A 113,801-nucleotide genomic window follows, 5' to 3' on the forward strand; every position below is an offset into this window, starting at 1 on the left:
ATGCCGGACGACCTCGTGCTGGAATTAAAGCTCGACAGCCGCAGCGCCGTCGTCGCCCTCACGCACGATCCCAAGCTCGACGACCTGGCCCTGATGGAAGCATTGAAATCGCCCGCGTTTTACGTGGGCGCCATCGGCTCGCGCGCGAACAACGCCAAGCGCCGCGAACGGCTGCTGCAGTTCGACGTCAGCGCGGAACAGCTGGCGCGCCTGCATGGCCCCATCGGCCTGTACATCGGCAGCAAAACGCCGGCCGAAATCGCCATTTCCATCCTGGCCGAACTGACGGCCGTGAAAAATGGCGTGCCCGACGCCCTGCAGATCCAGCACGCGGCGGCCCTGAGCCCGCCCACTACCGACATCTGCGCGCGCTAAGGCACAAAGCAAGAAACGCGGTGCGCCCGCATCGCTCCCCTGATACCGTCCCTGACTTTGGCCCCCCACCATGACCCTGCTGCACTGGATTCTCCCCCTGCCCGCCGGCTACCGCCGCGACGACGTCATCGCCTTCCACAGCCGCGACGGGGAAGCCGTGGCCGAACAAGTCACGCCGACTGGCCTGCGCAAGGGCATCCTGCTGCAAGGCGTGCCGGTCGTGCTGGATGTGGCCTTCACGGACGCTGCCGCCATCTGCCGCGCCGAGATCGATGGCGATGGCGTTTGCGACCTTGAAACACCGCTGCACAGTGCCCTGCTCAATATCCTCGGCCTGCGCATCGATCCGCAGCCGTTTGCGCAATTGGCCGCCGGCGACCCGCTGCTGGCGCCTTTGGTCCGCGTCAATCCGGGCTTGCGCATCGTGCAATCGGCCAGCCCCTTCGAGGCCCTGACCTGGGCCATCATCGGCCAGCAGATCAACCTGCCGTTCGCCATCGCCCTGCGCCGCACTTTCATCTTGCAGGCAGGGCACCGGCATGGCAGCGGCTTGTGGTGCTACCCGGAGGCGCGCGACGTGGCGCGGCTATCCGTCGAGGACTTGACCAGCCGCAAATTCTCGCGCGCCAAGGCGGAAACCGTGCTGCGCCTGGCACATCTCGTCAATGACGGGGAACTGTCGCTGGAGCTGCCGCCCTCCGGCGACGTGGCGGCGATGTCGCAGGCGCTGCTGGCCGTGAAGGGCATCGGTCCGTGGACCGTCAACTACGCGCTGCTGCGCGGCTACGGCTATGCCGACTGCTCGCTGCATGGCGACGTGGCCATCCGCGCCGCCCTGCAAAAACTGCTCGGCGAAGAGGTCAAACCGGACATGGCGCGCACGGAACAGTGGCTGCGCCAGTACGCGCCGCACCGCACCATGGCGGCCGCCCACCTGTGGGCCAGCCTGCACGCGCCGGAAAAAAATATTTTGCCTGTCGGGGAATAAACGGCAGGCGACAGGCGTCTATCCCTTGCAAGCCCTCAAAACCTCAAGGAGACCATCATGCGCTTTACTACTTTTGCCGCCACCGCCCTTTTCACCGCCTTGTCCGCCCCGCTGGCTTTCGCCGCCGACGTCATGCCCGCCAACGGCATGCTGGTCAACGCCAGCGGCATGACTGTGTACGTGTTTGACAAGGATGTCGCCGACAGCGGCAAGAGCGCCTGCAGCGGCGGCTGCCTGGTGGCCTGGCCCGCCGTCATCGCCACCGAAGCGGCTCCCGACGCCCCGTATGGCAGCATCAAGCGCGACGACAACGGCGCCATGCAGCTGACCTACAAGGGCAAGCCCCTGTATTTGTACAAGGAAGACAAGAAACCGGGCGACGTGGCTGGCGACAATTTCAAGAACGTGTGGCACGTCGTCAAGCCTTAAGCTCACTATCCCGTCGCCACGATGACCACGCAAGAGGACAGCCGCCAGCTGCAAGCGTGCCTGCCCGGCCTGCGCCGCTATGCGCGCGCGCTGGCGGGCGCCGCGCACGCGGACGACCTGGTGCAGGACACCGTGGAGCGGGCCTGGCGCAAATTCGACCAGTGGCAACGGGGCGGCGAGATGCGGCCCTGGCTGTTTTCCATCATGCATAACCTGCACGTGGACCAGTTGCGCCGCCCCGGCCTGGCGCTGCAGGAGCTCGACGACGACACCCTCCTGCCCGCGCCGGAGCGCGCGCCGGGGCAAGCCATCGCCATCGGCGAAATGGATGCGGCGCTGGCCCGTTTACCGCTGGGGCAGCGCGAAGTCATCCTGCTTGTCGCGCTCGAGCAGATGCCGTACGAGCAGGTGGCGTCCACCCTGGGCATCCCTGTCGGCACCGTCATGTCGAGGTTGTCGCGCGGGCGCGAGCGGCTGCGCGAACTGCTCGACGGCCGCCCCGCCGGCAGCCATGGCGCCCCCACCCTGAAAGTCGTGAAATGACAACGCAAGCCATCAGCGAAGCGCAATTGCACGCCCTGGCCGACGGCGTCCTGCCCGAGACGCAGCGCGCGGCCATCGACACCCACCTGCGCGCGCACCCCGAGGATGCCGCCAGGGTGGATGCGTGGCGCGAACAGAACCGGCAATTGCGCGCCCTGTTCGACCCCGTGCTGTACGAAGCCGTGCCGCCGACGCTGCGGCAGGCGGCATCGCCACCGGCCGCGAACGGCGCCTGGCAGCGGCACGCCATGCAGGCGGCAGCGGCCGTCGTGCTGGTGATCGCCGGCGGCGCGGGCGGCTGGCTGCTGCGCGGCGATGGCGGCGATGCCGGTGCCCTGCGGACCGCCAGCGCCAGCCCGATCTCCCTGGCGCGCAGCGCCGCCATCGCCCATGCCGTCTACACGCCCGAAGTGCGCCACCCCGTCGAGGTGGGCGCGGAACAGGAAGCGCACCTGGTGCAATGGCTGTCGAAACGCCTGGGCACGAAATTGCAGCCGCCCGTACTGTCGCCGCTCGGCTATCACTTGATCGGCGGGCGATTGCTGCCCGGCGATGGCGACGGCCCTGTGGCGCAATTCATGTATGAAGATGACGCTGGCAAGCGCCTGACCCTGTACGTGGCGAAAGAGCGGGTGGGCAGGCAGGAAACGGCCTTCCGCTATACGCAGGAAAAGGAGTTGAGCGTGTTTTACTGGATCGACGGCCAGCTCGGTTATGCCCTCTCGGCGGGCCTGCCCAAGCAGGAACTGGGCAAGATCGCCGACGCCGTGTACGCGCAGCTGGGGCAGCCGCGTTAAGTGGCGCTTGCAGTCCGCTGCCGTGCGCGTGATCCGGCCACGTGGATGACGCCAGCCAGCAAGCCCACTACGACACCAAACACCGCCACGCCCGTCCAGCCGAAACGCTGCATCAGCCAGCCGCTGACCGCCACGCCGACGGCGCCGCCGATGAAGGTCGCCGTCATGTACAGGCTGTTGATGCGGCCCTGGGCGGCCGGATCGACGGCAAAGGCGCGCGTCTGGTTGGCCACCAGGGCAGCCTGCACGCCGATATCGAGCACGATGACGCCGATCACCAGCAAGACCAGCGACGAGGCGGCACCCGCCAGCAGCAAGTAGGACAAGGTCACGATGGCGATGCTCAAGCCGATGACCGTGCGCGAACCGAGTCTGTCGGTGGCCCTGCCGCCCAGCGTGGCGGCCAGCGCGCCAGCCGCGCCGATGATGCCGAAGGCGCCGGCCCAGGCGCTGCCCAAATGCCATGGGCCGTTGGCCAGCAGCGACGCCAGGTTGACCCAGAACGCATTGAAGCACGCCCACAACAGCGCCTGGATCAGCATAGCTTCGCGCAGCGGGCGATGCTCGCGCGCCAATGGCCATAACGACGCCAGCAAGCCAAGGTAGGAAAGCTGGCTAGTCGGTCTCCCGCGTGGCAGCAAGGCCGCCGCCGCGATCCAGACGGGCACCATGAACGCCGCTTCCATCGCGTACACGGCGCGCCAGCCCCAGGCCTCGCCCACCACGCCGGCCACCGTGCGTCCCAGCAGGATGCCGACCATGATGCCGCTGACCACCGTCCCGACGGAACGGCCACGCTCGCCGGGCGGCGACATGCTCGCGGCGAGCGGCACCAGTTGCTGCGGCACGCAGCTGACGATGCCCAGGCCAAACGAGGCTCCGATCAGCGGCCAGATGCCCGGTGCCAGCGCCGCCGCCAGGGCGCAAGCGAAGGCCAGCGCGATCTGCCCCAGCACCAGGGTGCGCCGGTCGACGCGGTCGCCCAGCGGCAGGAGCAGGGCCAGCCCCGTGGCAAAGCCCAGCAGCGCCGCGCCGGCGACCAGGTTGACAGCCGCCAGGTCGACGCCCAGGCCGGACTGGATCAAGGGCAGGATAGGCTGGGTGCAATAGATGTTGGTGATGACCGCACCGGCGATCACGGCCATTATGAGTATCTTGCCGCGCGGCGCGGATGCCACGGTGGGTGCATCGGGCGGGGGTGTGGGCATGGGGCGCATGGCGCTGTCCTTTCAAGTTGCCGCGGCAACATGCCGCAGCGAAGGAGACCAGCTTACGTACTTGCACCGATAAAGAGAATCCCATAAGATTGAGAATCATTCTTCCAAAATTCGATAGGTTCACATGAGAACACGCCGTGGATAGGCTGGAATCCATGTCCATCTTGCTGGCGGTGGTGGACGCAGGCAGCCTGTCGGCTGCCGCGCGCCATCTCTCCATGCCGCTGGCCACCGTCAGCCGCAAGGTGGCGGCGCTGGAAGCGCACCTCAACACGCGGCTGCTGCACCGCACGACGCGCCAGTTGTCGCTGACGGAGGCCGGTCTATCCTACGTGACCGCGTGCCGCCGCATCCTCGAAGAGATCGGCGAAGCGGAGCGTATTGCGACGGGCGAATATGCGGCGCCGAAAGGCGAGCTGACGATCACGGCGCCCGTCATGTTCGGACGCCTGCACATCGTGCCCGTGGTGGCGGCGTTCCTGGCCCGCTATCCGGACATCGAGATCAGGCTGGTGCTGACCGACCGCGTCCTGCACCTGATGGACGAGCAGGTCGACGTGGCCGTGCGCATCGGCGACCTGCCCGACAGCAGCTTCATGGCGACGCGGGTCGGCACCGTGCGCCGGGTCGTCTGCGCCAGTCCCGGCTACCTGGCAGCGCATGGCACACCAGCTGCGCCGGGCGACCTGGCAGCCCATGCCTGCATCAGCTTCGAGGTGCTGGAATCGCGGCGCGCCTGGGTCTTCGGCACGGGCAAGGCTGCGCAGTCCGTGTCCGTGCATTCGCGCCTGGCCGTCAATACGGTGGACGCGGCAATCGCCGCCGCCACCCTGGACGCGGGCGTGATCCGCGTACTGTCGTACCAGGTCATGGACGCCCTGCGCGACGACAGGCTGCGCATCGTGCTCGCACCGTTCGAAGCGGCGCCCTTGCCCGTCAGCCTGCTGCACAAGGGACAAGCGCCGCTGCCGTTGAAATTGCGCGCCTTCCTCGATTTCGTCACGCCGCTGTTGCGCGCCGTGGCACTGGACGTCAGCCCAGCGCGCGCCTGAGTTCCGCATAGGCCTCGACCAGCCGCTCCTTCGAATAGCCGCGATTGAGACCACTCGGATTGGGCAGTATCCACACGCGCGCACCGCCGAAGCGCTCCGGCTGCTCGCCCCACTCCAGCTGGCGTTTTCCCGTCATCGCCGCGTAGGCGGCCTTGCCCAGGAAGGCAATCCACTGCGGCTGCGCCAATGCCAGTTTGTGCTGCAGGCTCGCCGCCGCTTGCGCGAATTCATCCGCTCCCACCTGGTCCGCGCGGCTGGTCGGGCGCCCGACGGCCGCCGTCAAACCGAGCCCGAAACCGAGCACGCTGGCATCGTCCTGCGGTGCCACCAGATGCGGCGTGAAGCCGGCCAGGTGCAGCACGGGCCAGAAGCGGTTGCCGCGTCCGAGAAAATGGTGGCCGGCGGCCGCCGCGTCCACGCCGGGATTGAGGCCGCAAAATACCACCTGCAAGCCGGGAGCGAGGATGTCGGGCAAACCCGGCGCCGTTGTGATGTATGTCATGGAAAACTCCGATATCAGAAGCCGCAGTATGCCACCGGCCATATCTCCTGCAGCGCAGGGCGGCTGGTGCTACCATCCCATACTGATGAGCTAATCCGTTTGGCGGATGGCCGTCGCGCTGTCCCGCACCATCCCCCACCGAGGAATACACATGACGACCCTGACCATCAATGGCAAGCAGCACGACCTTGCACTGCCTGAAGACACGCCCCTGCTGTGGGCCCTGCGCGACGAACTGGGCATGACCGGCACCAAATTCGGCTGCGGCATGGCCCTGTGCGGCGCCTGCACCGTGCACCTCGATGGCGAAGCCATCCGCTCCTGCGTAACGCCGGTCTCGGCCGCCGCTGGCAAGAAGATCACCACCATCGAAGCGGTGGGCGAAGACAAGGTTGGCTTTGCGCTGCAGCAAGCGTGGCAGGAACACGGCGTGCCACAATGCGGCTACTGTCAGGCCGGGCAAATCATGTCGGCCACGGCCCTGCTGCACAAGACGCCAAAACCGAACGACCAGCAGATCCGCGAAGCGATGAGCGGCAATATCTGCCGCTGCGGCACCTACACGCGCATCCATGCGGCCATCAAGCAGGCCTCGGCCAGCATCAACGCAAAAGGAGCGGCCAAATGAGCATCCATGACACTGCCGCCGCACATTCGCCCGCGCGGCGCAACTGGCTCAAGGCCGCCGGCGCGCTGGCCGGTTTGACCCTGGTGGCCGGCCCTTCGGGCCTCGTGATGGCGGCCGACGCCGTCAAATACGGCGGCGACAGCATGGCTGGCGGCGTGGTCGACGACACCCTGGTCTTCCTGTCGATCGGCGCCGACGGCATCGTCACCATCGTGGCGCACCGCTCCGAAATGGGCCAGGGCATCCGCACCAGCCTGCCCATGGTGGCAGCCGACGAACTGGGCGCCGACTGGGCGCAGGTGCGCGTGCAGCAGGCGCCCGCCGATGAAGCGCGCTACGGCAGCCAGGATACGGACGGCTCGCGCAGCATGCGCCACTCGTTCCGCGCCATGCGCCACGTGGGCGCCACGGCGCGCCTGATGCTGGAAACGGCGGCCGCCGTGCGCTGGGACGTGCCCGTGACGGAAGTCAGAGCCGTCAACCACGCTGTTGTGCATGCGGCCAGCGGACGCTCGCTGTCGTTCGGCGCGCTGGCCGAGGAAGCGGCCAAATTGCCGGTGCCGCCGCGCGCGCGCATCAGCCTGAAAACGGCGGACGAGCTGCGCTACATCGGACAAACGAGCACGCGCGGCATCGACTTGCACGACATCGTCACCGGCAATACCCACTTCGGCATCGACACGCGCCTCGATGGCATGACGTATGCCGTCATCGCCCGTCCGCCCGTCTTTGGCGGCAAGCTGAAAAGCGTGGACAAGACCGCGGCCCTGAAGGTGCCGGGCGTGCTGCGCATCGTCGAACTGGCGGGTAGCCCGCCGCCGGCCATGTTCAATCCGCTGGGCGGCGTGGCCGTCATCGCGACAAACACCTGGGCCGCCATCAAGGGCCGCGAAGCGCTGGTACTGGAATGGGACGACGGCCCGAACGGCGATTACGACTCGAAGGCATTCCGCAAGACGCTGGAAGCGGCCGTGCGCCAGCCCGCCAACCCGGCGCGCGACCAGGGCAAGACGGTGGCGACGCTGGCCGCCGCTCCCGCCGCGCGCAAGCTCAGTGCCGAATACTATCTGCCCCACCTGGCCCACGCCACCATGGAGCCGCCCGCCGCCACCGTACGCATCGCCAACGGCAAGGCCGAAGTGTGGGCCTGCGTACAGGCGCCGCAGGCGACGCGCAGCAACGTGGCCAAGGCCCTGGGCCTGGCGTATGACGACGTGACCGTGCACGTGACCCTGCTCGGTGGCGGCTTCGGACGCAAATCGAAACCCGATTTCGCCGTCGAGGCGGCGCTACTGTCGAAAGCCACGGATGGCGCGCCCGTCAAGCTGACGTGGACGCGCGACGACGACCTGCAGCACGACTACCTGCACACGGTCTCCGTCGAACGGCTGGAAGCGTCGCTGGACGCGAAAGGCATGCCGACGGCCTGGCTGCACCGCACGGCCGCGCCCACCATCACCTCGACCTTTGCCGCCGGCGCGAACAAGCAGGCGCCGTTCGAGCTGGGCATGTCGGCCATCAACGTGCCGTTCGCCATCGCGAACATCCGCGTCGAGGTGCCCGAAGTGCCGGCCCACACGCGCATCGGCTGGTTCCGTTCCGTGTCGAACATCCCGCACGCGTTTGCCATCCAGTCGTTCACGGCCGAACTGGCCCATGCGGCAAAGAAAGACCACCGCGACTACCTGCTGGCGCTCTTGGGCCCCGCGCGCAAGATCAATCCGGCCGACCTGTCCGACGGCTGGAACTATGGCGAAGACCCGGCAAAGTATCCAGTCGATATCGGCCGCATGCGCCACGTGATCGAGCTGGCGACAGCCAAGGCGGGCTGGGGCCGCAAACTGCCCAAGGGACGGGGACTGGGTCTGGCCGTGTCCTACAGTTTCGTCACCTATGTGGCGGCCGTGATCGAGGTGGAAATCAATGCGGCCGGCGAAGTCATCGTGCCGAGGGTCGATATCGCCATGGATTGCGGACCGCAGATCAACCCGGACCGCGTGCGCTCGCAGATCGAGGGCGCCTGCATCATGGGCCTGTCGCTGGCCATGAGCGGCGAGATCAGTTTCAAGAATGGCCGGGTCGAGCAAAGCAATTTCCACGACTACGCCGTGCTGCGCGCCGCCGATGCGCCGCGCGTGATCCACACGCACCTGGTGCCGGGCACCCTGGACATGGAGCTGGGCGGCGTGGGCGAGCCGGCCACGCCACCCATCGCGCCCGCCCTGTGCAACGCCATCTTCGCCGCCACGGGCAAGCGCATCCGCGCCCTGCCCGTGGGCATGCAGCTGGCGAAGAAAGGCTAGGAGCGCCGCGCAACGAAGAACTGCAGCAGCAACGCCGCGGCTGCCACGGCTGCGGCGCCGGCCGCCAGCAGCCACATGGACCAGTCCAGCAGGAGCAGCAAGCCACCCATGGCGGCGCCGATGGCGCTGCCCAGGTACAGCGCCGATTCGTTGAGGGCGATGGCCAGGTTGCCGTCGCCCTGCCGCGCGCGCACGGCCAGCAACCGCTGGTTTTGCGGCACTTGCAGGGCCCAGCCAGCCGCGCCCCACAGCACGATCGGCGCCAGCATCAGCCAGGCCGACCAGCCGGCCGCCAGCGGCAGCGCGCACAAGGCCAGCGCCAGCAGCAGCAAGATGCAGCAGGTCAGTTTCGGCGCCGCCACCTTGTCCGCCCAAGGCCCGACCAGCACGCTGCCAACGATTCCCCCCACGCCCCACGCCCACAGGAAAGGCGTGACGGACATCGCCGCGCCGTGCGCCGACCACGCCAGCAGCGGCGCGATAAACGTGTACATGCCCAGGCTGGCGATGGCCGCCAGCAGCGACACGAGCAAGATGGACAGCACCTGCCCATCGGCCAGCAAGGCCAGCTTGCGGCGCAGCGACGTGGCCGGCGCCGCCGGCAGCGCGGGCAGTTTCCACAGCAAGCCCGCCAGCGCCAGCCCACCCAGAAGAGTCACCAGCCACAGGGCCGCCGTCCAGCCCAGCTGCTGCGCCAGCAGCAAACTCAATGGCACACCCAGCACCGTGCCGCCCGCCATGCCGCCCATGATCACGCCGATGGCCTTGCCCCGCTGCTGCTGCGCCGACACGCCCGCCGCCGCCGCGATGCCCAGCGCCAGATACACGCCAGCACCGATGCCGGCGATGCCCCGCCACGCCAGCAGACTGCTGAAACCGGGCGCCAGCGCGCTGGCTGCATTCGCCAGCACGAACACGCCCAGGGCGAGCAAGAGGCCGGAGCGCTGCGCGCGCGCCGGCAGCAAGGCCACGGCAAGCGGCGAGCCGAGGCCATAGGCCAGGGTAAACGCCGTCACCAGTTGCGCGGCCATCGCCAGGGAGATGGAAAACGCGTCGGCGATCATCGGCATCAAGCCCGCCGTCACATACGACGCCATGCCCAGCGCGAACGCGCCAATGGCGATCAGGTAGACGGTGGCGGGAAGAGCGGTACGGGAGAAAGAATAGTCAGACATGGGCCAGCTTTCAGAAAGAAAGCAGGCATTCTGGAATACAATATAAACAATTACAATTTAACTGTTTATGCTATTACTGATAGCAACAGACTCACCGGAAAGACAGCACCATGCGCACTTTGGCCCGCACCCGCCACGAACTGGCCGCCTACCTGCAGGCGCGCCGCGCACGCCTGTCGCCCGAGGAGGTGGGCTTGCCCGGCGGCGGGCGACGCAGGACGCCCGGCTTGCGCCGCGAAGAAGTGGCGGCGCTGGCTGGCGTGGGGCTGACCTGGTACACCTGGCTGGAGCAGGGGCGCGACATCGGCGTCTCGAGCGCCTTTCTCGACAAGCTGGCCGAAGTGCTGAAACTGGACGGGGGCGAACGCCGCCACCTGTTCCTGCTCGCACATGCGCGTCCGCCAGCCGAAGAAGGCAAGACGTTTTGCGTGGTGCCCCCGCCGGTGCGTCGCCTGATGCACGAGCTGGCGCATCCGGCCTATGTGCTCAATCTGCGCTGGGACGTGCTGGCTTTCAATGCGGGCGCGGACACCCTGTTTGGCTTCGGCGCGCATGTGCCATCGCGGCGCAATCTGCTGTGGCTCTTGTTTACCGACCCGCTGCTGCGATCACGCTTCACGGCCTGGGAAGAGCAGGCGCCGCTGATGCTGTCGAGCTTTCGCCGCGACTACGCGCGCGCCACGCAGGAAGCGGACATCCACGCGCTGGTGCAGGAACTGGAAAAAGTCTCGCCCGAATTCAAGCTGTGGTGGCGCCGCCACGACGTGCATGCGCCATGCGCCGGCGTGCGCCGCCTGAGCATCGACGGCGAGCAAGTCGCGTACGAGCACACCTCGCTGACCATCGATGCGGACCGCCATTTGCGGCTGGTCGTGTATGCGCGCCAGATGGAATAGGAAATCTCCCCGCACAACGAAAAAACCGCTGGCCCTCTTGCGAGGAACCAGCGGCTTCGAATTGGTTGCGGGGACAGGATTTGAACCTGTGACCTTCGGGTTATGAGCCCGACGAGCTGCCAGACTGCTCCACCCCGCACTCGAATTATATACCAGATTGTTGCGCGGCGTAAAGGGCATGATTTGACAATTGCACGTGTGCCCCGTCTGCCGGAGTTTTCCGCTGGCCAGCAATGGAAAAAACCGCTGATCTTTTGCAAGAATCAGCGGCTTTCCGGTATTGGTTGCGGGGACAGGATTTGAACCTGTGACCTTCGGGTTATGAGCCCGACGAGCTGCCAGACTGCTCCACCCCGCACAAGAATTATAAGGGCAAACGGGTGGCTTAGGCAATAGCTATCTCAAATTCAACCGTAATAGACCAATCTAATGAATGCGCGGGCGAGAGGATCGCCGGCCCAGCGTGCCTGCGCAGCTCGCCACGGGGTGCGCAATCGGTGTACAGTAAGCGTTACACCAGACACCCATTTTCCGAAGCCTGCCCATGAAATTCTGCTCCGAATGCGCCCATCCTGTCAGCCTGTCCATTCCGGAAGGCGACAACCGTCCGCGCTATGTCTGCGCCAACTGCGACGCCATCCATTACCAGAACCCGAAAATGGTGGTCGGCTCCATCCCCGTGTGGGAAGAAGATGGCCAGCTGCAGGTCTTGCTGTGCAAGCGCGCCATCGAGCCGCGCCTCGGTTACTGGACCCTGCCGGCCGGTTTCATGGAAAACGATGAAACGACGTCGGACGCGGCCGAGCGCGAAACGGTAGAGGAAGCGGGCGCGAATATCGAACTGGGACCCCTGTTTTCACTGCTCAACGTGCAGCGCGTGCACCAGGTGCACCTGTTCTACCTGGCGCGTTTGCGCGACCTCGATTTCGCGCCCGGCATCGAAAGCCTGGACGTGCAGCTGTTTACGGAAGCACAGATTCCCTGGGAGGACCTGGCCTTCCCCACCATCCGCGCCACCCTGGAACTGTTCTTTGCCGACCGCGTGAAAATCCGCGAAGGCGGCAGCTACGGCGTGCATACGGGCGACATCACGCGTCCGATGGCGCGCACGGATGCCGAGCAAGCCCCCGAATAAGTCCCCTCACCTGCCACCTTTGACGCCGCATGATTCCCTGGCTCGACACCCATACCCCGTTCCCCGACGTCTCGCGCGCCCTGACCGACGAGGCGCCCGGCCTGCTGGCGGCCGGCGCCGACCTGTCGCCCGCGCGCCTGCTTGACGCCTACCGGCGCGGCATCTTCCCCTGGTTTTCCGAAGGCCAGCCTATTTTGTGGTGGAGCACCGACCCGCGCATGGTGCTGATGACGGAGCATTTCAAAGTGTCCGACAGCTTGGCCAAGGCGATCCGCAAGGTCGAGCGCAGCGCCGCCACGGACGGACGCTGGCAGCTGCGCTTCGACGGCGATTTCGACGCCGTCATGCGCGCCTGCGCAGCGCCGCGCAAGGATGGCCCGGGCACCTGGATTTCCGACGAAATCATCGCCGGCTACACGGGCTTGCACAAGCTGGGCTATGCACACTCGTCGGAACTGTGGCTCGATGGAGAACTGGTCGGCGGCGCGTATGGCGTGTCGATCGGGCGCATGTTCTATGGCGAATCGATGTTCGCGCGCGTGACGGATGGCTCGAAGATCGCGCTGGCGCAGCTGGTGCGCTTTTTGAAGGCGCGCGGCGTGACCATGATTGACTGTCAGCAAGAAACAAGGCACCTGGCCTCGCTGGGCGCAGCGCCCATTTCGCGCGCGCGCTTCCTCGCCCATGTGAGGATCGCCATTGAAGCAGCGCAAATCACGGATTGGCAGGCTGCGCCACCGGCATAAAAAAGCTATGATATCTCTACGCAGACTTCCATTGCCGCGGACAGACCAGACAGGATCAGCATGACGCACCTGAACGAACTACCGTTTGCCACCCTGCAGTTCTACACGACGGCGCCCTACCCGTGCAGCTACCTGGACGACCGCCAGGCCCGCTCGCAGGTGGCCACGCCTTCGCACCTGATCAACAGCGACGTGTATTCGGAACTGGTGCGCAACGGCTTTCGCCGCAGCGGCATTTTTACCTACCGCCCGTATTGCGACGGCTGCCAGGCCTGCATTCCCGTGCGCGTCGTGACGGGCGAGTTCACGCCCAACCGCAACCAGCGCCGCGCCTGGAGCCGGCATGCCGACCTGCAGGCGGGCGTGGCCACCCTGTCCTTCCTCGACGAGCACTACGAACTGTACCTGCGCTACCAGAGCACGCGCCATGCGGGCGGCGGCATGGACCAGGACAGCCGCGACCAGTATGCGCAATTCCTGCTGCAAAGCCGGGTCAACACGCGCCTGGTGGAGTTCCGCGATGCCGAAGGCATCCTGCGCATGGTCAGCATCATCGACGTGCTGGCCGATGGCCTGTCATCCGTCTACACTTTTTTTGACCCCGACGTGCCGGGCGCCTCGTACGGCACCTACAACGTGCTGTGGCAAATCGCCCAGGCGCGCGAACTGGGCCTGCCCTACATCTACCTCGGTTACTGGATCGAGCAAAGCCCGAAGATGGCGTATAAAATCAACTTCAAGCCGCTGGAAGCGCGCATCAAGGGGCAGTGGGTCGTGATGTAAAAAAAGGGGCTTGCGCCCCTTTTTCATTGCCTACTTGCTCTTGTCCGGAAACGCCGGACGCTTGGGTCGCGCGGGAGCGTTCTTCGCCAGTTCGGCCTGGATCACCTCGATCGCCTTTTCCAGCTGCGGATCGCGGCCGGCGATGACGTCGGCCGGCGTTTGCTCGACTTCGATATCGGGCGGCACGCCTTCGTTTTCCACGCCCCAGCCGTTTTCGCGCGTCCAGAACGCCAGGTTGGGCGCCGTGATGAAGCCGCCATCCATCAGCACGGGGAAACCGAGGACGCCCACCAGGCCGCCCCAGGTGGCCTTGCCGATCAGCGGGCCCATGTTATTTTTGCGGAACATCCACGGCAGCAGGTCGCCGCCCGAACCGGCCGTCTCGTCGATCAGCATGGCGCGCGGGCCCTGGATCGACGCGGACGGCGTCTTCATGTCAGCGCCATAGCGCATGGTCCACCAGGCGATTTCCTTCTTCTGCAGGATCTCGATGTAGTAATCGGCCACGCTGCCGCCGCCATTGAAACGCTCGTCGACGATGATGGCCTGCTTGTCCGCCTGCGGGAAGAAGTAGCGCTTGAAGTAAGTGTGGCCCAGGCCCGCCGTATTCGGCACGTACACGTACGCCACCTTGCCGCCGGTCGCCGCGTTGACCTTGCGCATATTGCCTTCGATCCAGTCGCGGTTGCGCAAGGCATCCTCGGTCGGGACGGGCACGACGGTGATCGTGCGCGCGCCCTTGCCGTCGGCCGAGGGACCGACTGTCAGATCGATGGCCTTGCCCGCCGTGTTTTCAAAGGCGCTGTACAAGTTGGTGGGTGGCGCCACCGGGCGGCTGTCGACGGCCAGCAGGTATTCGCCCGCCTTGACGTTCAGGCCAGGCTCCGTCAGCGGCGCGCGCAGGGCCGGATTCCAGTTCAAGCCGCCATACACTTTCTTGAAGCGATAATGACCGTCGCTCACGTCATAGTCGGCGCCCAAGAGTCCACCCGGCACTTTCTTCGCCTCGATAAAATCGTCGCCGCCGCCGCCGCGATGGTGGCCCACGGCCAGTTCGCTGCACATCCACTGGATCAGGCGATTCAGGTCCGCGCGGCTCGACAGCTCGGGCAGGAACACGGCGTACTTGTCGCGCATGGCCTTCCAGTCCACGCCATGCATGCCCGGATCATAGAAGTAATCGCGGTTGATGCGCCACACCTCGTTGAAAATCTGCGTCCACTCGGCGCGCGGATCGGCTTTTACTTCAATGGCGTCGACCTTGATCTTGCCTTCGCCCGGCGCCAGCAGCTTGCCCGTGGCAGAGCCCATGGCCCAGTTATCCTTCTGGCGGTACAGCAGCTTCTTGCCATCGGCCGACACTTCGAAGTCGTCCGCTTCGGCCACCACGGTTTCCGCCTTGCGCTCCTTCAGATCGAAGCGCTGCACGGCCTTCTTGCCATCGCTTTCGCGCAGCAAAAAGATCTGCCCCGCAGCGCCAGCAGTCAGATTGGAGAACTGCGCGGCCGGCAGCGGCAGGTCGACGATGCGCGTGGCGATGCCATCGAAATCGATGTGGATCGGCGCCACGGGCGCCACGACTACTTTCGGGTCGTCGCGGCCCGTCTTCGGATCGATCTTCGCTTCGCTCTTCGGCTCCGCCTCCGCCTTCGCCGTGTCCTTCTTGCTCTCCGCGCTGGCGGCCTTTTCCTCGTCGCTTTCCTTGATCAGCGGCGACGGCAGGTCGCGCCGCAGCACGGCCATCCACACGGTGCGCGTCACCAGGTTGTCTTCATTCTGCTGCGAGAACCAGTTGTTGCTGGGGCCAGCATTGGTGGACGCAAAGAAGTACAGGTATTTGCCGCTCTTGTCGAACACGGGCTGGGCCACGTCGGACAGACCATCGGTCACGGGCATCGACTTGTTCTGCTCGACGGAATAGATATAGGCGCTGCGCGTGTAGGTGGGCGAATTGAGCGTGTAGGCCAGCCAGCGCGAATCGGGCGCCCACGAGGCGCGCATGCTCTTGTCGACGCCATACATCGGCTCCGTGGCCACTTTCTGCACCTTGCCCGTGCCGACGTCGATCACGTACATGCTCCAGCCATTGTCGGCAAACGCGATCTTCCTGCTGTCGGGCGACCAGACGGCGTTGTCATAGAAGCCACTGCCATTCAGCTTGAACTTTTTCACGGCACCCTTGCCATCCTGCGCCCGCACATGCAGTTCATATTCTCCCGACTCGTCCGAGAAATACGCGACCGAGCGGCCATCTGGCGACCAGATGGGCGTGCGCTCGTGGGCGCCGGCCGTCTGCGTCAGGTTGCGCACGTCGCCCTTGTCGGCGGGGATGGTGACGATCTCGCCCCGGTACTCGAAGGCGATGCGCGCGCCCGAGGGCGAAATCGAGGCGTCGCGGATGTATTTCGCGTTCTTGACCCAGCGGGGCCGCGTTTGCCCCAGGTCGCTGGCCACGCCGATGGCCAGCTTGTGCGCCTGGCCGCTGGCGATGTCAAACGCGTGCAGGTAGCCCGCCTGCTCGTAGACGATGGTGCCGTTCGCGGCCGACGCGTTCAGCACGGGGAAATCCGCATGCTGCGTCAGCTGGCGCACGGCTTTCGTCTTCACGTCATACGCAAACAGGTTGAATTCGCCATTGCGGTCGGAGCGGAAGTAGACGGTGTCGCCCAGCCACATCGGATCGACGTCGTTCGAGCGCGTCGTCGGCTGGGGGATTTTTTCAATCGACTTGTCGCTGGACGAAAACAGCCACAGCCAGGAATTGGTGCCGCCACGGTAGCGCTTCCACTGCTTGAAGGCAGGCGCCAGCGGGTTGTACGCAATGTGCTTGCCATCGGGCGAATACGTGGCGCGCGAGGCGTTCGGGATTTCCAGCTGCGTTTCCACGCCGCCCGCCACCGGCACCGTAAACAGCTTCTGGAAGCGGTTGTTGAAAGCGGCACGCGGTGAGGTGAACATCACGGCCTGGCCATCGGGCGTGAACGATTGCGCCAGATCAACACCTGGGTGGAAAGTCAGGCGACGCGGCACGCCGCCGGCGGCCGCGATCACATACACGTCGACATTGCCGTCGATGTTGGCGCTATACGCGATCTGGCTGCCGTCGGGCGAGAACACCGGGTTGGACTTGTCGCCCAGGTCGGACGTCAGGCGCCGCGCGCCGCCGCCATCGAGGTTGGACAGCCACAAATCGCCCGCATAGATGAAGGCGATGTGACGGCTGGAGACGGCCGGTTCGCTCAGCATGCGGGTATCTTGCGTATTCGGCAGTGCCAGGGCCGGGTGGCTCAGCAACAGTGCGCTGGCGGCCGCGATGGCGGTCAGGATGCGTGTCTTTTTCAATCGATGTCTCGCTTATGAAGTCAACAGAACAGAGAAGAAACAGGAAAGTCCAAGGCCGGATGCGGATTATCAATGGATCAATATTGCATTTGGCCAACAAGAACTATACACCCGGCAGCCGCGTGGAACACGGTAAAATACGGCACTTATTTCGCGCGCCGCCAGCCCTTCCCGGCGGCCCGCACACCTACTCAAAGCGCCCCATGTCTGAAAAATTCCTGTACTCCCTCGCCCGCCCCTTGCTGTTTTCGATGGATGCCGAAGCGGCCCACCATCTCACCCTGCCCGCCCTGAAACGCGCCAGCGCGCTGGGCCTGACGAAGCTGGCCGGCAAACCGGCGGCGGACCCACGCACGGTGATGGGCATCACCTTCCCGAACCCTGTCGGCCTGGCCGCCGGCCTGGACAAGGATGGCGCCTACATCGACGCGCTGGCCGACCTGGGCTTTGGTTCCATCGAAGTGGGTACCGTCACGCCGCGCGCGCAGGCGGGCAATCCGAAACCGCGCATGTTCCGCCTGCCGCAAGCGCAGGGCATCATCAACCGAATGGGTTTCAATAATGGCGGCGTCGACGCCTTTGTCGCCAATGTGCAGGCATCGAAGTTTTACCAGAACCGCGCCGGCGTGCTGGGCCTGAACATCGGCAAGAACGCCGACACGCCGATCGAACGGGCGGCCGACGACTACCTGCTGTGCCTGGAGAAAGTCTACCCCTACGCCAGCTATGTGACGGTGAACATCTCGTCGCCGAACACCAAGAATCTGCGCCAGCTGCAGGGCGCGTCGGAACTCGACGCCCTGCTGTCGCAGCTCAAGGAAGCCCAGGCACGCCTGGCGGACAAGCACAAACGCTACGTGCCGCTGGCCCTGAAAATCGCGCCGGACATGGATGGCGAACAGGTAAAAAGCATCGCCGAGTCGCTCACGCGCCACAAGATTGACGGCGTCATCGCCACCAACACGACCCTGTCGCGCAGCGCCGTGGAAGGCATGCCGCACGGCGCGGAAGCGGGCGGCCTGTCGGGCGCGCCCGTGTTCGAACTGTCGAACAATGTCATCCGTCTGCTGAAGGCGGAACTGGGCGACGCACTGCCCATCATCGGCGTGGGCGGCATCATGCAGGGCAGCGATGCCGTGGCCAAGTTCGAGGCGGGCGCGCAGCTGGTGCAGTTGTACAGCGGCCTGATTTACGCCGGTCCCGCGCTGATCAAGGATTGCGCGCGCGCGCTGCGCGGCAAACAGGCGAAATGATAGCCAGGGTCAAGCTGGGTTCCAGCAATCTGGAAGTGAGCCGGATCTGCCTGGGCACGATGACCTTCGGCGAACAGAATAGCGAAGCCGAAGCGCACAGCCAGCTCGATTACGCGCTGGAGCGGGGCATCAACTTCATCGACACGGCCGAGATGTATCCGGTGATGGCCAGCGCGCAGACGCAGGGCAGCACGGAGCGCTACCTCGGCAGCTGGCTCAGGAAAAGCGGCAAGCGCAGCCAGATCGTGCTGGCCAGCAAGGTGGCGGGGCCGAATTCGCGCATGCACTGGATACGCAAGGGCAAGACGGATCACGACGCGGTCAACATCCGCGCCGCCGTCGAAGACAGTTTGCGCCGGCTGCAGACGGAGCACATTGACCTGTATCAATTGCACTGGCCCAGCCGCAACCTGCCCATCTTCGGCGCCAGCGTGTACAACCCGCGCAAGGAGCACGCGTCGGTCGCCATCGAAGACACCTTGGCCGTGCTGGGCAAGCTGGTCGAGGAAGGCAAGATCGGCCACATCGGCGTGTCGAACGAATCGTCGTGGGGCGTATGCGAATACATCAAGCAGGCGCAGCTGAAAGGCTTGCCGCGCATCGTATCCATCCAGAACCTGTACAACCTGACGGCGCGCCATTTCGAGACGAGCCTGCTCGACGAAACCTGCCACCGGGAAAATGTGGGCTTGCTCGCCTACAGCCCGCTGGCGTTCGGCCAGCTGACGGCGAAGTACCTCGACGATCCGCAGGCCAAGGGCCGCCTGACGCGCTTCCCGGCCGGCTGGAGTCCCCGCTACGTGCGCCCCGCTACCATCGCGGCCGCCGGCCAGTATGCGGCGCTGGCCCGCGCGCACGGCTTGACGCCGGCGCAACTGGCGCTGGCCTGGTGCTACTCGCGCTGGTTCGTGGCCTCGACCATCATCGGCGCCACCAGCGTGGCGCAGCTGCAGCAAAATATCGACGCGCATCAAGTCACGCTGTCGCCGGAACTGGTGGCGGCCGTCGACGCCATCCACGCCAGCGCTCCCAATCCGGGACAGTAAACTCCCTCCGTCTGGCGGTGCATGTCGCCGCCAGACTCCCCACTCTCATCCAGATAGTCGTATTTATGCAACAGCTGGCAATTTACTGCTGTGCAGCATTGCGGCCTTGCCATGCCCGGTCGTATGCTGGAAACGAGGCCATATGCGCTACCCGCGCCATTCGGACGCGTATCAGACATTTATTGCATATCGATAGACAGAACGATTCGTAAGCATGCCACAGGCCCACTGTTACTCTGATGTCATCACCGGACCGCCCTGGTTCGCGCATTCACTAACCGAAGAGATATTGTCGATGAGTTCAAGCACCGCCCGCTCCCAGATTCCCGCCCTGCCCGTGAAAACCGTTATTGCAGCCAGCCTGATCGCCTGCTTCAGCCTGCCCATGCAAGCGCAAGCGCAGCAAGAGCTGCCGGCCGAAGGTGAATTGCAATCGGTGGTGGTCACCGGCACCTTCGCCAAGAACCGCCGCACCATCGATTCCGAGTCGCCGATCGACATCCTCACCTCGCGCGACCTGCAAAGCACGGGTTCGGCCGAACTGGCCACCGTGCTGGCGCGCCTGCTGCCATCGATGAACTTCCCCCGTCCGACGGGTGCCGATGGCAGCGATGCCGTGCGCCCTGCCCAGCTGCGCGGCCTGTCGCCCGACCAGACGCTGGTACTGGTGAACGGCAAGCGCCGCTACACCTCGGCCGTCGTCAACGTCAACGGTACCCTGGGCCGCGGCTCGGCGCCGGTCGACCTGAACGCCATTCCCCTGGCCGCCATCGACCATGTGGAAGTGCTGCGCGATGGCGCGGCGGCCCAGTATGGCTCCGATGCGATTGCCGGCGTAATCAACATCATCCTGAAAAAAGGTGCGGCCGGTGGCGACATCGAAGTGGGCTATGGCCAGACGCAGGAACGCGACGGCAAGCAAAAATCCATCAAGGGTTCGGCCGGCTTCGCCCTGGGCGACGATGGCTGGGTGCGCGTCTCGGCAGAAGTGGCCGATCGCGGTCCGACCAACCGTGCCGGCCGCGATTTCAGCAACCCGCTGGAACCGCGCTATGGCCAGGTCAACCTGCGCTACGGCGATGCCGAGAGCAAGCCGGCCACCGTCTTCATCAACAGCGAATACCATCTCGGCGACAACCTGGACTGGTATGCCTTCGGCGGCTACGGCCAGCGCGACACCTCGGCCGGCGCCACTTGGCGCGCAGGCCTGGTGAAGAATGAAAAAGGGGACTACATCACGCGCTCGTCGATCTTTCCCGAAGGCTTCTTGCCAATCCAGAACAGCACCCTGACCGACCAGTCGCTGGTGACCGGCTTGCGCGGCGAAGCGGCCGGCTGGCGCTGGGATGCCAGCCTGAACTACGGCAGCAACAAGTTCAAGCTGGATCTCGACAATACCGTCAATTTCGACCTGGCCGCCGCCAGCCCCACGCACTTCTATGTGGGCTCCCTGAAAAATGAACAGACCGTCCTGAATCTCGACGCGGCGCGCGAATTCCCCGTCGCTTACTTTACGGGGCCGCTGACTGTGGCCGTGGGCGCCGAAGCGCGCCATGAAAAATACACGATCGGCGCTGGCGAGAAAGCATCGTATACCGGTACCGGTTCGCAGGGCTTTGCCGGCTTCCGTCCCGAAAACGCGGGTAGCCACAGCCGCCACAATGAATCGATCTACGTCAACCTGGAAGCGGAAGCGACGAAAAAACTGTCCGGTGGCGTGGCTCTGCGCCATGAGCGCTACAGCGATTTCGGCAGCACCACCTCGGCCAAGGGTTCGGCCCGCTATGCCTTCACGGACGCCCTGTCCCTGCGCGGCACCGTGTCGAGCGGCTTCCGCGCGCCATCGCTGGCGCAGCAGTACTACACCATCACCACCACCAACTTCCAGGTCATCAATGGCACGAATACGGCCATCGAAACGGGTACCTTTGCCGTCAACACGCCACAGGCACGCGCCCTGGGTGCACAAGACCTGAAGGCGGAGAAAGCGCGCAACTACAGCCTGGGCCTGCAGTTCCAGCCCATCCGCAACTTCACGACGACGATCGACGCCTACCGCATCGACATCGATGACCGCATCCTGTTTTCCTCCAATCTGATACTCAGCACTACTTTGAAAAACATCCTGGCCGCGCAGGGCACGCCAGTGGGCGCGGGACGCTATTTCACCAACGCCGTCGATACGCGCACGGAAGGCGTCGACATCGTCAGCACCTACCGCATCGACTTGCAGGACAAGGATCGCCTGGACCTCACCGTGGCCTACAACCACAACAAGACCTCGGTGCAGAAAGTGGCGGACAATCCGGCCATCCTGACGGCCAACAACCTGAAACTGATCGACCGCCAGACCATCCAGCGCGCCACCGTCGGTTCGCCGAAAGACAAGTTCAGCCTGGCTGCCGACTACAGCTTCGGCATCTGGAATGCGCACGGCGTCGTAACGCGCTACGGCAGCTTCATCGTGCCGCAAAACAATGCCCTGCAAGACCAGCACTACGATCCGCAATGGGTGCTGGACGTGTCCGGTTCCGTAAAACTGGGCAAGAACTGGCGCCTGGTGGCCGGTATCGACAACGTCACCAACCGTTATCCTGACCAGATCACCAGCGTGGGTAACCTCAACAATGGCGGCACCCAGCCGTACAGCGGCTTCGCGCCGAACGGCTTCAACGGCCGCTACTACTACGCCAAGGCTGGCTATAGCTGGTAAGCGCAACGGCAGCACATGAAAAGGGAGGCCTCGCGCCTCCCTTTCTTATTTGCCGCTCATTATTGATCAAGGATGGCGCACGGCGTGCTTTCAAGCCTGCAATCGGCTACCATGGGTTTTACTCTTCTTGATGACGGATCACCATGCCCAGCTGGCACCTGGCCGACGCCGCAGAACTGGCGGCGCGCCACCCTTACACCTTTTATAAATCGCCGCCCGAGGCCATCGCCCAGGTGCGTCCCGGCGACGTGGTCAAGCTGATCTTCGCCTTCCACAGCGACGATCCGCAGGCGCCGGGCGCCGAGCGCATGTGGGTGCTGGTCGATACGGTCGAACCGCATGGCCGCTTCACCGGCAAGCTCGACAACATGCCCGGCTACATCGCCGATTTGCAGGCCAAGGCCCCCATCGCCTTCGAGGCCCGCCACATCATCAATACCCAGCACGACGATGACGATAACCTCGTCAACCGCTACGCGGGCCTGTGCTTCGTCACAAAACGCGTGCTGGAAGACGGCGCGCCCGTCGGTTATCTGTACCGAGAGGAACCGGATAACGGCGACGACAGCGGCTGGCGCTTCACGGCCAACGATGAAAGCGACGACTACATCAACGACAGCGCCAACGTGGCCCTCGTATCGCTGGGGGCCGTGCTCAGCGTGGACGACCGTTTTATCCGGCTGCTGGATGCTCCCGCCGGCGCAGCCTATGCCTTCGACCATACCACGCAACAATTCGTGGCGGTTGAGGAATGACAAGCGATGAACTGAAAGATTTTTGTGCGGCGCAGCCCGGCGCGCAAGCCGTGCTGTACGGTGCGCCGTCGAACATCCTCGTGTATGCAGTGGCGGGGAAAAAATTTGCGTATTTCAAGACCAGCGCACCGGAACAGTGGCGCTTCAGCCTGCGGGTCAACGCCGGGCGCTTTGTCGAATTGACGGACATGCCGGGCGTGAAACCGGCCCGCTACATGGGCCGCTTTCACTGGGTGACAATCGTCGATGTTGCGCGCTTCCCGGCCGATTACCTGGCGGAACTGGTACAGGACAGCTACGCGCGCGCCGTGGCCAGCCTGACGCGCGCGCAACAGGCAGCCATCGCCTAGAGCGCTTCCTCTCCCGCCATGGCGCGGTCGATGTCTTCGCGCGTCAGGTCAGGCGCCAGCTGCAGGATGAACTCGTAGGCATAGGCACGCAGGTAGGCACCGCGACGCACGGCCAGGCGCGTCGTGTTGGTGGCGAACAGGTGCGACGCTTCCACGGCCCGCAGGCCCTTGTCGCGGCCATGGTCGAAGGCCATCGAAGCAACAATACCCACGCCCAGGCCCAGCGCCACGTATTGCTTGATGACGTCGGAATCCATGGCCGTGAGGATGATGTCGGTCGCCACGCCCGCCTTGGCGAACGCGTCGTCGATATGGCCGCGCCCCGTGAAACCCTTGTCGTAGGTAATCAGCGGATATTTCGCCAGGTCTTCCAGGCGGATGGGCGAGTGTTCGAGCAGCGGATGGCCGTCCGGCACGACGATCAAATGGCTCCAGCGGTAGCACGGGAACGACACGAGGTCGGGGAACTGGCTCAAGCCTTCCGTGGCGATGCCGATGTCGGTCTTGCCGGACAGCACCCATTCCGCGATGTGCTCGGGTGCGCTTTGTTGTAGCGCAATACGCACGTCGGGGTAAGCGGCGCGGAAACTTTGCACCACTTTCGGCAGCGCATAGCGCGCCTGCGTGTGCGTGGCCGCCACGGACAAGGTGCCGCTGGTCTGGCCGCTGTATTCGAGGCTGGCCTGCTGCAGGTTTTCCGCCTCGATCAGCAGGCGGTCGACGATCTTCAGGATGCCCTTGCCCGGCTCCGTCAAGCCCGTCAATCGCTTGCCGTTGCGCTCGAAAATCACCACGCCCAGCTCGTCCTCGAGTTCGCGGATTTGCCGGCTCACGCCCGGCTGCGACGTGAACAGGGCGTTGGCCACTTCCGTCAGGTTATAGCCGCGGCGGGCCGCTTCGCGGATCGAGCGCAGTTGTTGAAAATTCATGGTGTTCCAGCCTCTTAGGTTCTTGTAGGTTCAACGAACACGTGTAACCGTTTCGGGCGAACAACTAACGTCTCGCCCTCCTTCAGCTGCAGATGGGTAAAACGCTCATTCGACATCACCGCTTCGATCAACTCGCTGTTATCAATGCGCTGCAAGTCCAGCTGGGCCAGCGGACCGATCGCATGCGCGCGGCTCAGTTTCACGACGATGCCTTCCGCACCCTGCGTGTAGCGGTCGATTTCCAGGTCATGCGGACGCACGTAGGCCGTGCCTTTGCTGTCGCTCACGCCTGCGTAATCGGGCACTTCGAAGCTGGCGTCGCCCGTCGCCATCACGCCGTCATGCACGCGGCCGTGGAACAGGTTGACGTTACCCAGGAAGCCATACACGAAGGGCGAAGCCGGATGGTTGTAGACTTGCTCTGGGGAACCGAGTTGCTCGACGGTGCCCTTGTTCATCAGTACGACCTGGTCCGCCACTTCCAGCGCTTCCTCCTGGTCATGCGTGACGAAAATACTGGTCACGTGCAAGTCGTCATGCAGGCGACGCAGCCAGCGGCGCAATTCCTTGCGCACCTTGGCATCCAAAGCGCCGAACGGCTCGTCCAGCAGCAGCACGCGGGGCTCGACAGCCAGCGCGCGCGCCAGGGCGATACGCTGGCGTTGCCCGCCCGACAGTTGCGGCGGATAGCGGTCGGCCAGCCAGTCCAGCTGCACCAGTTCCAGCAAATCTTTCACCTTGCGGCGGATCTGGTCTTCCGACGGACGCTCGCTGCGCGACTTCACGCGCAAGCCAAAGGCCACGTTTTCAAACACGGTCATGTGCTTGAACAGTGCATAGTGCTGGAACACGAAACCGACTTGCCGCTCGCGCACGTGGCGGTTCGACGCGTCTTCCGCATCGAGCAGCACCTGGCCGCTGTCAGGATGTTCCAGGCCGGCGATGATGCGCAGCAAGGTGGTCTTGCCGCAACCGGACGGGCCCAGCAGGGCCGTCAATTCACCGGCGGGAAAGTCCAGCGAGATATTGTCGAGGGCGACGAAATCACCGAAACGTTTATTGATGTTTTTAACTGCGATGGTCATATCAGTGCTCCGTAGAACGTAAGGCGGAATCGTCGGCGTCGCTCTCGTTCAAACGCCACTCAATGAAAGCTTTCAGGGCCAGGGTCACCAGGGCCAGCAAGGCCAGCAGGGAGGCGACGGCAAACGCGGCGGCGAAGTTGTACTCGTTGTACAGAATCTCCACCTGCAGCGGCATGGTGTTGGTTTCGCCGCGGATATGGCCGGACACGACGGACACGGCGCCGAACTCGCCCATGGCGCGGGCGTTACACAGGATCACGCCATACAGCAGACCCCACTTGATGTTCGGCAAAGTGACCCTGCGGAAAGTATTCCAGCCCGAGGCGCCCAGCACGATGGCGGCTTCTTCCTCTTCGCTGCCCTGCGACTGCATCAGCGGGATCAGTTCGCGCGCGACGAACGGGAAGGTGATGAAGATCGTGGCCAGCACGATGCCGGGCACGGCAAACAAAATCTTGATGTCATGCGCCTGCAGCCATGGGCCGAACCAGCCCTGGGCGCCAAACATCAGCACATAGATCAGGCCGGAAATCACCGGGGAAACGGAAAACGGCAAATCGATCAGGGTCAATAAAATGCTCTTGCCGCGAAATTCGAACTTGGCGATGCACCAGGAAGCGGCCACGCCGAACACCAGGTTCAGCGGCACGGCGATGGCGGCCGTGATCAAGGTCAATTTAATGGCGGAAATTGCGTCCGGATCGATGATGGCGGCGATATACGCTTCCCAGCCCTTCTTGAACGCCTCCGCAAACACAGCCACCAGGGGCACGATCAAAAAGGTCGTCAGGAACAGCAAGGCGATGGTGATCAATACCGTGCGCACCCACAACGGTTCCAGCACGACGGGGCCGACATTCGGCTCGAAGCGGCGCGCCGTCGGGCGCGCATTGTCCACGCCAGCGACGGCAGTCGTATTCGTACTCATGATTTCTTCGCCTTTCCGCGCGTCCATGCTTGCAGCAGGTTAATCGTCAACAACAGCAAAAAGGAGACCACCAGCATCACCACGGCGATGGCCGTGGCGCCCGCGTAATCGTATTGCTCCAACTTGGTAATAATGAACAGTGGCGTGATTTCCGACACCATCGGCATATTGCCGGCGATAAAGATCACGGAACCGTATTCGCCCGTGGCGCGGGCAAAGGCCAGCGCAAAGCCTGTCAGCAAGGATGGCAAAATCGTGGGGAAGATGACGCGGATAAACGTTTGCAGGGAGTTGGCGCCCAGGCTGGCGGCCGCTTCTTCCAGTTCCTTTTCCGCGTCTTCCAGCACCGGTTGCACGGTGCGCACGACAAACGGCAAGCCGATGAAGGTCAGCGCCACCACCACGCCCAGCGGCGTGAACGCCACCTTGATGCCCAGCACGCCTTCGATGAACTGGCCGAACCAGCCGTTCGACGAATACAAAGCCGTCAGGGTGATGCCGGCCACGGCCGTGGGTAAGGCGAACGGCAAGTCGACCAGCGCATCGATGATGCGCTTGCCGGGGAATTTATAGCGCACCAGCACCCAGGCCAGGATGCCGCCAAACACCACGTTCAACAGGGCGGCGATCAGCGAAGCACCAAACGTCAGCCGGTACGACGCCATCACGCGGTCGGACGTGACGGCGCTGAAGAAGGCGTCCCATGTCATGGTGAAGGTTTTCAGGAACACCGACGACAGCGGAATGAGAACGATCAAGGCCAGGTAAAAGAGCGTAAAGCCCAGTGACAGCTTAAACCCCGGCATGACCCGAAACGGCGCTCCGCGCGCCTTGAGCGGTGCTGCTGATGCTGCTGACATAGAAACTCCTTCTTATTACATTTTTGAGTTATAGGGCGCAATAATCACATGCAATCGTTATAAAAAGAACTAACCATTTCTCATTTGCTTAGATGGATTTTGCATACTTCCCTGTCAAAGCGTTGGACGAAAAAAAAACGCACCGGCGAGGTGCGCTTTTTGTAAAAGTAAAAACTTTTATTTATTTGGCTGCGGCGTGAGGCGCAAGTACGGCTTGGCAGCTGTAAAGCCCTTCGGATATTTCTGCTTGATCACGTCCGGATCTTGCACGGTCAATGGAATGATGACGTCGTCGCCATCTTTCCAGTTGCCGGGCGTGGCCACCGTGTAGCCGTCCGTCAGTTGCAAAGCGTCGATGACGCGCAGGATTTCATTGAAGTTGCGGCCCGTGCTCAGCGGATACGTGAGGATCAGCCGTACCTTCTTGTTCGGGTCGACGATGAAGACGGAGCGCACGGTGGCCGTGACGGACTGTTCCGGGTGGATCATGTCGTACAGCACCGACACTTTCTTGTCGACGTCGGCGATGATGGGGAAGCCCACCACCGTGTTTTGCGTCTCTTCGATATCCTTGATCCAGCTCTTGTGCGACTCGGCCGCGTCCACGGACAGGGCGATCGCTTTCACGTTGCGTTTGTCGAATTCCGGCTTGAGCTTGGCCGTCAGGCCCAGTTCCGTCGTGCAGACGGGGGTAAAGTCGGCCGGGTGGGAAAACAGCACCACCCAGGAATTGCCAGCCCACTCGTGGAACTTGAGCGGGCCTATCGAGCTGTCTTGTTCAAAATCAGGGGCGACATCGCCCAGGCGTAAAGTCATCATGATCTCCTGTGAGGTTGTGTGGCAATCGGATTCGTCGAATCAGGCTGCCTGACGGTGGCGCTTGTCGCTTTGCGCCAGATCAAACAGTGTTTGCAGCTGCGCCTGGCCGTAGACCCAGTCACCAAGGCGCGACTCGGCGTTGATATGGCCCAACGCACCGCCATCAATATACTTGCAATTCCAGCGCCGTGCCCACTGCGCTGCGTGTTCGGCAGTCATCCACGGATCCGTCTGGCTGGCGATCAGGATGCCGGGGCAAGGCAGCCGCTTTTGCGGCAAGGCCTTCGCCACGCCAAACTTGTCGGGATCGGCCGGCCCCACCAGCAGCACGCCAGCCACGCCCTGCGGGTCGCGGGCCAGGCTATGCGCCGTCGTCAGGCAGCCGAAGCTGTGGGCGACGATCAGCGTCGGGCGTGCATCTTGTCGCCGCACCTGGTCCAGGCGCGCCGACCAGGTGGCCAGGTCGGGGTCGTTCCAGTCATCCTGCTCGACCCGCTCGAATTGCGGATACAGGCGCTGCCAGCGGCTCTGCCAATGCTCGGGACCGCTGTTATGCAAGCCCGGCACGATCAGTACCCGGTAATCGGAAAAGCTGCGCAGCGCCATGATGTGTCCTTTTAGTAACGGTCTGGCAATCGTGCCATCCGGTATTACTTAGGCTGGTAGATCTGGTCGAAGATGCCGCCGTCGGCAAAGTGCGCCTTTTGCGCGGCAGTCCAGCCGCCCGCCACTTGCTCGATGGTGAACAGGTTGACCTTGGCGAACTGCGATGCGTATTTCTTCGCCGCCTTGTCCGTTGCCGGACGGTAGTAATTCTTGGCGATGATGTCTTGCGCTTCGTCCGTGTACAGATAGTTCAGGTAAGCCTCGGCCACCTTGCGTGTGCCATGCTTGTCGGCAAACTTGTCGACGACGGCGACAGGCGGCTCGGCCAGGATGCTGACGGAAGGCGTGATGATGTCGAACTTGGTCGGACCCAGTTCCTTGACGGCGAGATACGCCTCGTTTTCCCAGGCGATCAGCACGTCGCCGATACCGCGTTCAACAAAGGTGGTGGTGGCGCCGCGTGCGCCGGAATCGAGCACGGGCACGTTTTTATACAGCTTGCCGAGGAAATCCTTGGCCTTGGCTTCGTTGCCGCCCGGCTGGCGCAGCGCATAACCCCACGCGGCCAGATGGTTCCAGCGGGCACCGCCCGAGGTTTTCGGGTTCGGCGTGATGACGGACACGCCCGGCTTGATCAGGTCATTCCAATCCTTGATGCCTTTCGGGTTGCCCTTGCGCACCAGGAACACGATGGTCGAGGTGTAAGGCGAGCTGTTGTGCGTCAAGCGCTTTTGCCAGTCGGCGGCCAGCAGCTTGTGCTCGGCCAGCGCGTCGATGTCATAGGCCAGGGCCAACGTGACCACGTCCGCTTCCAGGCCATCGATGACGGCACGCGCCTGCTTGCCGGAACCGCCGTGCGATTGCTTGATCTTGACGTTGTCGCCCGTCTTGCCTTTCCACTCCTTGGCAAATGCCGTGTTCACATCCTGGTACAGCTCGCGCGTCGGGTCGTATGACACGTTGAGCAGGGTGATATCGGCAGCCTGCGCTGTTTGCAGAAGGGCAAACGCGCTGATGGCGGCGGCAATGATGATTTTTTTCGACAGCATCTAAGATCCCCGAGTGGTTGAACTTTCAGAGCCACCAGATTACGGCGCCATGGCCGCAAAGAGAACGAAGCGTTTCGCCATTTGATATGCGATTTCCGCATATGGGCGAGGCGCAACGGGGATTTAGCAGTTAATAAAAGCGGTTGAACAGGACGACGGCCCACGTGGCGAAAGCGAGGATGCACGTGAGCAGCACGGCTGCGCTGCCGAAATCCTTGGCGTTTTTCGACAGTGGATGGCGTTCCAGCGAGATGCGGTCGACCACGGCTTCGATTGCCGAATTGATCAGTTCCACGATCAAGACCAGCAGCAGCACGCCGATCAGCACCAGTTTTTCAAACGCGGAGATGCGCAGCAGCAAGGCAATCACCGTGCCGACGACGAACAGGCCCAGTTCCTGGCGGAACGCGTGTTCGTGGCGCCAAGCTGCTTTCAAGCCATCGAGCGAGTAGAAAAAGGCGGAAAAGATCCGCTTCAAGCCACTTTTACTTTTGAATTCATTTACAGGTTGCATGGTTTTCCATATGTAAAGCAGGTGCAGTGGACACATTATGGGGGTGACATAGCACTGTGACCATTTATTCGCTGAATATCTCGGAACATTTCACTATTTTTTCACATCATGGTATAAAGAAGCATGAATACTGCATTGCACCAAATCCATCATGAAAATTGAACCGGTCGCTGCCCCGAAGACAACGATCCAGGTGATCGAACGCATGGTCGCCCTGCTCGATGCCCTGGCCAAATATTCCGACCCGGTCAGCCTGAAGGAATTGTCGAAAGTTTCCGGCCTACACCCCTCGACGGCGCACCGCATTCTCAACGACATGGTGCTGACGCGCTTTGTCGACCGCATCGAACCGGGCACCTACCGGCTGGGCATGCGCCTGCTGGAACTGGGCAATGTGGTGAAAAGCCGCCTCAGCGTGCGCGAAGCGGCGCTGGACTTCATGCGCCAGCTGCACAAGAAAACCCAGCAAACGATCAACCTGTCCGTGCGCCAGGGCGACGAGATCGTCTACATCGACCGCGCCTTTTCCGAGCGCTCGGGCATGCAGGTGGTGCGCGCCATCGGCGGGCGCGGTCCGCTGCACCTGACCTCGACGGGCAAGCTGTTCCTCTCCGTCGACGAGCCGAAAGCCATCCGCGCCTACGCCACGCGCACGGGCTTGGCCGGACACAACAAGAATTCCATCACGGATCTGCAAAAGCTCGAGCGCGAGCTGAGTCTGGTGCGCGAGCGCGGCTATGCGCGCGACAATGAAGAGCTGGAACTGGGCGTGCGCTGCATGGCCGCCGGCATCCGCGACGATACAGGCAAGCTGATCGCGGGACTGTCGATCTCGGCGCCAGCCGACCGCTTGCAGGATGAGTGGCTGGTGGACCTGGTGGAAACGGCGAACCAGATTTCCGTGACCTTGGGATTCATTCCTCAAGAGTAATAAGAATGCAGGGCGGCCATGCCGCCCTGGACACCTTACCCTCCTGGCAAGCTCATATTGGCTGGTTTCAGTGCCTCGAGCCACTTGCGCATGCGTCCCGCATCGGCCGTACGCGACTGTTTTCCCTTGGAATCGAGGAAAACCATGATCACGGCGCGTCCTTCGATGACAGCCTGCATCATCAAGCAACGTCCCGCTTCATTGATGAAACCCGTCTTTTGCAGGCCAATCTCCCAGCCCGGATTGGCCACCAAGTGATTCGTATTGCCAAACTGCATGGGCTGGCCGCTCGCTTCGACGATGGCTTTCGGGTCCGTCGAGTACTCGCGCAGCAGCGGATGGCGGAAGGCGGCCATGGCCAGCTTGCCCAGGTCGCGCGCGCTGGCCACGTTCATTTTCGACAAGCCGCTGGAATCGACGTAATGCGTATCCATCATCCCCAGCTGGCGCGCCTTGCTGTTCATGGCGTCGACAAACGAAGGCAAGCCGCCCGGATAATTGCGGCCCAGCGCCGAGGCGGCGCGGTTTTCCGAGCTCATCAGGGCGATGTGCAGCATATTCGCACGCGTCAATTGCGAACCCACCTTCAGGCGCGAGCTGCTGAACTTGGCGCGGTCAACGTCCTCGTCCGTGATCGTCAGCACTTCATCCATGTCCTGGCGCGCTTCGACCACCACCAGGCCCGTCATCATCTTGGTGATGGAGGCGATGGGCAGGGCGACATTCGAATTCTTTTCAAACAGCACTTCCGCATTGGCCTGGTCCAGCACCAGCGCCACGCTGGACTTGAGGTCGAGCGGATCACGTGTGAGGTTCAGGCCTGCCAGGTCGCCCATGGTCGGCATCGGTGCGGCCATGGGCACGGCCACGCTGCTGATTTTTTGATAGATGACCTTGCGTTTGCCGCGCACCATAACGACCCGGCGCACGGTCTTTTCGCGCGGCGCGGCCGTCGCGCCCTTGCGCAGCACGACTTTGACTTTCTTGGTGTTGTGTTTCTTCGCGGCTGAGGATTTGCCGTTCGCTTCCTTGGCGTGCACGGCCGCAGCCGGCGCCAGTGCAAACAGCAGGGAAGCCAGGATACCCAGCGCCAGTTTAAACTTAGCCATTCGATAATTCCCCGTGAAGCTGTTGCCTTATTGCAGTGTAGCGAAATGCAGAGTAATCGCAAGTCTATTTAACAGTTAGGACAGTATTTATTGCAGTAATGAAATACAAAACGTTAGCGATCCGCAAACAAGCCCATCCTTGACGGGCGGTTTACCGGCGCCTATCACTGGCAATGTCTATTTGTCCATGAATTTAACAAAGCCGGCCAGCGGCTCGCGTTCCGTGTTCAGGCGGTTCTCGACCTTGTCCGGGTCGGCATAACCGAGGGCCATGCCGCACACCACCATTTCGCTGGCCGGCACGCCCAGCTCGTCGCGGATGATGTCATGGTAATGAATGAAAGCCGCCTGCGGACAGGTGTCGAGCCCGCGCGCGCGCGCCGCCAGCATGATGTTTTGCAAGAACATGCCGTAGTCGAGCCAGGAACCCTGTTCCAGCACCCGCTCGATGGTAAAGATCAGGCCCACGGGCGCATCGAAAAACTGGAAATTGCGCCCGTGCTGGGCAGCCATGCCGGCCGTGTCGCCCCGCTCCAGGCCCAGCAGCTGGTACAGGTCCAGGCCGATCTTGCGGCGGCGCTCGATGAAAGGCGCCGTCCACTGGCGCGGGTAATAGGTATACGACGCCGTGCGCGCGGGCGCATCGGGCGCCTTCGGCGCGTCGTAGGCGGCGAGGATGCGGCGCGACAGGCGCAGGCGCGCCTCGCCCGACAGCACATACACTTTCCACGGCTGCATGTTGGCACCCGACGGCGCGCGCGCCGCCACTTCCAGGATGCGCGCGATGTCGTCCTGCGCCACCGGCGTGGGCAAAAAGGCGCGGATCGAACGGCGCGACAGAATCACGGCGTCCACGGCTTGCTGCGCCGACTGTGTTTCAGATGCTTGCTTGTTCACTGCCCTGCTCTCCCGCTCTCTACTTCTTGACCACAAATACCACACCGACCACGGCCACCAGCATGCCGGCGATGCCCAGCATATTAAAGGCTTCGCCAAACATCAGCCAGGCCATCACGGCCGTCGTGGGCGGCGTCAGGTAGAGCAAGCCCGTCACTTTCGTCGCATCGCTGCGGCGGATCAGGGCGAACAGCAGGAAGATGGCGCCGATGGACAGCACGAGTACCGACCACAGCAACGCGCCAATAAAATTCGCCGTCCATTGCACATTGCTGAAATGCAGGTCCAGCCCTTCGTAATACAGGGCGAATGGCAAGACCACCACGATGGAGGCGGCAAACTGCACCACCGTGCCGGTGCGCAAGTCGAATTGCGGACAGTGGCGTTTTTGGTACATGGTGCCGGCCGTCATCGACAGCAGCGCGAACACGCACAGCAGCACACTTTCTACCGTCAAACCCACGAGGTTGATCTTCGCGTACACGACGAGAGCCACGCCCAGCAAGCCAAAGAACAGGCCCAGCCACTGGCGCGGGCGCACGGATTCGCCGATCAGCGGTGCGGCGCAGGCCGTCAGCACGGGCTGCATGCCGACAATTAACGCAGACAGGCCGGCCGGCATGCCCAGCTTGATGGCGCACCAGACGCCGGCCAGGTAGCCGGCCTGCATCAAAATGCCGGCCACGGCGATCTGGCGAAACTGTCCTACCGGCCAAGGCGCGCGCAACAGCAGCACCAGCGGCAGCAGGATCACCAGCACGCCCAGGAAGCGCAACAGCAGAAAGGTCAGCGGCGGCGCGTAGGGCAAGCCGAACTTGGCCACGATAAAACCTGTGCTCCATAACAACACAAAGAAGCCGGGCAAGGCCATCGGCGCCAGGGTCGTCAGGAAAGGGGTTTTGGGGGCTTTGCCGCTGGCGCCAGCCGCGGCGGGAAGATTGGACATGGTATCAACTCGGGAAACGGGATCGGCACCGGGGCCTGCGCCAGTGCGGGAGGCAAAGTCTAGCATGCTGCGCCGCACCCGTCCTGAAAGGCGGGGAAATAACAGTTTAGGGTTAAACCATTAGCACACAGAAATCAAATATTTCTCTTTAGAAACAATGGTTTTTGACGCAAATCTATTCAATTGTTGCATCGCACAAGAATCGCTTGACTTACGTTTTTTTCGCCGTAGAATAGGGTTTGTTGCGTTGCACAATTCTTGTTCAGCTTGAAAAATTTAGATTCACCTGCTTTCCCAAACGGTACACGCAGCATCAAATTAACCAGATTTCGATTTTTTGGAGATTTATATGTTTTCAATTCCTGAGCAATTTTCGTCCGCTACCAAAGCCAACCTGGAAGCCCAATTCGCCCTGTTCTCGTCGCTGACGGGCAAGGCCTTCGAAGGCATCGAAAAGATAGTCGAACTGAATCTGACCGCTGCCAAGGCAACGCTGGAAGAATCGACCGCCGCCGCCAAGCAATTGCTGTCGGCAAAAGATCCACAAGAATTCTTTTCGCTGACCGCTGCCCAAGCCCAGCCTGGCGCCGAAAAAGCCATCGCTTACGGTCGTCACCTGGCTGCCATCACGTCGGGCACGCAAGCCGAATTCAGCAAAGCTGCTGAATCGCAAATCGCTGAAACCAACCGTAAAGTCCTGTCCCTGGTGGAAGAAGTCACCAAGAACGCGCCAGCCGGTTCGGAAAACGCCGTCGCCATCCTGAAAAGCGCCATCGGCAACGCCAATGCAGGCTACGAGCAATTCTCGAAAACCAGCAAGCAAGCCGTCGAAGCCATCGAAGCCAACCTGGCATCGGCCGTGAACCAGTTCACGCAAGCGGCTGAAAAAGTCGTGCCACGCGCTGCCGCCAAGTAATTATTAAGCGACCGCCAAGGCGGTCCGCTGTACCAGCTCCTCCAGGCATCCATCCCGCATTTCCCCGACGGATGCCATTATGCCCCAGCCTGGCTGGGGCATTTTTTATGCCTGAACACTTCCTGAACGTGATTACTCCCCCAGATACGCCGCCTTCACGCGCGGGTCGTCGAGCATGGCGGCCGCGTTGCCGCCCATGGTGACCAGGCCGGAATCCATCACATAGCCACGGTGCGCCGCCTGCAGGGCCAAACGGGCGTTCTGTTCGACCAGCAGAATCGTGATGCCTTCGGACGACACCTTGCGGATCACCTCGAAGATTTTCTCGACCATGATGGGCGACAGGCCCATCGACGGCTCGTCGAGCAGCAGCAGCTTCGGATGGCTCATCAGCGCGCGCGCCATGGCCAGCATCTGCTGTTCGCCGCCGGACAGGGTGCCGGCCATCTGCGCCGCCCGCTCCTTGAGGCGGGGAAACACGTCGAACCAGCGGGCGATATCGTCTTCGACGCCGACCTTGTCCGTGCGCGTGTAGGCGCCCATCATGAGGTTTTCGCGGATCGACATGCGGGTAAACACGCCCCGCCCTTCCGGCACCATGGCCAGCTTTCTTTCCACCAGGTGAAATGATTTCGTGCCCTTGAGCGATTCGCCCAGGTAGCTGATCGTGCCCTCGATCTTGCATTCAGGCAAAGTCCCCGTGATGGCTTTCAAGGTCGTCGTCTTGCCGGCGCCATTCGCGCCGATCAGGGCGATCAGCTCGCCTTGGTTGACTTCCAGGTCGATGCCTTTCACCGCCTTGATGCCGCCATAGGCCACGTGCAGGCCCGCCACCTTCAATATATTGCTCATGCGTGCGATCCCCCCAGATAAGCCTCGATGACGGCCGGATTTTTTTGTATTTCGGCCGGCAAGCCTTCCGCGATGCGCTTGCCATATTCGAGTACCGTGATGCGGTCGCACAGTCCCATCATCAGTTTCACGTCGTGCTCGATCAACAGCACGGTCTTGCCTTCGGCCTTGATTTTTACCAGCAACTCACGCAAGGCCAGCTTTTCCGTCGCATTCATGCCGGCCGCCGGCTCATCGAGCGCCAGCAAGGTCGGATCGGTGGCCAGCGCGCGGGCGATTTCCAGGCGCCGCTGGTCGCCATACGACAGGAAGCGCGCCGTGCGGCTGGCGAACTGGGCGATGCCGACGAAATCGAGCAATTCCATGGCCCGCTTGCGGATCGACGCCTCTTCCTCGCGCGCCGCCTTGTGGCGGAAGATGGCGCCGAACACGCCCTGGTGCGAGCGCACATGGCGCCCCACCATGACGTTTTCCAGCGCCGTCATGTCGCCAAACAAACGGATATTCTGGAAGGTGCGCGCGATGCCCGCCTTCGCCACCTTGTGCGGCGCGGACGGCGAATACGGCTTGCCAGCCAGCTCGAAGGTGCCCGTGTCGGGCTGGTACAGGCCGGTGATGACATTGAAAAACGTCGTCTTGCCGGCGCCGTTCGGGCCGATCAAGCCATAGATTTGCCCTTGTCGGATGGTAATGCCCACGTCGGTGAGCGCCTGCAAGCCGCCAAAACGCTTATTTACGCCGGCAATATTGAGAATGATCTGTTCGCTCATGCTATTCCTCCCTTAAGCGGACACGACGCCGGTGGATTTGTTCGGCTGGTCCACATCGTGGTCGGGCCGGTCTTCGTGCTTCGGCGATGGCCACAGGCCGGCGGGACGGTTGAGCATGATCAACACCATGGCCAGTCCGTACAGCAACTGGCGCAGCACTTCCGCCTCGATCACCACGTGGCCGAACAGCGCCTGCTGGGCCGGCTCCACCACGTGGCGCAGCACTTCCGGGATCGAAGCGAGGATCACGCCGCCAAGGATCACGCCGGGGATATGGCCGATGCCGCCCAGCACCACCATGGCCAGCACGGCGATCGATTCCGTCAGCGAGAACGATTCCGGCGAGACAAAGCCCTGGAACGAAGCAAACATGGCGCCAGCCACGCCGCCGAACGAGGCGCCCATGGAAAAGGCCAGCAATTTCACGTTGCGCGTATTGATGCCCATGGCCTTGGCGGCAATCTCGTCTTCACGGATGGCCACCCAGGCGCGGCCCAGGCGCGAATGCTGCAGGCGCTTGGTGACAAACACAACGGCGATGCACAGGAACAGGAACAAAAAGTAATAGGCGTTCACGGACGGCATGGAAAAACCGGCCACCGTGACGGTGCTGTTGGTGCCCGCCTCGCCCGCCAGGTTGACGCCGAAGATGCGGATCGGGTCGATCAGATTGATGCCTTGCGGCCCATTCGTGAAATTGATTGGGTCGTTCAAATTATTCATGAAGATGCGGATGATCTCGCCAAAGCCCAGGGTCACGATGGCCAGGTAGTCGCCGCGCAGCTTCAAGGTGGGCGCGCCGAGCAAGGCGCCGAACAGGCCGGCCACGGCAGCGGCCAGAGGCACGATGATCCAGATCGACAAATGGATGCCGTTTTCGCGGATTTCCGGCCCCATCAGCTGCACCAGGGTCTCGCCCAGCACCGGATATTGATTCACCACCGATTCGAGCAGGATGGCGAACTGGGGCGACGCCAGCAAGGCCGTCAGGTAGGCGCCCACGGCGTAGAAGGCGATGTAGCCGAGGTCGAGCAGGCCTGCAAAGCCGACGACGATGTTCAAGCCCAGGGCCAGCATGATGTACAGCAAGGCCATGTCGATGATGCGCACCCACGAGTTGCCGAACTGGGCGGCAAAAAACGGGAACACCATCAGCAGCGCGGCCAGGCCCAGCATGCCGGCGTAGGCTTTGGTCGGATTTTTCTTAGCGTCGAAATCGAGTAGTGCCATGATTTAATCTCCCAGTTTCACATCAGGCACGGTCGGCCACGCGTTCGCCCATGATGCCGGACGGGCGCAGGGTCAGCACGATGATCAGTACGACGAAGGCAAAGATATCCTGGTAGTGGCTGCCCAGGAAGCCGCCCGTGATGTCGCCGATATAGCCGGCGCCCAGGCTCTCGATAATGCCCAGCAAGATACCGCCCAGCATGGCGCCGTAGATATTGCCGATGCCGCCCAGCACGGCCGCACAGAAGGCCTTCAAGCCGGGGATGGCGCCCATGGAAAATTGAATGGAAGCATAGTTGGCGCCCCACATCACACCGGCCACGGCCGCCAGCGCGGCGCCGATGGCGAAGGTGGCAACGATGACCTTGTCGGAATCGACGCCCATGAGTCCTGCTACGCGGGGGTTTTCCGCCGTGGCCCGCATGGCGCGGCCCATCCGTGTTTTTTCCACCAGCAACACCAATCCGCCCATCGACAGCGCGGCCAGGGCCAGCAGCAGCACTTGCGTTTGCGAAATCACGGCGCCGCCTATGTTGATGGGATCGGTCGACAGCAATTGCGGGAAGGGCAAGGGATTGCGCGTCCAGATCATCATGGCGAAGGTTTGCAGCAGGATGGAGACGCCAATGGCGGTAATCAGGGGAGCGAGGCGGGGGGCGTTGCGCAGGCGGCGGTAGGCGACCCGCTCAATGATGATGTTGACCAGAATACAGATGGGAATGGCGCCGAGGATGGCCGTGGCCAGTTTCAAATAGCCGGGCCAGTCCGGCACATAAATGCCCAGCAACTTGAGAATGGTCAAGCCCACCATGGCGCCGATCATGAGCACGTCGCCGTGGGCGAAGTTGATCAGGTTCAAAACGCCGTACACCATTGTGTAACCGAGGGCGACTAAGGCATACATGCTGCCCAACACCAAGCCGTTAATGATCTGCTGGATGAATGTATCCATGATTGCCCTATCAAATATGCATTTTTCGGGAACAACTTCCGCCAGAACATGTCGCTGATACAAAAACGGCACCGGAGGAAGAATTCCTGCAGTGCCATCCCTGGACCGTTCTCACCAGCATGGTGCACGCACTCAAAACGGGCGTGACCTTGCTTAGTCATAACGACAACATATTCAAGCTTGAGGCAATCATAACGATCTTTTGCAAAAACTAAGCTTGGAATAAATCGATCATTTCCGAATTAAATTCGGTTTTGAGGTAACTATTTCATCGATACTCAATCGCAATACAGACTCAGGCGACGTCGCGCTTGATCCCGTCGAGGCCTTTCGGCATCGGGAACGTGACGGCTTCCTGCACGCCGTCGAGCGGGCGCACGCTCTTCACGCCGCACTCTTTCAAACGGTCGATGACGGCTTGCACCAGCACCTCGGGCGCCGAGGCGCCAGCCGTCACACCCACGCGCAGCTTGCCTTCCAGCCAGGCGGGATCGATCTGCGAGGCATTGTCGACCATGTAGGCGGGCGTACCCATCTTCTCGGCCACTTCGCGCAAGCGGTTCGAATTCGAGCTGTTCGGGCTGCCCACGACGATCACCACTTCCACTTGCGGGGCCATGAATTTCACGGCTTCCTGGCGGTTCGTGGTGGCGTAGCAAATGTCGCCTTTTTTCGGCTCGGCGATATTCGGATATTTCGCTTTCAGGGCCGCAATAATGTCGCTAGTGTCGTCAACTGACAACGTTGTTTGCGAAACATAGGCCAGGCTTTCCGGATTGGCAACCTGCAATTTCGCCACATCGTCGAGCGTTTCCACCAGATGCATGCCCATATCGGCCTGGCCCATCGTGCCTTCCACCTCGGGATGGCCGTCGTGGCCGATCATGATGATCTCGCGGCCTTCGCGGCGCATCTTGCCCACTTCCATGTGTACCTTGGTGACCAGGGGGCAAGTGGCGTCAAAAATGCTCAGGCCGCGCGATTCCGCCTCGGCGCGCACGGCTTTCGATACGCCATGCGCGGAAAACACGAGCGTATTGCCAGCAGGCACGTCATCGAGGTCATCGATGAAGATGGCGCCCTTGTTGCGCAAGTCGGCCACCACATAGGCGTTGTGGACGATTTCATGGCGCACATAGATCGGTGCACCAAATTGCTGCAAGGCGCGCTCGACGATTTCGATCGCCCGGTCGACGCCAGCGCAGAAACCGCGGGGCTGGGCCAGTAACAGTTCTTTATCCATCGCTATTCCTTTTTACAGCACCGAAATGAGCTTGACTTCAAAACGCAGCGGCTGGCCAGCCAGCGGATGGTTGAAGTCGAACAGGGCCGAGTCCTCGCGCATCTCGCGCAGCACGCCGGCAAAGCGGCCGCCGCCCGGCGCGGCGAAGTCGACCAGGTCGCCGATCTTGTAGTCGGCGCCGGGCACGGAGTTTTCGTCCAGCGTTGCGCGCGAAACAGACTGCACCAGCTCGGGATTGCGCTCGCCAAAGCCTTCGCCGGCCGCCAGCTCGAAGGTCTGGTGCGTGCCTTCAGGCAAGCCCAGCAGACGCTGCTCGAGGAATGGCGCCAGCTGGCCCTGTCCCAGCATCAAGGTAGCAGGATTTCCGCTGAAGGTAGTGACAATATCAGTACCGTCAACAGTAGCAAGACGATAATGCAGGGTGAGGTAAGCCGCTTCGGTGACGACTGCTGGTTGCTCGTTGGACATAGTAGTTTTCAAGTAACTGGTGCAAAACGATATTGTAAGCCACCCTGAGCCAGCGCGCCCCATGCCATCTCGGCGCGGCCGTGCTTTTGTCAAAAAACATGGCCGCGCGCCCTGTCACTTATCCGACGTTGACGTACGTCAACCCGCCAGGCGTGCTGGCGTGATTGCCGAAGCCCGAGCTGTCTTCCAGATCGCCATCGAGCTTCCAGCGTCCCACGGACCGGTGCACGATGCCATACTGGCCATAGTCATACACTTCCTTCGGCGTCAGCACGCGATCGTACAGGATGACGTCCGACAACTGCCAGGCGGGCATGCCCTGCTCCAGCGCATGCACGGGGTGGCCGATCACAAGGGGGGTGCCGGCGGCCTGCACGAATGGATTTGTCATCTTGTTGCTCTGGTACATCAGGAAATCATCAACGTACAGGCTGATGCTCCCGTCATGCTTGACGGTGTAGGTGCAGCGAAACCAGCGGTTGGCAATATCCACCTGCAGGCCGTGGCCATGGCTATTGACGCCCTGAGCAACACTGTTCCACATGGACAGGAACGTCTTGCTATCCTGCTTGAACAGCGCCCATCCTTTCTTGTCCGCCTGATGCGCTACAAAAGCCTGCGCCTGCCCAACAGTCGAGGAGAAAGCCTGTTGCCGGACGCAATACGACAACGAAAAATCCGCGCTCTCATAGCGCACGGACGACGGCACGGTGAGCATCAGGCCAGGCTGGAATTGCAAGGTCTTCGTCACGCCGAAACAAGGCGTGGGCGGCGCCGGACGCATGGCATCTTCGCCGCGCAAGGCATCCCAGACAGCCTTGCGTTTGTTGCTGTAAGTCGGCGTCTCCACCAGGTTCAGACCGTCGTCTTCCATGGGTTTTCCCCCATTCCAGTCCCAATAGCACGCCAGTTGCACGCCCGTACGGCGTATGGCGCTCAACAAGGCATGCAGGTTGTCTTGCCGTTCGGTATCTTGCAACGCCAGCTCCTGCTTTTGCGACAGGCAAAAGCTGCCAAGGTAATACGGCTTGCCCAAGGCATGTGCGGCTCGCTGCATCACTTGCAGGTAAGCGAGCGAAGACGAGACGAAGTCGGCCGGCAAATCCGCGCTGCTGCCCAGGGCGCTGCTCACATATTCATTACCCGGGAACAGGTTTTCACACAGACAGTCGACCGGATCCGGATTCACGAATGGCAAGGTTTCCGTAACGTATTGCTGCAAGGATCCTTGACGGGGCGATGTATGAGCGATGCCGGCATTACCGGAAGAAATCATGCGCGCCAGACCATCGTTGTCACGCAGCAATTGCGCAGTCTCCTGGATGATTTCCCGGGTAGCGGTCAAGCTGATCCCGGTCACGCCCATCAGTTCCTGCGCAGCCATCCAGGCGGCGATGCCCGCGTGGTTGCTGTAGTGCTGCGCAAAAGCCTGCGCAAAGGCACGCATATAGCGGCGTGTTTTCGACTGTGGATTGACCAGTGCGACCCGCGCGATGGCGGCCTGTTCGTCTTTTGTAGCGCCCGCAGGGCCCGCTTCCCCCACCAATTGCGGCACGGCGTAGGGATTCCAGAATGGGCAGGCGATGATGCCGATGCCATTGGCCAGCGCGCAATCGAGCAGCGCCGTTATGGCAAGCCAGTACGAATCTTTGATATTCACATCGGTTAGCGTGTTGTCGGTTGCGAACTTTGGCTCGCCAACGACTTCGCCCCAGTTCCAATAGCCATCCTTGCCCTTGAAAGGCGCCAGCATCACCTGGAGGTACTTGAAGCCGTTGGCGGCAAGATACGGCAAATCGGTGCTGTAATCGGGAGTCTTCGGGTCCGGAGCGAGCGGTGCGTTAACGCTCCATTGACGGTGTTCCAGATATGCATGCGCATTGAGGCCGATGCCGCTGACCTTGCCCGTATTGACGCCGGCGGCGTTGAACTCTTGCATGACTCCATTGATAACTTTGATGTACGGCATGACGACTCCTGTAAAACAAGTGGAAGACATTGAGTTCAGGGCCCTGACTCCCCATCGCTGCAACTTGCATGGAATGCAACGACAGGCAAATGATAGCGCCTGAAAATGGCCGGGCCGGGCATCTTGGTTTTTTTACCATGATCTGACAGGAAGACGAGCTAGCGCAGCATGGCCGCCTGGGGAAGGCGCGACAATCGTTGACAGGCGCCACGACCAGCCGGGCGCGACGGGGAGGCAGCATGGGCATCAAGGATTGGCCGGCCGGCGAACGGCCGCGCGAACGACTGATCGAGGATGGCGCGCAGTCGCTGTCAGACGCGGAATTGCTGGCCGTGTTCCTGCGCACGGGCGTGCGCGGCAAGAGCGCCGTGGAACTGGCGCGCGACACGGTCGAGCACTTCGGTTCGCTGCGCGGCCTGTTTGGCGCCAGCCTCGTGAGTTTTTCCGCCGTGCACGGCATGGGCAGCGCCAAGTTTGCCCAGTTGCAAGCGGTGCTGGAACTGGCGCGGCGCGCCATCATCGAAGACTTGCAGGCGGGGCAAGCCCTCAATTCGCCGCACGCCGTCAAAGATTATTTGCGCCTGACCCTGGGCCACCTGGCGCATGAAGCATTCCACGTGTTGTTTTTGGACGTCAAGAACCGCCTGATCACGACCCAGGAAATGTTTCGTGGCACGCTCACTCACACCAGCGTATATCCGCGGGAAGTAGTGAAACAAGCGCTGCTGCATAACGCGGCCAGCGTCATGCTGGCGCACAACCACCCGTCCGGCACGCCGGAACCGAGCGAATCGGACTTATTGCTGACGCGGGCGCTGGTGCAAGCGTTGTCGCTGGTGGACGTGCGCATCCTCGACCATTTCGTCGTGGCCGGGCGACATGTGCATTCGTTCGCAGAACATGGCCAGATCTAGGCCAGGACTGGCCAGGCAGCAGTTAACCATGTGTAAACAAGGACATACGTGACAGCAGCGACACGCTTATCTAACAGTAAACAGCGTTGTTTACCAGTGCTTTCCCCTGGGAAGAAGGGTGAAAGTCAAATTGTTAAATTATTTCAACACAACATGACACAATTGTTTTTCGCAAGTCATTGATAAATCTGCTTATTTTGGATATACTCTCGTTTTTCCAATTTGGAATATCTTTAAGGAGTGCGCCATGGCACGTGTTTGCCAAGTCACTGGGAAGAAGCCGATGGTCGGCAACAATGTTTCCCATGCAAACAACAAAACCAAACGTCGTTTTTTGCCTAACTTGCAGAATCGTCGTATTTTTGTTGAATCTGAAAACCGCTGGGTCTCCCTGCGTTTGTCCAACGCCGGTCTGCGCGTCATCGATAAAGTCGGCATCGACGCCGTATTGGTCGATATGCGCGCTCGTGGCGAAAAAGTCTAATTAGCAGAATAAGGGAGCTATCATGGCAAAATCAGGCCGCGACAAAATCAAGTTAGAATCGACCGCCGGTACGGGTCACTTCTACACGACCACCAAAAACAAGCGTACGACGCCTGCGAAAATGGAGATCATGAAATTTGATCCTAAAGCACGCAAGCACGTAACGTACAAAGAAACCAAAATCAAGTAATTGATATTGTGTTCTGTAAAAAGAGCCGCTCCGATGAGCGGTTTTTTTTCGCCCTGATTTTCATCTCGCGTTCTCCCCTTCTGCCTGGACGAAAAAAAAGGCCCTGGAAACCAGGGCCTTGATATGACGCGACGGCTTACTCAGGCATAGCTGCGCAGGCGCAGGGAGAAATCTTGCAGCGACTTGATGCCCGACGCTTCGGCACGCGTGCACCAGTCTTGCAGCTTTTGCAGCAATTGCTCGCGCGTAAAGTGCGAACGTTCCCAGATGGCGCCCAGCTCCACGCGCATGTGGTGCATGGTTTCCAGCGCCTTGCTGTGCTGGAACAACTCCGACAACTGCTCATGATGCGCATCGGCCAGCTTGCCCGGCTCGCGCTGCATCAGCTTGCGCGACGATTTCAGGAAGCGTTTTTCCAGCTCGGCCTTGTGCTTCAGGTGTTCCAGCTCTTCCTTCCAGGCATGCTTGATCGATTTCGCATACTTGGCCATCACGTCGTAGCGGTTGGCGATGACGGACTGCAAGGTCTCGAAATCCGCTTCCAGCTTGCCGTGCGAGAACTTCGGCTCCGGCGCCAGCTTTTTCACCTTCGCCAGGCCTAGCATTTCCAGTGCGCGGATATACGCCCAGCCGATATCGATTTCATACCATTTCGACGACAGCTTGGCCGACGTCGCATACGTATGGTGATTGTTGTGCAACTCTTCGCCGCCAATCAAGATGCCGAAGGGAATGATGTTGGTGGCCGCGTCGGCGCAGTCGTAGTTGCGGTAGCCCCAGTAGTGGCCGATGCCGTTGATGATGCCGGCCGCCGTGATGGGGATCCACATCATTTGCACGGCCCACACGGAAATGCCGATCACGCCGAACAACACGAAATTGATGACGAACAGCGATACCACGCCCAGCCAGCTGTATTTGGTGTACAGGTTGCGCTCGATCCAGTCCGTCGGCGTGCCGTGGCCGTACTTGGCCATGGTTTCCATGTTCTTCGATTCAGCGCGGTACAGCTCGGCGCCTTCCCAGAACACTTTCTTGATGCCGCGCGTCACGGGGCTGTGCGGATCTTCTTCCGTATCGCATTTGGCATGGTGCTTGCGGTGAATGGCGGCCCATTCTTTGGTGACCTGGCCCGTCGTCAGCCACAGCCAGAAACGGAAGAAATGACTAGGGATGGCGTGCAATTCCAGCGCCCGATGGGCCTGGTGGCGGTGCAGGTAAATCGTGACGCTGGCGATCGTGATGTGGGTGACCACCATGGTGTACAGGAAAACTTGCCATGCGGACAAATCGGTAATGCCAGTTGCCATGAACTGCAAAACGTCGTGTAAAACGGAACTCAATGTCATTACTGCTACTCCAAGTGGACAGGGCGTGCGCACGGTCGCTCCAGTGACTCTGGAGGTCCGGCAGAGTTAATTTTAGGCGTGATTGTACGCCCTAATGGGTGCGATCAGGCAAAATCGGAGGCAGGCAGCGAGGTTAAGGCTGGGTGCCGGATGGCGTGGACTCACCCTCTGCCGCGCCCGCGAGCGGGGCAGGAGGCGTACCAACAATACGCAATTCGCGTTGCGGAAACGGTACAGTGACCTTATGTTCCTGCAAGGTGCGCCAGATAGCGCGGTTCACATTCGACTTCACGCCGCCGGTGCCGTTTTCCGGGTCCGCGATCCAGAAGCCGATCTGCACATCAAGGCCGTCGGCGCCGAAACGCACGAGGGTGGCCGATGGCGGATTGCTTTGTGACACACGCGGCACCTTGGCCGTCGCCGCTTCCAGCAAGGGGAAGATGACATCCAGATCCGTTTCATAGCCCACCGACACGGCCGTCGACAGCCAGACCATGCGGTTGCTCAGCGACATGTTCTGCACGCCGCCGGAAATCAGCATTTCATTCGGCACGATGGATTCAACGCCATCGCCACCCAATAACACAGTATAGCGCGTATTGATTTGCGTGACCTTGCCTGTAAATTGACCCACCGTAATCATGTCGCCGATGGTGAGGCTGCGGTCAAGCAGGATGATGAAGCCGGAGACGAAGTTCGCGGCGATCTTTTGCAAGCCAAAGCCGAGCGCCACGCCGAAGGCGCCGCCAAACACGGACAGCACCGTCAGGTCGATGCCCACCAGCGACAGGCTAACCAGCACGGAAACAAGGATCAGCACGGCGCGGCCCATGCGCGACATCACCACGCGCAAGGAAGTGTGCAAGCCCTGCATTTTCATCAGGCGCTCGTCGAGCGAGGTGCCGGCCCACATGGCCAGCACCAGCAGCACGGCCACCGAAATAGCGGCTTGCAAGATGGCAGCCACGGAGACCTTGTTGCGTCCCAGCGGGACGACGATGCTTTCCAGGAAGGTATGCAATTCCGGCCACAGGCCCGTGATGTACAGGGCCATGCCGGCCCATACCACCACCGTGAAGATCTTTTCCAGCAACAACATGGTCGGGCTGATGTCGCCATGGCGGGCAAAAATGCGGCGCAGCACGTAAAACCCGAAGCGCACCAGCGCCATCGAGGTGCACAGGGGAATGGCGATACTGAGCAGGTTCACGGACTGGAACTTGGCCAGGAAATGCTGCGCAATACCCAGCAGCATGGCCGCCAGCACGGGCGTCAGGATGCGGATGAAACTATCGGTGCGCTGCAAGGTTTCCGGCGTGGCGGGCACGGTGGCCGCTTCCGCTCGCTGGTGCAGGAGCACGCGCAACTGCCGCACCAGCAGCCAGCTCAGCGCCAGGCAGCCGACGATGACCAGCGCCTGCCACAGGATGGCCGGTTGGCGGAAATCGTTGACAAAATCAGTGATCAGGTTGAGCAGCGGGGTTTCATTCATGGCGCAGGAGGTCCGGAAGGTGGGACGGAAGTGGTACGGATGGGCATCTAGCCCATGCCGCCAGACGGGCTGGCGGCATTGAAAGCCGCCACTGCAGGGTGCAGCGGCGGCCCGTGGCAGGCTTACTCGGCTGGTTCAGCGTCAGCGTCGTCGGCCGGTTTTTCATCGGCGTAGACTTTTTTCGGCATGACCTTGCGCTCGAACACGGCGGCGAAGAAACCGTCGGTCTGGTGCAGATGCGGCAACAATTTCAGGTAGTCGCCCATTTCCAGCTCGATCTTCTGTTCGGCCAGCACCTTGCTCATCGGCACCAGAGTGAAGTCCGGATGGGCGGCCAGGAATTGCTCGGCGATAAAATCGTTTTCTTCGTTCAGGAAGCTGCAGGTGGCGTACACCAGGCGGCCGCCGCCCTTGACCAGGCGCGCAGCGCCGGCCAGGATGGCTGCCTGCTTGGCTTGCAGTTCCACGATGGAATTCGGCTGCTGGCGCCATTTCACGTCCGGATTGCGGCGCAGGGTGCCCAGGCCGCTACATGGCGCATCGACCAGCACGCGGTCGATCTTGCCGGCCAGGCGCTTGATCTTGGCATCGCGCTCATGCGCGATCTGCACCGGATGCACGTTCGACAGGCCGCTGCGGGCCATGCGCGGCTTCAGCTTGGCCAAACGTTTTTCCGACACGTCGAACGCGTACAGACGGCCCGTGTTGCGCATCAGCGCGCCCAAGGCGAGCGTCTTGCCGCCCGCGCCGGCACAGAAATCGACCACCATTTCGCCGCGCTTGGCGCCGACGATCTGCGACAGGATCTGGCTGCCTTCATCTTGCACTTCGATGGCGCCGCTCTGGAACAAAGGCATGTTTTGCAGCGAAGGCTTCTTGATCACGCGCAAACCCAACGGCGCATAGGGCGTCGGCGTGCTGAGGATCGGCGCTTCGGCCAGGGCCAGCATCACATCTTCACGCGTGGCCTTGAGCGAGTTCACGCGCAAGTCCAGCGGCGCCGGCGCATTCAGCGCATCGGCCAGTTTCATGGTTTCCGCTTCGCCGAACTGGGCGATCAGCTTGTCGAACAGCCAGGTCGGCATGTTGGCGCGCATGTTCGACGGCATCAGGCTGCGGTCGATCTGCGTGATGCGTTCCAGCCATTCCACTTCTTCTTCCGTCAGGCCGCCCAGGGAGTCCGCACCGACGGCTTCGGCCAGGCCGAGGATGGTCAGGCGGCGCATGGTCGGGCCACTGCCCGCTTCGGCAAAGTCCGTGAAGAACGATTTGTTGCGCAGCACGGCATAAATGCCTTCGGCGATGGCGCCGCGTTCGCGCGAACCGAGGCGCGGATGGTCGCGGAAATAGCGCGACAGGGTGGTGTCGGCCGGGGCCGTGAAACGTAAAATTTCGCGCAATACTTCTTCAGCATTGGCAAGTATCGCTGGTGGCAATCTCATTGTTATTCTTCCTGTAATATTTTATTGAGGGTCCACGCGGACCTGGCCATGCTCGACTGACAGTTTATCGTCAATGAACAGGCGGATGGCGCGCGGGTAAAGCAGATGTTCCTGTACCAGCACGCGCGCCGATAAGCTGTCTTCTGTATCGCCTGGCAAGACGGGGACTGTCGCGCTCGCCACGGCCGGACCATGGTCAAGCTCGGCAGTCACGAAATGCACGGTCGCGCCGTGTTCCGTCACGCCCGCCTCGAGCGCCTGGCGGTGTGTCGCCATGCCCGGGAACAGCGGCAGCAGCGACGGGTGGATATTGAGCATGCGCCCCGCGTAATGCTCGACGAAGGGCGGCGTCAGGATGCGCATGAAACCGGCCAGCACGACCAGGTCGGGGGCAAAGCCGTCGATTACGGCTTGCAGCGCCGCATCAAACTGTTCGCGGCTGGCATAATCCTTGTTGGCAACAACTGCCGTCGCTATCCCGTGTTCCGCGGCAAAAATCAATCCCTGGGCATCAACCCGGTTACTGATGACAGCGGCAATACGGGCTGGCCATTGCTCGGCTTGCGCCGCGCGTACAACCGCTTCCATGTTGCTGCCGCGTCCGGAAATGAGGATAACGATATTTTTCATAGCGCGCATTGTACCCGCTATGGCGATGCGAACCAAGAAAGGCCGGCGATATTGTTGCGCCGCAACATGATCGCACAACAGGTGCTTTCGCCGGACGATGCTGCCTGCCAAGCCGGAAAAAGGCTGATTTTACGCTATCACAACGTGAGTAAGTGTTTACTCGAACGAATAGAAGACGCGGAACGGGACTTTCTTCTCGGCCCAATAGTCGGCCGCGTCGCGGAACACGTCGAGCAGGATCTCGCGCGCTTCCTTGTCGAATTTTTGCGTATTTGGCAATTGCTCGAGCACCACCAGGAAACCCGTCTGCGTGCCGGCCTTGAACATGGTGTCCGTCAGACACAGGCGCAGGGCATCGAAATTCTTCGCCAGGTTTTTCGGAAACAGGAATGCTTCTGCAATAATGCCGATGACTTGTTGTTTGGTCTGTCCAGCGTTGCAATGCGCATATAAAAAGTGCTGCCCGAGACGAATCGCCTCGTCTTGTAATTCGGTCACGCGAAAGGCACGGATGGACTGGACAAGGTTGGGCGGCACGGTTAGTAACAAACTCATTTTTCCCTCAAATCGACCTGTTATGTATGGATTGTTCTAGCTGCTCTTCTTATTGCATCCCCGCACGCGGGTCAATGCGCACGCGGTGATTCGATCTGTATCAACTTTTATGCGATTCAGTGCGATTTTATATAAGCCATACGCGTATTAGGGTAACGTGTTGTCCTGCATGAATCAACCCGAATATGATGTCAAACGCAAGATTTGTTACAAACCGCTGGTTTCAAGTCACTTCAACATCTTGTATCGATTGAAAGTGCATGTTACAGACTGTGGGGCAAGGGGCTTGGGCTGTTACATTTTGTTGCCATGCGAAACACTTGCCTTGGTCTGACGGGATTACTATAGTCCCAAGTTGTAAAAAATACCCTGAAAGATTCTCTAGATAACGAGGTTACAAATGAACTTGCAAGCCAAATTGATGATGTCAGCCCTTTGTATCGGTGCATTGCCACTCGCCCAGGCCGCCGACTTTGAAGATTTCGGCAAGGTCGTGCGCGTCGTGCCGCAAGTGGAACAGATCAATCGTCCACGTCAGGAATGCCGTACGGAATACGTGCAAGTCCAGGCACCGCCGCAACAGCGCAGCGCTGGCGGCTCCATCGTCGGCGGTATCGCCGGCGCCCTGCTCGGCAGCCAGGTCGGTGGCGGCAATGGCCGTACGGCCGCTGCGGCCGCTGGCGCGATTGCCGGCGCTGTCGTCGGCGACCGTGTCGACAACCAGAACAATTACCAGGGCGGCATGCAGGAACAAGCCGTCAAGCAATGCCGTCAGGTCGACCACTGGGAATCGCGCAACAATGGCTACCAGGTCACGTACGACTACCGCGGCCGCAACTACACAAGCATCATGTCCTACGATCCGGGCGAACGCATCCGTCTGCGCGTCTCTATTGAACCCGCTCAGCAATAAGCGCAGCAACCGGCCCGTACCATGCCAGCCCCAGTGGCTGGCATTTTTTATGGCGCCCCGGCACGGGCTATAATGCGGCACACTTTCAGGCCGCCTTATGCTTATCAAACGAAAATCCATCGAACAAGTCGAATCCTCGCGCCCTGCGCGCAAGCCCCGCTACGCCCCTGTCACCCTGTCGGAAATGGATGGCGTGCGCTATCTGCATTTCGGCACGGAATGGGTGCAGGGTGCCATGCGCATCCGCAAGCCGGACTGGCCGGAACTCGAATACGCGCAGCAGATGATGGCGTGGATGCTGTGGATCGAGCAACCGCAGCGTATCGCCCAGCTGGGCCTGGGCACGGCCGCGCTGACCAAGTTCTGCTACCGCCAGTTTCCGCAGGCGCAGGTCGAGGCCATCGAACTGAACCCGTCCGTCATCACCATCTGCGAATCGATGTTCAAGCTGCCGCCCAACGACGAGCGCCTGCACGTGCGCGAGATGGATGCGCTCGACTACGTCAACGACGACGCCAACCATGGCACCCTGGACGCCCTGCAGGTGGACCTGTATGACGCCACGGCGCGCGGTCCCGTGCTCGACAGCGCCGATTTCTATACCGCCTGCTGCGCCTGCCTGGCGCCGCACGGCATCATGACGGTCAACCTGTTTGGCGACCACCCCAGCTACGCAAAAAACATCAAGGCGATGAAGTTTGCGTTCGAACAGGTGATCTGCCTGCCGGAAGTGCATGATGGGAACGTGGTGGCGATCGCTTTCAAGACGAAAGTGGCACTCGATGCCGAGGCGCAAGCCGCCTTGCTCGAGCGCGCCAAGCAGATCGTCGCCGAAACCAAGCTGCCCGCCAAGTCCTGGGTCAAGGGCATCGTCAGCACCCTGTAACCGCCGGCAAGTCCAGGCAAGGCCGGCAGCCCGGAAAGGCGCCGGCCATGCCCGCATCCCCTCCTCCCTCTCTCACCGCTCCCGATACGCCGCTGCAACTGCCGCAGCTGCTGGCCTGGCTGCAGGAAGACGGCTTGCTCGATGCGGCACAAGCGGCCGCTATCGACGCCCAGGCCGCCCTGTTGCCCGCGCCTGCCTTGCATCCGCTGTGCAACATCGCCCACGGCGCACTCACGCTCGACACCCTGTGCGCCTGGCTGGCGCAACGCTCCAGCCTGCCATATGTGCGCATCGATCCCCTGCACATCGATTTCAGCCAGGTGGCCGACGTCATGACGGCCGGCTATGCGGCCCGCTTCAACATCCTGCCCGTGGAAAGCACGCTTGATCGCATCGTCATCGCCACGGCCCAGCCATACGCGCTCGCTTGGCAGGCGCAGCTGGGCAACCTGGCGCCGCGCAAACTGAGCCTGGTCATCGCCAACCCGCTGCACATCGCCGACGCCATCGCGCAATTTTTCAGCCTGGCCAGTTCCGTCAAGGTAGCCCGGCAAGCGTCCACGCAAGACCTGGCGCTGCGCCAGAATGTCGAGCAACTGGTGGAACTCGGGCGTAACAAGACCAGCCTGGACGCCAACGACCAGCACGTCGTGCGCATCGTCGACTGGCTGTGGCAATACGCGTTTGCCCAGCGCGCCTCCGACATCCATCTGGAACCGAAGCGCGACGCGGGCCTCGTGCGCCTGCGCATCGACGGCCGCCTGCATCAGGCCTACCAGCTGCCGCCCGTGGTGCTGCTGGCCATGACGGCGCGCATCAAGTTGCTCGGGCGCATGGACGTGGTGGAAAAACGCCGCCCCCAGGATGGGCGCATCAAGACGCGCAATGCGCAGGGCCAGGAAATCGAGCTGCGCCTGTCGACCTTGCCCACGGCTTTCGGCGAAAAGCTCGTCATGCGCATCTTCGACCCGGAAGTGGCCGTCAAGAGCCTGTTTGACCTGGGCTTTCCGCCCGCGGACGCCGAACGCTGGCGCCAGCTGACGGCGCGCACGCACGGCATCGTGCTGGTGACGGGTCCCACCGGCTCGGGCAAGACCAGCACCCTGTACAGTACCCTGAAGGCGCTGGCCAGCAGCGAAGTCAATGTGTGCACGGTGGAAGACCCCATCGAAATGGTCGAACCGGCCTTCAACCAGATGCAGGTGCAAACCCAGGCGGGGATCGAACTGTCGTTTGCCGATGGCGTGCGGGCGCTGATGCGGCAAGATCCCGACATCATCATGGTGGGCGAGATCCGCGACCTGGCCACGGCAGAGATGGCCATCCAGGCGGCGCTGACGGGCCATTTGGTGCTGTCGACCCTGCACACCAACGACGCGCCCTCGGCCGTCACGCGCCTGCTGGAACTGGGTGTGCCCGCCTATCTGCTGGAAGCGTGCCTGATCGGCGTGCTGGCCCAGCGCTTGCTGCGCTGCCTGTGCGCGGCCTGCAAACAGCTGGACGACGCCCCCGGCGCCGACGCCTGGCAGCGCCTGACGGGCGGCCAGCTGGCACGGCCGGCCGCCGCGTACCGCCCCGTCGGCTGCGCCCTGTGCCGGCACAGCGGCTACCTGGGGCGCGCGGGCATTTATGAACTGCTGGGCGTGACGGAAGCGTTCGGCCAACTGGTCAAGGCGGGCGCCGACCTGCATGCCCTGCGCCGCCAGAGCCTGCTAGACGGCATGACACCGCTGCGCATCGCTGGCGCGCACAAGATCATCGATGGCACGAGCAGTATCGACGAAGTGCTGAAGCTCACGGCAGCCCTGCCGTGAGCTTCAGCACTTTCTCGCAGGAATGCTTTGCATTCTTTTTCAACTGATATATAATGCGGCCTCTTTCGGGTCGTTAGCTCAGCTGGTAGAGCAGCGGACTTTTAATCCGTTGGTCGCAGGTTCGAATCCCGCACGGCCTACCACGAATGCGCAGTACTAAAAAGCCCATCCTCACGGATGGGCTTTTTTCGTTTCCGGCCCTCGCGGTTATACTGGCTCATCGTCTTGCCAGCCCTGAAAGAAACGCATGAAACTTGCCGCCCCCCTCCTCTTGGCCACCGCCTGCCTGTCCGCCCACGCGCAAATGCAAACACCTATCGTGCTCGACGGCCAGTACAGCGCGCGCACGGACGAGATGAGCCTGCAGATCATCGGCAACCGCGCCTGCTTCGCGCCCGACAAGGCGCAGTGGGGCCGCCTGCCCCGCCCTGCCGCCACGCACGATGCGTGGTTCTGTTTTTCCAACGATGGCGAGGCGCGCCGGCTGCTGCGCGTGCCCGCGCGCCAGGCCGACAATTGCGGCTGGCAAGCCCGCGCGCGCATCGTCATTGACACGTATCAACCGTATGTCGAGCAAGGCGACGGCAACGACATGGCGCGTTTGCAATCGGTGGTGAAAGTGGCGCAACCGAACGCCATCGCCTGCGAGTAATCAATCCAGCTCGTATTCCTGCAGATAGCGGGCAAACAAGTCACCATCGGCCAGCGGACACGCAAACCCTGCACCCCAGTCGGCCAGCAGCAACTGCTCTTTCAAGGGCAACAGCAGCAATTGCGACATGCTATCGCTGCACCACAGGTGGCTGACGATGCCGTTATCGTTCAGGCTGGCAAACAGGGTTTCCGTCTTGTCGCCGCCAAAGGCCAGCTCGTTCTTGCACTCGACGCGGTAAGTGCTGTACCCCGTGTACACGGCGTCGTACGGCGGCAAGGCATCCCCTAGCGCCAGGCGCAGCTGTTCCGCCGTCATGCCCAGGGTGGATAGTAGGGACGGGGCCGCCTTGATCACATACATGTCCGTCCAGCCGGCGCCGCTGCGGTGCGCGTCGGCGAACGCCTGCTGCTCGCCCATCTGCGTCACACAGTGCTGCAAGTTATCCAGTGGCAACAGTTCAATCCGGCAAAAATCGTCTTCGTGGTAGTACGCTTCCCGCATGTTTCAATTCTCCAGCAAATCTTGCAGTTGCACATTGCGCCGCGACGTCAGCCGGCCGGCCCAGGTTTCGCTCGTCACGGATGGATAGCGCACGGCGCCAAAGTTCATCCAGGCATCGCGGTACGCCAGCCACAGACGCTGGGTGGCGCGGATGCCATCCTTGCCCACGGCGCCCGCATGGGTTTCCGCCGGCTTTTTCATGAGCTTGCCGTAGATGGCGTTAAGCTCCTTGTCGAGCGCCGCCGCCTGTTCCTTCGTCATGCTGGCCGGCAGCTTGCCCGCTTCGTAGTCACGCAGATCGTGCGCCAGCAGATCGAGCTCGGCCGTGCGAGCGGCGATGCTCAGGGCGGCGCGCGCCGTGCCGCTCAAGTCCGTTTCATTGGCCGCGCGCGCATCGGCAAACTTGCTGGCCGCCGCCTGCAATTTTTGCAGCGACGCTTGCGCCACGGCAGGCATGCTTGCGCTGACCTTGCCTGTCGCCTGCGTGCGCACTCGTTGTTTCTGGCGAGCATCGATGGCGCTGCACACGCCCATCATGTAGCCGCTGGTGATGTCGTCGCATAAATCGATCATGCCGCGTCCGCTGGCATTGATCTGCTGCAAGTGTTCGATGCGGCCCCGCATTTCGGCCGGCGCTGCGTCGATGCTGCACGCATATTTGAGCGCCAGTAATGGGTCTTTCTGCACGCCCTGTCCATTCTGGTACAGCATCATCAAGACGGCGCTGTTTTGCGTGGCCATGGAGCAATGGCGCGCGGGACGCCAGTCGGCCGGCTTGGGCGCGGACATACTCTTGGTATCGTAGTACAGGTCGGTAGCCTGGCATTGCTGCAGGGACGCCACGGCGGACGGGGCCGGCAGGTCGGCGGGCGGCGGCGCCGCATCCTTGACCTTCAGGCAAGCCACATACCAGGCTGTGCTTTCCGCGTGACCCACGCCCATGGCGCTGGTATTCGGGTACGGTGCGGCGGCAACGGCAAAAACCGGGACGGCCAGCAGGCAGTTCGCGCCCAGCAATAGCGTTTTCAATAAGGGTAGACTAATTTTCATGTTCAAGCAGCGCCAGCGTGAGTAAAGCGGCAAGTTTAACTGATCGGATACGCGCTGCCCGCCCGATACACAGCCATCCCGCCTGGTAAGTAACGGTACCCAGCCTTGGCAGTGCTCGAATCGATGGGCAATAATGTTGCCCGCTGTACTTTTTTCACTACTCCGGACCACGCCCATGACCTCACCCCGTCTTCGCCGTTCCCTCGGCTCCCTGCTGATCGCAGCGGCCTGCGCCTCGCTGGCAACGACCGTCCACGCCGCCGACACCAAGGCCACCACCCCAGTTGCCGCCACGCAAATGCAAGCCAGACACGCCATCACGCATGAAGATGTGTGGCTGATGAAACGTGTGGGCGCGCCCGTCGCCAGCCCGGATGGAAAGTGGGCCGTGTTTTCCGTGGTCGACAGCGCCTACGACAGCAAGGAACAATGGTCGGACCTGTGGATCAAGTCACTGCTTGACGACAGCCCCGCACGCCGCCTGAGCTATTCCAAAAGCGGCGAAAGCGCCGTGGCCTGGTCGCCGGACAGCCGCCAGCTCGTCTTCGTCGCCAAGCGCGACGGCGATGAGGCGGGCCAGATTTACCGTCTCGACGTGGCCGCCGGCGGCGAAGCCCAACGGTTGACGAGCTTGACCATGGGCGCGCGCATGCCGAAATGGAGCCCGGACGGCAAGCAGCTGCTGTTCATCAGCGATATCTATCCAGGCAACAAGACGGAAGCCGACGTCAAGCAAAGCGCGAAAGAGCGCAAGGACCGTAAATACAGCGCCCGTGCGTATGAAACGACGGCGCCCCGCTATTTCGACAAATGGCTGACCGACAAGCAAGTGCGCCTGTTCGTCGTCGATGCCCAGCCTGACGCCAAGGGCGAGAACACAGCGCGCGACATCCTGTCGGGCACGCAACTGGTCACCCTGCCGGGCTTTGGCGGCAGCCAGGGCGACGAGGGGCAATCGCTGGACGCCGTCTGGACGCCGGATGGCAAGGCTGTCGTCTTCAACGCGGCCGCCAACCGCGATGCGGCCCAGCGCGAAGCCGTCTATTCGCAACTGTATCTGCTGCCCGTGGCCGGCGGTGAAGCGCAGCGTTTGACGCAGGATAAGCACAGCTATGGCAGCCTGAAATTCGCGGCCGACGGCAAGACCCTGTTCGCCTTGAGCGACGCGCAAACGCCAGGCAAAGTATATGACGTGAAACGCCTGGCCAGTTTTGCCTGGCCGATGAACAACCCTGCGCCAACGATTTTGACGGCCAAGCTGGACCGTTCGGTTTCCCGCTACGTGCTGCCCGAAGGCGGCAAGCGCGTCCTCTTCAGCTATGAACATGCTGGCCTGGAAAAGCTGTACTCGATCGACGCCAGGGGTGGCGACGTGCGCGAGGAGCCATCCTTGCCGACGGGTACCATCAACTCGCTGAGCAGCGGCGGCAAGGCTTTGGTCGGCGTGTGGGAATCCGCCATCAACCCACCGGAAATCTATGCCTTCAACGGCAAGCAGCCGAAGCGCCTGACGGCCTTCAACACGGACAAGGCCAGCAAGATCGACTGGCAGGCGCCCGAGCACTTCTGGTTCACCACGGCCGACGGCCGCCATATCCACAATATGCTCGTCAAGCCGGCCAATTTCGATCCGAACAAGAAATACCCGCTGTTTACCGTCATCCACGGCGGCGCGGCCAGCATGTGGCGCGACCAGTTCGTGCTGCGCTGGAACTATCATTTGCTGGCCAAGCCCGGCTATGTCGTGCTGCTGACCGACTACAAAGGCTCGACCGGCTATGGCGAGGAATTCTCGCGCTCTATCCAGTTTGACCCCTTGAAGGGTCCGGGCGACGAGGTCAACCAGGGCGTCGATGAAGCCATCAAGAAATATCCATTTATCGACAGCACGAAACTGGCCGCCGGCGGCGCCAGTTATGGCGGTCACCTGGCCAACTGGCTGCAAGCGACCACGACGCGCTACAAGGCCATCGTCTCGCACGCGGGCGAAATGGACTTGATCATGCAATGGGGCACCAGCGACGGCGGCTTCGGCCGTGAAACGAATGCAGGCGGCCCCGTCTGGTCGAACCTGCCCGTGTGGCGCGATCAAAGCCCGGTCATGCAAGCGGGTAATCACGAAAAAGGCACGGGTTTCACGACCCCGATCCTGATCACCGTGGGCGAGCTCGATTACCGCGTGCCGGCCAACAATGCCTTGATGAACTTTGCCGTGCAACAACGCCTGAACGTGCCGGCGAAATTGCTGGTCTTCCCGGACGAAAACCACTGGATCTTGAAGGGCGAGAACAGCCGTTTCTTCTATAGCGAAGTTGAGGGCTGGCTGGCAAGGTATTTGAAATAATCCTGCTACACGTTTCTTGAAAAGCCAGGCTCCGCTCACGCGGGCCTGGCTTTTTTCATGCCGGCTGAACAGCGGCTACGGCCGCTTTCTGGCGCTGGATCGCCAACACCATCAGCGCGGCGACGAGGCAGGCGGCGCCGGCTGCGAACAGGGCCGGGTTGTAGGTCAGCATCAGGGTGCGGATGCGGCCCGCCCCATATGCGGCCACGGCGGCGCCCAGCTGGTGGCCGGCAAAGATCCAGCCGAACACCATGCCCGCCCGCTCCCGCCCGAACGTGGCCCCCACCAGTTTCACGGTGGGCGGCACGGTGGCTATCCAGTCCAGGCCGTAAAACATGGCGAACAGCGACAGGCCGTACAGGGTGAATTCCGAATACGGCAGCCAGAACAGAGAGAGACCCCGCAAGCCGTAATACCAGAACAGCAGTTTGCGGTTGTCATAGCGGTCCGACAGCCAGCCGGACAAGATCGTGCCGAACAGGTCGAACGCGCCCATCATGGCCAGCACGGACGCGGCCGGCACGGCGGACAGGCCCGAGTCGCCGCACAGGGAAATGAAATGCGTCTGGATCAGGCCGTTGGTGCTGAGGCCGCAGATGAAAAAGGTGCCGAACAGTATCCAGAAGGTACGGTTCGCCGCCACGCTGCGCAAAATCACGAACGGCGTGGCAAACGTCATCTTTGCCGCAGGCGGCGCCACCAGCGGCGTGGCCGGGTCGGCGCCATACGGACGCAAGGCCACCTCCTGGGGACGGTTGCGCATGCACAGGAAGGCCAGCACGGCGACGATGGCGCAGGCGGCAAACACGGGCATGACGGCCGTACGCCAGCCGTAGTGCTCGATCAGCCAGGCGCCCACGGGCAGGAACAGCAGCTGGCCCGTGGCCGAGCTGGCCGTCAGCACGCCCACCACCAGGCCACGGTGCGTCTCGAACCAGCGGTTTGCCACCACGGCGCTCAAGACCAGCGCCGTCATGCCCGAACCGAGACCCAGCAGGATGCCCCACAGGGCCACCAGGTGCCAGAACTGCGTCATGCGCGTGGCCAGCAGCATGCCGGCAGCGATCAGGCCCAGCGCCACGCAGATGACATTGCGCAAGCCGAAGCGTTCCATCAGGATGGCGGCAAACGGCCCCATCAGGCCAAACAGCACGAAGCGCACGGCCAGGGCCGAGGAAATCTGCTCGGCATCCCATCCGAATTCGCGGCTCAGGGGCTGCATCAGCGCACCCGGCAAGCCCAGCGCGGCGGACGAGGTTAATGCTGTGAGGAACGTGATGGCAACGATGACCCAGGCAAAGTGGATGCCGCGCCGCTCCAGCCATTGCGAAAAAGGATAGGAAAGCATGCAGTCCTCATGAGAAAAAGTGGATACCGGCCAGCACCAGCGGGCGGGATTTTTCTCATGTTATATTATGATCGTAATTTATACAATCAAAAAACTGGAGCGACACTGTTACTTGCCGCTCCAGTCCTGGCTTGAATGCCGATGCAAAATGTACTTATTTCACCTTCAAGCCATTCTTCACGTCCGTCACGCCTTCCACACCACGGGCCAGGTCGGCAGCTTTTTTCACTTGCGCCTGGGAAGGCACGAAGCCGCTGAGCATGACGACGCCGTTCACCGTTTCCACGTGCACATCAAGCGCTTTCAAGTCACTGTCCTTGACGAGATCCGCCTTGATCTTGGTGGTGATGACGGAGTCTTCCACTGCCACCTTGGTGCTGCCGGCCGCATTGCGCGTCACGCAGGCGGCCTTGGCCGTCGCATCCATGGCGTCGCAGTTTTCCTTCGTCGTGGCGGGCGGATTTTGCGCCACATTGGTGCCGGCCCGGGCGCCCGTGTTGGCATCGGCCAGCGCAGCCGTTTTCGCCGCCTTGGCATCGTTCATGCATGTGGTTTTGTCGGCGCCCGTGCGGTCGCCGCACTTGGCCTTGGCCAGGTCATACTCGGCATTGGCGACGTCCTTGCGGGCCTTGCCCAGTTCCCGCGGCGTGTTGCGGTACTGGGCCACGGCGTCCGAATCGGCCTTGGCGCGCGCCACCTTGGCTTCTTCCACGCAGACTTTTTTCGCGTTGCCGCTGTGGCTATCGCAGGCGGTCTTGGCCTGTTTGTAATCACTGGATGCCTTGTCCGTCAAACTCTTGTATGAGGCATCCTGCGCATACGCGGGCGTGGCGGCAAGCAGGGCGCTGGCACTGGCGGCCAGCATGAGTGCGATCATTTTGTTCATGATGGTTCCTCTCTGGTTAGTTGATGCCCAGATTAGACCCCTGCCGCGCGCAAAGCTCCGTGCGACAGCACACGCTGACAGGCCATTCGCATAATAATCAGCGTTTATTTGTCGCCGCTCAAGCCCTTCCGCCACAATACTTGCGCCTGTTCAAATGGTGAAGCGGACTCATCAAATGCATCAGCGCCATCGGCCAGCGCCAGCCAGGCCTGCGTGGCGTGCGAACCGCTTGCAACCTCGCCAGCCGCGCGCACGCCGCGCATCCAGGCCAGCACCTCCTGGTACTGCCCGGGGTGACGTCCATGTATCCAGGCCAGGGCTACCAGGTCCGCATAACCCTCTTCCCGGCGCGTCTCGCGCAGCTCCTGTGCCAACGGTGTCAATTTACCCTGCTGCCTGCTGCGCGGCTCGACAAAGCCGCGTGGCAAGGCATGCCAGTCGCCCTGCGCATAGCGCTGGCAGTGGCCAATCTCATGCGCCGTCATCGCTTCGATCATGACACCGTGACGCGCCAATGGCACACCCCGCAAGATGCTGTCCGCCTGCGCATTGCCGCGCAAGGACAGCACCAGCTTGCAGCGCCCTGCTGCGTAGCCCAGCGCCAGCGGCACGGCGCCGGGCGCCTGCTGCGGCTGCACGATGATGTCGATGGGCAAACCTTGCCCACGCGCAAATGCGATGACGGCTTGGCCCGCCTGCAGCCAGCGGGTTTCCAGATCGGTGAGCTGGGCCTGCGCAATGGCAGGCACGGCAATAAGCAAACTCAACAGCGAGAACAGTTTCAACATGGGATCAACGGGAAGAAAGGAAAGCCACCATTGCAGAGTAAGCGGCGAGGATATTTCCACAAGGAAAAACTGGCAACTTTTCCCAAATAAAGACGAAAAAAAACCGGCGCAGGCGCCGGCTTTTCAGACTGTAGTCAGGCTCGGGTCTATTTCTTCGCCGCCTTGTCCAGCGCGCGGGCCGTGACGAATTCCGGGCGGATATCGTTCGGTACGGCCTTCATCTTGTCGAGCGCCACTTGCACTTCAGGGCGGATCACCACGTATTTGGTCATCAGGTCTTTCGCGCGCGCATAGTCGCCCGTCGCCTCGATGGTCAAGAATTCACGGTCCAGGTCGATCACGGCCTGTTTGATCTTCGTAAAATCAACGCCGAACCTGCCATCGCCCAGCGAGACAAAACCACCCTTGTCGAGGATGTAATTCATCTGGATGGCCATGCCGCGCGCGTGCGAATCCGTCAGGCCGAAATGCAGGGTGCGGAAACCGGAAGCGAGGAAAGTGTTGTACAGCTTGCGCTCGGCCACGTCGCCCTGGCCCAGGGTATCGTTCAGTTGCCCCTTGTCCATCATGTAGCGCAGCGCGAACAGGCCCGTGATGTCGGCCTTGGCTTCCTCGATGGTCGAGTAGGCTTCCTTCAAGTCCTGGCGCGGCGTCGAAGGCTTGTCGTCGACAACAGTCGCATGCGGGCCCAGGCCGTGCATGATTTCATGCGCGAGGATGTGCGTGAAGAAGGAATTGAAGTCCACGTCCTGCTGCGCTTCGGGCGTGAGCACCAGTTTCGAGATCGGCGTCAGGGTGGCCTTGAACTTGGCTTCCTGCACGTTTTTCAGCATCACGCGCTTGGAGCCGCGCGCGCTGATGATGCGCTCGTCGTTCGGCAGGTTGTAGGCGGCCGTCTGCACGGCCATGTTGCCATCGCCGGCGCCATACACCTGGTTGACCACCACCATCGGCGCCAGCGCGCCCACTTTCGGGTTGCGGTACTGGGCGTCGAGCGGCAAGTTGTCTTCCAGTTCCTGCATGTGCTTGGCAAAGAAGTTCAGCTTTTGCGTCTCCGCCTGGTCACGGATGTTCACGTAGGCCTCGAACGCGGCCTTGTAGCCGAACAGCTCGTCGTTGTACGTTTCATACGGGCCGATGGTGATGTCGACGGGCGAATCGAGATCCATCCAGGCGAAGTCGGACGGCAGGTAGTCATTGTCGAGGAAAGCCTTGGCGCGCAAGGTCAAAAATTTCTTCAGCGAGGCGTTGTCCGTGGCGGCGGCCGCTTCGTCGAGCAGCTTGGCCAGTTGCTTCAGCTCCACCTTGTATTCATCCGAATACTTGACGGTCTGGTATTTGCCATCCTTGCCCGCGCGAATCGTCGTAAAGAACCATTGCGCCTGCTGCTTGTCGTCCGCCGGCAAGCCATTCATCCACGTTTCCAGGCTGGCCTTGGTGGCGCCCTGCGGATAGAAATTGCCCGCTTCCGGCTTGTGCGCGGGAATGGCGATGCCGGCATAGCTGGCCGGCATGAACGAGGCGTGGGCGTCAAGCACCGACCATGGCCCCTTGTTGATCCAGAAATAGTTCAAACGGGCCTGACCCAGGGCCGACTTGTCTTTCTTCAGGGCCGCCCACAGGGCTTCGTTGCCGGACCAGCGCTGGCGCAGCTGCAGCACGTCGACCAGTTTGGCCGCTTCGACCAGCTTGGCGATGGCCTGGCGGTCGCCCGCAGACAGGTGCGTGACATCGGCAGTCAGCGCGACGGGCGCATAGCGGGCGCTCATGCTGGTCAATTGTTGCGCCGTAGCGGGGGCGGCTGGCGTTGCGGCGCAAGCGCTGCCGACGGCGGCGGCCATCAGCAGGGGAATCAGGATGTTTTTCATGGGGCCTCGGTGTATGGTTCACAGCAAGAAAGCGCCCCGCGCTGTTACTGCGCGTCCGCTTCCTTGTTCAGCCTGCGATTGTCCCACCTGCCCCCATGGCATGGCAAGCGACTTACCAGACCTTGTACACCTGCCCCGTCTGCGCCCCTTCCACGCTGCGGCTGTAAGCGAGCGCCACTCTGCTGGCGGCGGCCGGTTCGAAGCCGTAGAAGAACGGGCCATATGCCTCCAGCGATTCTTCCAGCACCGTGGGGCTGACGACATTGATGCGCACGCCGCGCTGCAACTCGATGGCGGCGCCCCTTGCAAAACCTTCCACGGCCGCGTTGGTCATGGTGGCAGCCGTGCCAAAGCGGATAGGCTGGTCGGCCACGATGCCGCTGGTGAGGGTGATCGAGCCGCCGTCATTCAGGTATTCCTGCGCCACCAGCGCCACGTTGACCTGGCCCATCAGCTTGCTTTCCAGGCCCAGCTGGAATTGCTCGGGCGTGAAATCGGCCAGGGGGCCGAAATGCAGCTTGCCGGCCGTGACGACGACGGCGTCGACCTTGCCGATGCGCTTGAACAGGGCGCGCACTTGCGCGATGTCGCCCATGTCGGCCTGGTGCGTGCCGCTGCGGCTGCCCACTTCGATGATTTCATGGCGTTGCGCCAGTTGTGCGGTGACGGCCTTGCCGATGGTGCCGCTGGCGCCAATGATGACGATTTTCATGATGCTTCCTTGTATGGGTTGAACGATGAAGCCAGTATGCGCCGCTTACAAAAAGGAATAAATACGCTAGAATTTACAAGATTACCAACTCAGAGTTTGCAATCAAGGTGCCATGGATAAATTGCGCAGCATGGAGATCTTTGTCGCCGTCGTCGATGCGGGCAGTTTCACGTCCGCCGCCGAGACGTTCCAGATTTCGCCCGTGATGGTGGGCAAGCACATCAAATACCTGGAAGAGCGGCTGGGCGCGCGGCTGCTGGCGCGCACGACGCGCCGGCAAAGCCTGACGGAAATCGGCCAGCAGTATGTGGAACAGTGCCGCCAGATCCTCGCCAGCATCCATGCGGCCGAACGGGGCGCGGAAGCTATGCGCACGGCGCCGCGCGGCAAGCTGAAGATCACGGCGCCCGTGTCCTTCGGCAGCGAATGCATCGCGCCGCTGCTGGCCGACTACCTCGATGCCTATCCGGAAGTGAGCCTGGAATTGAACCTGAACGACAGGACGGTGGACCTGGTGGAGGAAGGGTTTGATGCGGCCATCCGCATCGGCAAGCTGGAAGACTCCGGCATGGTGGCGCGCGCGCTGCGGCCGTATGCGATGGTCATCTGCGCCGCGCCCGCCTACCTGGCCAGACACGGCACGCCGCGCACGCCGGCCGACCTGGCGCGCCACGAATGCCTCGATTTCATGCAGTGGACGCGCCATGTGCGCTGGCGCCTGGCCAGGAGCGGCGATGACGATGGCAGCCCCGTGCGCGAGAGCCGCTTCCGCTCGAACAATGGGCAGGCGCTGCGCGTGGCGGCCTTGCACGGCTTCGGCATCGTCATGCAGGCGGAGATCCTGATGGCCAGCGATATCGCCGCCGGCACGCTGGTGCCGCTGCTGGCCGACTACGTGCCGGCGCCGCGCCCCATGCACCTCGTGTATGCGCGCGACCGCCAGCCCACGCCGAAGCTGACGACCTTCATCGATTTTCTGCTGGAACGCTACGGGCCGGCGGCGACACCGCCGCCGGCCACGCTCACGTAATCGTCGTACTTAGTTCGACTTGACGGTCGATGGCGCGGAAGCCAGCTTGGCCAACTCGCCGTCCGGCTGCCAGCCGGCACCTAAAGAACGGGCCACGGCAACGGTGGCCAGCAGGCGCTGGGTCTTGATCTGCGCGGCGGCGCGGTCCGCCGCCAGGGAACTGCGCTGCGCATCCGTCACGTCCAGGTAGGTCGAGATGCCGCGCTCGTAGCGCGTGCGCGCCACCAGGTAGGCGCGCGCCGCCGCTGCCTGCGACAAGGCTTGCGCGTCGCCCTGCAACTGGCGCTGCTCCACGTCGGACAGCGCATCTTCCACTTCGCGCAAGGCCGTCAGCAGCTTGGTTTCATGGTTCGCCACGGCTTCCGCATAGCGCGCCTTGCTCAAATCCAGGTTGGCCTGGTTGCGGCCGCCGTCGAAGATCGGCAAGGACAGGGCCAGCGGACCAAAGCTGAACTGGCGCGAACCGCCCTGCGCCAGGTCGCGCAGCTTTTCCGAGGCGTAGCCGAAATTGCCCGTCAATTGCAGCGTCGGATAAAACGCGCCTTCAGCCACGCCCACTTGCGCATTCGCCGCGCGCAGGCCCGCCACGCTGGAGACCAGGTCCGGACGGTGCGCCAGCAGGCTGGCGGGCAGGCCGACGGGGATACCTGGCGGCAGCGGCAAGGCGGAGGGATCGGCCGCTACCGGCAATTGCAGCGCCGACGGCGGCTTGCCCGTCAGGGTGGCCAGGCTGTTTTCCAGCTGGTTGCGCTGGCGCTTGACTTCATGCAGGTCGGCCTGCGCGTTCGACAGTTCGACTTTCGCGCGCGCCAGGTCCAGCTCATTCGTCAAGCCCGCGTTGAAGCGCGCCTCGACCAGCTGGGCCGATTCGCGGCGCGTATCGAGCGCACCATTCAGGATCGCCATTTCCGCATCGAGGCCGCGCAGCTGCCAGTAATTGCTGGCCACTTGCGCCGACAGCATCAGCAGCACGCCGTCGCGGTCGGCCTGCGCCGCCAGCGCCTGCGAATCGGCCGCTTCGACCATGCGTTTTACACGACCCAGCAAGTCGACTTCATACGACAGCGTGCCGCCCACGGAAAAATTGTTGCCGCTGATGGAGCGGTTGCCCAGGGCCAGGCCCTGCGAGGTGTTGGCCGAGGTGCGCGAGTTCGAGATACCCGTGCTGACGTTCACGCTCGGCCCCTGGTTGGCGCGCGCCATGCCGCTTTGCGCCAGCGCCTGCAGCAGGCGCTCGCCGGCCGCTTTGACTCCGGGGTTGTCCTGCAGCGCGCTCTGTTCGAGGCGGTTCAGGGTGGCGTCGCCGTAGATGCTCCACCATTCCTTCGGCAGCTGCGCGGCGTCCGCCGCACTGGCGCCATGGCGGAAGGTGTCGCTGCCGGCGACGTTCGCCGGGGCGGTGAAATCCTGGCCCACGGTGCCGCAGGCGGACAGCGCCACGGCAAGGGAAGCGGCCAGCGCGATTTTCGTCAATACTGTTTGCATGATGTGTACCTTCTTGTTCTTGAGGTGCTGCACGTACGGACTGTGCGCGGTCAATGACCGCCGCCACCGCCACCGGGAGCTTTGAGTTTGTCGGCCAGCCACAGGGGCACGATGCAGGCCAGCAGGATGGCGCCGACGAGGAAGAAGCCGTCGTTATAGGCCATCACATACGCTTCGCGGCGCACGATGCCGTCGATCGCCTGCAAGGCCTGGTTGCCGGCCGTGACGGCGTCATAGCCCTTGGCCATGAACGATGACGTCAGCTGGTCGATGCGCAGTTGCGTGGCGCTCGAATACGCATTGATCGCTTCGCCCAGGCGCTGCGAGTGGAAGTGCTCGCGCGTGCTCAGGGCCGTGGCCAGCAGGGCGATGCCGATCGAGCCGCCCAGGTTGCGCGTCATGTTGAACAGGCTCGAAGCGGACGCCATGTCTTTCGGCGCGATGCCCTTCATGGCGAAGTTCGACAGGGTCAGCATGACGAAGGGCTGGCCCAGCGCGCGCACCACCTGCGACCACAGCAGCTGGTCGTAGCCGGTGGAAGCGTCCATGTAGGCATTCATCATGCACGAGCCGCCAAACAGCAAGAGGCCGATCGAACACAGGATGCGGTTATCCACCACGGACGACAGCTTGGCGACGAAGGGCATGATGAACAGCTGCGGCAAGCCCACCCACATGATGACTTCACCGATCTGCATCGGCGAATAGCCGGCGATCTGGCCCAGGAACAGGGGCAGCAAAAAGGCCGAGCCATACAGGCCCATGCCCGTCACGGCCGACAGCACCGTGGCGACGAGAAAATTGCGCTGGCCATACAGACCCAGGTTGACGAACGGCTCGGCGCGCGTGGCGCTGGTGACGACCCAGCCCAGGATGCCCGTCAGAGCCAGCGCGGCAAAGGCGATGATGAAGCCCGAGTCGAACCAGTCCTTCGAGTTGCCCTCTTCCAGGAAGATGGTCAGGCAACCAAGGCCCAGGGCCATGAAGAAGATGCCCAGCCAGTCTGCTTTCCAGAACAATTTGAGCTGCATCGGCTCCTTGTCCAGGCCATAGATCATGCCGGCGATCAGCAGCACGCCCGGCACCCAGTTGATGTAGAAGATCGATGGCCAGCCATACAGCTCGGAGAGGTAGCCGCCCAGGGTCGGACCCATGGCCGGCGCCAGGGTGGCCGTCAAGCCAAAGATGGCCATGCCGACGGCCCGCTTCGATGGCGGCAGCTTGAGCATCACCAGGGTGAACGCCATCGGGATCAGGGCGCCGCCGGTGAAGCCCTGCAGCATACGGAAGACGATCATGCTTTCCAGGTTCCAGGCCGCGCCGCACAGGGTGGAGAACAGCAGGAAGAAAGCAGTGGTGCCGATCATGTAGGTGCGCAGTCCGAACACGCGCGCCAGCAGCGCGGTGAGGGGAATGACGATAATTTCGGCGACCAGGTAGGCCGTGGAAATCCACGAGCCCTCTTCCTGGGTGGCCGACAGCGAGCCAAGGATATCCTTGAGCGATGAGTTCGTGATCTGGATGTCGAGCACCGCCATGAAGGCGCCCAGCATGCCGGCGGCGACCGCCAGCCAGGTGCGCCCGGAGACTTTCTCGTCGATCACGGGAAACGCTGGCGGCTTCGCCAGCGTGGTGGAGGGGCTGCTCATGGAAGCTTAGCGCGTGGTGGTCTGGGCGACGGGAGCAGCTGGCGCGGCGGCGTGGCGCGCGGCCTCGGCCTTGTCCTGGGCCGATGCGGGCTGGTTCACTTCCACTTCGGCGATCACTGACATGCCCGGCACCAGGCGGCCATTCATGGCCTTGATGTCTTCCGGCTGGAAGACGATTTTCACGGGCACGCGCTGGACGATCTTGGTGAAGTTGCCGGTGGCGTTATCGGCCGGCAGCAGCGCGAATTGCGCGCCCGAGGCAGGGGCGAAGCTGTCCACGGTACCCACCAGTTTCTTGCCCGGCATGGCGTCAATGCTCACGTGCACGCTTTGGCCGCGGTGCAGGTCAGCCAGCTGCGTTTCCTTGAAGTTGGCGGTGACCCAGACGTTGTCCTGCACGATGGCCGTCAATTGCTGGCCAGGCTGCACGCGCATGCCCGTTTCCACGTTGCGCTTGCCGATGCGGCCGGCGACGGGGGCCAGGATGCGGTTGTATTGCAGCTGCTGTTCCGCGTCCTTCAATTGCACGCGCAGCACGGCCACTTGCGCCTTGGCCACGTCGCGCGCAGCTTGCGCGGCACCGATCTGTGCCTTGGCGGCGGAAGCGCTGTCGCGGCGGGCGGCCAGATCAGCCACGGCGCTCGAGCGTGCCGCATTGGCCGCATCGAGTTCCGCTTTCGAGACGGCTTTCATCTGACTCGTGTACAGCTGGCCATAGCGCTCGGCATCCTGTTTCGCGCGCAGCAATTGCGCGTCCGCTTGCGCCACTTGCGCCTGGGCGCCACTGGCTTGCGCCTGCACTTGGGCGATCTGCGCATCGGCCTGCAGCACTTGCTGCTCGGCGCTGGCGATCTGCGCGGCGATCTGTTCGGTTTTCACGCGCTGGTCGAACGGGTCGAGTTCGGCGATCACGTCGCCCTCTTTCACGATTTGATTGTCGTCGATGAAAACCTTGGTGACGACGCCGGAAATGCGCGCCGAAACAGGGTGCACGTGGCCGGCCACGTAGGCGTTTTCCGTTTCCACGAAATAGTGGCTGCGGTACCACATGCGGGCACCGGCACCCAGGGCAACCAGGACGATCAGGCCGGCGATGATTTTCACGCGGTTATTTGGTGGTGCTGCGGAGCTGGCGGCAGCGGCAGGCGCGGAAGGGGCGGCCGGGGCCGCGGGTGGGACGGCGCTCAGCACCTTGTGCTCTGCTTGGCCTGGCTGGTTGGACATACTCGCTCCGGAAATGAAATGATGTAGGTTCATTATTGGGCAAAGAAAAGCCAAAGTCAAGAAATGAAACGATTGCATTTCATTTTAATTTGCACTACAGTGTGAGCCATCACTTACCTTCCACCTTATAAAGAGACCCAGACCATGTCCGATCCCGGCCTCAGCGATACCTTGCCAACCGATAAAGAATCCGACGCCGCCGCCCAGGACCTTTCCTGCTGCGGCAAGCCTGCCGGCCGTCCACGCGCGGCCGACATGGAAGCGCGCATGGAAAACCTGCTGCACACGGCCGGCTGCCTGTTTCTGGAAAAGGGATATGGGAAGGTGAGTCTGGAAATGATCGCCCGCGAAGCCCATGTGGCCGTGCGCACGATTTATGTGAAGTTTGGCGGCAAGTCGGGCTTGTTCAATGCCGTGGTGGAATTGCGCCGCGCCTCTTACTTCTCGACCATGCCGGCGCTGGAAACGGATATGCGCCCCCTGCCCGCCATCCTCGGCGAGTTCGGCCTGCTGTTCGTGCAGCTCGTCACCATGCCGGCGGCGATTCGCCTCAATCGCATGGTCGTGGCCGAAGCGGCCACGCATCCGGAACTGGCGGAAACGTTTTACAAGGTGGGACCGGGACAGACGCGCGAGATGCTGACCAAGTTTTTCAGCCGCCCCGACATCGCGCCCCTGTTTCGCGAGGAATTGACGCCATCCATCCTGGCGCTGCACCTGCTCAATTGCCTGTTGGGCGACCAGATGTCGCGCCTGCTGTTTCCACCACAGGCGCAACCGGACGTGGCGCAATTGCGCGCCAAGGTGGCGATCAGTCTCGACCTGTTCCTGCACGGCACCTTGCGCCAGCCGCTCGCGGACTGACGCGGGACGGCTGGGCGGAGAGATCAGCCAGGACGGCTGCAGCCTTCCGGCACCGCCGCGTCGGCGTGTTCATCGCTCAAGCCCAGCGCGCGCAGAAAAGGCTGGGCCGCCGACGCGCCATCGAGACTGAGTGAATACTCACTTCCATCGTAACGGTCCGGGCCATAACGCATCAGGTCGAACGAGGTTTCAAAGCGCTGCGCCAGGAAATACGTGCGGAAGTAATCGAAGGAAAACGCCACCTGACCATCGGCCCCCAGCAGCAAGCCATGCGCATACAACGGCGCCAGCCAATCCCCGGCCGTCATGTTCCAGCCCTTCACGCCACAATAGTCGCTGGCAAAGCGTTCGAGCTCCGCCGCGCTGAGGAAGACGGTCTTGGCTTCGAACATCACGAACGCCAGCTCCATCAGGAATTCGCGCGCATCGGCTGCCTCGCCGGCACCCACGCGCTGCGGCGCGCCCGCCTTGCCCAGCAAGCCATCGAGATAGGCGCGCTCGCCTGCCAGCTGCGGCAACAAGGTGGCAAATACATACTCGGCATCCATCTGCCCCGTTTCCTGGCCATTCGGCGTGTACAGTACCGACAGGGCGAAGTTCTTGCTCACGTCATCGAACTCACGCAGGGACACCGTCCACTGCGAACCTGCCGCGCCGCCATCGGTGGCGACCGCGTCCGCGCCAAACTCGAGCACGGCGAACGCCGCCATCTGGCCATGCTCACCGTACAGGCTGCCGGGATTGCTCTTGAACAGGATGCCCAGCGATTTCATCAGCGAACTGGCATCGCCCGTATGCTGGTGGCCATGGAACACGGCGTGGATATTCTTGTAGTGTGCACGCTGCTCGGCACTGGCGTGCTCGTCGGCGGAGAAAAAACTGAAGCCGGCATTGCCCAGCGCCGCCGCCGCGACACCCTGCGCGCGGCTGCCCGGCACCAGGTAGAAGCGCGCGCCGGGCAAGCTGGCCGCCTGCAGCAAGGGGCGCAGGAAGTATTCGTAGACATACACGGGCGTCGTGCCGGCACAGGCGTCCAGCGCGACCAGCTGGCCCGTGAAGAAAATCGCATCGATCTTCTTGCCCGCCGCCAGGATGGCGGCCACATCCTGGTACAAGGCATGCAGCATCACGGCTTGCTCTTGCTCATCGGCCCGGCGCAAACGGACATCGGCAATATGAAGGGCGGTAAATTTTTTCATTGTTGCAAAACTCTTTCAGTACAGCGGAATTTGACCGAACCCCACGCTGGCAACATTCCTGGAAAAATCACACGCTTCCATTGAAGCAAAAAGAAGAACATGGTGACAGACCTCCATTCTGCCACTTTTTCCACACGGCAATACTCACCAATGTTCACATCAGGCGGATCTGCCACAGGCTGTCTGCGGTTTACGCTGCCGAGATCAAGGGATATAAAAAAACCCGCAATCGCTTGCGGGTTTTTGAGTGCTACAACGTGCGACTAAGCCATCAACGCTTGCGCGGTGGCGGCAAGTCCGTGCACACGCCTGCTTCGGCGCGCTTTTGCCAACCTGCCGATCGACTCACCCAGGGTCGGGTGAGGATGGATGGTCTTGCCGATGTCGGTGCCGTCGCAGCCCATTTCGATGGCCAGTGCGATTTCACGCTTCATCGTTCACCTGTCGCCCGCGTGCGGGCCGACTAAAGGCTTTCAATCGTAGTTGGATAATAAAAAACCCCGCAATCGCTTGCGGGGTTTTTAGTGTTACGACACAGCGCTACAACATCAACGCTTGCGCGGTGGCGGCAAGTCCGTGCACACGCCTTCGTACACTTCAGCGGCCATGCCGATCGACTCACCCAGGGTCGGGTGAGGATGGATGGTCTTGCCGATGTCGGTGCCGTCGCAGCCCATTTCGATGGCCAGCGCGATTTCACCGATCATGTCGCCTGCATGCGTGCCGACGATGGTGCCGCCGATGATGCGGTGCGTTTCAGCGTCGAACAGCAGCTTGGTGAAGCCTTCGGCGCGGCCATTGGCCACGGCGCGGCCGGAAGCGGCCCAAGGGAAGTGGCCCTTCTCGACCTTGATACCCTTGGCTTTCGCTTCGTCTTCCGTAATGCCGGCCCATGCCACTTCCGGATCCGTGTAGGCGACCGATGGAATCACCTTGACGTCGAAGTGCGACTTCTGGCCGGAAGCCGCTTCCGCGGCCACGTGGGCTTCATGCACGGCCTTGTGCGCCAGCATCGGCTGACCGACCAAATCGCCGATGGCGAAGATGTTCGGCACGTTGGTGCGCATCTGGCTGTCGACGTTGATGAAACCGCGGTCCGTGACCTGCACGCCGGCCTTGTCGGCGGCCAGCTTCTTGCCGTTCGGGCTGCGGCCCACGGCGACGAGTACCAGGTCGTAGATCTGTGGCGCCGGCGCCGTGGCACCCGCTTCGGCCGCTTCGAACGTGACCTTGATGCCTTCCGGCAGCGCTTCCACCGCGACCGTCTTGGTCTTGGTCATGATGTTGTCGAAGCGCTTCTCGTTGAACTTTTGCCACACCTTGACGGCGTCGCGGTCCGCGCCCTGCATCAGGCCATCCATCATTTCGACCACGTCGATGCGCGCACCAAACGTGGAATAGACCGTCGCCATTTCCAGGCCGATGATGCCGCCGCCGATGACCAGCATACGTTTCGGGATCTGGCGCAATTCCAGCGCGCCCGTCGAATCGACGATGCGCGGGTCTTCCGGCACGAAGGGCAGTTTCACCACGGACGAACCGGCGGCGATGATGGCTTGCTTGAACTGCACGACTTTTTTCGAGCCGTCGCCTGCCGTCACTTCGATGTGGTTCGCGGACAGGAATTGGCCCACGCCCGTGACGACTTGCGTCTTGCGCGCCTTGGCCATGCCGGCCAGGCCACCCGTCATGTTCGAGATGACGCCTTCCTTGTACTTGCGTACCTGGTCGATGTCGATGGTCGGCTTGGCAAACGTCACGCCGGTGTTGGACATGTGCGCCGTTTCGTCGATGACGGAGGCGACGTGCAGCAGCGCCTTCGACGGGATGCAGCCCACGTTCAGGCACACGCCGCCCAGGGTAGCGTAGCGCTCGACGATGACCGTCGACATGCCCAGGTCGGCCGCGCGGAACGCCGCCGAATAGCCGCCAGGACCGCCGCCCAACACCATCATGTCGACATCGATGTCAACCTGGCCGCTGTAATTGCCGACCGGGATGGCGGCAACGGCTGCAGCTGGTGCCGCCGCTGCAGGAGCCGGTGCCGCTGCAGGCGCAGGAGCGGCCGCCGGTGCGGCTGCGGGAGCTACAGCACCTTCCGACGCTTCCACCACCAGCAATGCGCTGCCTTCGGCGATCTTGTCGCCGACCTTGACTTTCAACTCCTTGACGACACCCGCGTGGGTCGATGGAATCTCCATGCTGGCCTTGTCCGATTCGACCGTGATCAGGGACTGGTCCACCTTGATGGTGTCGCCGACCTTGACCATCAGTTCGATGACTTCGACTTCCTTGAAATCGCCGATATTCGGTACTTTTACCTCTACTGTGCTCATCAATCGCTCCTTACAGCAGAATTTTGCGCATGTCGGCCAGGACTTCGCCGAGGTACACGGAGAATCGCGCGCCCATCGCGCCATCGACCACGCGGTGGTCGTAGGACAGCGAGGTGCCCATCATCAGGCGTGGCTGGAAAGCCTTGCCATCCCATACCGGCTTGATCGAGGCTTTCGACAGACCCAGGATCGCGACTTCCGGCGCATTCACGATAGGCGTGAAGTGCGTGCCGCCGATGCCGCCCAGGGACGAAATCGTGAAGCTGGCGCCCTGCATGTCGGCCGGTTTCAGCTTGCCTTCGCGTGCCTGCAGCGACAGTTCCGTCATTTCGCGGGCGATCTGCGACACCGACTTCTGGTCCGCGCCCTTGATCACGGGTACCACCAGGCCATTCGGCGTGTCTGCCGCGAAGCCGATGTTGTAGTACTGCTTGAGGATCAGGTTCTCGCCCTTGGCGTCGAGCGACGCATTAAACGCGGGGAATTTCTTCAGCGCGGCGACGGACGCCTTGATGACGAAAGCCAGCATGGTCAGCTTGGCCGCATCCTTGTTCTTCGCATTGGCCGCGTTGGTGTCGACGCGGAACGCTTCCAGGTCCGTCACGTCCGCTTCGTCGAACTGCGTGACGTGCGGGATCATGACCCAGTTGCGGTGCAGGTTAGGACCCGAGATTTTCTTGATGCGCGACAGCGGCAGCAATTCGGTCGTGCCGAATTTGCTGAAGTCCAGCGACGGCCATGGCAGCAGATCCAGGCCCACGCCCGAACCGGCCTTGGCGACCGGCGCATTTGGCGCGGCGACAGCGCCCGACATCACGCCCTTGACGAAGTTCTGCACGTCTTCCTGGGTGATGCGGCCCTTCGGACCGGAACCGCCCACGCGGGTCAGGTCCACGCCCAGTTCGCGCGCGAACTTGCGGATCGACGGCGAGGCGTGCGCCAGCTTGCCATTTGCGGCAGGAGCTGGTGCGGCAGCAGGTGTTGCGACAGCCACCGGCGCCGAAGCGACGGCGGCCACTGGCGCGGCGGCAGCTTGCGCTGGCGCGGCGGCTGGTGCAGCAGCGGCAGGGGCAGCGCCGCCCGTCGTTTCCACGACCAGTACCAGCGAACCCTTGGCAACCTTGTCACCGACCTTGACTTTCAATTCCTTGACGATACCGGCATGGCTCGATGGAATTTCCATGCTGGCCTTGTCCGATTCGACCGTCAGCAGCGACTGGTCGACCTTGATGCTGTCGCCGACCTTGACCATCAGTTCGATGACTTCGACTTCCTTGAAGTCGCCGATATCGGGCACGGTCACTTCGACCAGGGCCGGCGCGCCGGATGGAGCGGCAGGTGCTGGCGCGGCGGCAGGAGCGGCAGCAGCAGGTGCAGCTTCAGCAGCAGGTGCAGGTGCAGGGGCGGCAGCGGCAGGCGCAGGCGCAGAGGCCGACGCATCGTCCGCCACTTCCAGCAGCAGGACCAGCGAACCTTCGGCGATCTTGTCGCCCACGTTGACTTTCAATTCCTTGACGACACCGGCGTGGCTCGATGGAATTTCCATGCTGGCCTTGTCCGATTCGACCGTGATCAGGGACTGGTCGACCTTGACCGTATCGCCTGGCTTGACCATCAGTTCAATGATCTCGACTTCCTTGAAATCGCCGATATCCGGGACTTTGACTTCCACAATGCTCATAGCTTGCTCCGTTATTTTATTTGTCAGATGGACCCGCACACACGCCAGGGCGGCACTTTCGCACCGCCCTGGCATCATCGGGTCCGCACAACGATTACTGGGTCACCGGATTCGGTTTGTTCGCGTCGATGCCGTACTTGGCGATCGCCTGCTCCACCACCGACACGTCGATCTTGCCTTCGTCAGCCAGCGATTTGAGCGCGGCCACGGTGACATAATAACGGTTCACTTCGAAGAACTCGCGCAGCTTGGCGCGGCTGTCCGAGCGGCCAAAGCCATCGGTACCGAGCACTTTATAAGTGCGGCCCTTCGGCATGAAGGCGCGGATCTGTTCTGCAAACGCGCGCATGTAGTCGGTCGTGGCGACGATCGGGCCGTCCGTGTCCTGCATCAGCGACGTCACGTAAGGCACGCGCTGCTCTTTCGACGGGTTGACCATGTTCCAGCGTTCCGCATCCTGGCCATCGCGGGCCACCAGGGTCAGCGACGGTGCCGACCACACGTCCGCTGCCACGCCCCAGTCGTTTTGCAACAGCTCGGCGGCGAAGATCGATTCGCGCAGGATGGTGCCGCAACCGATCAGCTGTACGCGCAGCTTGGCGTCAGCCTGGCCTTCCTGCAGCTTGTACATGCCTTTCAGGATGCCTTCTTCCTGGCCTGGCTTGATGCCTGGCTGGGCGTAGTTCTCGTTCATGATCGTGATGTAGTAGAACACATCTTCCTGGTTGGCGATCATGCGGCGCAGGCCGTCCTGGATGATGACGGCGACTTCATGGCTGAAGGTCGGATCGTACGGCATGCAGGTCGGGATGGTCGCGGCAAAGATATGGCTGTGGCCATCTTCGTGCTGCAAGCCTTCGCCGTTCAGGGTCGTACGGCCAGCCGTGCCGCCCATCAGGAAGCCACGGGCGCGCATGTCGGCCGAAGCCCATACCTGGTCGCCGATGCGCTGGAAGCCGAACATCGAGTAGAAGGTGTAGAACGGGATCATGATGCGGTCGTTGGTCGAGTACGACGTCGCTGCGGCGATCCACGAGCTCATGCCGCCCGCTTCGTTGATGCCCTCTTGCAGGATCTGGCCAGCCTTGTCTTCGCGGTAGTACATGACCTGGTCTTTGTCGACCGGCTCGTACAACTGACCTTTCGGGTTGTAGATGCCGATCTGGCGGAACAGGCCTTCCATGCCGAAGGTACGCGATTCATCGACCAGGATAGGCACCACGCGCTGGCCCAGGTTCGGGTCTTTCAGCAGGGTCGAGATGACGCGCACGAAGGCTTGCGTGGTCGAGATTTCGCGGCCTTCCGGCGTCGCTTCCAGCACGTTCTTGAAGGCGTCCAGGCCAGGCACCGGCAGGGTTTCTTCCGACTTCTGGCGGCGCTGCGGCAGGTAGCCACCGAGGGCCTTGCGGCGCTCGTGCAGGTAGACCATTTCCGGCGCGTCGTCGGCTGGCTTGAAGAACGGGATGTCGGCCAGCTTGTCGTCAGGGATAGGCAGCGAGAAGCGGTCGCGCATTTCGCGGATGGCTTCGTCGTCCAGTTTTTTCGTCTGGTGCGCCGTGTTGCGCGCTTCGCCGGACTTGCCCATGCCGTAGCCCTTGATGGTTTTCACCAGCAGGACGGTAGGCTGGCCCTTGTGCTCCTGGGCGATCTTGAAGGCCGCGTAGATCTTGTGCGGATCGTGGCCGCCACGGGTCAGGCGCCAGATGTCGTCGTCCGTCATGTTGGCAACCATTTCCAGCAGCTTCGGATGCTTGCCGAAGAAGTGCTTGCGCACGTAGGCGCCGTCTTTCGCCTTGTAGTTCTGGTATTCGCCGTCCACGGTTTCCATCATGACGCGCTGCAGGATACCTTCCTTGTCTTGCGCCAGCAGGGCATCCCAGCCCGGACCCCAGATGACCTTGACGACGTTCCAGCCGGCGCCGCGGAATTCGCCTTCCAGCTCCTGGATGATCTTGGTGTTGCCGCGCACGGGGCCGTCCAGGCGCTGCAGGTTGCAGTTGACCACGATGACCAGGTTGTCGAGCATGTCGCGTGCGGCCAGACCGATCGCGCCCAGCGATTCCGGCTCGTCCATCTCGCCATCACCGCAGAAGGCCCAGATCTTGCGGTTGTCGGTTTTCGCGATGCCGCGTGCGTGCAGGTACTTCAGGAAGCGCGCCTGGTAGATCGCCATGTGCGGGCCCAGGCCCATCGACACGGTCGGGAACTGCCAGAAGTCAGGCATCAATTTAGGATGCGGGTACGAGGACAGGCCCTTGCCGTCGACTTCCTTGCGGAAGTTCAGCATTTGCTCTTCGCTCAAGCGGCCTTCGAGGAAGGCGCGCGCGTAGACGCCGGGCGAGGAGTGGCCCTGGATGTACAGCAGGTCGCCGCCGTGGTCGGCCGTTGGCGCGTGCCAGAAGTGGTTGAAACCGATGCCCAGCATGTTCGCCAGCGATGCGAACGAGGACAAGTGGCCGCCCAGGTCGCCGTCGGCGCGGTTGGCCTTGACGACCATGGCCATGGCATTCCAGCGCATCCACGAACGCAGGCGCTCTTCGTATTCCAGGTTGCCGGGACAGTGTGCTTCTTGCTTGGTGGGGATGGTATTGACGTAGGCGGTGGTGCTGGAGAACGGGATCTGGGCGCCGCGGCGGCGGGCCAGGTCAACCATGCGCTCCATCAGGTAATGCGCGCGTTCCGGGCCTTCATTTTCCAGAACGGCTTCGAGCGCGTCCAGCCACTCCTTGGTTTCCTGCATATCCGGGTCGGTGCCGATCTGTGTCGTTACCTGGTTCAGTTGAGCTGACATCTGTTGAGTCTCCTTTGTGAACGCCCCACCCCGATTTTCCGGATCGCTGTCGGACGGTATTTCGCTGATTATTTACTATTAAGTCGGTTTAGTGTGGGGATTCTAACAGCGTATTTACTATTTTTCAAATTACGATATAGCATTTCATATTATGAAATTACCCTATGAAATTTATGCTGCACTGCCGCAAATTCTGTTCGGAAATTAGCGTGATCAAAGTGCCAAAAACGGCGCCATAAAACCCACAGGCCCTTGCGCCCCTACGCCACCAGCACACCAGCAAACCGAATTAACACCCCAGTCGTCCGCACAGGCATGCCGGGCCAAGCGGGCCTGAAAAATGTCGATGGCAAGGCGCGGCGACGCAGACAGTACGCCAGTACGGCAAGGAGCTGCAACGCCGCCATCGGCATTTTCTCAGGCCCGCGTCTCCGGCCCGCTGTTGTCACGCCTTTACATAGCCAAAACCGCCCCTTTGCGCCGCCCGGCTTTATAATCTGTCTTTTCCCTCCCACACAGCCTCCCTACCATGCCAGCACAACTGATCGACGGAATCGCCCTCTCCCAAAAACTGCGCAGCGAGATCGCCACGCGCGCCGCCGCCCTCACGGCCAAGGGCACCCAGCCCGGCCTGGCCGTGATTCTCGTCGGCGAAGACCCGGCCAGCCAGGTGTACGTCCGCAACAAGGTCAAGGCGTGCGGCGACGTGGGTTTCCACTCGGTGCTGGAGAAATATGAAGCGGATCTGTCCGAAGCGGACTTGCTGGCGCGTATCGCCAGCCTGAATACCGACCCTGCCATCCACGGCATCCTCGTGCAAATGCCCTTGCCTAAACACATCAACCCGCACAAGGTCATCGAAGCGATCGCCACGACGAAAGACGTGGACGGCTATTCCGTCCTGAGCGCCGGCGAACTGATGACGGGCTTGCCCGGCTTCCGCCCGTGCACACCGTATGGCTGCATGAAACTGATCGAAAGCACGGGCGTCGACTTGCGCGGCAAGCACGCCGTCGTCATCGGCCGCAGCAACACGGTCGGCAAGCCGATGGCCCTGCTGCTCTTGCAAGCGAACGCTACCGTCACCATCTGCCATAGTGCGACGCCGGACCTGGGCCTGTACACGCGCCAGGCGGATGTGGTCGTGGCCGCCGTCGGCCGCCGCAACACCCTGACGGCCGATATGGTCAAGCCGGGCGCCATCGTTATCGACGTGGGCATGAACCGCGACGATGAAGGCAAGCTGTGCGGTGACGTGGATTTTGCTGGCGTGAAAGAAGTCGCGTCCCACATCACCCCCGTACCGGGTGGCGTGGGTCCGATGACGATCACTATGTTGCTGATGAACACGGTAGAGGCCGCCGAGCGCATTTAAGAATCACCGGGGCGGCATTGCCGCCTTATTAATATGGAACTGACGATGACTACCAATCCCCTGCTTGATTTTTCCGGACTGCCACGCTTCGACGCGATCACGCACGAGCATGTCACGCCTGCCATCGATACCCTCTTGGCCCAGGCGCGCGCCACGGTGGCGCAGCTGGAAGCGCCCATGGAAGAAGTGAGCTGGGAAAACTTCGTCGCGCCCCAGGACCAGATCGCCGAAACCCTGGGCCGCGCCTGGAGCATCGTCAACCACTTGAATAGCGTGATCGATACGCCCGAGCTGCGCGCCGCCTACAATGCGAACCAGCCCAAGGTGACGGAATTCTGGACCGAGCTGGGCCAGAACGAAATCCTGTTCGGCAAATACAAGCAATTGCAGGCCCGCGCCGATTTCGCCAGCCTGTCGCCGGCGCGCCGTCGCATCGTCGACAACGCCGTGCGCGACTTCCGCCTCGGCGGCGCCGAGTTGCCCGAGGACAAGAAAGAGCGCTTTGGCGCCATCCAGGAAGAACACGCGGCCGTCTCGACGCGTTTTTCTGAAAACGTGCTTGACGCCACCAATGACTACAAGTTGCTGGTCGACAATGAAGCCGACCTGGCCGGCCTGCCCGACGACGTGAAGGCCGCCGCGCGCGCCGCCGCCGAAAAAGCCGGCAAGCAAGGCTATGAATTCTCGCTGCACTTCCCGTCGTACTACCCGATCCTGCAATTTGCCGACAATCGCGCCCTGCGCGAAACCATCTACCGCGCCAACGCCACCAAGGCGTCGGACCAGGGCGAGGTCTTCAGCAAAAAAGAGGACTGGGACAATACGCACAACATCGTCACCTTGTTGCAATTACGCGACGAAGAGGCAAAACTGCTCGGCTACGGCAACTTCGCCGAAGTGTCGCTCGTCTCCAAAATGGCCACCTCGCCCGCGCAAGTCATTGCCTTCCTGGAAGACCTGGCCAAACGCGCGCGCCCGTTCGCCGAGAAGGATCTGGCCGAATTGAAACAATTCGCCCGCGAAGAACTGGGCATCGCCGAGCTGCAAGCGTGGGACGTGCCTTACGCTTCCGAAAAGCTGCAGGAGCGCCGCTATGCGTTCTCGGCCCAGGAAGTCAAACAATATTTCCCTGAGCACAAGGTGATCGACGGCCTGTTCCGCCAGATCCAGAACCTGTTCAGCGTCGAAATCAAGCCCGATACGGCGCCCGTCTGGCACAAGGATGTGCGTTTTTACCGCATAGAGCGCGACGGCAAGCTGGTCGGCCAGTTCTATCTGGACCTGTATGCGCGCGCGGGCAAAAGCGGCGGCGCCTGGATGGACGACGCGCGCGGCCGCCGTGCCGATGCGCAACATGTGCAAACGCCGATCGCCTACCTGACCTGCAATTTCACGGAACCGGCCATCGTCGATGGCAAGGCCCAGCCTGCCCTGTTCACGCACGATGAAGTGATCACCCTGTTCCACGAATTCGGCCACGGCCTGCACCATATGCTCACCGTCGTCGACGAACTGGGCGTGTCGGGCATTTCCGGCGTCGAATGGGATGCCGTGGAACTGCCATCGCAATTCATGGAAAACTTCTGTTGGGAATGGGAAGTGCTCGAACACATGACGGCGCATGCCGTCACGGGCGAACCGCTGCCGCGCGCGCTGTACGACAAGATGCTGGCCGCCAAGAATTTCCAGTCCGGCCTGCAAACCCTGCGCCAGGTGGAGTTCTCCTTGCTGGACATGCATTTACACTATGACTACGATGCCAGCACGGGCCAGAGCGTGCAGCAGCTGATCGACGGCGTGCGCGCCCAGTTTTCGCTGCTCATCCCGCCCCCGTTCAACCGCTTCCAGAATGCCTTCGGGCATATCTTTGCCGGCGGCTACGCGGCCGGCTACTACAGCTACAAGTGGGCCGAGGTGCTGTCCGCCGACGCCTATGCGGCGTTTGAAGAGGCCAGGGCGCTGGGACCGGCCGCCACCGCGCAAGCAGGCAAGCGTTACCTGCAGGAAATCCTGTCCGTCGGCGGCTCGCGCCCTGCGCTGGAATCGTTCACGGCCTTCCGCGGCCGCGAACCGTCGATCGACGCCCTGCTGCGCCACAGCGGCATGGCCGCTTGATCGCCATGAGCCGCGTCGATTTTCACAGCAACGTGCCGGACAAGCTGGCCTACGCCTGCCGCCTGGCGCGCAAGGCCTATATGGCTGGCAACAAGGTCGTCGTGCTGGCGCAAGACGGCGCCCAGCTCGACGCCTTGAACAGCGCCATGTGGACCATTTCCGCCACGGATTTCCTGCCGCACGTGCTGGCCGGCGATCCGCTGGCGGCGCAAACGCCCATCATCCTGACCGATGACCCGGCGGCGGAGGTGCCGCATCACGACATCCTCGTCAACCTGTCGCAGTTGCCGCCCGTCAATTACGCGCAGTTCCAGCGCGTGTTCGAGATCGTTTCCATGGATGAACAGGATGCGCAGGCGGGCCGCCAACGCTTCCTGCACTACCGCCAGCAAAACGTGCAACCGACCCACTTCGTGGCAGGGAACTCAGTGGACAAACAATGAGCCAGCAGCCATTCGACCAGGGCATCCCCCTGCTGACGGAGGTGCTGCTGGGGCCGGAGGTGACGGAAGCGGCACCAGTTGCGGCGGCGCCTGCCATCGAGGCAGCGCCGGCGTTGCCACCTGGCGTAGTCCAGCCCGACTGGGACGCCATCGAACAGCGGCTGACGCAGCGCATCCTGCATCAGGTGCAGGGCAAGATCGACCATCTGCTGGAAGAGCGCATCGCCCACGTCCTGCAAACAGCCCTGCAAAACGCCCTGATCGGCATGCGCGGCGCCCTGCGCGAAGATTTGCAGCAGTCGCTGGAACAGATCGTGGCCCATGCGGTGAGCCACGAGCTCGGGCATTTGCACCCTCCCGCACAGTCCTGAGCAATCGGGTTACGCGCTGCGCGCCAACCCGACCTACCCTATTCTTCCTTCCAACGCCATTCTTTGGTGCGCTCGCGCCTGCGAAATCGGTGCATCGCGCCTCACTTTGGTGATTGTTGCGACAAAATGTAAAAAGCCCGAAATGCGGCTTTGCTCCGCCTGTTTTTTGTTGTACCTTTCTTCACACGTACCGCCCCTCGAAGCGGTTTTCACGAGACGCCGCCGTATCTTTATCCATTGGAGAATGTTTATGCTGCTCAAGACCAAAGTCCTTCCTCTCGCCCTCGCCCTCGCCTTTGCCGGCCATGCAGGCGCACAGGAAATCATCAAGATCGGCCACGTCGCCCCGGTCTCTGGCGCCAGCTCCCACCTGGGCAAGGATAACGAGAACGCGGCCAAGATGGCCATCGAGGACTTGAACGCCAAAGGCTTCAAGATCGACGGCAAAGCCGTGAAATTCGTGCTGGTGCCCGAAGATGACGCAGCCGATCCCAAGCAGGGCACGGCCGTGGCGCAAAAGCTGGTCGATGCCAAGGTCAACGGCGTCGTCGGCCACCTGAACTCGGGCACGACGATTCCTGCCTCGCGCATTTACTTCAATGCCGGCATTCCGCAGATTTCGCCGGCCGCCACCAACCCGACGTACACCCAGCAGAAATTCAACACGGCCTTCCGCGTCGTGGCCAATGACAACAAGCTGGGGGGAACTTTGGGCGCATATGCCGTGGGCAAGCTGCAAGCGAAGAAAATCGCCGTCATCGACGACCGCACGGCCTACGGCCAGGGCGTTGCGGAACAGTTCGTCAAGGGTGCCAAGAAAGCAGCGCCTGGCGTGCAAATCGTCGGCAAGGAATTTACCAATGCCAACGCGACGGACTTCAACGCCATTTTGACCAGCATCAAGTCGAAAAATCCTGACCTGATCTTCTTTGGCGGCATGGATTCCGTGGGCGGCCCCATGCTGCGCCAGATGAAGGCGCTGGGCATCAAGGCCAAGTTCATGGGCGGCGACGGCTTGTGCACGGAACCGCTGGGCAAGTTGGCGGGCGACGCCGTGGGCGAAGACATGGTCACCTGCGCGGAAGCGGGCGGCGTGACGGGCGCGCAGCAAAAAGGCATGGACGACTTCCGCGCCCGCTACAAGCAGAAATACAATATGGAAGTGCAGCTGTACGCGCCATACGTCTATGACGCCGTGATGACCATGGCCACCGCCATGGCCGACGCGAAATCGTCGAAACCGTCCGTCTACCTGCCGTTCCTGGCCAAGGTGCACTACCAGGGCGTGACGGGCCCGATCTCGTTCGACGCCAACGGCGACATCAAGGACGGCGCGCTGACCTTGTTCACTTACCGTGACGGCAAGAAGACCAAGATGGAAGTCGTCAAATAATAGAACCTACTGCGCGGTGCGATTTGCGGCCTGCGATGCTCACTGCCTCGGCGGCCCCGTGCATTCGCACAGCTCCGCTTCTTAGCCCAACGGGGGCGCCGAGCCTCACATCCGCTCGCTACGGTTCTTGCTGTCCGGCCACGTAAGCCTGCAAGCCTTCGGCCAGCGCGTCGAAGGTGGCGCGGCAGCGCAGGCTGCCGCGCAAGTCTTCATGCATGGTAATCCAGGTTTCCATCGGTAGCGCAAACGCTTGCGGCAACACGCGCCGCAGGGCCGGATTGCGCGCCGCCAGCCCCGCCTGGCACACGCCGATGCCTGCGCCCGCCCGTATCAGGGCCAGTTGCGCCAGGTCGCTGTCGCTGCGCCAGGCAAAATTTTCCCGCGTAAATCCGTTGAAAGCCGCGCCCGCGTTGCGCACGAAGGGGCTCGCCTCGTCGTAGCCGATGACGGCATGTTGCGCCAGGTCGGCCAGTGCCAGCGGCGTGCCGTGCCGCGCCAGGTAATCCGCGTGCGCATGCAGGCCCAGTTCGATCTCGCCCACCTTGCGCGCCACCAGCTGCTCCTGGCGGGGCCGCAACATGCGCACGGCGATGTCCGCTTCCCGGCGCAGCAAATCCTGCACCTTGTTGCTCAATACCAATTCAATGGTCAAGCCCGGATGGCGCGCGCGCAGGCGGGCCAGGATCGGCGGCAGCACTTCCACGCCCACCACTTCGCTGGCCGCGATGCGCACGACACCGGCCACGCCCTGCCCCTGGCTGCTGGCGGCGCGCTCCATCAGGGCCGCCGTGTGCTCCATGGTTTCCGCATGGGGCCGCAGCGCCAGCGCCACTTCCGTGGGGAGCAAGCCCAGTTGGGAGCGCGTAAACAGGGTCGCACCCAGCGCCTGCTCCAGCGCGGCGATATGCCGGCCGACGGTGGGTTGCGTGATGCCCAGCGCGCGTGCCGCGCCGGACAGCGAGGCGTGCTTCAGCACGGCCAGCAGCGAACGGTAGTATTCCCAGGCAATGGAAGTAGTCATACATAAATGTATAGCCCGTATTCGATGTTCGTCAATTCCCAATTAGCCTTGCGCGGCAGATACTGGTCTCATCAACCACACGGAGGACAATATGGACAAAACAGTATTGGTACTGGGCGCCACGGGCGGCATCGGCGGCGAGATGGTGCGCCAGCTCCTGGCGGCGGGCTGGCAGGTGCGCGCCTTGACGCGGGGAGAGCTGCCATCGCCATGCGGCGACGGCGTTGAATGGCTGCGCGGCGACGCGCTGTCGCGTACGGACGTGCTGGCCGCTGCCAGGGGCTGCGCCGTCATCGTGCACGCCGTCAACCCGCCCGGCTACCGCCACTGGGGCCAGCTGGTGCTGCCCATGCTCGACAATACGATTGCCGCGGCCATCGCCGAAAACGCCACCATCGTGCTGCCGGGCACCGTGTACAACTTCGGTCCCGACGCCTTTCCAGTCTTGGCGGAAGACGCGCCGCAGCATCCGCTCACGCGCAAGGGCGCCATCCGCGTGGAACTGGAAGCGCGGCTGGAACGGGCCAGCACGCAGGGCGCCAGGGTCATCATCGTGCGCGCGGGCGACTTCTTCGGCCCCCGCGCCGGCAACAACTGGTTTTCGCAGGGCCTCGTGAAACCGGGCCAGCCCGTGCGCAGTGTGCTGTATCCGGGCGCGCCCGGCGTGGGTCACCAGTGGTCCTACCTGCCCGACGTGGCGCGCACGATGCTGCAATTGCTAGCCATGCGCGCCACCTTGCCCGCATTCTCACGCTTTCACCTGGCCGGGCACTGGGACCACGACGGCAGGCAAATGACGGGAGCGATTGCCCGCGTGGTAAAACAGGCGACAGGAGCTGCGCCCGTCATCCGGCGCTTTCCATGGTGGCTCATGACGCTGGCGTCGCCGTTCGTGGCAACCCTGCGCGAAATGCGCGAGATGCGCTATCTGTGGCAAACGCCTCTATCCATGGAGAATGCGCGGCTGCTGGCCGTGCTCGGCCAGGAGCCGCATACGCCGCTCGACGAGGCCGTGCGGGCGACATTGGAGGGCATGGGGAATCTGCAAAAGGCAGCGGGCAAAAAAAATGCGCCGGGATTGCCGGCGCGCTGATTGCAGGTACTACGGCACAGATTATTTCTGTGCCAGCACCCATTTGACCAGGGTGTGGGCTTCAGCATCGCTCACTTGCGGGTTCGCTGGCATCGGGATCGCGCCCCAGGTGCCGGAACCGCCTTTCATGACTTTCGCCACGAGCTTGTTTTCCGCGTCTTTCTGACCAGCGTACTTGGCAGCCACGTCCTTGAACGCAGGGCCCACCAGTTTCGTGCTCACCGCGTGACAAGCCATGCAGTTCTTTGCTTTCGCCAGATCCGGATTGGCCAACGCTGCTTGCGATGCCAGAGCCGATACGGTCAATACACTCACCAACATAAAACGTTTCATTGTCTTTTCTCCAAAGTTACTTCCTGCGGCATTTTACTGTGTTTCCGCAGATGCACCACGAGCCCAGATCAAGCGTTTCAATGTAGTAACGCAATGTCCTTGTATCAGGCACTCACATTCTGCCCCAACTGCACGCGCATGACCATGTTGTTTGTAAGGCGATGTAACGACAGCCGGCCCCGCGCAGTGGATCGGGGCCGGCCGTCGCACTTACACAACAAATCAGCGTTTCTTCAACTGCGACAGATCGCGCACGGCGCCCCGGTCGGCCGACGTCGTCAGGGCTGCATAGGCCTGCAGCGCCTGCGACACATAGCGCTCGCGGTTGACGGGCAGCCAGGCAGCATCGCCCTTCGCTTCCATGGCGGCGCGGCGCGCGGCCAGCTGCGCATCCGTGACGCGCAGGTTGATCGTGCGCTCGGGGATGTCGATGTCGATAAAGTCGCCCTCTTCCACCAGGCCGATGGCGCCGCCTTCAGCCGCTTCCGGCGAGGCGTGGCCGATCACCAGGCCCGAGGAACCGCCCGAGAAGCGCCCGTCCGTGAACAGCGCGCACGCCTTGCCCAGGCCCTTGGACTTGATGTACGAAGTCGGGTACAGCATTTCCTGCATGCCGGGACCGCCTTTCGGGCCTTCGTAGCGGATGATGACGACGTCGCCTTCATGCACGGTATCTTCCAGGATGGCAGCGACGGCCGCGTCCTGGCTTTCGAACACGCGCGCCTTGCCCGAGAATTTCAAGATGCTTTCATCCACGCCTGCCGTCTTGACGATGCAGCCCTTTTCGGCCAGGTTGCCGTACAAGACGGCCAGGCCGCCATCCTGCGAATAGGCATGCGCCTTGTCGCGGATGCAGCCCGTGCTGCGATCCGTGTCGACAGCCGCGAAACGCTCGGACTGCGAGAACGCCGTCTGCGTCGGCACGCCGCCCGGTGCGGCGCGGAACAATTCATGCACGGCCGGATTGTCGGTGCACATGATGTCGTTTTGCGCAATGGCGTCGGCCAAAGTCGGCGCGTGGATGGTCGGCAGGGTCGTGTTGAGCAGGCCGGCGCGCGCCAGTTCGCCCAGGATGCCCACGATGCCGCCGGCGCGGTGCACGTCTTCGATATGGTATTTGTCCGTCATCGGCGCGACCTTGCACAGGCACGGTACCTTGCGCGAGATGCGGTCGATGTCGGCCATCGTGAATTCCACTTCCGCCTCGTGCGCGGCGGCCAGCAAGTGCAGCACGGTATTCGTCGAGCCGCCCATGGAGACGTCGAGCGCCATGGCGTTTTCAAACGCGGCCTTGGTGGCGATCGAGCGTGGCAGCACGGAATAATCGTCCTGTTCATAATGGCGCTTGGCCAGTTCCACGATCAGGCGGCCCGCGCGCAGGAACAGCTGCTGGCGGTCCGAGTGCGTGGCCAGGATGGTGCCGTTGCCGGGCAGGGCCAGGCCCAGCGCCTCGGTCAAACAGTTCATCGAGTTGGCCGTAAACATGCCGGAACACGAGCCGCAGGTCGGACAGGCCGAGCGTTCGATTTCCGCCACGTCGGCGTCGGATACGGTGCTGTCGCCCGCCTTGATCATCGCGTCGACCAGGTCCAGCTTGATGATCTTCTGCGTGCCGTTGACCACCTTGACGACCTTGCCCGCTTCCATCGGGCCGCCGGAAATGAAGACGACGGGGATATTGATGCGCATGGCGGCCATCAGCATGCCCGGCGTGATCTTGTCGCAGTTCGAGATGCACACCATGGCGTCGGCGCAGTGGGCGTTGACCATGTATTCGACGGAGTCGGCGATCAGGTCGCGCGACGGCAGCGAATACAGCATGCCGCCGTGGCCCATGGCGATGCCGTCATCGACGGCGATGGTGTTGAATTCCTTGGCCACGCCGCCGGCCGCTTCGATTTCGCGCGCCACCATCTGTCCCAGGTCCTTCAGGTGCACGTGACCGGGCACGAACTGGGTGAACGAGTTGACGACGGCGATGATCGGCTTGTCGAAGTCGCCGTCCTTCATGCCGGTGGCGCGCCACAGGGCGCGGGCGCCAGCCATGTTGCGGCCGTGGGTGGTGGTGCGGGAGCGGTATTGCGGCATGATGGACCTTCCAAAAGTGTTGATGCCTGACTGTGCGGGTTTGCAGTAAAACCCTGCATGCAGTGGGGGTACGTCAGATTGCCTTGCGCGCGTCCCACTGTCAAATATATGATGCACGTGTCTGTGAGTCGATTTTCATATCACAGGACTTATTCCACATGGAAACGCATATGAACCTTGAACTGCGCCAGCTGCGCTACTTTGTCACCGTCGCCGAGGAATTGCACTTCGGCCGCGCCGCCGCGCGGCTGCACATGACGCAGCCGCCCCTGTCGCAAACCATCATGGCCCTGGAAGAATTGCTGGGCGCCCCGCTGTTCGTGCGCACGCGGCGCGAGGTGCAGCTGACGCCGGCCGGCACGGCCCTGCTGCCCGAGGCGCGCCGCCTGCTGGCCCAGGCGCAGGATTTACCCGCGCTGGTGCAGCGGGCCGCGCAGGGCGAGGCAGGGCGTCTGAGCCTGGCCTTCGTTTCCTCGGCCGACTACAGCGTGCTGCCGCCGCTGCTGCGCGCTTACCAGACGGCCTATCCGCAAGTGCAGATCGCGCTGCAGGAAGCCACCTCCGACCTGCAGCTCGATGAATTGCTGGCCGGGCGCACGGATGCGGGCCTGTTGATCCCGCCCTTGCCAGAAAAGGCGAAAGGGGCGCTCGACTACCTGCCCGTACTGGCCGAACCGCTGGTGCTGGCCGCGCCGTCCGGCCTCGACATACTCAATACGCCGGGCCCCGTGCGCCTGCGCGACCTGCCGTCGCTGCCTTTGATCATTTTCCCGCGCGCCATTTCTCCCGCCCTGCACGACGCCATCCTCGGCGTGTTCCGCGCGGCCGGCATTACGCCGCAGATCGGCCAGGAAGCGATCCAGATGCAAACCATCGTCAGCCTCGTCTCGGCTGGCATGGGCATCGCGCTTGTGCCACAATCGGTATCGAATCTGATGCGCCCGGGCGTAGAATACAGGCCGCTGCAGGACGCCACGCCGCTGGTGGAAACGGGCCTGGCCTGGCGCCGCGACAATCCGTCCGCCGTACTGCAAGGTTTCCTGGCGCTGCTGCGCAAGCAGTTCGGCGCGACCGCCGATTAAATTAAGTAGCCGCTAAGGCAAAAAACCGCCAGCGCCCCCATACTACGCAACCTTGGCTTTAAACAAAGAAAGAAACCCCATGCTGATACACCCGATGCCCGACCCGATAGCCATCCAGATCGGCCCGCTCGCCGTGCACTGGTACGGCCTGATGTATGTGCTGGCCTTCGCCCTGTTTATTATCCTGGGCCGCGTGCGCATCAAGCAGCCGCATATCGCCGTGCTGGGCTGGAAGAAGGAAGACCTCGATGACATGCTGTTCTACGGCATGCTGGGCGTGGTGATCGGCGGGCGCCTGGGCGAAGTGCTGTTCTACCGCCCCGAATACTTCATGCACAATCCGCTCGAGATCTTCATGGTCTGGCATGGCGGCATGTCCTTCCATGGCGGCTTCCTCGGCGTCATCCTGGCCATGTACCTGTGGAGCCGCAAGGCGGGCCGCAACCTGTTCGACGTGCTCGACTTCATCGCCCCGCTGGTGCCGCTCGGCTACGCGGCCGGCCGCCTGGGCAACTTCATCAATGCAGAACTGCCGGGCCGCATCGCGCCGGACACCCTGCCGTGGGCGATGCAGTGGCCAGGCATTCCGTATCCCGTGCACCCGTCGCCGCTCTACCAAATGCTGATCGACGGCATCCTGGTCTTCATCATCCTGTGGCTGTATGCGCGCAAGCAGCGCCCGCGCATGGCCGTCGGCGCCATGTTCACCCTGCTGTACGGCTGCGCGCGCTTCTTCACGGAATACTTCCGCACGCCTGACTGGGAAGTCGTGTGGCTCGGCGTGCCGATCACCTCGGGCCAGATGCTGTCCCTGCCGATGATCGTCGGCGCCATCGCGCTGCTGGTGTGGGCGTATAAAAGCCAGGTAATGGGCACGCCGCCCACCAAGGCCCGCCCGGCCAACACGTAAAACCGCTGTTCCCCGGTGGCGCGCCAGGCAGGCGCGCCACCCTCCCCTCCTCTGGCAACATTTCCCTAAAAACAGCAAGATTTCCGTATGGAATGGACTTGCTGTTGACATCTGGGTATCATCGTTTGCACGTGCCGCCACCGGGGAGTGCCTTGCCATGCCGCCTGCCGGGCAAAAACTGACATGCTCGATCGCGCTGGGCGCCGGCTATGTGCTGGCCCAGCTGACCTTGACGGCCTGGGCCGGCTCGCACGCCCCCTGGGTCAGCTATGCGTTCAGCATTGTCTCGCCCCTGCTGGCGCTGGCCGCCTGTTGCCGCTGCGCCTATGTCAGCGCGGCAGGCGCCGCCAGGACAGGCTGGGCCCTGTTCGCCGTGGCCATGCTGTTCTGGAGCTCGGGCATGATATTGTCGGCCTGGCAGGACCTGAGCGGACAAGTGGCCTCCGACGCCACGTATTTTTCCGATTTCGCCTATTTCATGTATGGCGCGCCCCTGTTACTGGCCATGTCGTCCGTGGCGCACGAGCATCCCTCGCGCACCCTGCAGTGGCTCGATGCCGTGCAAGTGCTGCTGGCAGCCTACCTGGCCTATACGGCCATCTTTTCCGTGTCGCCCTTCGAACAGCGCTCGATCGCACCGATTCCCGCCAGCCTGCTGGTGCTGACCTACAACGTGGAAAACCTGGCCCTGGCCTGTTGCGCCTCGCTGCGCCTGCTGGCGCACCGCCGCGATGGCGGGCAAGGCCGCTTTTATCTGTTGCTGACGGTATTTTTATGGTGCTATGCGGGCTGCGCGGCAGCATACAACTATCTGACCTTGCATGGCGTGACCGAGGCCTGGAGCGAGGTGCTGCCGGGCCTGCCGTTCCTGCTGCTGGTGCTGCTGTCCACGCGTGTCACGGCGGCGCAGACGGGGACGGAAACCGCACAGGCGCAGCGGACCCCGCAAAAGCTGACCCTGCTGATCGACAATTTCAGTCCCATCTTTTTTACGGCCGCCTTGCTGGGCCTGGGCTTTGCCGTCATGCGCGCGCATTTCTACCTGGCGGCGGCATCGCTGTTCGTCGCGCTGCTGGTCCACGCGCTGCGCTCGGCCACCCTGCAAAGCCGCTACATGCAAAGCGAACTGGCCTTGCGCGCGGCGCATGACAAGCTGGAAAAGCTGTCGCTGACGGATGGCTTGACGGGCATCGCCAACCGGCGCTGCTTCGACCAGACCCTGCAGCTGGAGTGGCAGCGCGCCGCACGCAACAATCAAGCGCTGGCGCTGCTGATCATCGACATCGATTTCTTCAAAAGCCTCAACGACGGCTTCGGCCACCCGTATGGCGACGCCTGCCTGGTGCAGATCGCGGCCGCCCTGCATTCCGCGCTGCCGCGCGCCAGCGACCTGGCGGCCCGCTTCGGCGGCGAGGAGTTTGCCGCCATCCTGCCCGCCACCGATCGCGTGGGCGCGCTGGCCGTGGCGCACAAGATGCAGGAAGCGATCGCTGCGGCCGCCATCGTCCACGCGCCGTCGCGCGGCGGCCTGGTGACGGCCAGCATCGGCCTGGCCCTGAATGACGCAGGACAGACGCCGGAGCAATTGCTGGCCTCTGCCGACCAGGCCCTGTACCGGGCCAAGCAGAATGGTCGCAACCGGGTCGAAGGCTAACTTGTCAGCTTGCCGGTAATGACTTTCCATTGCGCCGGCGTCACGGGCGTGATCGACAGCCGGCTGCCCTTCTTGAGCAGCAGCATGTCTTCCAGTTCCGGCATCTGGCGCATCTCGGACAGGGGCAGCAGCGCCGTCTTCTTCACGCCGCGCACGTCGACGCTGACCCAGCGCGGCTGTTCTGGCGTGGCTTTCGGGTCGAAGTATTTGCCGCCCTCTTCAAACTGGCTGTGATCGGGATAGGCGCCGCTGGCCACTTCGGCCACGCCCGCCACGCCCGGCTGCGGGCAGCTCGAGTGATAGAACAGCACGCCATCGCCCGGCTGCATGCCATCGCGCATGAAGTTGCGCGCCTGGTAATTGCGCACGCCAAACCAGGGCATGGTGTGCTGCGGCGCCGCCATCAGGTCGTCGATGCTCACTTCATCGGGTTCGGATTTCATCAGCCAGTATTGTTTCATGTTCACTCCCTATCAAAAGCAACAGGCGTAAAAAAACGGTTGCGCATCGATGCTGCAACCGTTTTCTTTGTACTACAAATTGGGCCCCGCCTGTGCCGCTATGCCGGCATCCCGAACCAAACGGTTCAAGGTGGTCACGTTAGTTCAATTTCGGGTTCGTCGAACGAGCGACGCTCACTCCCATCAAACAAAATTCGCAACCGATGCGCATAAATGGTTCAAGGAATATATGGCAATCGCGAACACCGCAGGGTAGACCCAAGTTTACTCCTTTGCTCGCGCATCGCAAAGACAAATCGTCGCGTGCACGCTTAAAAAAGGTTTTCCTGGGGCGTCAGAGCGCTATCCAATACCGTGTGCATGGCCGAGATTTTCTGCTTCACTTCCAGTATCGTCAATTCCGACAGCGGACCTTGCGGCGACTTCACGGAAAGGAATTCAGCGGCCACGCCCAGGGCGGCCAGCACGGCGATGCGGTCGTTGCCCTTGACCTTGCCCGCGTCGCGGATGGCCTTCATTTTGCTATCGAGATAGATCGCCGCTTCGCGCAGCGCGCGCTCTTCGCCGTCGCGGCACACCATGCTGTAGGACTGGCCCATGATATTGACATCGACACGCGGCATTACGCTTCCTTCTCGTTCTCGGCAATATAGGCGCCCGCTTCCGAAGCGGCTTGCTCCAGGCCAGCTTGCACCAGTTCGGGAATTTTTTCCAGCAACGCTTCCACCCGCTCCTGCGCCTCGCGCATGCGTTGCACATACTGCGCGTTATCTGCGGCCAGCGCGGCATTGTCCTTGCGCAGTTGCGCGTTCTCACGGCGCAGCGCATGGGTCATTTCGGCCAGCAGGCCTATTTTGTCGGATAATTCGTTGAATTCGGAAATCATGCCGCCACTATAGGGCGGACGCTCCATGGGCGTCAATCGAATCACGCCGCTGTCACACATATTTACATCAATGCAGGGCAGTTGGCGGACAATACACGCTTTTTCCGGCGCTTTTCGCCAAGTGCACGCATCCGCCAGCGCCGCGATGGCCGCGTTTTACTCGTCGACGTAATCGGGTTCGATATCGAGGCCGCCATAGCGGTTTTCGCAAGAGCGGCGCGTCAGCGTCTGTTCTCCGCCCTTGCCGTCAAGCACCATCGTCAAGTCGCGGCAAGTACGGCTGTAGCTGCCAGGTTTGGCGTCCGTACGCGAGGGCGTCAGTCGCACTGCCAGCGGCACCGCATTGCCCAGTCCCTTGTTGCTCCACTGGCGGCTCTTGCCATCCTCTTCATCTTTCAAGGTGCGCACGGCGGCCTTCAGCAACGATGCTTGTTCTTTTGCATTCAGCTTGGCGATGGTGACGTCGGACAGGAACGGCGGATACACGACGGGCGCCGGGTCCTTGCCCTGCACATCCCATTTCCCGCTGTTCTGCGAACAGGTGCGGCGGCTCAGGTCCTGCGACTTGCCGCCCGCCGTGACGACGAATTTCAGGTCGCGGCAGACATGCGCCTTCAGGCTGTGCTCCGTCATGCCCGAGTTGCTAAAGTTATACGTGACTTTCACCAGCACACCGCTGTCGCCGCCGTTGTCCCACACATGGGCTTCCTGGTCGTCGTCGTCCTTGTTCAAGTCGTTGAACAAATCGCCCAGCAGCATCTCCTTTTCCTGCGGCGTCAGGGTCGCCACGGTGATTTCGTCGGCGATGGTGGGCGTTTGCGCAGCGGCATTACCCAGACAGGCGAGGCCGATGACGGTGGCGCCCAGCAGGCGCAGGGCGGGACGGGAAGGCGGAAATGGCATGGTGTGCTTTCTGATGCAAGTGGTGATCTGAGGCGATATTGATATGCAATTGCAATCATCTTATCAAATTTCATAGTCAAACTCTGTTTCCTGTGCGTACAGGAACGCCCCCTCTCCGGACGGCATGCTAGAGTCGCGCCTGTTGCTGACGCCCGGGAACGAGGCTTGCGCCAGCGCAAACCCTGCGTAAATGCAGGCTGCGCAGAACGTCTATGCTTATCTTCCCGGAGAATAAGCCCTTGAATAAGCCCCCTACCGTCCCTATAATTAGCACTCGTTAGTAGAGAGTGCTAACAAACTCTTTCGTAGCAATCCTCAGGACTGATGGTGCTTGCCAGACCACTGCAGGGAACGCTACGCGGCGGGCGACGCCGCGATGCACCACTGCCGGATACAGGCAAGGACAGGATGACATGGGGTTTGCTTGACCGTTGCGGGCTGCTTTCAACGGCGGTCACTGAAAGCAGGCCTGGCGCTGTGCCAGGCATGTATTCATTTAGCAACACCTATCCATTGAACTTTAAGGAGTTTTGTATGAATCTGCGCCCATTGAACGATCGCGTCATCGTCAAACGCCTCGACCAGGAAACCAAAACTGCGTCCGGCCTCATCATTCCTGATGCAGCTGCTGAAAAACCGGATCAAGGCGAAGTCCTTGCCGTAGGCAATGGCAAGATTCTCGACGACGGCAAAGTCCGTCCTCTGGATGTCAAAGTGGGCGACCGCGTCCTGTTCGGCAAGTACGCCGGCCAAACCGTCAAAGTTGACGGCGATGAGCTGCTGGTCATGCGCGAAGAAGACATCATGGCGATCGTCGTCAAGTAATTGTTTCCACGTTGTAGACAGATACATCCCGAAACTCAGGAGAATTGAACATGGCAGCTAAAGAAGTAGTATTCGGCGACGCAGCGCGCGCCAAGATGGTCGAAGGCGTCAACATCCTCGCCAACGCAGTCAAAGTAACGCTGGGCCCGAAAGGCCGCAACGTGGTCCTGGAGCGCTCGTTCGGCGCCCCTACCGTCACCAAGGATGGTGTATCGGTAGCGAAAGAAGTTGAACTCAAAGACAAGCTCATGAACATGGGCGCGCAAATGGTCAAGGAAGTTGCTTCCCGCACCAGCGACAACGCCGGCGACGGCACCACCACCGCGACCGTGCTGGCACAAGCCATCGTGCGCGAAGGCATGAAGTTCGTTGCCGCCGGCATGAACCCGATGGACCTGAAGCGCGGTATCGACAAAGCTGTTGCAGCGACCGTCGAAGAACTGGCGAAAATCGCCCGTCCTTGCACCACGACCAAGGAAATCGCCCAGGTTGGCGCGATCTCGGCGAACTCGGACTACTCGATCGGCGAGCGTATCGCTGAAGCGATGGAAAAAGTCGGCAAAGAAGGCGTGATCACCGTTGAAGACGGCAAGTCGCTGAACGACGAGCTGGACATCGTTGAAGGCATGCAGTTCGACCGCGGCTACCTGTCGCCATACTTCATCAACAACCCAGAGAAACAAGTTGCCGTACTGGACAGCCCATTCGTCCTGCTGTGCGACAAGAAAATCTCGAACATCCGTGACCTGCTGCCGGTACTGGAACAAGTCGCAAAAGCTGGCCGTCCACTGCTGATCATCGCAGAAGACATCGAAGGCGAAGCACTGGCAACCCTGGTTGTGAACAACATCCGCGGCATCCTGAAAACTTGCGCAGTGAAAGCCCCTGGCTTCGGCGACCGTCGCAAAGCCATGCTGGAAGACATCGCTGTCCTGACCGGCGGCCAAGTGATCGCTGAAGAAGTCGGCCTGACCCTGGAAAAAGTGACCCTGGCCGAACTGGGCCAAGCGAAACGCATCGAAGTGGGCAAGGAAAACACCATCGTTATCGATGGCGCCGGCGAAGCTGCCTCGATCGAAGCACGCGTAAAACAAGTGCGTGTACAGATCGAAGAAGCGACCTCGGACTACGACCGTGAAAAACTGCAAGAGCGCGTAGCCAAACTGGCTGGCGGCGTTGCCGTGATCAAGGTTGGCGCAGCCACCGAAGTCGAAATGAAAGAGAAAAAAGCCCGCGTTGAAGATGCACTGCACGCGACCCGCGCTGCCGTGGAAGAAGGCATCGTGCCAGGCGGCGGCGTAGCCCTGCTGCGCGCACGCGCCAACATCACGGTCAAGGGCGACAATCCTGATCAAGACGCTGGTATCAAGATCGTCCTGCGCGCAATGGAAGAACCACTGCGCATGATCGTGCAAAACGCTGGCGAAGAAGCTTCGGTCGTCGTGGCAGCCGTACTGGCTGGCACGGGCAACTACGGCTACAACGCTGCCAACGGCACGTATGGCGACATGGTTGAAATGGGCGTCCTGGACCCAGCCAAAGTGACCCGTTCGGCGCTGCAAAACGCCGCTTCGATCGCTTCGCTGATGCTGACGACCGACTGCATGGTCTGCGAAATCGCTGACGACAAAGCAGGCGGCGGCATGGGCGGCGGCATGGGTGGTATGGGCGGCATGGGCGGCATGGACGGCATGATGTAATGTCCGGCATCCCCACGCGCAGGCGACGGCGCGCAGGGATGCATACGCCGGGGAGAAACAGCAGACCAAAAGCTGCCTGTTCTTCCCCGGCAGCCCCGAAAAGCTATCTTCTACGGAAGGTAGCTTTTTTTTCGCCTGTTGGCCTGTTGATTTGGCAAGCCCCGCGATTGCCGGCCTGTGCATTTTGCTTTAGCATGGCCGCCATCATCCCTCTTTCTCACGCCCACCATCATGCCGCCACGCGCCTCCTCTTCCAAAACCACCATCATCGCCGGCATCCTGGCCGGCTTGCTGGCCGCCGGGCTAGTCGCTTTCTACCTGCACCAGCAGTCCGCGCCGCACGAGGGCAATGCCCCGGCCGCGAGCAGCAACGCTGCGGCGCCGGAGCAGAACGCGCACGCCGTCGATGCCTTGCTGGCTTTGCCGGAAATCAAGGCCTGGTCGGCGCATATCGAAAAGGCTTCGGGCGGCCGCGCGCACGGCGCCGTGATGGAAACGTCGCCCGAGACGCGCCTCGTCGATGGCGTCGCCAGCTACCAGCTGAGCTTTTTCGAAAGCACGCCCGATGCGGCGCACCGCTGGGAAAGCTTTGTCGTGACGCCCGATGGCAAGCGCATCCTCGTCGACGACATCGTCAGCGGCGACCTGATCAGCCTGGAACAATGGCGCAAGGACAACGCGCCCATGCAACGCGTCGCCACGCAGTAACTACGTCGGCGTTGTAGCGCAAGCTTTACTTTCTGGCATCAACGCCCGATACTCGCCCACATGCCCGCCATCACTATCCGCCCCCTCACGCCAGACGACGCCAGCGCCTACCGCGCGCTGCGCCTGGCAGGCATCGCCGAACTGCCCACCGCCTTCTGCACCACGCATGCGGCGGAAAGCGGCTTGCCGCTGGCACAGATAGCCCAGCGCTTGCACGCCACTTCCCACCAAATAATATTTGGCGCTTTCAATGAAGAACAATTGATCGCCATGGCCGGCCTGCGCCGCGAGCCGATTGCCGTCGTGCATGACAAGGCCAGTCTGTGGAGCGTGTACGTGGCGCCGCAGGCGCGCGGGTGTGGCGCGGGACGGCAACTGGTGCAGGCGGCCATTGCACACGCCTGCAGCGTGCCCGAACTGGCCCGCGTGCGCCTGGCCGTGGCGCAGGACAACCACGCCGCATTGACCCTGTACCTGGACTGCGGCTTTACCCTGGAGGACTGTCCCGCAGCGGATGGCATGCTGCATATGCAGCTGTTGCTGCCCCGCCCGGTTCGTGCAAGTGCCAGTGCAAGTGCCGAAAGTAATGTCTTTATGAAAATCAATACCTTACAAATCCCTGCGAAATAGCGGACAGGCCGTTTTTTCTGTTGCAAGCAAACGCGGCAGGCCTTAGCATCGCGGCTTACAAAAAAAACTTGGGGGAGAGCCAATGTCATCGGCCGAGACACAAACCGCCACGGGCAAAATGCCGCGGCAAATACCGTACATCATCGCCAACGAAGGCTGCGAACGCTTCAGCTTTTATGGCATGCGCAACATCCTGACGCCATTCCTCATCAGCACCTTGCTGCTGATGATCCCGATCGACCAGCGCACGGGCGAAGCCAAGCACGTGTTCCACACCTTCGTCATCGGCGTGTATTTCTTCCCGCTGCTGGGCGGCTGGCTGGCCGACCGTTTCTTCGGCAAGTACAACACCATCTTCTGGCTCAGCCTCGTGTATTGCGCCGGCCATGCCTGCCTGGCCCTGTTTGAAAACAGCGTCAACGGCTTCTATTTCGGCCTGTTCCTGATCGCCTTCGGTTCCGGCGGCATCAAGCCGCTGGTGGCTTCGTTTGTCGGCGACCAGTTCGACCAGACCAACAAGCACAAGGCCAAGCTGGTATTCGACCTGTTCTACTGGATCATCAACTTCGGCTCCTTCTTCGCGTCGCTGCTGATGCCGATGTTCCTGCGCGACTACGGTCCGTCGATCGCCTTCGGCATCCCCGGCATCATGATGCTGGCCGCCACCATCGTCTTCTGGATGGGCGCCAAAAAATACGTGCATGTGCCGCCGGCGCCACCGAATCCCGATTCGTTCACCCGCGTGGCCCGCACGGCCCTGCTGGCCCGCGTCGATGGCGGTTCGCGTCCCGGCCTGTACGTGGCCTACGTCGGCGTCATCGGCGCCCTGTATGCGTTCTACAGCATTCCCGAATGGGGCTTCGTGATTGCGGCGTGTACCGCGCTGGTATTGCTGCTGGCCTTCGGCAGCATCGGCACGGCCATGCAGCTGGAACGCGCACGCGGCATCCACCCCGACGAAGCCGTCGAAGGCGTGCGCGCCGTACTGCGCATCCTCGTCATCTTCGCCCTCGTCACGCCCTTCTTCTCGCTGTTCGACCAGAAGGCATCGACGTGGATCGTGCAAGCGAACACCATGGAAAAACCAAGCTGGTTCCTGCCGGCGCAGATGCAGGCGCTGAACCCGATGCTGGTGATGTTGCTGATCCCGTTCAACAACCTGGTGCTGTACCCGATGCTGAACCGCTTCGGCCTGGAAGCGACGGCCCTGCGCCGCATGACGGCCGGTATCGGCTTTTCCTCGCTGGCGTGGATCGTCATCGGTCTGCTGCAACTGGCCCTCGACAGCGGCAATGCCGTCTCCATCATGTGGCAGATCCTGCCATACGCCCTGCTGACGTTCGGCGAAGTGCTGGTCTCGGCGACGGGACTGGAGTTTGCCTACAGCCAGGCGCCCGTGTCGATGAAGGGCGCCATCATGAGCTTCTGGAATCTGTCGACCACGGTGGGCAACCTGTGGGTGCTGATCGTCAACCGCAGCGTCATGAACGAAGGCGTGATCGGCAAGATCGCCGAAAGCGGCATCAGCGTGACAGCCTTCCAGATGTTCTTCTTCGCCGCCTTCGCCGCCGTGGCCATGCTGGCCTTCGGCCTGTATGCGAAGCGCTACAAGATGGTGGACAACTACCGCCAGGCGGTGATCCCGGCGAAAGCATGATGCCAGTTTGATCTGCCGCAATCAAGAAGGGCGCCCTCGGGCGCCCTTTTTTTACGTCGTCACCGTCGGCCCATCGCGCCCCGTGCGCTCACGGATCTGCGCCAGCTGCCCGGCCACGGCAATCAGCCCCGCCAGCGCTTCCTGGGTCGGGATGGCGTGCCGGGCCGGATCGGCTTCGTAGCGCTCCAGGTACAGGCGCAGGGTGGCGCCTTCGGTGCCCGTGCCGGACAGGCGCAGCACGATGCGCGCGCCGTCCGTCATGATGATGCGGATGCCCTGCTGCGTCGCCACGGAGCCGTCGACAGGGTCCGTGTAGCTGAAATCGTCGGCCAGCGCCACCGTGTAGCCATTGGCTGCCTGGCCAGGCAAGGCGGCCAGCTGGCCGCGCACGGCCTCCATCAGCTGCGCCGCGCCGGCGCTGTCGATGTCTTCGTAATCGTGGCGCGAGTAATAGTTGCGGCCATATTCCGCCCAGTGCGCGCGCACGATCTCTTCCACCGATTGTTTTTTCGCTGCCAGCAGGTTGAGCCAGAACAGCACGGCCCACAGGCCATCCTTTTCGCGCACGTGGTTCGAGCCCGTGCCGTAACTTTCTTCGCCGCACAAGGTGGCCATGCCGGCGTCGAGCAGGGTGCCGAAGAACTTCCAGCCCGTCGGCGTCTCGTGGCACGGTATGCCCAGCGCGCTAGCGACCCGGTCGGCCGCGCCCGACGTGGGCATGGAGCGGGCGATGCCCGTCAAACCGTCGCGGTAGCCGGGCGCCACCGTGGCGTTGGCGGCCAGGATGGCCAGGCTGTCCGAGGGCGTCACGTCGAAGCGCCGGCCGACAATCATGTTGCGGTCGCCGTCGCCGTCCGAGGCGGCGCCGAAGTCCGGGGCATCGTCGCTGGCCATGCGCGTAATCAATTCCTGCGCGTTGACGGGGTTCGGGTCCGGATGGCCGCCGCCGAAGTCTTCGAGGGGAACACCGTTGATGACGCTGCCCTTAGGCGCGCCCAGCATGCCTTCCAGGATGGCCATCGCATAAGGGCCGGAAACGGCGTGCATGCCGTCAAAGCAGATGCGCAGGCCGCCCGCGAACAGGGCGCGGATGGCGTCGAAGTCGAACAGCTGCTGCATCAGTTCCGCGTAATCAAGCACCGGATCGATCACTTCGACCGTCATCTGCTCGATGCGCGCCACTCCCAGGGTGTCGAGGTCGATGTCGGCAGCGTCGCTGATGCGGTATTCGGTGATCGTTTGCGTGCGCGCAAACATGGCCTCGGTGACCTTTTCAGGTGCCGGGCCGCCATTGGCGATGTTGTACTTGATGCCGAAATCGCCATCGGGGCCGCCCGGATTATGGCTGGCCGACAGGATGAGGCCGCCGCTGGCGCCATGCTTGCGGATCACGCAGCTGACGGCCGGCGTCGACAAAATGCCGCCCTGCCCCAGCAGTACGCGCGCGTAGCCATGCGCGGCCGCCATGCGCAGCACCGTCTGGATGGCCGCGCGGTTGTAGTAACGTCCGTCGCCGCCCAGCACCAGGGTCTGGCCGCGGCAGTCGCCCAGCGTGTCAAAAACGCTCTGCACGAAGTTTTCCAGGTATTGCGGTGCGCTGAAGACAGCCACCTTCTTGCGCAAGCCCGAGGTGCCAGGCCGCTGGCCGGCCATCGGTGCCGTATTGATGATTTGAATAGTCATCTTGCCTCCCTATCAATTTCCGATGGTAACGCAGGCCAGGCAAGCGGCAAAGCGTTGTACGTCTGCCACGGTGCGCCAAGCCGCTTAACACGACATCGCGGCATGCCATATAATGAGAATCATTCTCATATGCGGCATTCCTGGCTGCGGACTCATACATCGGACGCCGTGGTTGCACGCTATTACCAAGAACTGTTGAACTTTTGCTGGCGCAGCTTGCGCAACCGCGAGGCTGCGGCCGACCTGGTGCAGGAAAGCTATGCGCGCGTGCTGGGCGAGGCGGCCGTGCGCGAACCGCGCGCGCTGCTGTACCACACGGCGCGCAACCTGCTGGTCGACCAGCACCGCCGCGCCGCCGTGCGCCAGCACGAGGAACTCGACGCCCTGCCGGAGGCCGCGCATCCGGCAGGGCCCCGTCATTTGCAGCCGGAACAGGCGCTCGAAAGCAGCCAGGACTGGCAAGCCTGCGTGGCCGCCATCGACGCCTTGCCGCCCCGCTGCCGCGACGCCTTCGTGCTGCACGTCTTCGAGGAATTGCCGCACGCGCAAATCGCCGCGCGCATGGGCATTTCCGTGAGCATGGTGGAAAAACATATCGCGCGCGGCATGCTCAGTTGCCAGGCGCAGTTGCGTTCTCTGCGGGAATGCGCATAATGCCGTCCATGACCGCCCACCCGACCCGCCATGATTTCGGCCCCTCCGCCCAGGAGCAGGCGGACTTGCGCGAGTACGCCGACTTTGCCGCCACGCAAGACGGCGTGGCATTGGCTGCCGCCACCTGGTTCAGCCGGCGCGGCAACTTCGATGCGCAGCAACAGGCCGAGTTTGCCGCCTGGCTGGCGGCCGATGCGCTGCACGCGCAAGCATATGCGCAGCTGCAACAGACCCACCGCACGGCGCGCCGGATTCCCGCGCAGGTCGCCGCGCGCTGGGCCGTGCCCCAGGCAGCGCCAGCGCCATTTCTCCGCCGCCCGCTTCTGCGCTCCCTGCGCATGCTGCCGTATGCGGCGGCCGCCATGCTGCTGCTCGGCGTGGGCGCGGGCGCCTACCAGTGGTGGCAACAACCCACGTTCAGCCAGTCGTATGCCACCACGCGCGGCCAGCGCCTGGCCGTCTCGCTCCCCGACGGCAGCCAGGTGCAGCTCGATACAGCCACGCAATTGCACGTCACCCTGTACCGCCAGCGGCGCGAAGTGCGCCTGGCGCACGGCGAAGCGCTGTTCCAGGTGCAATCGAAACAAGGACAAGCGTTCGACGTGCTCAGCGGCCCCTTGACAGTGACGGTGGTGGGCACGCAATTTTCCGTGCGTAACACGCTGGCGCACGACGGCCAGCTGCGCGTGGCCGTGCAGCATGGCCAGGTGCGCGTGGCGGGCGCAGGACAAGAGCTGGTCGACCTGCGGGCCGGCCAGGGCGTCAGCAGCGATGCCAGCGGCCGCCTGTCCGCCGTCGCCAGCCTGGCCCCGGGCAGCGTGGCGCCATGGCGCAACGGCAGAATCACCTTCGACAATGTACCGCTGGGCGCGGCACTGGCCGAATTCGAGCGCTATGGCGACACGGGCTTCGTCGTGCGCGATCCCGCCGTCGCGCGGTTGCGCATCGGCGGCAGCTTCAGCCTGACCCAGCTCGACCGCTTCGCCGCCGCCTTGCCGCAACTCTTGCCCGTACAAGTCGTGCGCAGCGGCACCGTCAGCACCATCGGCATGGCGCCGAAAGCCGCTGCGCAGGCACCGGCCATGCAACTCCCAAAAAATAAATGAAAATAGTTCGCATTCGCAGGTGAGGGTTTTGCCCGCTGCCGCGTCTACCAAGTTAATCGACAATAAATTAACCTGGAGAAATGCAACATGTGGTCCCCCCGCCTCAATCTGACACCCGCCCCCTTCGCCCTGGCCGCCATGCTGGCCCTGGGTACCATTTCCCTCGCCCACGCGCAAACGGCGCCCGCCGTCACACTGTCCATCGCCGCCCAGCCTCTGGGGCAAGCCCTGAATGAGCTGGCGCGGCAAGCCAATTTGCAACTGCTGTTTGCACCGGAACTGGTGGCCGGCAAGACGGCACCCGCCGTCAGCGGCACGCTCAGCGTGGCCGACAGCCTGGAACGCCTGCTGGCCGGCAGCGGCCTGGCAGCTGCCATCGACGGCAACAGCGTCATCATCCGCCCGGCGCCCGCCACCACGGGCAAGGTGGCGACCCTGGCGGAAATCACCGTCAGCGCGCGCCAGGAGGCGACGACGGATACCGAGCTGACGAAGTCGTATGCGGCACAGGCAGTGAGCATCGGCAAGGGCCGGCAAAGCCTGCGCGAGATTCCCCAGTCCGTCTCCGTACTGACGCGCCAGCAACTGAACGACCAGAATTTGCTGAACCTGGACGACGCCATGCGCGGCGTGACGGGCATCACCGTCGAAGCGAGCAGCACGGGCGGCAACCACGGCAATTTTTATTCGCGCGGCCATGCGCTGGACTCGGTACAGGTCGATGGCGTAATGACGCCGGCCAGCACGGGCAACGACCTGTCGGCCGGCTTCGGCCTGGCCATCTATGACCGGGTGGAAGTGCTGCGCGGACCGGACGGCCTGTTCCAGGGCGCGGGCGACCCGGGCGGCAGCATCAACCTGGTGCGCAAGCGGGCGCGCGACACCTACACAGCCAGCGGCGTGCTCAGTGCAGGTTCCTGGGACCGCTACTATGCGGAAGCGGACGTCACGGGCCCCTTGAGCGCGGACGGCAAGGTGCGCGGCCGCCTGGTGGCCGCCTACGAACACCGGCGCTCCTTCGTCGATCATGTGTATGCGGAAAAACCGCTGCTGTACGGCACCGTTGCCGTCGATGTGGCGCCGGGCACCGTGCTGACGGGCGGCGTCACCTATCAGGAATACAAGGGCCGTCCCGCCTTCGGCCTGCCCGCCTATGAAGACGGGCGCCTGCTCGACGTGCCCCGCTCCACGTACCTGGACCCGGCCTGGAACCACATCACGGAAAAAGTTACGGAATATTTTGCCGAACTCGATCACAAACTGGACAACGGCGGCCAGTTCAAGGTGACCGCCCTGTACCGCGAACAGGACGAACCATCGCGCCATTTCGGCTGGCCCGATTGTTCGGCAGACCCTGTCACGGGCGAGAGCTGCCTGATCAGCTGGACCTACCGCAGCCACTGGAAAACGCAGGGACTCGATGCCTGGCTGGCGACGCCGTTCCAGGCGTTCGGCCGCAGCCACGACCTGATCGTGGGCGCCGACTACCGCCAGGTGCACAAGAATTTCCAGTATGGTGGCGGCGACACTGCGCCGATCAACATCTTCCATCCGGATAACAATATCGCCCGGCCCAGCTACACTTTTACTGACGGCAACGACAATCGCACCAAGCAGTTCGGCCTGTACGCGCGCACCCGCCTGCAAGCGACGGACCGGCTCGCCGTCAACCTGGGCGGGCGCCTGACGCACCGGAACAACCATACCGTCAACCGCAATGCCTATTTCAACCAGTTCACCGATGTCAGCAACACCATCAATGCGAAATTCACGCCGTACGCGGGTCTGGTCTATGAACTCGACAAGCAGGTCTCGGCCTACGGCAGCTACACGCGCATCTTCTCGCCCCAGATCACCACGGACGCTGCTGGCCAGCCCCTGAAGCCGCGCACGGGCCAGCAATTCGAGCTGGGATTGAAGGCGGAACTGTTCGACAAGAACGTCAATGCGCATGCGGCCCTGTTCCGCATGGAAGACGAAAACCGCGCCATGCCCGATCCGGCCAACCCGCTGTTTTCCATCGGCGCCGGCAAGATGCGCAACCAGGGCGTGGAAGCCGAGCTGAGCGGCAGCCCCCTGCCGGGCTGGAACATCACGAGCGGCTACTCCTACACCAGCACACGCACCCTCGAAGGCAGCGATGAGCAGAAGGCCCAGCTGTACACCTTCATCGCGCCACGCCATAATTTCAATCTGTGGACCAATTACCGGTTGGCCGGCGCGCTCGATAAAGTCAGCGTGGGCGGCGGCTTGCGCAGCGTCAGCAGCATGTACCGCCTGAACGGCCCCGTGAAATTCGAGCAGGGTCCCGTCACCACGGTGGGCTTGCAGGCTGGCTACCGCCTCAGTCCCAAGCTGGAGCTGTCGCTGACGGTGAACAACCTGTTCGACAAAAAATACTACACGCGCGTGTGGGCCGCCTATGGCTCCAACTTCTATGGCGAACCACGCAATGCCATGCTGACCCTGCGCGGCCAGCTGTAACGCCTGCGCTTGCGCGCTTGCACGGCCACCGCGTCAGTACGGTGGCCGTGCTCGTTTACAACATCGCACTCTTGCATGTCTCGCAACCTCACACTATAATAAGAATAGTTCTCATTCACATTTGGATTCCGTTCGGAGTCCGCATCCCGCATTCCCGCCTGCCATCGACCGGCCAGGACGGCGTGGCTGATGCGCAGCTGGATGACACGCTGCGCCAGCCAGGCATCCCTGCCAAGCAAGCCTTCCCGTATCAATAACGCAAAAAGGTAGTTTCATGGCGCGAGCACGCTCGCTGGCCGGCGCTGCCGCCGCCACTTTCCGGTATGTTGCACCGCTGCGACAACCACGTTTCTCACCACAAACTAAGGCATACACCATGCACCTCACTTCCATCGCGCGCCTCGGCGCCCTCGCCACAGCCCTGCTGGGCGCGGCCCTCGTTTCCGGCACGGCCAGTGCGCACCAGATCTGGCTGCAGCAGGACGGCAAGGCGGCCAGCGTGTACTTCGGCGAATTCGGCGACAACCTGCGCGAAGCATCGCCCGGCCTGCTGGACAAGTTCAGCATCAAGAACGTGACGTGGGTGTCCGCCAAGGGCGCGCAACCGCTGCAGGCGAGCAAGACGGCCGGCGCCTTCATCCTGAATGGCAAGGTGGGTGCCGGCGAAAGCATCATCGTCGAGGAAGACAACTACCCGTCGTGGGAAGAGAAGAAGGATGGCAAGGCCACGCGCACCATGTGGATCCCGGCCGCGCGCCTGGTCGCCGATAGCAAGGCGCAAGCACCCGCGCTGACCCTGGACCTCGTGCCGACCGGCAAAGCAGGCCAGTTCCAGGTCAGCTACCAGGGCAAGCCGCTGGCGCAAGCCAAGGTCAACGCCGTGGTGCAATCGGGCTGGGGCAAGGAAGCGTGGAGCGATGCGCAAGGCCTGGTCAGCTTCCCGCTGCCATGGAAAGGCACCTATGTGCTGGAAGTGCAGCACACGGACAAGACGGCTGGTCAGCGCGGCACGCAAGCCTATGACAAGGCCATGTTCGTGACGACCCTGAGCCTGGTGCAGCCGCAAGGCGTGACGCCGCTGCCGGCCGGTCCGGCCCTGCCACCGAGCAAGGATCACGACTGACCATGCCAGCGCCAGCCATCATTAAAATGCCGCGCCTGCGGCTCTCCGCCGGCGCGGTGTACCGCCTCGGCGTGGCTTCGCGCAGCGTCGCGGCCATCGTTGGCGGCTACGTGCTGGCCGCGCTGGTCACCATGCTGCTGTCGGTGAGCCTGCCCATGGCCCGCTCCGAAGCCGTCATGACGGCCACCCTGCTGTCGTTTGCCATCTATACCTGCGCCGTGATGTGGGTCTTCGCCACGCGCAGCGCCCTGCGCGCCTGGCTGGGCCTTCTGATGCCGGCCGCCGTCATCGCCGCCATCCTGCAGTGGATGGACGCACTATCCTGGAGTCTCGCATGAAAGAAGGTTTCCGCCAGTCGATGGCATGGCTGCACACCTGGTCCGGCCTGCTCGTCTGCTGGATCTTGCTGCTGGTGTTTTGCGCCGGCACGGCCAGCTACTACCGCAATGAAATCACCCTGTGGATGCAGCCCGAACTGCACGGCGCCGCCGCCAGCCAGGTGTCGACGGAAGTGGCGGCCAAGGTCGCGCAACAAGCGATGGAAGAGCGGGCCACGGGCGCCACGCGCTGGTTCATCAGCCTGCCCGGCGAGCGCAATCCCGCTACCCAGCTGGGCTGGAGCAAACCGGCGCAACCCGGCGAAAAGAAACGCGGACGGCGCGGCAATTTTCATAGCGAAAAAGCCGACCCGGCCACGGGCGAGGTGCTATCGAAGCCGCGCGAGACGCGGGGCGGCGAATTCCTCTACCGCCTGCATTTCGACCTGCACTACATGCCGGCCATCTGGGCTCGCTGGATCGTGGGTTTCTGCGCCATGTTCATGTTCGTTTCCATCATCAGCGGCATCGTCACGCACAAGCGCATCTTCAAGGACCTGTTTACCTTCCGGCCGAAAAAAGGCCAGCGCTCGTGGCTGGACGCGCATAACGTGACGGCTGTGCTGGCCCTGCCCTACCACATCATGATCACCTACACGGGCCTCGTCACCCTGATGTTCCTGTACATGCCTTCCGGCGTCACGGCCGCCTACAAGGGCGACCAGGATGCCTTCTTTGCCGAAGCCTTCCCCGGCCGCTCGGGCGACAGCAAGCCGGCCGGCGTGGCCGCGCCGCTGACGTCGCTGGCGCCCCTCGTGCGCCAGGCGGAACAGCACTGGGGCGGCGGCAAGGTCGAGCGCATCTCCGTCAATCACCCGGGCGACGCCAACGCCACCATTTCGCTGACGCGCGCCGGTGGGCGCGACATGTCGTCGAAGCAGCCGTCGATGGAATTCGATGGCGTGTCCGGCAAGCTGTTGTCGAGCGACGGCGAGGCACAGCCCGGCGCGGCCGCCACGCAAGGCGTGATGGTTGGACTGCACGTCGCGCATTTCGGCGGCCCGCTGCTGCGCGCCCTGTTCTTCCTGTCCGGTCTGGCCGGCTGCGCCATGGTCGCCACGGGCGCCCTGCTGTGGGCCGTCAAGACGCGCCAGAAGCAAGCCAAGGCGCTGGCCGCCGGCAAGCGCGCCAGCTTCGGCCTGCGCCTGGTCGAAGCGCTCAACATCGGCGCCATCGCCGGCATTCCGATCGCCTTCGGCGCCTACTTCTGGGCCAACCGCCTGCTGTCGGTGACGATGGAAGACCGGCCAAAAGAGGAAATCGCCTGCTTCTTCGGCGCCTGGGCCCTGGCCGCCATCATCGCCCAGCTGCGCCCCTCGCGCGCCATGTGGCGCATGCAGCTGGCCGCCGGCGCCTTCCTGCTGGCGTCGCTGCCCGTGCTGAACGTCTTCACGACCAATTCGCACCTGGGCGTGACCCTGTTCCTGGGCCGCGGCCCCGTGGCGGTAGCCGCTTTCGACCTGGTGGTGCTGGTGCTGGGCCTCGGTCTTGCGTATGCGGCGTACAAATTGAAACCGCTGCCCGTGAAGGCGGCCAAGGCAGCACCGGCCAAGCCGGCAACCACGATGGAGGCCGCGTGATGGAATTGTTAGCCAATTTCCTCGTCTTCGCGCTGTGCTATGCGGGCCTGTCCTCGCTGTGCCTGGCGATGGACCGCCATTACGCCGACCTGCACGGACGCGGCGCCGAACCGCCCGCGCCGCTGCGCCGCCGCCTGCAGTGGTCCGGCTGGCTGGCGCTGGCGGCCGGCCTGGCCTGGGCCATGCACATCGCCGGCGGCGGCTACGGCCTCGTCTACTGGGTCGGCAGCCTGACGGGCTGCGGCTTGCTGCTGATCTGGCTGCTGCCGTATGCGCCGCACCAGGCCATGCGCCTGGCGCGCGTCATTGGCGTGGCATCCGTGCTGGCCGCCGTCGCGCTGGCAGTACGGTAACGATCATGGCCATGCCACCCCTGCTGTCCACGCAGCTGGAAAGCCATTACCGCGCACACCACGGCTGGCTGGTGCACTGGCTGCAACGGCGCCTGGGCAATGCCGCCGAGGCCGCCGACCTGATGCAGGACACCTTCGCGCGCCTGCTGGCCGGCGCGCCCATGCAGCCGCAAACGCCGGCCCTGCGCGCGCCCAAGGCTTACCTGGCGACCGTCGCCAAGCATCTGCTGATCAACCACTTGCGGCGCCAGTCGCTGGAACGCGCGTGGCTGGCCGCGCTGGCCGCCCTGCCCGAACAGCATGTGCCATCGACCGAGCGGCGCGCAGAAATCCTGCAGGCGCTGCAAGCGGTCGATGCCATGCTCGACGGCCTGAAACCGAAGGTGCGCGCCGTCTTCATCCTGGCGCAGATCGAAGGCCATGCCTATGCGGACATCGCCGCGCAGCTGGGCATCGGCGAACGCTCCGTGAAGCGCTACATGGCCGAGGCGCTGACCGAATGCGTGCTGCTGGCGCCGGACTTGCCAGCATGAGCGCGGCCGCTTCGCCATCTCCGCCGCTGTCGCGCAAGGTGGCGCGCCAGGCCGTCGAATGGTATTTACTGGAGCAGTCGGGCCAAGCCACGTCGGACGACCTGGCCGCCAGCGCACACTGGCGCGCACGTCACCCGGAACATGCACGCGCCTGGAACAGGGTGCAGCAGGTGAGCCAGACGGCGAATTTGCTGCCGCCGGAGCTGGCCGTGCCCGTGCTGCGCCGGCCGCAGCGCCGCGTGGCCGTGCAAGTGCTGCTGGCGCTGATGGCGGCGCCCGCCGCCTGGCTGCTGGTGCGCCACGAGATGCTGGCCGATTACCGCAGCGGCGTGGGCCAGCGGCGCGAGGTGTCCTTGCCCGATGGCGGCATCCTGGTACTCAACACGGACAGCGCCGTCGATGTGGCGTATGGCGCCGGTGAACGGCTGCTGACCCTGCGCCGCGGCGAAGTGCTGGTGCAGACGCGCCCCGATCATGCAGGCAGCCGCCCTTTCATCGTCGCCACCTGCCATGGCCGCATCCGCGCCCTGGGCACGCGCTTTACCGTGCGCGTCGACGACGACAGCAGCCGCGTGACTGTACTCGAAGACGCGGTGGAAATCACGCCGCGCGCGCCGTCGGCCACCGTCCGCACGCTCATGGCGGGACAGCAAAGCCGCTTCGACGCCAGCCACGCCGGCCTGCCCACGCCGGCGCCGCTGCAAGCCGATGCGTGGACGCGCGGCATGCTGGCGGCGCAGGACATGCGCCTCGATGCCTTCGCCTTCGAGCTGTCACGCTATCGCCCCGGCCTGCTGCGCGTGGAACCGCAAGTGGCAGGCTTGCGCCTGACGGGCGCCTTCCAGCTCGACGACACGGACGCCGTGCTGGACAGTCTGGCGCGCATGCTGCCCGTCGACATGCTGTACCGCTCCTCGTACTGGGTCACCATCGCGGCCCGCAAAAAATAATGATTAAGAATTGGCCCTTTTTTTCGCCGTGACCTGTCCTGACGGTATTACAACGACACTTACCGGAAAGGCCAGACCATGCAACCACCCCGTTTGACTCCCCTCGCGCGCGCCATCGGCAGCGCCGTGATCCTGCTGTCGCTGTCGCAGGCGCCGGCCATGGCCGCCGATGCCACCGTGCCAGCCACCGCGCAAACGGCCTTCCACGTGCCGGCGGGCGACCTGTCCGCCGCCATCGCCGGCTTTGCCATCGAGGCCAAGGTGAGCGTGGGCGCGGCGGCCGAACTGCTGCAAGGCGTGCGCACGCCGGGCTTGAGTGGCAGCTACACGGTGCCGCAGGCGCTGGCCCGCCTGCTGGCAGGCACGGGCCTCGACGCACTGCCCAGCGGGGAACGCAGCTACGTGCTGCGCAAGGCAGGCACGGCATCGCCCGCCGCGCCGATTGCCGCGACCTTGGGCGAAGTGGCCGTCAGTTCCAGCGCCCTGCGCGACGGCACCACGGAAGGCAAGCGCGGCTACGCGGGCCTGACCAGCGCCACGCGCCTGAACCTGTCGCTGCGCGAAACACCGCAAGCCGTCAGCGTCATCACGCGCCAGCAGATCGAGGACCAGGGCTTGCGCACCTTGCAGGACGTGCTGGTGCAGGCGCCCGGCATCACGGTCGACCATTCCTCGAGCACGCGCGAATACGACCAGGTGTTTTCACGCGGCTTCGAAGTCACCTCGTACATGTTCGACGGCATCCCGACCAGCAAGAGCCTGGAAGCGCGCACCTACGACATGGCCATCTACGATCGCGTCGAAATCATCCGCGGCGCCACTGGCCTGATCAGCGGCACGGGCAGCCCGTCGGCCGCCGTCAACCTGGTGCGCAAACGTCCGGGCCGCAGCTTTGCCGCCACGGCCGGCGCGCAGCTCGGTTCGTGGGACCGCTACCGCATCGAAGGCGATGTCTCGACGCCCTTGACGGCGGACGGCAAGGTGCGTGCGCGCCTCGTCGCAGCGCATGAAGACCAGCGCTCGTTCATCGACCGCTACCAGCAGAAAAAGGATGTGCTGTACGCCATCGTCGAAGCGGACCTGACGCCATCGACGGTGCTTGGCGCCGGCATCAACTACCAGCAGGAAAAGCTGAAAGGCGCGGGGCGTGAATTTCCCATGTTCTACGCCGACGGCTCGCAGACGCATTTCCCCCGCTCGATGAACGGCACGGCGGCGTGGAGCACGTATGACCGCGAACAGAGCATGCTGTTCGCCACGCTCGACCATTATTTCGACAATGACTGGATCGCCAGGGTGGCCGTCAGCCGCAGCAGCAACCAGTACGACGCCTTGCAGGGCTTTTCCGGCGACGGCTACCCGGACCGCGTGACGGGCGGCGGCATGAAGCTGTGGCTGGCCAACTGGCACAGCAAGCCGCAACAGACCTCGCTCGACGCCTATGTCAGTGGCCCGTTCCAGGCCTTCGGCCGCCAGCACGAACTGGTGCTGGGCGTGAGCGCTTCGGAACTCAAGACGAATAGCCCCGTCTATCCGAACTGGCGCCTCGATGGCTATGACCATACGGTGCCCGATATTCACGCCTGGAACGGCGCCATGCCGGTGCCCGACTACAGCGGCACGCGCCGGGGCAGCTCGTACGACAAGGAGCGCGAAAGCGGCCTGTATTCGACCTTGCGCCTGCGCCCGACGGACGCGCTGTCGGTGATTTTTGGCGCGCGCCTGTCGTACTGGAAGCGCGACATTCGCAGCGATTTTTTCAACGGCACGGACCTGTATGACGCCATGCGCGAAAACGGCAAGATCACGCCATATGCGGGCCTGGTCTACGACCTGGGCCGGCACTGGTCGGCCTATGCCAGCTACACCAGCATCTTCACGCCGCAAAGCCAGCGCGACGTCAACAGCCACTTCCTGGCGCCGCTGGAGGGCAAGAACTACGAAGTGGGCGCGAAGGGCGAATTCTTCGGCGGCAAGCTCACCACCAGCGCCGCGCTCTTCCAGCTGAAGCAGGAAAACCTGGCCGAAGCCGATCCGGGTAATGTCTGGATCATCGGCACGGGCGGCGGCTCCTACGCCTACCACACGGTCAAGGGTGCCACCACGCGCGGCTTCGAGGCGGAAGTGTCGGGCCAGCTGCGCCCCGACTGGCAACTGACGGCCAGCTATGCCTATAGCCGCATCCGCAATGCCGCCGGCGCACGCATCCAGACCAACCAGCCGCAAAGCATGGCCAAGCTGTGGACCACCTGGCGCCTGGCGCAAGGTGTGCCGGGCCTGGTGCTGGGCGGCGGCGTGAACTGGCAGAGCGATATCTACACGGACGACCGCGGACCGAACGGCGAACGCTTCGCGCAGAAGGCATATGCGGTGGCGGGACTCATGGCGCAGTACCAGGTCAGCAAGCAACTGCTGGCGACCCTGAACGTCAACAATGTCTTCGACAAGCGCTACTACTCGACGGGCATGGGCGGCTACTACGGCGATCCGCGCAACGCCATGCTGTCGCTGCGCTATCAGTTCTGAACGGCTTCGCTGCTTTTGAGCAGCGCCTCGATGCCCTCGGGCGCCATGGCGCGGCCCAGATAGTAGCCAAACGCCTCGTCGCAGCCCATCTCGGCCAGCAGTTCCAGCTGCTCGCCGCTTTCCACGCCGCCGGCGATGGTGCGCAGTCCCAAGGTGCGCGCCATCGCCACGATGGCGCGCACCATGGCGCCGTCGCCGCCCGGCTTGCCCACGTCGTCGACAAAACACTTTTCAATCTTGACGGCATCCGTGGGAAAGCGTTTCAGGTAGTTGAGCGAAGCGTCGCCCGTGCCGAAATCGCTGATGGCGATCGCCATGCCCAGCTGGCGGAACTGGCGCAGTATCAGTTCGCAGTTCTGGTTGCGGTCGATCAGAATACCGGCAGCGATTTCCAGTTCGATGCAATGCCCCGGCACGCCGGCCGCCTCCAGCGCGGCGCCGAAATTGCGTGCGATATCGCGCTGGTAGAACTGGCGCGCCGACAGGCTGACGGACACCGTCAGCCTCTGCCCCTGCGCAATCCATCTGCGTGCCTGTTCCACCGCCGTGGCCATCACCCACGCTCCCACCGGCAGGATCAGGGCGCTTTCTTCCAGCACCGGCAGGAAATCGAGCGGCATCATCAGGCCCAGCTCCGGGTGCTTCCAGCGCAGCAGTGCCTTCACGCCCGTGATCGTGCGCGTCCTCAAGTCCATGCGCGGCTGGTAATACAACGCGAACTCGTTGCGTTCGAGCGCGTGGCGCAAGGCCGTCTCGAGGATGGTGCGCGAATACGACTGCGTCTGCATGCGCGGCGCGTAGCGCAGGCAGGTACCGGGCGCGTGGCGCTTGGCCGCATACATGGCCAGGTCGGCCTTTTCGATCAGCGCATTGACGTCGTCGTCGTCGTCCGGGTACAGGGCCACGCCCACGCTGGCCGCCACCGACAGGCTGTATTCGCCAATGACGAAGGGGGCGGCGATGGCGCCGACGATTTTCTCGGCCACCCGCTCGGCATCGTGCGCCGTGCGCAGTTCCGTCAGCAGGATGATGAATTCGTCGCCGCCCTGGCGCGCCACCGTGTCGACCTTGCGCACGCACTGCTGCACCCGGCGCGCGAACTCCGTCAGCACCTGGTCACCCACGTCGTGCCCCAGGCTGTCGTTAATGGATTTGAAGCGGTCGATGTCGACAAACAGCACGGCCAGCAAGGCCTGGTGGCGGCGCGCGTAGGCGATGCCGTGCTCGAAGCGGATCTGGAAATGCAAACGGTTCGGCAGACCCGTCAAACCGTCATGGTGGGCGATGAATTCCAGCTGCTGCTCGGCGCGCCGGCGCGCCGACACATCGTGCAGCAGCAGCACCGCGCCGCCCTGCGCCAGCGGCGCGCAGCTGTACTGCACGTCGATGCGCTTGCCGTCAAGGTGGCGCAGCAGAACGGCGCCGCGCGCCACTTCCAGCACTTCCTGCTGCGCCACGCACTCGCGCACCTGGCGCGCCGCATCGACGGGCGTGCCGTCATGGAACAGGGGCAGCAGCTGCGTCACGGGCTGGCCCAGGCCATCGTCGCCCAGCAGCCCGCCCATGGCGCTGGCGCGGGGATTCAGATAGCGCACCACGCCAG

The 113,801-nt window shown here is 62.7% G+C and carries 104 protein-coding genes, 3 tRNA genes and 1 other RNA gene (2 of these 108 running past the window's edge); 54 read left to right on the top strand and 54 right to left on the bottom strand.

The window, feature by feature from the left end; translation table 11 throughout:
* The 5 genes from CSQ93_RS10445 to CSQ93_RS10465 all read left to right on the top strand — a co-directional run.
* A protein-coding gene (locus CSQ93_RS10445) for an XdhC family protein (RefSeq protein ID WP_099377987.1) crosses the window boundary here: on the top strand, positions 1–375 show its final stretch. 633 nt of this gene lie to the left of the window's left edge; the window shows 375 of its 1,008 coding nt (coding positions 634–1,008); the start codon falls outside the window, past its left edge; it ends in the stop codon at positions 373–375.
* Between the two features lie 70 nt (positions 376–445).
* The gene (locus CSQ93_RS10450; RefSeq protein ID WP_099377988.1) at positions 446–1,363 is read left to right on the top strand and encodes a DNA-3-methyladenine glycosylase family protein; all 918 of its coding nucleotides are present in this window, start codon (positions 446–448) and stop codon (positions 1,361–1,363) included.
* A 57-nt stretch (positions 1,364–1,420) separates the two neighbouring features.
* Positions 1,421–1,792, top strand: coding sequence for a COG4315 family predicted lipoprotein (locus tag CSQ93_RS10455; protein WP_099377989.1), 372 nt, complete (start codon positions 1,421–1,423; stop codon positions 1,790–1,792).
* 21 nt (positions 1,793–1,813) lie between these two features.
* Positions 1,814–2,335 (top strand): RNA polymerase sigma factor, encoded by a 522-nt coding sequence (locus tag CSQ93_RS10460; protein WP_099377990.1) that lies wholly within the window; start codon positions 1,814–1,816, stop codon positions 2,333–2,335.
* Complete coding sequence (locus tag CSQ93_RS10465) at positions 2,332–3,132, top strand: anti-sigma factor family protein (RefSeq protein ID WP_099377991.1); 801 nt, start codon at positions 2,332–2,334, stop codon at positions 3,130–3,132. The genes CSQ93_RS10460 and CSQ93_RS10465 overlap by 4 nt, the downstream gene beginning before the upstream one ends.
* Here the strand turns inward: CSQ93_RS10465 and CSQ93_RS10470 are convergent.
* Positions 3,129–4,340: an MFS transporter gene (locus CSQ93_RS10470; protein WP_442778310.1), complete on the bottom strand. Its 1,212-nt coding sequence runs from the start codon at positions 4,338–4,340 to the stop codon at positions 3,129–3,131. The two genes, CSQ93_RS10465 and CSQ93_RS10470, sit on opposite strands and share 4 nt — an antisense overlap.
* Before the next feature lie 164 nt (positions 4,341–4,504).
* Here CSQ93_RS10470 and CSQ93_RS10475 point away from each other — a divergent pair, with 164 nt between their 5' ends.
* The gene (locus CSQ93_RS10475; RefSeq protein WP_099377993.1) at positions 4,505–5,401 is read left to right on the top strand and encodes a LysR family transcriptional regulator; all 897 of its coding nucleotides are present in this window, start codon (positions 4,505–4,507) and stop codon (positions 5,399–5,401) included.
* Here CSQ93_RS10475 and mug read toward each other — a convergent pair.
* A complete protein-coding gene (mug, locus tag CSQ93_RS10480) occupies positions 5,382–5,903 on the bottom strand; it encodes a G/U mismatch-specific DNA glycosylase (protein WP_099378182.1) in 522 nt (173 codons plus the stop codon). The two genes, CSQ93_RS10475 and mug, sit on opposite strands and share 20 nt — an antisense overlap.
* 151 nt (positions 5,904–6,054) lie before the next feature.
* Between mug and CSQ93_RS10485 the strand changes: the two genes are divergently transcribed.
* On the top strand, positions 6,055–6,531 hold the full coding sequence (locus CSQ93_RS10485) for a (2Fe-2S)-binding protein (protein ID WP_099377994.1): 477 nt from the start codon (positions 6,055–6,057) through the stop codon (positions 6,529–6,531).
* Positions 6,528–8,834 carry a xanthine dehydrogenase family protein molybdopterin-binding subunit gene (locus CSQ93_RS10490; RefSeq protein ID WP_099377995.1) on the top strand — a complete coding sequence of 769 codons (2,307 nt, stop codon included), beginning with the start codon at positions 6,528–6,530 and terminating at the stop codon, positions 8,832–8,834. Before CSQ93_RS10485 ends, CSQ93_RS10490 begins: the two co-directional genes overlap by 4 nt.
* On the opposite strand, the gene CSQ93_RS10495 is transcribed toward CSQ93_RS10490, so the two are convergent.
* A complete protein-coding gene (locus CSQ93_RS10495; protein ID WP_099377996.1) occupies positions 8,831–10,009 on the bottom strand; it encodes an MFS transporter in 1,179 nt (392 codons plus the stop codon). The two genes, CSQ93_RS10490 and CSQ93_RS10495, sit on opposite strands and share 4 nt — an antisense overlap.
* Positions 10,010–10,119: 110 nt before the next feature.
* Here CSQ93_RS10495 and CSQ93_RS10500 point away from each other — a divergent pair, with 110 nt between their 5' ends.
* Complete coding sequence (locus CSQ93_RS10500) at positions 10,120–10,905, top strand: helix-turn-helix transcriptional regulator (RefSeq protein WP_099377997.1); 786 nt, start codon at positions 10,120–10,122, stop codon at positions 10,903–10,905.
* A 62-nt stretch (positions 10,906–10,967) separates the two neighbouring features.
* Here CSQ93_RS10500 and CSQ93_RS10505 read toward each other — a convergent pair.
* Together CSQ93_RS10505 and CSQ93_RS10510 are read right to left on the bottom strand one after the other, a co-directional pair.
* Positions 10,968–11,044, bottom strand: a tRNA-Met gene (locus CSQ93_RS10505).
* A gap of 142 nt (positions 11,045–11,186) precedes the next feature.
* Positions 11,187–11,263 (bottom strand) — tRNA-Met (locus CSQ93_RS10510).
* A gap of 186 nt (positions 11,264–11,449) precedes the next feature.
* Between CSQ93_RS10510 and CSQ93_RS10515 the strand changes: the two genes are divergently transcribed.
* Genes CSQ93_RS10515 through CSQ93_RS10525 form a run of 3 tightly spaced genes read left to right on the top strand, consistent with a single transcriptional unit; the run spans position 11,450 to position 13,569 of the window.
* On the top strand, positions 11,450–12,040 hold the full coding sequence (locus CSQ93_RS10515; protein ID WP_099377998.1) for an NUDIX hydrolase: 591 nt from the start codon (positions 11,450–11,452) through the stop codon (positions 12,038–12,040).
* A gap of 29 nt (positions 12,041–12,069) precedes the next feature.
* Positions 12,070–12,786, top strand: a complete 717-nt coding sequence (gene aat / locus CSQ93_RS10520) for a leucyl/phenylalanyl-tRNA--protein transferase (RefSeq protein ID WP_099377999.1) — start codon at positions 12,070–12,072, stop codon at positions 12,784–12,786.
* Positions 12,787–12,846: 60 nt separating this feature from the next.
* Complete coding sequence (locus CSQ93_RS10525; RefSeq protein ID WP_099378000.1) at positions 12,847–13,569, top strand: arginyltransferase; 723 nt, start codon at positions 12,847–12,849, stop codon at positions 13,567–13,569.
* Between the two features lie 30 nt (positions 13,570–13,599).
* Here CSQ93_RS10525 and CSQ93_RS10530 read toward each other — a convergent pair whose 3' ends face one another.
* Positions 13,600–16,911 carry a S41 family peptidase gene (locus CSQ93_RS10530; RefSeq protein WP_099378001.1) on the bottom strand — a complete coding sequence of 1,104 codons (3,312 nt, stop codon included), beginning with the start codon at positions 16,909–16,911 and terminating at the stop codon, positions 13,600–13,602.
* 203 nt (positions 16,912–17,114) lie between these two features.
* On the opposite strand from CSQ93_RS10530, the gene CSQ93_RS10535 reads away from it, so the two are divergent.
* From CSQ93_RS10535 to CSQ93_RS10555, 5 genes are all read left to right on the top strand, one after another.
* Positions 17,115–18,164 (top strand): quinone-dependent dihydroorotate dehydrogenase, encoded by a 1,050-nt coding sequence (locus CSQ93_RS10535; RefSeq protein WP_092711168.1) that lies wholly within the window; start codon positions 17,115–17,117, stop codon positions 18,162–18,164.
* Positions 18,164–19,210, top strand: coding sequence for an aldo/keto reductase (locus tag CSQ93_RS10540; RefSeq protein WP_099378183.1), 1,047 nt, complete (start codon positions 18,164–18,166; stop codon positions 19,208–19,210). Before CSQ93_RS10535 ends, CSQ93_RS10540 begins: the two co-directional genes overlap by 1 nt.
* A 295-nt stretch (positions 19,211–19,505) precedes the next feature.
* A complete protein-coding gene (locus CSQ93_RS10545; protein ID WP_099378002.1) occupies positions 19,506–21,923 on the top strand; it encodes a TonB-dependent receptor plug domain-containing protein in 2,418 nt (805 codons plus the stop codon).
* Positions 21,924–22,066: 143 nt separating this feature from the next.
* Entirely contained in the window at positions 22,067–22,678 is a 612-nt protein-coding gene (locus CSQ93_RS10550) for an immunity protein Imm33 domain-containing protein (RefSeq protein ID WP_099378003.1), read from the top strand.
* Positions 22,675–23,028 (top strand): MmcQ/YjbR family DNA-binding protein, encoded by a 354-nt coding sequence (locus CSQ93_RS10555; RefSeq protein WP_099378004.1) that lies wholly within the window; start codon positions 22,675–22,677, stop codon positions 23,026–23,028. The genes CSQ93_RS10550 and CSQ93_RS10555 overlap by 4 nt, the downstream gene beginning before the upstream one ends.
* On the opposite strand, the gene CSQ93_RS10560 is transcribed toward CSQ93_RS10555, so the two are convergent.
* The 8 genes from CSQ93_RS10560 to CSQ93_RS10595 form a co-directional block, all read right to left on the bottom strand.
* A complete protein-coding gene (locus CSQ93_RS10560; RefSeq protein ID WP_099378005.1) occupies positions 23,025–23,957 on the bottom strand; it encodes a CysB family HTH-type transcriptional regulator in 933 nt (310 codons plus the stop codon). The genes CSQ93_RS10555 and CSQ93_RS10560 overlap by 4 nt on opposite strands.
* Positions 23,958–23,971: 14 nt before the next feature.
* A complete protein-coding gene (locus CSQ93_RS10565; RefSeq protein WP_099378006.1) occupies positions 23,972–25,042 on the bottom strand; it encodes a sulfate/molybdate ABC transporter ATP-binding protein in 1,071 nt (356 codons plus the stop codon).
* Position 25,043: 1 nt separating this feature from the next.
* Positions 25,044–25,970 (bottom strand): sulfate ABC transporter permease subunit CysW, encoded by a 927-nt coding sequence (gene cysW, locus CSQ93_RS10570; protein ID WP_099378184.1) that lies wholly within the window; start codon positions 25,968–25,970, stop codon positions 25,044–25,046.
* Positions 25,967–26,776, bottom strand: coding sequence for a sulfate ABC transporter permease subunit CysT (gene cysT, locus CSQ93_RS10575; protein ID WP_099408869.1), 810 nt, complete (start codon positions 26,774–26,776; stop codon positions 25,967–25,969). Before cysT ends, cysW begins: the two co-directional genes overlap by 4 nt.
* Positions 26,777–27,007: 231 nt before the next feature.
* Positions 27,008–27,646 (bottom strand): peroxiredoxin, encoded by a 639-nt coding sequence (locus tag CSQ93_RS10580; RefSeq protein ID WP_034785187.1) that lies wholly within the window; start codon positions 27,644–27,646, stop codon positions 27,008–27,010.
* Positions 27,647–27,688: 42 nt separating this feature from the next.
* Positions 27,689–28,255, bottom strand: coding sequence for an RBBP9/YdeN family alpha/beta hydrolase (locus tag CSQ93_RS10585; protein WP_099378007.1), 567 nt, complete (start codon positions 28,253–28,255; stop codon positions 27,689–27,691).
* Positions 28,256–28,299: 44 nt separating this feature from the next.
* Positions 28,300–29,304: a sulfate ABC transporter substrate-binding protein gene (locus tag CSQ93_RS10590; protein WP_099378008.1), complete on the bottom strand. Its 1,005-nt coding sequence runs from the start codon at positions 29,302–29,304 to the stop codon at positions 28,300–28,302.
* A gap of 130 nt (positions 29,305–29,434) precedes the next feature.
* On the bottom strand, positions 29,435–29,818 hold the full coding sequence (locus tag CSQ93_RS10595; RefSeq protein WP_035821531.1) for a diacylglycerol kinase: 384 nt from the start codon (positions 29,816–29,818) through the stop codon (positions 29,435–29,437).
* 151 nt (positions 29,819–29,969) lie between these two features.
* Between CSQ93_RS10595 and CSQ93_RS10600 the strand changes: the two genes are divergently transcribed.
* The gene (locus tag CSQ93_RS10600) at positions 29,970–30,749 is read left to right on the top strand and encodes an IclR family transcriptional regulator (protein WP_099378009.1); all 780 of its coding nucleotides are present in this window, start codon (positions 29,970–29,972) and stop codon (positions 30,747–30,749) included.
* A gap of 35 nt (positions 30,750–30,784) precedes the next feature.
* On the opposite strand, the gene CSQ93_RS10605 is transcribed toward CSQ93_RS10600, so the two are convergent.
* The 3 genes from CSQ93_RS10605 to CSQ93_RS10615 all read right to left on the bottom strand — a co-directional run bounded on the left by CSQ93_RS10605 (position 30,785) and on the right by CSQ93_RS10615 (position 33,701).
* Positions 30,785–31,858 (bottom strand): serine hydrolase, encoded by a 1,074-nt coding sequence (locus CSQ93_RS10605; RefSeq protein WP_099378010.1) that lies wholly within the window; start codon positions 31,856–31,858, stop codon positions 30,785–30,787.
* A gap of 177 nt (positions 31,859–32,035) precedes the next feature.
* Positions 32,036–32,755, bottom strand: a complete 720-nt coding sequence (locus CSQ93_RS10610) for a nitroreductase (protein ID WP_099378011.1) — start codon at positions 32,753–32,755, stop codon at positions 32,036–32,038.
* Positions 32,756–32,774: 19 nt separating this feature from the next.
* Positions 32,775–33,701: a DMT family transporter gene (locus CSQ93_RS10615; RefSeq protein WP_099378012.1), complete on the bottom strand. Its 927-nt coding sequence runs from the start codon at positions 33,699–33,701 to the stop codon at positions 32,775–32,777.
* 349 nt (positions 33,702–34,050) lie between these two features.
* Here CSQ93_RS10615 and CSQ93_RS10620 point away from each other — a divergent pair, with 349 nt between their 5' ends.
* Complete coding sequence (locus CSQ93_RS10620) at positions 34,051–34,617, top strand: phasin family protein (protein ID WP_099378013.1); 567 nt, start codon at positions 34,051–34,053, stop codon at positions 34,615–34,617.
* A 132-nt stretch (positions 34,618–34,749) separates the two neighbouring features.
* On the opposite strand, the gene CSQ93_RS10625 is transcribed toward CSQ93_RS10620, so the two are convergent.
* From CSQ93_RS10625 to CSQ93_RS10660, 7 genes are all read right to left on the bottom strand, one after another.
* The gene (locus tag CSQ93_RS10625) at positions 34,750–35,469 is read right to left on the bottom strand and encodes an ABC transporter ATP-binding protein (RefSeq protein WP_099378014.1); all 720 of its coding nucleotides are present in this window, start codon (positions 35,467–35,469) and stop codon (positions 34,750–34,752) included.
* On the bottom strand, positions 35,466–36,239 hold the full coding sequence (locus tag CSQ93_RS10630; protein WP_099378015.1) for an ABC transporter ATP-binding protein: 774 nt from the start codon (positions 36,237–36,239) through the stop codon (positions 35,466–35,468). The genes CSQ93_RS10625 and CSQ93_RS10630 overlap by 4 nt, the downstream gene beginning before the upstream one ends.
* A gap of 12 nt (positions 36,240–36,251) precedes the next feature.
* The gene (locus CSQ93_RS10635; RefSeq protein ID WP_099378016.1) at positions 36,252–37,469 is read right to left on the bottom strand and encodes an ABC transporter permease subunit; all 1,218 of its coding nucleotides are present in this window, start codon (positions 37,467–37,469) and stop codon (positions 36,252–36,254) included.
* A 22-nt stretch (positions 37,470–37,491) separates the two neighbouring features.
* Positions 37,492–38,421 carry a branched-chain amino acid ABC transporter permease gene (locus tag CSQ93_RS10640; RefSeq protein WP_034747477.1) on the bottom strand — a complete coding sequence of 310 codons (930 nt, stop codon included), beginning with the start codon at positions 38,419–38,421 and terminating at the stop codon, positions 37,492–37,494.
* A 295-nt stretch (positions 38,422–38,716) separates the two neighbouring features.
* Positions 38,717–39,664 carry a 4-hydroxy-3-methylbut-2-enyl diphosphate reductase gene (gene ispH, locus CSQ93_RS10650; RefSeq protein WP_035821545.1) on the bottom strand — a complete coding sequence of 316 codons (948 nt, stop codon included), beginning with the start codon at positions 39,662–39,664 and terminating at the stop codon, positions 38,717–38,719.
* Positions 39,665–39,676: 12 nt separating this feature from the next.
* Entirely contained in the window at positions 39,677–40,132 is a 456-nt protein-coding gene (locus CSQ93_RS10655; RefSeq protein ID WP_070224501.1) for an FKBP-type peptidyl-prolyl cis-trans isomerase, read from the bottom strand.
* Between the two features lie 118 nt (positions 40,133–40,250).
* Positions 40,251–42,101, bottom strand: coding sequence for a LamG-like jellyroll fold domain-containing protein (locus CSQ93_RS10660; RefSeq protein ID WP_158301192.1), 1,851 nt, complete (start codon positions 42,099–42,101; stop codon positions 40,251–40,253).
* A gap of 239 nt (positions 42,102–42,340) precedes the next feature.
* On the opposite strand from CSQ93_RS10660, the gene radC reads away from it, so the two are divergent.
* The 3 genes from radC (at position 42,341) to rpmG (ending at position 43,689) form a co-directional block, all read left to right on the top strand.
* Positions 42,341–43,015, top strand: coding sequence for a RadC family protein (gene radC / locus CSQ93_RS10665; protein ID WP_099378018.1), 675 nt, complete (start codon positions 42,341–42,343; stop codon positions 43,013–43,015).
* A gap of 247 nt (positions 43,016–43,262) precedes the next feature.
* Positions 43,263–43,499 carry a 50S ribosomal protein L28 gene (gene rpmB, locus CSQ93_RS10670; RefSeq protein WP_010400928.1) on the top strand — a complete coding sequence of 79 codons (237 nt, stop codon included), beginning with the start codon at positions 43,263–43,265 and terminating at the stop codon, positions 43,497–43,499.
* Between the two features lie 22 nt (positions 43,500–43,521).
* Positions 43,522–43,689 carry a 50S ribosomal protein L33 gene (rpmG, locus tag CSQ93_RS10675; protein WP_010400929.1) on the top strand — a complete coding sequence of 56 codons (168 nt, stop codon included), beginning with the start codon at positions 43,522–43,524 and terminating at the stop codon, positions 43,687–43,689.
* Positions 43,690–43,829: 140 nt separating this feature from the next.
* On the opposite strand, the gene CSQ93_RS10680 is transcribed toward rpmG, so the two are convergent.
* From CSQ93_RS10680 to CSQ93_RS10700, 5 genes are all read right to left on the bottom strand, one after another.
* A complete protein-coding gene (locus CSQ93_RS10680) occupies positions 43,830–44,999 on the bottom strand; it encodes a DesA family fatty acid desaturase (RefSeq protein WP_416208709.1) in 1,170 nt (389 codons plus the stop codon).
* 172 nt (positions 45,000–45,171) lie between these two features.
* Positions 45,172–46,530 (bottom strand): mechanosensitive ion channel family protein, encoded by a 1,359-nt coding sequence (locus tag CSQ93_RS10685; RefSeq protein ID WP_099378019.1) that lies wholly within the window; start codon positions 46,528–46,530, stop codon positions 45,172–45,174.
* A 122-nt stretch (positions 46,531–46,652) separates the two neighbouring features.
* Positions 46,653–47,972, bottom strand: a complete 1,320-nt coding sequence (locus CSQ93_RS10690; protein WP_099378020.1) for an RsmB/NOP family class I SAM-dependent RNA methyltransferase — start codon at positions 47,970–47,972, stop codon at positions 46,653–46,655.
* A gap of 21 nt (positions 47,973–47,993) precedes the next feature.
* Positions 47,994–48,602, bottom strand: a complete 609-nt coding sequence (purN, locus tag CSQ93_RS10695) for a phosphoribosylglycinamide formyltransferase (protein ID WP_099378021.1) — start codon at positions 48,600–48,602, stop codon at positions 47,994–47,996.
* Between the two features lie 156 nt (positions 48,603–48,758).
* A complete protein-coding gene (locus tag CSQ93_RS10700; protein ID WP_034747450.1) occupies positions 48,759–49,157 on the bottom strand; it encodes a barstar family protein in 399 nt (132 codons plus the stop codon).
* A 400-nt stretch (positions 49,158–49,557) separates the two neighbouring features.
* Between CSQ93_RS10700 and CSQ93_RS10705 the strand changes: the two genes are divergently transcribed.
* The 5 genes from CSQ93_RS10705 (at position 49,558) to CSQ93_RS10725 (ending at position 53,422) form a co-directional block, all read left to right on the top strand.
* Entirely contained in the window at positions 49,558–50,070 is a 513-nt protein-coding gene (locus tag CSQ93_RS10705; protein ID WP_034785134.1) for a glycine zipper 2TM domain-containing protein, read from the top strand.
* 97 nt (positions 50,071–50,167) lie between these two features.
* Positions 50,168–50,956 carry a spermidine synthase gene (locus CSQ93_RS10710; RefSeq protein ID WP_034747444.1) on the top strand — a complete coding sequence of 263 codons (789 nt, stop codon included), beginning with the start codon at positions 50,168–50,170 and terminating at the stop codon, positions 50,954–50,956.
* A 47-nt stretch (positions 50,957–51,003) separates the two neighbouring features.
* Positions 51,004–52,770 carry a GspE/PulE family protein gene (locus tag CSQ93_RS10715; protein ID WP_233516133.1) on the top strand — a complete coding sequence of 589 codons (1,767 nt, stop codon included), beginning with the start codon at positions 51,004–51,006 and terminating at the stop codon, positions 52,768–52,770.
* Positions 52,771–52,837: 67 nt separating this feature from the next.
* Positions 52,838–52,913, top strand: a tRNA-Lys gene (locus CSQ93_RS10720).
* 104 nt (positions 52,914–53,017) lie between these two features.
* Positions 53,018–53,422, top strand: a complete 405-nt coding sequence (locus CSQ93_RS10725) for a hypothetical protein (RefSeq protein ID WP_158301193.1) — start codon at positions 53,018–53,020, stop codon at positions 53,420–53,422.
* On the opposite strand, the gene CSQ93_RS10730 is transcribed toward CSQ93_RS10725, so the two are convergent.
* Together CSQ93_RS10730 and CSQ93_RS29190 are read right to left on the bottom strand one after the other, a co-directional pair.
* Positions 53,423–53,926 carry a hypothetical protein gene (locus CSQ93_RS10730; RefSeq protein ID WP_099378024.1) on the bottom strand — a complete coding sequence of 168 codons (504 nt, stop codon included), beginning with the start codon at positions 53,924–53,926 and terminating at the stop codon, positions 53,423–53,425.
* 3 nt (positions 53,927–53,929) lie between these two features.
* On the bottom strand, positions 53,930–54,976 hold the full coding sequence (locus CSQ93_RS29190; RefSeq protein ID WP_199534346.1) for a lysozyme inhibitor LprI family protein: 1,047 nt from the start codon (positions 54,974–54,976) through the stop codon (positions 53,930–53,932).
* A gap of 175 nt (positions 54,977–55,151) precedes the next feature.
* On the opposite strand from CSQ93_RS29190, the gene CSQ93_RS10740 reads away from it, so the two are divergent.
* Complete coding sequence (locus tag CSQ93_RS10740; protein ID WP_099378025.1) at positions 55,152–57,320, top strand: alpha/beta hydrolase family protein; 2,169 nt, start codon at positions 55,152–55,154, stop codon at positions 57,318–57,320.
* Positions 57,321–57,375: 55 nt separating this feature from the next.
* Here the strand turns inward: CSQ93_RS10740 and CSQ93_RS10745 are convergent, their stop codons facing one another.
* The 5 genes from CSQ93_RS10745 to CSQ93_RS10765 form a co-directional block, all read right to left on the bottom strand.
* Entirely contained in the window at positions 57,376–58,668 is a 1,293-nt protein-coding gene (locus CSQ93_RS10745) for an MFS transporter (RefSeq protein ID WP_099378026.1), read from the bottom strand.
* 154 nt (positions 58,669–58,822) lie between these two features.
* Positions 58,823–59,554 (bottom strand): BON domain-containing protein, encoded by a 732-nt coding sequence (locus CSQ93_RS10750; RefSeq protein ID WP_099378027.1) that lies wholly within the window; start codon positions 59,552–59,554, stop codon positions 58,823–58,825.
* Between the two features lie 104 nt (positions 59,555–59,658).
* Entirely contained in the window at positions 59,659–60,342 is a 684-nt protein-coding gene (locus CSQ93_RS10755) for a hypothetical protein (protein WP_099378028.1), read from the bottom strand.
* A gap of 146 nt (positions 60,343–60,488) precedes the next feature.
* Positions 60,489–62,210, bottom strand: coding sequence for a dipeptidyl-peptidase 3 family protein (locus CSQ93_RS10760; RefSeq protein WP_099378029.1), 1,722 nt, complete (start codon positions 62,208–62,210; stop codon positions 60,489–60,491).
* A gap of 112 nt (positions 62,211–62,322) precedes the next feature.
* Entirely contained in the window at positions 62,323–62,922 is a 600-nt protein-coding gene (locus CSQ93_RS10765; RefSeq protein WP_099378030.1) for a short chain dehydrogenase, read from the bottom strand.
* 112 nt (positions 62,923–63,034) lie between these two features.
* Between CSQ93_RS10765 and CSQ93_RS10770 the strand changes: the two genes are divergently transcribed.
* Positions 63,035–63,952 carry a LysR family transcriptional regulator gene (locus CSQ93_RS10770; protein WP_099378031.1) on the top strand — a complete coding sequence of 306 codons (918 nt, stop codon included), beginning with the start codon at positions 63,035–63,037 and terminating at the stop codon, positions 63,950–63,952.
* A 9-nt stretch (positions 63,953–63,961) separates the two neighbouring features.
* Here the strand turns inward: CSQ93_RS10770 and CSQ93_RS10775 are convergent, their stop codons facing one another.
* Genes CSQ93_RS10775 through CSQ93_RS10785 form a run of 3 tightly spaced genes read right to left on the bottom strand, consistent with a single transcriptional unit; the run spans position 63,962 to position 68,310 of the window.
* Positions 63,962–65,437, bottom strand: coding sequence for an efflux transporter outer membrane subunit (locus CSQ93_RS10775; RefSeq protein WP_099378186.1), 1,476 nt, complete (start codon positions 65,435–65,437; stop codon positions 63,962–63,964).
* Positions 65,438–65,487: 50 nt separating this feature from the next.
* A complete protein-coding gene (locus CSQ93_RS10780; RefSeq protein WP_099378032.1) occupies positions 65,488–67,086 on the bottom strand; it encodes a DHA2 family efflux MFS transporter permease subunit in 1,599 nt (532 codons plus the stop codon).
* A 6-nt stretch (positions 67,087–67,092) separates the two neighbouring features.
* Positions 67,093–68,310: an HlyD family secretion protein gene (locus tag CSQ93_RS10785; protein ID WP_099378033.1), complete on the bottom strand. Its 1,218-nt coding sequence runs from the start codon at positions 68,308–68,310 to the stop codon at positions 67,093–67,095.
* Positions 68,311–68,454: 144 nt separating this feature from the next.
* On the opposite strand from CSQ93_RS10785, the gene CSQ93_RS10790 reads away from it, so the two are divergent.
* Complete coding sequence (locus tag CSQ93_RS10790) at positions 68,455–69,174, top strand: TetR/AcrR family transcriptional regulator (protein WP_099378034.1); 720 nt, start codon at positions 68,455–68,457, stop codon at positions 69,172–69,174.
* Positions 69,175–69,197: 23 nt separating this feature from the next.
* Here the strand turns inward: CSQ93_RS10790 and CSQ93_RS10795 are convergent, their stop codons facing one another.
* From CSQ93_RS10795 to aceE, 5 genes are all read right to left on the bottom strand, one after another.
* Positions 69,198–70,373, bottom strand: a complete 1,176-nt coding sequence (locus tag CSQ93_RS10795) for a hypothetical protein (RefSeq protein WP_099378035.1) — start codon at positions 70,371–70,373, stop codon at positions 69,198–69,200.
* 263 nt (positions 70,374–70,636) lie between these two features.
* The gene (locus tag CSQ93_RS28815; protein WP_158301194.1) at positions 70,637–70,807 is read right to left on the bottom strand and encodes a hypothetical protein; all 171 of its coding nucleotides are present in this window, start codon (positions 70,805–70,807) and stop codon (positions 70,637–70,639) included.
* A gap of 114 nt (positions 70,808–70,921) precedes the next feature.
* Positions 70,922–72,709, bottom strand: a complete 1,788-nt coding sequence (gene lpdA, locus CSQ93_RS10800; protein ID WP_099378036.1) for a dihydrolipoyl dehydrogenase — start codon at positions 72,707–72,709, stop codon at positions 70,922–70,924.
* A gap of 10 nt (positions 72,710–72,719) precedes the next feature.
* Positions 72,720–74,390 (bottom strand): dihydrolipoyllysine-residue acetyltransferase, encoded by a 1,671-nt coding sequence (gene aceF, locus CSQ93_RS10805; protein ID WP_099378037.1) that lies wholly within the window; start codon positions 74,388–74,390, stop codon positions 72,720–72,722.
* Positions 74,391–74,484: 94 nt separating this feature from the next.
* Positions 74,485–77,181 (bottom strand): pyruvate dehydrogenase (acetyl-transferring), homodimeric type, encoded by a 2,697-nt coding sequence (aceE, locus tag CSQ93_RS10810; RefSeq protein ID WP_099378038.1) that lies wholly within the window; start codon positions 77,179–77,181, stop codon positions 74,485–74,487.
* Between the two features lie 529 nt (positions 77,182–77,710).
* On the opposite strand from aceE, the gene folD reads away from it, so the two are divergent.
* From folD to CSQ93_RS10835, 5 genes are all read left to right on the top strand, one after another.
* A complete protein-coding gene (folD, locus tag CSQ93_RS10815; RefSeq protein ID WP_034747393.1) occupies positions 77,711–78,556 on the top strand; it encodes a bifunctional methylenetetrahydrofolate dehydrogenase/methenyltetrahydrofolate cyclohydrolase FolD in 846 nt (281 codons plus the stop codon).
* A gap of 45 nt (positions 78,557–78,601) precedes the next feature.
* Positions 78,602–80,671, top strand: a complete 2,070-nt coding sequence (locus CSQ93_RS10820; RefSeq protein ID WP_099378039.1) for a M3 family metallopeptidase — start codon at positions 78,602–78,604, stop codon at positions 80,669–80,671.
* Between the two features lie 5 nt (positions 80,672–80,676).
* Entirely contained in the window at positions 80,677–81,114 is a 438-nt protein-coding gene (locus CSQ93_RS10825; RefSeq protein WP_099378040.1) for a DNA polymerase III subunit chi, read from the top strand.
* On the top strand, positions 81,111–81,485 hold the full coding sequence (locus CSQ93_RS10830) for a hypothetical protein (RefSeq protein WP_099378041.1): 375 nt from the start codon (positions 81,111–81,113) through the stop codon (positions 81,483–81,485). Before CSQ93_RS10825 ends, CSQ93_RS10830 begins: the two co-directional genes overlap by 4 nt.
* A gap of 250 nt (positions 81,486–81,735) precedes the next feature.
* Positions 81,736–82,878, top strand: coding sequence for a branched-chain amino acid ABC transporter substrate-binding protein (locus CSQ93_RS10835; protein WP_070301412.1), 1,143 nt, complete (start codon positions 81,736–81,738; stop codon positions 82,876–82,878).
* A gap of 118 nt (positions 82,879–82,996) precedes the next feature.
* Here the strand turns inward: CSQ93_RS10835 and CSQ93_RS10840 are convergent, their stop codons facing one another.
* Complete coding sequence (locus CSQ93_RS10840) at positions 82,997–83,899, bottom strand: LysR family transcriptional regulator (protein ID WP_099378042.1); 903 nt, start codon at positions 83,897–83,899, stop codon at positions 82,997–82,999.
* A 91-nt stretch (positions 83,900–83,990) separates the two neighbouring features.
* Between CSQ93_RS10840 and CSQ93_RS10845 the strand changes: the two genes are divergently transcribed.
* Positions 83,991–84,992 carry an NAD-dependent epimerase/dehydratase family protein gene (locus CSQ93_RS10845; protein WP_099378043.1) on the top strand — a complete coding sequence of 334 codons (1,002 nt, stop codon included), beginning with the start codon at positions 83,991–83,993 and terminating at the stop codon, positions 84,990–84,992.
* 21 nt (positions 84,993–85,013) lie between these two features.
* Here the strand turns inward: CSQ93_RS10845 and CSQ93_RS10850 are convergent, their stop codons facing one another.
* Complete coding sequence (locus tag CSQ93_RS10850) at positions 85,014–85,325, bottom strand: c-type cytochrome (RefSeq protein ID WP_034747381.1); 312 nt, start codon at positions 85,323–85,325, stop codon at positions 85,014–85,016.
* Positions 85,326–85,547: 222 nt separating this feature from the next.
* Positions 85,548–87,413, bottom strand: coding sequence for a dihydroxy-acid dehydratase (gene ilvD, locus CSQ93_RS10855; RefSeq protein ID WP_099378044.1), 1,866 nt, complete (start codon positions 87,411–87,413; stop codon positions 85,548–85,550).
* Between the two features lie 170 nt (positions 87,414–87,583).
* Between ilvD and CSQ93_RS10860 the strand changes: the two genes are divergently transcribed.
* The 3 genes from CSQ93_RS10860 (at position 87,584) to CSQ93_RS10870 (ending at position 91,059) form a co-directional block, all read left to right on the top strand.
* Positions 87,584–88,495 (top strand): LysR family transcriptional regulator, encoded by a 912-nt coding sequence (locus tag CSQ93_RS10860; protein ID WP_099378045.1) that lies wholly within the window; start codon positions 87,584–87,586, stop codon positions 88,493–88,495.
* A 79-nt stretch (positions 88,496–88,574) separates the two neighbouring features.
* The gene (gene lgt / locus CSQ93_RS10865) at positions 88,575–89,405 is read left to right on the top strand and encodes a prolipoprotein diacylglyceryl transferase (RefSeq protein WP_099378046.1); all 831 of its coding nucleotides are present in this window, start codon (positions 88,575–88,577) and stop codon (positions 89,403–89,405) included.
* Between the two features lie 157 nt (positions 89,406–89,562).
* Complete coding sequence (locus tag CSQ93_RS10870; RefSeq protein WP_099378047.1) at positions 89,563–91,059, top strand: GGDEF domain-containing protein; 1,497 nt, start codon at positions 89,563–89,565, stop codon at positions 91,057–91,059.
* Here CSQ93_RS10870 and CSQ93_RS10875 read toward each other — a convergent pair.
* From CSQ93_RS10875 to CSQ93_RS10895, 5 genes are all read right to left on the bottom strand, one after another.
* The gene (locus CSQ93_RS10875) at positions 91,056–91,520 is read right to left on the bottom strand and encodes an EVE domain-containing protein (protein WP_099378048.1); all 465 of its coding nucleotides are present in this window, start codon (positions 91,518–91,520) and stop codon (positions 91,056–91,058) included. The genes CSQ93_RS10870 and CSQ93_RS10875 overlap by 4 nt on opposite strands.
* Positions 91,521–91,599: 79 nt before the next feature.
* Positions 91,600–91,777, bottom strand: a non-coding RNA gene (ssrS, locus tag CSQ93_RS10880) — 6S RNA.
* Between the two features lie 54 nt (positions 91,778–91,831).
* A complete protein-coding gene (locus CSQ93_RS10885) occupies positions 91,832–92,143 on the bottom strand; it encodes a cell division protein ZapA (protein ID WP_034747344.1) in 312 nt (103 codons plus the stop codon).
* Positions 92,143–92,406 carry a DUF904 domain-containing protein gene (locus tag CSQ93_RS10890; RefSeq protein ID WP_099378049.1) on the bottom strand — a complete coding sequence of 88 codons (264 nt, stop codon included), beginning with the start codon at positions 92,404–92,406 and terminating at the stop codon, positions 92,143–92,145. Before CSQ93_RS10890 ends, CSQ93_RS10885 begins: the two co-directional genes overlap by 1 nt.
* 156 nt (positions 92,407–92,562) lie before the next feature.
* The gene (locus CSQ93_RS10895) at positions 92,563–93,309 is read right to left on the bottom strand and encodes a hypothetical protein (RefSeq protein WP_099378050.1); all 747 of its coding nucleotides are present in this window, start codon (positions 93,307–93,309) and stop codon (positions 92,563–92,565) included.
* Between the two features lie 534 nt (positions 93,310–93,843).
* Here CSQ93_RS10895 and groES point away from each other — a divergent pair.
* The 5 genes from groES (at position 93,844) to CSQ93_RS10920 (ending at position 98,829) form a co-directional block, all read left to right on the top strand.
* The gene (gene groES / locus CSQ93_RS10900; RefSeq protein ID WP_010400979.1) at positions 93,844–94,134 is read left to right on the top strand and encodes a co-chaperone GroES; all 291 of its coding nucleotides are present in this window, start codon (positions 93,844–93,846) and stop codon (positions 94,132–94,134) included.
* A gap of 50 nt (positions 94,135–94,184) precedes the next feature.
* Positions 94,185–95,834: a chaperonin GroEL gene (gene groL / locus CSQ93_RS10905; protein WP_010400981.1), complete on the top strand. Its 1,650-nt coding sequence runs from the start codon at positions 94,185–94,187 to the stop codon at positions 95,832–95,834.
* A gap of 231 nt (positions 95,835–96,065) precedes the next feature.
* Complete coding sequence (locus CSQ93_RS10910; protein ID WP_099378051.1) at positions 96,066–96,542, top strand: hypothetical protein; 477 nt, start codon at positions 96,066–96,068, stop codon at positions 96,540–96,542.
* Positions 96,543–96,602: 60 nt separating this feature from the next.
* Complete coding sequence (locus tag CSQ93_RS10915) at positions 96,603–97,172, top strand: GNAT family N-acetyltransferase (RefSeq protein WP_099378052.1); 570 nt, start codon at positions 96,603–96,605, stop codon at positions 97,170–97,172.
* Between the two features lie 118 nt (positions 97,173–97,290).
* Complete coding sequence (locus CSQ93_RS10920; protein WP_199534363.1) at positions 97,291–98,829, top strand: POT-type proton-dependent oligopeptide transporter; 1,539 nt, start codon at positions 97,291–97,293, stop codon at positions 98,827–98,829.
* 51 nt (positions 98,830–98,880) lie between these two features.
* Here the strand turns inward: CSQ93_RS10920 and CSQ93_RS10925 are convergent, their stop codons facing one another.
* The gene (locus CSQ93_RS10925) at positions 98,881–100,512 is read right to left on the bottom strand and encodes an alpha-D-glucose phosphate-specific phosphoglucomutase (RefSeq protein WP_099378054.1); all 1,632 of its coding nucleotides are present in this window, start codon (positions 100,510–100,512) and stop codon (positions 98,881–98,883) included.
* A gap of 168 nt (positions 100,513–100,680) precedes the next feature.
* Here CSQ93_RS10925 and CSQ93_RS10930 point away from each other — a divergent pair, with 168 nt between their 5' ends.
* The 10 genes from CSQ93_RS10930 (at position 100,681) to CSQ93_RS10980 (ending at position 112,198) form a co-directional block, all read left to right on the top strand.
* Positions 100,681–101,166 (top strand): sigma-70 family RNA polymerase sigma factor, encoded by a 486-nt coding sequence (locus tag CSQ93_RS10930; RefSeq protein ID WP_199534347.1) that lies wholly within the window; start codon positions 100,681–100,683, stop codon positions 101,164–101,166.
* On the top strand, positions 101,166–102,272 hold the full coding sequence (locus CSQ93_RS10935) for a FecR family protein (RefSeq protein ID WP_099378056.1): 1,107 nt from the start codon (positions 101,166–101,168) through the stop codon (positions 102,270–102,272). Before CSQ93_RS10930 ends, CSQ93_RS10935 begins: the two co-directional genes overlap by 1 nt.
* Before the next feature lie 87 nt (positions 102,273–102,359).
* Positions 102,360–104,756 (top strand): TonB-dependent siderophore receptor, encoded by a 2,397-nt coding sequence (locus tag CSQ93_RS10940; RefSeq protein ID WP_233516134.1) that lies wholly within the window; start codon positions 102,360–102,362, stop codon positions 104,754–104,756.
* Positions 104,757–105,132: 376 nt separating this feature from the next.
* Positions 105,133–105,879 carry a DUF4198 domain-containing protein gene (locus tag CSQ93_RS10950; protein ID WP_099378058.1) on the top strand — a complete coding sequence of 249 codons (747 nt, stop codon included), beginning with the start codon at positions 105,133–105,135 and terminating at the stop codon, positions 105,877–105,879.
* Positions 105,880–105,881: 2 nt separating this feature from the next.
* Positions 105,882–106,217, top strand: a complete 336-nt coding sequence (locus CSQ93_RS10955; RefSeq protein WP_099378059.1) for a DUF3649 domain-containing protein — start codon at positions 105,882–105,884, stop codon at positions 106,215–106,217.
* On the top strand, positions 106,214–107,836 hold the full coding sequence (locus CSQ93_RS10960; RefSeq protein ID WP_099378060.1) for a PepSY-associated TM helix domain-containing protein: 1,623 nt from the start codon (positions 106,214–106,216) through the stop codon (positions 107,834–107,836). Before CSQ93_RS10955 ends, CSQ93_RS10960 begins: the two co-directional genes overlap by 4 nt.
* Entirely contained in the window at positions 107,836–108,189 is a 354-nt protein-coding gene (locus tag CSQ93_RS10965) for a DUF3325 domain-containing protein (RefSeq protein WP_099378061.1), read from the top strand. Before CSQ93_RS10960 ends, CSQ93_RS10965 begins: the two co-directional genes overlap by 1 nt.
* Positions 108,190–108,194: 5 nt before the next feature.
* Complete coding sequence (locus CSQ93_RS10970; RefSeq protein WP_099378062.1) at positions 108,195–108,722, top strand: sigma-70 family RNA polymerase sigma factor; 528 nt, start codon at positions 108,195–108,197, stop codon at positions 108,720–108,722.
* Positions 108,719–109,672 carry a FecR domain-containing protein gene (locus CSQ93_RS10975; protein ID WP_099378063.1) on the top strand — a complete coding sequence of 318 codons (954 nt, stop codon included), beginning with the start codon at positions 108,719–108,721 and terminating at the stop codon, positions 109,670–109,672. The genes CSQ93_RS10970 and CSQ93_RS10975 overlap by 4 nt, the downstream gene beginning before the upstream one ends.
* 78 nt (positions 109,673–109,750) lie before the next feature.
* Positions 109,751–112,198, top strand: coding sequence for a TonB-dependent siderophore receptor (locus tag CSQ93_RS10980; protein WP_099378064.1), 2,448 nt, complete (start codon positions 109,751–109,753; stop codon positions 112,196–112,198).
* Here CSQ93_RS10980 and CSQ93_RS10985 read toward each other — a convergent pair.
* A protein-coding gene (locus CSQ93_RS10985) for a putative bifunctional diguanylate cyclase/phosphodiesterase (RefSeq protein WP_199534350.1) crosses the window boundary here: on the bottom strand, positions 112,189–113,801 show its 3' portion. It continues 202 nt past the right edge of the window; the window shows 1,613 of its 1,815 coding nt (coding positions 203–1,815); its start codon lies off the right edge, out of view; it ends in the stop codon at positions 112,189–112,191. The two genes, CSQ93_RS10980 and CSQ93_RS10985, sit on opposite strands and share 10 nt — an antisense overlap.

It is taken from the genome of Janthinobacterium sp. BJB426 (assembly GCF_002735705.1).
Classification (GTDB): Bacteria; Pseudomonadota; Gammaproteobacteria; order Burkholderiales; family Burkholderiaceae_D; genus Janthinobacterium.

Coding starts and splice junctions, on each gene's coding strand:
- CSQ93_RS10450 (WP_099377988.1), top strand. CDS start 446: ATGACCCTGCTGCACTGGATTCTCCCCCTGCCCGCCGGCTACCGCCGC.
- CSQ93_RS10455 (WP_099377989.1), top strand. CDS start 1,421: ATGCGCTTTACTACTTTTGCCGCCACCGCCCTTTTCACCGCCTTGTCC.
- CSQ93_RS10460 (WP_099377990.1), top strand. CDS start 1,814: ATGACCACGCAAGAGGACAGCCGCCAGCTGCAAGCGTGCCTGCCCGGC.
- CSQ93_RS10465 (WP_099377991.1), top strand. CDS start 2,332: ATGACAACGCAAGCCATCAGCGAAGCGCAATTGCACGCCCTGGCCGAC.
- CSQ93_RS10470 (WP_442778310.1), bottom strand. CDS start 4,340: ATGCCCACACCCCCGCCCGATGCACCCACCGTGGCATCCGCGCCGCGC.
- CSQ93_RS10475 (WP_099377993.1), top strand. CDS start 4,505: ATGTCCATCTTGCTGGCGGTGGTGGACGCAGGCAGCCTGTCGGCTGCC.
- mug (WP_099378182.1), bottom strand. CDS start 5,903: ATGACATACATCACAACGGCGCCGGGTTTGCCCGACATCCTCGCTCCC.
- CSQ93_RS10485 (WP_099377994.1), top strand. CDS start 6,055: ATGACGACCCTGACCATCAATGGCAAGCAGCACGACCTTGCACTGCCT.
- CSQ93_RS10490 (WP_099377995.1), top strand. CDS start 6,528: ATGAGCATCCATGACACTGCCGCCGCACATTCGCCCGCGCGGCGCAAC.
- CSQ93_RS10495 (WP_099377996.1), bottom strand. CDS start 10,009: ATGTCTGACTATTCTTTCTCCCGTACCGCTCTTCCCGCCACCGTCTAC.
- CSQ93_RS10500 (WP_099377997.1), top strand. CDS start 10,120: ATGCGCACTTTGGCCCGCACCCGCCACGAACTGGCCGCCTACCTGCAG.
- CSQ93_RS10515 (WP_099377998.1), top strand. CDS start 11,450: ATGAAATTCTGCTCCGAATGCGCCCATCCTGTCAGCCTGTCCATTCCG.
- aat (WP_099377999.1), top strand. CDS start 12,070: ATGATTCCCTGGCTCGACACCCATACCCCGTTCCCCGACGTCTCGCGC.
- CSQ93_RS10525 (WP_099378000.1), top strand. CDS start 12,847: ATGACGCACCTGAACGAACTACCGTTTGCCACCCTGCAGTTCTACACG.
- CSQ93_RS10535 (WP_092711168.1), top strand. CDS start 17,115: ATGTCTGAAAAATTCCTGTACTCCCTCGCCCGCCCCTTGCTGTTTTCG.
- CSQ93_RS10545 (WP_099378002.1), top strand. CDS start 19,506: ATGAGTTCAAGCACCGCCCGCTCCCAGATTCCCGCCCTGCCCGTGAAA.
- CSQ93_RS10550 (WP_099378003.1), top strand. CDS start 22,067: ATGCCCAGCTGGCACCTGGCCGACGCCGCAGAACTGGCGGCGCGCCAC.
- CSQ93_RS10555 (WP_099378004.1), top strand. CDS start 22,675: ATGACAAGCGATGAACTGAAAGATTTTTGTGCGGCGCAGCCCGGCGCG.
- CSQ93_RS10560 (WP_099378005.1), bottom strand. CDS start 23,957: ATGAATTTTCAACAACTGCGCTCGATCCGCGAAGCGGCCCGCCGCGGC.
- CSQ93_RS10565 (WP_099378006.1), bottom strand. CDS start 25,042: ATGACCATCGCAGTTAAAAACATCAATAAACGTTTCGGTGATTTCGTC.
- cysW (WP_099378184.1), bottom strand. CDS start 25,970: ATGAGTACGAATACGACTGCCGTCGCTGGCGTGGACAATGCGCGCCCG.
- cysT (WP_099408869.1), bottom strand. CDS start 26,776: ATGCCGGGGTTTAAGCTGTCACTGGGCTTTACGCTCTTTTACCTGGCC.
- CSQ93_RS10580 (WP_034785187.1), bottom strand. CDS start 27,646: ATGACTTTACGCCTGGGCGATGTCGCCCCTGATTTTGAACAAGACAGC.
- CSQ93_RS10585 (WP_099378007.1), bottom strand. CDS start 28,255: ATGGCGCTGCGCAGCTTTTCCGATTACCGGGTACTGATCGTGCCGGGC.
- CSQ93_RS10590 (WP_099378008.1), bottom strand. CDS start 29,304: ATGCTGTCGAAAAAAATCATCATTGCCGCCGCCATCAGCGCGTTTGCC.
- CSQ93_RS10595 (WP_035821531.1), bottom strand. CDS start 29,818: ATGCAACCTGTAAATGAATTCAAAAGTAAAAGTGGCTTGAAGCGGATC.
- CSQ93_RS10600 (WP_099378009.1), top strand. CDS start 29,970: ATGAAAATTGAACCGGTCGCTGCCCCGAAGACAACGATCCAGGTGATC.
- CSQ93_RS10605 (WP_099378010.1), bottom strand. CDS start 31,858: ATGGCTAAGTTTAAACTGGCGCTGGGTATCCTGGCTTCCCTGCTGTTT.
- CSQ93_RS10615 (WP_099378012.1), bottom strand. CDS start 33,701: ATGTCCAATCTTCCCGCCGCGGCTGGCGCCAGCGGCAAAGCCCCCAAA.
- CSQ93_RS10620 (WP_099378013.1), top strand. CDS start 34,051: ATGTTTTCAATTCCTGAGCAATTTTCGTCCGCTACCAAAGCCAACCTG.
- CSQ93_RS10625 (WP_099378014.1), bottom strand. CDS start 35,469: ATGAGCAATATATTGAAGGTGGCGGGCCTGCACGTGGCCTATGGCGGC.
- CSQ93_RS10630 (WP_099378015.1), bottom strand. CDS start 36,239: ATGAGCGAACAGATCATTCTCAATATTGCCGGCGTAAATAAGCGTTTT.
- CSQ93_RS10635 (WP_099378016.1), bottom strand. CDS start 37,469: ATGGCACTACTCGATTTCGACGCTAAGAAAAATCCGACCAAAGCCTAC.
- CSQ93_RS10640 (WP_034747477.1), bottom strand. CDS start 38,421: ATGGATACATTCATCCAGCAGATCATTAACGGCTTGGTGTTGGGCAGC.
- ispH (WP_035821545.1), bottom strand. CDS start 39,664: ATGGATAAAGAACTGTTACTGGCCCAGCCCCGCGGTTTCTGCGCTGGC.
- CSQ93_RS10655 (WP_070224501.1), bottom strand. CDS start 40,132: ATGTCCAACGAGCAACCAGCAGTCGTCACCGAAGCGGCTTACCTCACC.
- CSQ93_RS10660 (WP_158301192.1), bottom strand. CDS start 42,101: ATGCCGTACATCAAAGTTATCAATGGAGTCATGCAAGAGTTCAACGCC.
- radC (WP_099378018.1), top strand. CDS start 42,341: ATGGGCATCAAGGATTGGCCGGCCGGCGAACGGCCGCGCGAACGACTG.
- rpmB (WP_010400928.1), top strand. CDS start 43,263: ATGGCACGTGTTTGCCAAGTCACTGGGAAGAAGCCGATGGTCGGCAAC.
- rpmG (WP_010400929.1), top strand. CDS start 43,522: ATGGCAAAATCAGGCCGCGACAAAATCAAGTTAGAATCGACCGCCGGT.
- CSQ93_RS10680 (WP_416208709.1), bottom strand. CDS start 44,999: ATGGCAACTGGCATTACCGATTTGTCCGCATGGCAAGTTTTCCTGTAC.
- CSQ93_RS10685 (WP_099378019.1), bottom strand. CDS start 46,530: ATGAATGAAACCCCGCTGCTCAACCTGATCACTGATTTTGTCAACGAT.
- CSQ93_RS10690 (WP_099378020.1), bottom strand. CDS start 47,972: ATGAGATTGCCACCAGCGATACTTGCCAATGCTGAAGAAGTATTGCGC.
- purN (WP_099378021.1), bottom strand. CDS start 48,602: ATGAAAAATATCGTTATCCTCATTTCCGGACGCGGCAGCAACATGGAA.
- CSQ93_RS10700 (WP_034747450.1), bottom strand. CDS start 49,157: ATGAGTTTGTTACTAACCGTGCCGCCCAACCTTGTCCAGTCCATCCGT.
- CSQ93_RS10705 (WP_034785134.1), top strand. CDS start 49,558: ATGAACTTGCAAGCCAAATTGATGATGTCAGCCCTTTGTATCGGTGCA.
- CSQ93_RS10710 (WP_034747444.1), top strand. CDS start 50,168: ATGCTTATCAAACGAAAATCCATCGAACAAGTCGAATCCTCGCGCCCT.
- CSQ93_RS10715 (WP_233516133.1), top strand. CDS start 51,004: ATGCCCGCATCCCCTCCTCCCTCTCTCACCGCTCCCGATACGCCGCTG.
- CSQ93_RS10725 (WP_158301193.1), top strand. CDS start 53,018: ATGAAACTTGCCGCCCCCCTCCTCTTGGCCACCGCCTGCCTGTCCGCC.
- CSQ93_RS10730 (WP_099378024.1), bottom strand. CDS start 53,926: ATGCGGGAAGCGTACTACCACGAAGACGATTTTTGCCGGATTGAACTG.
- CSQ93_RS29190 (WP_199534346.1), bottom strand. CDS start 54,976: ATGAAAATTAGTCTACCCTTATTGAAAACGCTATTGCTGGGCGCGAAC.
- CSQ93_RS10740 (WP_099378025.1), top strand. CDS start 55,152: ATGACCTCACCCCGTCTTCGCCGTTCCCTCGGCTCCCTGCTGATCGCA.
- CSQ93_RS10745 (WP_099378026.1), bottom strand. CDS start 58,668: ATGCTTTCCTATCCTTTTTCGCAATGGCTGGAGCGGCGCGGCATCCAC.
- CSQ93_RS10750 (WP_099378027.1), bottom strand. CDS start 59,554: ATGAACAAAATGATCGCACTCATGCTGGCCGCCAGTGCCAGCGCCCTG.
- CSQ93_RS10755 (WP_099378028.1), bottom strand. CDS start 60,342: ATGTTGAAACTGTTCTCGCTGTTGAGTTTGCTTATTGCCGTGCCTGCC.
- CSQ93_RS10760 (WP_099378029.1), bottom strand. CDS start 62,210: ATGAAAAACATCCTGATTCCCCTGCTGATGGCCGCCGCCGTCGGCAGC.
- CSQ93_RS10765 (WP_099378030.1), bottom strand. CDS start 62,922: ATGAAAATCGTCATCATTGGCGCCAGCGGCACCATCGGCAAGGCCGTC.
- CSQ93_RS10770 (WP_099378031.1), top strand. CDS start 63,035: ATGGATAAATTGCGCAGCATGGAGATCTTTGTCGCCGTCGTCGATGCG.
- CSQ93_RS10775 (WP_099378186.1), bottom strand. CDS start 65,437: ATGCAAACAGTATTGACGAAAATCGCGCTGGCCGCTTCCCTTGCCGTG.
- CSQ93_RS10780 (WP_099378032.1), bottom strand. CDS start 67,086: ATGAGCAGCCCCTCCACCACGCTGGCGAAGCCGCCAGCGTTTCCCGTG.
- CSQ93_RS10785 (WP_099378033.1), bottom strand. CDS start 68,310: ATGTCCAACCAGCCAGGCCAAGCAGAGCACAAGGTGCTGAGCGCCGTC.
- CSQ93_RS10790 (WP_099378034.1), top strand. CDS start 68,455: ATGTCCGATCCCGGCCTCAGCGATACCTTGCCAACCGATAAAGAATCC.
- CSQ93_RS10795 (WP_099378035.1), bottom strand. CDS start 70,373: ATGAAAAAATTTACCGCCCTTCATATTGCCGATGTCCGTTTGCGCCGG.
- CSQ93_RS28815 (WP_158301194.1), bottom strand. CDS start 70,807: ATGAAGCGTGAAATCGCACTGGCCATCGAAATGGGCTGCGACGGCACC.
- lpdA (WP_099378036.1), bottom strand. CDS start 72,709: ATGAGCACAGTAGAGGTAAAAGTACCGAATATCGGCGATTTCAAGGAA.
- aceF (WP_099378037.1), bottom strand. CDS start 74,390: ATGAGCATTGTGGAAGTCAAAGTCCCGGATATCGGCGATTTCAAGGAA.
- aceE (WP_099378038.1), bottom strand. CDS start 77,181: ATGTCAGCTCAACTGAACCAGGTAACGACACAGATCGGCACCGACCCG.
- folD (WP_034747393.1), top strand. CDS start 77,711: ATGCCAGCACAACTGATCGACGGAATCGCCCTCTCCCAAAAACTGCGC.
- CSQ93_RS10820 (WP_099378039.1), top strand. CDS start 78,602: ATGACTACCAATCCCCTGCTTGATTTTTCCGGACTGCCACGCTTCGAC.
- CSQ93_RS10825 (WP_099378040.1), top strand. CDS start 80,677: ATGAGCCGCGTCGATTTTCACAGCAACGTGCCGGACAAGCTGGCCTAC.
- CSQ93_RS10830 (WP_099378041.1), top strand. CDS start 81,111: ATGAGCCAGCAGCCATTCGACCAGGGCATCCCCCTGCTGACGGAGGTG.
- CSQ93_RS10835 (WP_070301412.1), top strand. CDS start 81,736: ATGCTGCTCAAGACCAAAGTCCTTCCTCTCGCCCTCGCCCTCGCCTTT.
- CSQ93_RS10840 (WP_099378042.1), bottom strand. CDS start 83,899: ATGACTACTTCCATTGCCTGGGAATACTACCGTTCGCTGCTGGCCGTG.
- CSQ93_RS10845 (WP_099378043.1), top strand. CDS start 83,991: ATGGACAAAACAGTATTGGTACTGGGCGCCACGGGCGGCATCGGCGGC.
- CSQ93_RS10850 (WP_034747381.1), bottom strand. CDS start 85,325: ATGAAACGTTTTATGTTGGTGAGTGTATTGACCGTATCGGCTCTGGCA.
- ilvD (WP_099378044.1), bottom strand. CDS start 87,413: ATGCCGCAATACCGCTCCCGCACCACCACCCACGGCCGCAACATGGCT.
- CSQ93_RS10860 (WP_099378045.1), top strand. CDS start 87,584: ATGAACCTTGAACTGCGCCAGCTGCGCTACTTTGTCACCGTCGCCGAG.
- lgt (WP_099378046.1), top strand. CDS start 88,575: ATGCTGATACACCCGATGCCCGACCCGATAGCCATCCAGATCGGCCCG.
- CSQ93_RS10870 (WP_099378047.1), top strand. CDS start 89,563: ATGCCGCCTGCCGGGCAAAAACTGACATGCTCGATCGCGCTGGGCGCC.
- CSQ93_RS10875 (WP_099378048.1), bottom strand. CDS start 91,520: ATGAAACAATACTGGCTGATGAAATCCGAACCCGATGAAGTGAGCATC.
- CSQ93_RS10885 (WP_034747344.1), bottom strand. CDS start 92,143: ATGCCGCGTGTCGATGTCAATATCATGGGCCAGTCCTACAGCATGGTG.
- CSQ93_RS10890 (WP_099378049.1), bottom strand. CDS start 92,406: ATGATTTCCGAATTCAACGAATTATCCGACAAAATAGGCCTGCTGGCC.
- CSQ93_RS10895 (WP_099378050.1), bottom strand. CDS start 93,309: ATGCCATTTCCGCCTTCCCGTCCCGCCCTGCGCCTGCTGGGCGCCACC.
- groES (WP_010400979.1), top strand. CDS start 93,844: ATGAATCTGCGCCCATTGAACGATCGCGTCATCGTCAAACGCCTCGAC.
- groL (WP_010400981.1), top strand. CDS start 94,185: ATGGCAGCTAAAGAAGTAGTATTCGGCGACGCAGCGCGCGCCAAGATG.
- CSQ93_RS10910 (WP_099378051.1), top strand. CDS start 96,066: ATGCCGCCACGCGCCTCCTCTTCCAAAACCACCATCATCGCCGGCATC.
- CSQ93_RS10915 (WP_099378052.1), top strand. CDS start 96,603: ATGCCCGCCATCACTATCCGCCCCCTCACGCCAGACGACGCCAGCGCC.
- CSQ93_RS10920 (WP_199534363.1), top strand. CDS start 97,291: ATGCCGCGGCAAATACCGTACATCATCGCCAACGAAGGCTGCGAACGC.
- CSQ93_RS10925 (WP_099378054.1), bottom strand. CDS start 100,512: ATGACTATTCAAATCATCAATACGGCACCGATGGCCGGCCAGCGGCCT.
- CSQ93_RS10935 (WP_099378056.1), top strand. CDS start 101,166: ATGCCGTCCATGACCGCCCACCCGACCCGCCATGATTTCGGCCCCTCC.
- CSQ93_RS10940 (WP_233516134.1), top strand. CDS start 102,360: ATGTGGTCCCCCCGCCTCAATCTGACACCCGCCCCCTTCGCCCTGGCC.
- CSQ93_RS10950 (WP_099378058.1), top strand. CDS start 105,133: ATGCACCTCACTTCCATCGCGCGCCTCGGCGCCCTCGCCACAGCCCTG.
- CSQ93_RS10955 (WP_099378059.1), top strand. CDS start 105,882: ATGCCAGCGCCAGCCATCATTAAAATGCCGCGCCTGCGGCTCTCCGCC.
- CSQ93_RS10960 (WP_099378060.1), top strand. CDS start 106,214: ATGAAAGAAGGTTTCCGCCAGTCGATGGCATGGCTGCACACCTGGTCC.
- CSQ93_RS10965 (WP_099378061.1), top strand. CDS start 107,836: ATGGAATTGTTAGCCAATTTCCTCGTCTTCGCGCTGTGCTATGCGGGC.
- CSQ93_RS10970 (WP_099378062.1), top strand. CDS start 108,195: ATGGCCATGCCACCCCTGCTGTCCACGCAGCTGGAAAGCCATTACCGC.
- CSQ93_RS10975 (WP_099378063.1), top strand. CDS start 108,719: ATGAGCGCGGCCGCTTCGCCATCTCCGCCGCTGTCGCGCAAGGTGGCG.
- CSQ93_RS10980 (WP_099378064.1), top strand. CDS start 109,751: ATGCAACCACCCCGTTTGACTCCCCTCGCGCGCGCCATCGGCAGCGCC.